Raw genomic sequence first — 115,343 nt, forward strand, 5'->3', positions numbered from 1 at the left:
AATGGTAAGATTGTGCCAGTTGACCCAGATGGAAATCCAATTCCAAATGTACCAACCCCACAATACCCAACTGATCCAAGTGATCCAACTAAGGTAACGCCAAATGAACCGGTACCAACCGTACCTAACTACACGCCGGAAGTACCAACGGTAACACCAACTGATCCTGGTGTTGATACGCCAGTTAAGTACACACCAGAAACGGTAAATCCAAAACCAGAAACTGATCAAACCGCGGTTGTCAACTACGTTGACCAAGATAACAACAACGTACAAATCGCAACCTCTGGTAACTTAACTGGTAAGGCTGGCGAAAAGATTAACTACAGTACAGCTGATCAAATCAAGGAGTTAGAAGCTAAGGGTTATGTCCTCGTAACTGATGGTTTCCCAGCTAACGCAACCTTTGATGATGACACGGATCAAAACCAGGTCTTCACGGTTGTCTTGAAGCATGGTCAGGCTCCAGTTGGACCAAATAATCCACACGAACCAGGTACGCCAGTTAACCCAGACGAACCAAATGGTCCAAAGTGGCCAGCAAAGGACACTTACACTAAGGATTACACTTCAACTGTTCACTTTGTTGATAACAACGGTAACAAGATGCGGGATGATAACGTTCAAACTTCAACTTGGACACGGACATTAATCATCGATAAAGTTACTGGTCAAATTATCAATCCAAACGAAAACTGGACTTCTGATAAGGACAGCTATAACGAAGTGAAGGTTCCGGTAATCAATGGTTACGTTGCCGATAAGGCTAATGTTTCAGCTAAGAAAGCAGTTCAACAAAACCTTGAAGACACAGTAACTTACAGTAAGGTTGGTAATATTGTACCGGTTGATCCAAATGGTAACCGGATTCCAAATGTTCCAGTGGTGCCATACACTAATGACCCAACTGATCCAACCAAGGTAACACCAAGTGAACCAGTACCATCAGTACCTGGGATGACACCAAATGTTACGACTGTAACACCGGATCACCCAACAGTTGATACCCCAGTTGTTTACATGACGCCAACACCGGTAACTCCAGAAACACCAGTTACCCCAGAAACCGATACACTAGCTGACCCAACAGCTCCAGAAACATCGGAGACTGAAACGCCAGCGCCAGCTCAACCAGCTGCTCCAGCAGTGCCAAAGGCACAAATACCAGCTTCAGTAACACCAGCCACTGTTGCTAAGCAGGAAGCGAAGAAGTTGCCACAAACGGGTAATGATAATAATGCTACGGCTGCCCTTGGCTTAGCTGCCTTAGGATTAACTGGGCTCTTAGCGGCAGGCAAGAAGCGTCGGAAAGAAAACAACTAATAAAGATCAACGTTGAACGGAGTAAGAATAAGTTATGCGGAGAGTTGTGGTTAATTTGAAGATGGTTTATTGCAATGACTTAACACATAATGCAATGGATAGTGGCTTAACAGATTCATAGCAACAAACTCGAAGCAGAAGAAAAAGCTCATGCTAGAAATAGCATGAGCTTTTTTGTGATGGAGCGCGCGTTCTGTATGAATATTAACTAGAGCGTAGGAATTGTTGAAAAGAAGCTTACGCAGGAGATACCGAGTTAGTTAATATGCTGATCGTAACTTATATTGATAATAATGGTAATTCGGTCATGCAAACTGTTGATCTAAAAGGTCAAGTTGGTTAACTGATCAACTATAAAAGGCTATGAGAATAAGGATTATAAGTTGCTGTTGAGTAACTTTAGCGATAGCAATGAAATTTTTGAGAAAAGTTCATTAGAGTGAATCCTTAAGAAAATATTTATAAAACCGCTTACTTAAATATTACAAATAGTAAATAATTTAATAAAACTAACGCTTTTATTTAAATTAGAAATAAATTAGAAATATAATTGACTTTTAATCTGGTGTCGATTAAACTAACAACAATCATTAATCAAAAAACAAATCATAAGGAGGCGTTAATGATGGAGAAACGAGTTAGTAAATCTGAAGCTAATGCAACTTATCAAAATTCATCGAAAGTCAAGGAAGTGGCTTATCGAATTTTTGCAGCGGTGGCTAATGCTATTTTGGTCGTTCTTGGAGGCGGATTACTGACACAAACTATTGGAAACTTGACAGGTCTCCATGTTTTAAGTTTAATCGGTGGGGAAGCCCAAGTATTGTTAGCGCCTGCTATTGGGGTGGCGGTTGCTTCTCAGATGAACACTAATACCTTAGTTACTTTTGCATCAATGGTAGTAGCAACAGTTGGTGCTAATGGCGTTCATTTTACTAATGAAGCGGTTAGAGGTGTAACGGCAACTGGACAGGTAGCGTTATCGTCAATGGGGGCACCTGTTTTTACTACAGGTCAGCCAGTTTCAGCAGTTTTAGCGGCTGTGGTTACAGTCCTAGTTGGGAAATACCTCACTGGTAAGACGCCCCTTGATATGGTCTTGGTACCGTTTGGAGCCTTAGCTGTCGGAATTGGGGTTGGGCTGGTAGTTGCGGCGGTTGTAACACCATCGTTACTTGCAGTTTCTGCTTATATTGCACATACGATGCAAGTGTCACCAGTTCTAGGATCAATGGTAATTTCTGTTGTGTGGGCCCTCTTTCTGATGACGCCAGCCTCTTCGGCAGCCTTGGCTGTTGCCTTGATGCTTGATCCGGTATCTTCGGCAGCTGCTTTGATCGGTACTACTGCTCAATTTGTTGGTTTTACAGCAATGTCATTTCGGCAAAATAACCTTGGCGCGAACATCGCTCAGGGATTAGTTACACCTAAAGTTCAATTCCCTAATCTCCTCATCAATCCATATTTATTAGTTCCAACAGTTGTTTCCGCAGCAGTTTGTGCGCCAATCGCAACCGTTATGTTTGGACTGCGATCGACGCCTACTCTCGGAGGATTAGGGTTAAACTCCTTGATTGTACCAATCGCTTATCTTTCACGTGGCTGGACTCAATTCAGTACTTATATGCTCTTTGGTATTGTATTCCCCGCTGTTCTCTCTGTAGCTCTTTATCTTGTCTTGAAACGAGCCGGCCTTATCGGTGAAAACCAATTACACCTTGAGTTAGTTTAATAGTAGCGATCAAATTTAAAGCTGTATGCTGATTGAATAACTTTTAATCAGCATACAGTTTTTTAGATGAGAAAACATGCTAATAACCGCTATTGTCGTGATTAAGGAATGTGATACAATAGATTGTGAATGTAAATTGTGAATGGTAATTATTCATAATTAATGGCGAGGGACGAAGCCATAGATTACGAACTAAGATGCATCGTTAATCTATAAAAGAGTTCAGTTTTTATATGAAGGAGTTTTATACTATGATTCAAACAATTGATTTGAAAAAAGGTATGGTTTTTGAACGTGACGGTAAGTTATTAAAGGTTCTTCAAATCAACCACCATAAGCCTGGTAAGGGTAACACTCTAATGCAAATGGACATCCAAGACCTCCGTTCAGGTTCAATTGTTCATACTACTATGCGTCCATCTGAAAAGGTTGAACAAGTTAACGTTGACAAGCGTTCTGCTCAATACCTTTATGATGAAGGTGATTCAGCTGTATTTATGGACCTTGAAAGTTACGAACAATACAGCTTAAGTCATGATTTACTTGGTGACGACAAGAATTACCTTGTTGAAAACATGAAGGTGATCTTAAACTTTGTTAACGGCGACATTATTGGGGTTGAATTACCAACCACTGTTGAATTAACTGTTGCTGAAACTGAACCAATGATTAAGGGTGCTACTATCGATGGTGGTGGTAAGCCTGCTACAATGGAAACTGGTTTAGTTGTTAACGTTCCTGCATTTATCAAGAATGGTGACAAGTTAATCATCAACACAACTGATGGTAGCTACAAGTCACGGGCTTAATTAATAAGTAATTAAAATGCTTCTTGTATAAACTACAGGGAGCATTTTTTATGGGAGTATTAATGTGAATAAGAAAATAGGATTGTTAATGGTCACGGGGATTGGTCTATTGTTAGCTGGTTGTGGAAACCAGGCTAATAATAAAGCGACGAATTCTTCATCTGCATCAAGCAGTAGTTTATTAGTGGCTAAAAGTAATGCGAAAGTTAATAGTGATAACATGAGTCCCCAAGAAGCTGTCAGCTTAATTAGCACTTATTGCGGTCTCCGCTATGGTGGAAATTGGGCAGCAATGGCTAAAGAAGCTCAAAAAGTGGGATTACAGGTAAATCTTTATCCGAGTTCTAAATACCAATTAAGTGATGGTGGGCAAGGAGTAGCTTACGATGTAACTGCTGGTGGAAAGTCACAGGGCCTGGTTTATACTGTTAATAACGATGATGTAAATATCTATCAAAATGTTAAGGAAAACCAAAAGAGTACAAAATTAGCAACAATTTCAAAGTCAGAAATGGCTAATTATGTTAATCAAGAAGGTCAAGGAAAACTCGTTAATGACTTAGCTGCTAAGGCGCAGGTAGTTGATAAGCGCAGTGATGATAGCAATACCTCATCAAGTACTAGTAATTCTGGCAATAAGTATGGTCGCATTGGTACTATTGATGTTCCAAGTGAAATGCAGGGAACATGGTATTCTGCAGATAATGATGCTGATTCAACCATGACTTTTGGACCTCATTCCTACACATATAGTGATGGCGACAATAGCGGAACTACCCAGCTTTACAAACAGGATCCGCAATGGGCTCAGGATGAAGATAACTATACTAACGAAGAAATCCAAAATGCAACGAAAAATTGGGGTAAAGCTGACTTTTTTAATCTTGATGGCGAACGTTGGTTGAATATTCGCGGTTGGACTCAAAGTGCTGGCGATGGCGCATCATATGCGGTGAAGACCGAAACCGTTGATGGTAAGCAGGTTAAAGTCCTAGTTGTTAGTGGAGGCGCTGAAAACTGGGTAGATGCTATTTACTATCAATCAAAAGATATGGCGCAACAGAACGCTGATAAGAAGTTTGACGACCTCCATTACCGATAAAAATAAAAACACGGCTGAAAATTTTTCAGTCGTGCTTTTTTGATGAACAGTTAATTAATTTTCTTCACTATTGAGATTAGTTATAACTTGTTCATTCTCTAGTTGTCGTTTTGTCCGCAGATCCACGTATTCCCGTTTCAGAAGTTCATTGCTAGAAATAATTTTAACGGGAGGGACCTTCGACTCAAATGGTACAGCCGTCGTATTCACAGGTGCCTCAAGAGTAGCTGCTGATACTCGGTGGTTGATTAAGAATAAACCGCACAGCAGGGAAGCAACAAGAATAACAAGGCGCTTGCCAATCGGTGAGTTAGTAGTACTTTGGAATTTCATAATAAGTCCCTCCTTAAATTAAAATTTATATTAGGTGATTGCAACATATATTATCGGCTTTAAAGACAATGGGGAAGAGAATTATCTTAGTTGCTAACAAATATTAACCACCTTAAACTCTTCTTAATCAAATGAACATAGAAAATTAAAACAGCTAATTAATTTCCTTCTTTAGCTTAACAAGCCAATTTGGGAGGGCCTCGCTTAAGCTATTATAAGTATCTTGAAATCGATGAGTGATCCAGGGGTCAACGATATAACGGTTTTCTTTTCCCAGGGTAGCCTCAAAGATTCCGTGAACCTTATTTTCTAACCCAGCTGGCGCCATATCTTTGGCATCTCGGACATTCATCTGATCCATTGCGATAATATAATCGGCGTCATAATAGTCACTGTCGCACAATTGGCGCGCTATCATTCCGTCGTCTTTAATGTGATATTTATCAAGAATGGCTTTTGTTCGACTATCAGCAGGTGAACCTTCTGCAATGTTACTTGTGCCGGCTGAGTCAACACTAATTTGATCAGCAACGCCAGCTTCTGCAACTATTTTTTTGAACATCGCTTCCGCCATTGGGGAGCGGCAAATATTACCAAGGCAAACAAAAATTACTTTCATAAAAAATACTCCACCTACTTATTTAGCTAATTCAGGGTCAATTTTGATGATTGGCTTAATAACCTTTCCGTTTGTTGAGTCGGCGATAACTTGATTAATATCAGCAAAATCATAGTACTTAACAAGTTTATCAAGGGGGAACTTGCCTTGTTTGTAGTATTTAACTAGTTGAGGAATAAACTCTTGGGGATTGCTATCTCCTTCGACAACCCCAGAGATTTTCTTGGATTCTGACAAGATATCATCCATCAAGTTTAAGGTAATATCGCCGCCAACCCCTAAGAGAACGCATTCGCCAGCAGTGGCAAGACTATCGATTGCTGATTTAATTACGCCAGTGTTTCCAGTAGTATCGATTGCATAAGTTACACCGCGCGGAACGATTTCCTTAATTGCTTTGACGGGATCTTCCGCCGTGTTATTAATTGTTTCAGTAGCGCCTAATTCCTTTGCCAGGTCAAGGTGGTTACCGTTACGATTAATCGCAATAATATGTTTAACTCCAGCAATTTTAGCAGCCATGATTGCGGCGAAGCCAACAGCACCAACACCGAAAACGGCAATTGCATCTTCAGGAGCAGGTTTAATATAATTTAGAACGGTTCCGGCACCTGTTTGCATTCCACAACCGAGTGGCCCTAATAAATTAAGGTCAACGTCTTGATCAACTTTAACAATATTATGGACATTGGCTGTTACATATGTCGAAAAGGAAGATTGACCAAAAAAGACACTGACTGGTGTTCCATCATCTAAATGCAGACGGTGAGTATTATCATAGGTTTTTCCTTCAAAGTTTAGCTGATTGAAGTTTTCGCATAAGCCTTGATGATTATGAGTACAGTTATAGCAATGGCCACAGTAGCTAAACGATAGAACAACATGGTCGCCAACTTTAACGTCGGTAACATTAGCCCCTACTTTTTGAACGACGCCTGCACCGTCATGCCCGAGGACAACTGGGAGGGGAGTAGTGGCACCGCTTCGACCAACAATATCTGTATGACAAAAACCTGTTGAGGCAATTTTTACTAATACTTCATTCGCGTTTGGTTCATCTAATTCTAAAGTTTGAATTTCTAAATCAGTGTTAGGCTTGATTGCAACAGCAGCTTTAATTTGCATATTTGGCCCTTCCTTTCAATATAAACATTCTGGATATTAAACAAAGTTATTGTAGCATTAGAAAGAAAAAGTGTAGACTGTTAATAGAAGTCTACACCCGAATTAAAATGTTCGCCTAGGAGGGAAAATGAACGAAGAATTATTACGATTATTTTTAGATGTTGTCCAATTAGGTAGTTTTCAAAAAGTAGCGAAAAAGAATTACGTCTCCCAGCGAGCTGTTTCGCGGCAGATTCAGCGGTTAGAGCAAAATCTTCATACGCAATTGTTCGAGCGCAAGAAAAATAAAATCGTTTTGACGCCGGCTGGTGAATTTTTTAGGAAACGCAGTGAGGCAATTATTAATATGCTAGATGCGACTCAACATGAACTCCACCGTTTTTCTTACCGGGGTGCAACTACCTTGTCAATCGGCTATTTTTCGCCTTTTGATGGCCTCTTTATCCATAAACTACTTGCTAAGTTATCGCCCACTGTAAATGCCTTTATAAGTGAAGAAAGTGTGGAACATTTGGTTTCAGATGTATTAATGGATAACCTTGATTGTGCTATTGTGATGGATGATTATGGTTTTAACAATAATTATGCACAAATGGGATTACAAACAGTTACCATCCATCGTGACCGAATGATTATCGGAATAAGTGAGCGTTTAAGTCATAATAATGAGGTCGATCTTACTACTATTCAGAAAATGCCGGTTACCTATTATAGTAATGAGGATTCATCATATTTAAAACAAGCCTTTACCAGTAGTCTCCAAGGAATTGTGCGACCTGCAGAGGTATTACGAGTGCCAACTTACGAGCAAATGCAGATGTTAGTCGGATCAGGTCAAGCCTTAGCATTTTATCCCGAAAAGCTGATCAAGGTCCTTCAAAATCCACTTGAAAATATCCGCTATTTACCGTTGGCTGGGAAAAGCAATCAGTCATTTGAGTTTAAATTAATTTTTAAAGCGAAAAAGCCGCATGATATTGTAAAACAAGTAGCTAAAATATTACAACTATCAAATAATTAATCTGTCGGTTCAGAAGCAATGGCTAGAATTTCACCGTCCATTGTCCAGCTTTTAACTGTTGCCGGGATGATAAAATGATTGCCCTTGTGAAGGGGATATTGTTGATCATCAACGGTTAAAATTCCATTGCCATTAATGATTGAAACTAGAGTATAGGGACCGTGCTCGTGAGACAAACTGGTTTGATCATGGATTTCCCACTTGTAGACGGTAAAGAATGGTGAATCAGGTTGAGAAATTAAAGTAGTAATTATTGAATTACCATTATGAACGATGTGGGAATTAATTTGTGGTTCAGTAAATGGTACTGTTGTCACATCTTTTGCTTGTCTTAAATGAAGCTGACGTAATTGACCTGTCTTTTTATCTCGACGATCATAGTCATAGATCCGATAAGTGATATCAGAACTTTGCTGGGTTTCTAAGACTATTAAAGCATGGATAGTTCCACTTGGCACATAGACAAAGTTTTACTAAAGAGTTTTGCCCATTGATGGTTATCGATAATCTTAATAAGTTCAGCGCGTGTTTTTGCGGTATGGCCGTATGTTAAATAAGCCCCTGTTTCTGCATGAATAACATACCAACACTCAGTTTTACCTAGCTCGTGTTCATGTTTTTCGGCGTAAGCATCGTTGGGATGAACTTGAATTGATAAACTAGCATTGGCATCAAGAATCTTTGTTAATAATGGAAAAACAGAAGAACTTGGATTACCAAATAGCTCAGGGTGTTGCTGATAAACTTTTGGCAGCAATTGTCCTTTATATTGACCATTTGTAATAATATTTGGGCCATGAGGATGTCCAGAAATTGCCCAACACTCACCAATTGTTCCCTCTGGAATTTGGTAACCGAAGTCAGTTGCAAGGTGTCGACCGTCCCAAATTTTCTCATAAAAGACTGGCTTTAAAAATAATGATTCTCTCAAAGGTATCACCTCTTTCATGTATCCGCTTGCATAAAATATAGCATTTCTGTGAAGGGTGTTTTCCAGACAATGAAGAAAGATATTCGTAAAAAAAGGCTGTTGAAAAAACAAAAAAGTTTTTTCTCAGCCTTAAACTAGTGAAATTAAAATATTTATTGAATCAGCCAACCAAGAGGCCATGAGAACCACTCAAAGGCCTTATCAATCTTGCCTTGGTTGATTTTTTTATTAGTTGCTAAAACTTGAAAAGTGACTTTTTCCTCTTTGAAAAGTTTTGGAGTTGGGAAAAAGCCATTGCGCCGATAAAATTTAAGTCGTCGTAACCGTTGCTGATTATTTGCCGCCTGGGGATTTGGTTGCTCCACATCAAGGGCAAGTGAATCTTCAGGGTAAAGGCTACGAAGCTTATTAATAATCCGTGTCCCATATCCTTGAGAACGGATTTGATCATTAACTGCGAGATATAAAATATAATGCATACCGTGACTGTGAATAACGTAAGCAAATCCAACAAACTGTTCTTGGTCATAGAAGGCCATGAAGTCAGCGCGTTGATACTTACTTTTGATGAGCAACCACGTCCACGGTTCTCGCTCATATTTCGGAAATGCGCGCATATATAATTGTTTAACTTGTTTATATTCTTTTAAACTCAACCTCACGGGCTGTATGTCTAAATCCAAATAATATCACTCCTTGTAATTAAATATTTTACCAGAAAAGGATTAAATAGACAATTTGAAATCAAACATTTGTTCTGATATAGTAATACAGTATTTTAAGAAAGGGATGAGAGGATGGATAAAATTATTGCGTTGACCCGCCAACAGCGAGAAACTATTTTACAACATTTAACGGCCAATCAGGTGCAGGCTTTGAGTGAGTTTACCCGTTATGCGATGCTATCGCGTTTTCATACCCATCACTATCTTAAACAGACTGATTGGGAGTTTCAGGGAATGGTAATTGACCCGTGGTATCAGCGGCAACATGACCACCCTGGCGACAATCTTTATTGTGATTGTGGTCGGCGTTTAAAGAATCAATTTATCTTACGTTCTCGTACAAGTGGCCGCCAACTATTTCTAGGTATCTCTCATTTTCAGCAGCATGCCAGTATTCCTCAAAAGGTTGCAAGAGAGATTCAGGCCGGAATTAATGAGATTAATCTGTACATGGATAGCATCCTTTTGGCTTATCAATCTGGTTATCGGTTTCCAAAAAAGAAATTTCAGTTTGTTGTTGATCAGCAGGGATTTAAGAACCACGAAGGAACGATCCTTTACCAGCGATGTAACTTATTTAGTCGAGTTGACCTTCCGCTCCACCAACGTGATTATCAAGATTTACAAACTATATATTACCAATTAAAACAAGGAGTTACTCATCGTCTTACAAAACAAGAGATTAACCAATTGCGAGCTGATATTGCGAACGATTGGCGGCAGATTGACCAACAAATTACGATGTTTAACTATTTCCTTCGTCAGCATGGACTCTTTGATCAAGATCTTCACCGGATTAAAAGTAATTCAATTAATTATGCTTTACAACGACGAAAGACACGGTTCTTTATTAGTGATTATAAACAGTTACTAGTTCTAACCTTAACCAAGGCGCGAAGTCAATTAGCAATAAAACTTCGCCAACTATCTTTCTATGTTCAAATATGTGAAGAGGTCTCATCAGCAAAAATTTTGTGTGAACAAGCAATCCAAATTCTCCTCGCTCATAAGACAACAAGTGGCCATTCGCACTTTTATGGGATAAAGGAGGCAAAAAAGTTTACTGAAAAATTAATGATCAATAATTAATATTGTGTACTTTATTATCCTTGAGATTAACTTTTATTTTTATTGTGTTCATTAAACTTATAAAATGATAAATAAATATTAGTTATTCTTTGAACGTGCTTTTTTACCATGTTATAATTTATTATGATAATTATATAAATTCTTGCATGGGGTGAAACAAATGATGAATCTGAACACTGACCAAGGTATTACCTATTCATTAAGTATTTTACAGGAAGTTGATTATCCAGAAGTGCTTTTTTGGCTTGGCATAAAGCCGTTAAATTTCGGTGATTTACACGACCTATTAGCAAATATTTCTAATGATCGATTGATAACGGTAATAGACGATTTGCAAGAAAATTATTTGATTAGTCCGATTAAACAAGCTGGATGTTTTGTGTTGACAAAAGGTGGCCAAGAATTAGCTCATTTAATTACTTCTCTAGGAGTATGGGGTCGACAACAAATGGATGAAAACAGAGGAATAGATAGTGTTCAAGTTGTAATGCCAGATTCATTGATGAACCAAAAAGAACTTTTGAAGTATCGTAGTATTGTAGAACAATATATTTAACTTACTTATAGTAACAGAAATTAAAATAATTATAACTAAATCAAAAAACTTCTAAAGGATTTTTTCTTTAGAAGTTTTTTTACTATATCAATAATTTTGCAAAAATAATTCGTATTTCTTGTAATAATTTATATAAATAGTATTATAAGGTTGAATGTTAATGAAAATGCTTTAAATAACGCTTTTAAGCTAATTGTGGATTTAAAAGCTTCATTAATAAATTTTTATTGCTGAGAGGAGGAAACGATTTGCATATTAATAGCGGTGATACGGCCTTTATGATGCTTTGTACGGCAATGGTCTGTTTAATGACACCTGGACTTGCTTTCTTCTATGGTGGATTGGCTCGTAAACGAAGTGTCTTATACATTATGATGCAATCATTTATTTCGATGGGAATTGTTACCTTGATTTGGGTTTATGGAGGCTTTGGTCTTGCATTTGGAAAGGATGAGGGTGGCGTAATCGGTCGCATTTCAGATTACTTTGCTCTTGCACATGTGGGATTAGTACCAAATGCTGTCCACGCGGCATCAATTCCATTCGCGTTATTTTTCTTATTCCAATTGATGTTTTGTGTTATAACTGTGCCATTGATTAGTGGTGCATTTGCGGAACGCCTGAATATGAAGGGATATATTCTGTTATTAATTTTCTGGACATACCTTGTTTATATCCCGGTTTGTCACTGGGTATGGGGCAACGGGTTCTTAGCAAAATGGGGATTCGTTGACTTTGCTGGAGGCACTGTTATTCACACCACGGCCGGATTTGCTGCATTAGCAAGTATTATTGTCCTTGGTAAACGGAAATTAAAGCACGCTGGTATGAAGCCAAGTAACTTAATGGCTGCTGCGATTGGAACTGGCCTTCTTTGGTTTGGTTGGTTCGGTTTCAATTCTGGCGGTGCATTGCGAGCCGGTGCTTTATCAACGAAGGCTTTTACTAACACGGCGATTGGTTTAGCTAGTGGGATGATTGTTTGGATCCTCTATGCAAAATTTGTTCGGGGAAAAGTTGATTTTATTGATGTTTTAACCGGGTCAGTTGCTGGTTTAGCTACAATTACTCCTTGTGCTGGTTATATTAACCCTGCGGCAGCTGTCTTAGTTGGTTTAGCAGCCGGAATCATTTGTAATGTTGCTGTCAGTCTTCAAGAAAAGATTGGCTGGGATGATGCACTTGGTGTTTGGGGAGTTCACGGTATCGGTGGATTTACTGGCACAATTTTGATTGGAATTTTAGCTGATCGAACTGTTAATGGAATTGGGGCAAGCGGTCATCAATTCTTAATTCAAGCTGGCGGCGTTATTCTAGTTGCAGCTTACTCGTTTGCAATTACTTTTATCTTACTTAAGATCTTAGGAGCAATTACTAACATTCGTCCTTCCGATAAGATCATTCAAGAAGGACTTGATCAAACATTGCTAAATGAAACAACGTATGACATTGATTAATGGTTTGCTGAATCGTCTCAATGAAAGGAGGCGAAAATGAATTGTTAGGTTGTATATTGCTTTATGTCGGTATGGTATTGATGAGTAACGGATTCTATACCGTAGAGAACATAAAGGATAAATCGATTGTGGTTATGAACTTCTTTACTGGTGGACTTAGCTTAATTCTTAACATCGTTGCTTTATCGTGGGGAATTATAAATGATAAGCCAGCAAGTTGGTTCTATGCCAGTGCCACTGGGTTGCTATTCGCATTTACTTATCTCTATGTTGCTTTTAATACTCTCTGTGACTTTGATCAACGGCTTTATGGCTGGTTTAGTTTGTTTGTTGCGATTAACTCGATTCCAGCTGGGATCTTATGTTTCCAAAATTATGGTGGCAATTGGATTTACGGTATCATCTGGTGGGCCTGGGGAATTCTCTGGTTAACAGGATTCTTGACCAACAATCTGAAGATGAATCTTGGGAAGTTTCCAGGATATTTAGGAATTATTGAAGGAATTTGTACAGCATGGATTCCAGGATTCTTAATGCTCCTGAACTGCTGGCCTAACTAACACAATTTAGGCAGAAAGGAAGGATATACAATGAGGCTCACAAAGCGTGAACAAGAAAAAATGATGATTAGCTTAGCCGGAATGATCGCAGAAAAGCGTAAGGATCGTGGCTTAAAGCTAAACCAGCCAGAAGCAGTTGCCCTAATTACCAGTCGCCTGTTGGAAGGCGCTCGTGATGGCAAGACTGTTGGTGAGTTAATGAATGAAGGTGCAACTTGGCTAACTAAGGATGATGTTATGGAAGGAATTCCGGAAATGATTCCAATGATTCAAGTTGAAGCAACATTCCCTGATGGCACCAAGCTAATCACTGTTACTGACCCAATTCGCTAGTTTTTAGCATCTAAAGAAGGAGGAAACAAAATGGTTCCTGGAGAATATAAGTTACAACCAGACAAAGTACCATACAATGTTGGTTACGATGATATCTCACTCAAAGTAAAAAACGTTGGTGACCGTCCTGTCCAAGTTGGTTCAGAATATCACTTTTACGAAGCAAATGAGCAAGGTCTACAATTTGATCGTAGTCAGGCATGGGGTAAGCACCTTGATATACCAGCCGGAACTGCCATTCGTCTAGAAGCTGGTGAAGAGCGGACCGTTAAACTCATTGACTTTGGTGGAAAACGTCGAGTATTCGGCTTTAACAATAAAGTTAATGGTTGGCTTGATGTTGATAAGAAGGCTGACACATATAATGGGTATCCGCTTGAGAAGAGTTATCCTGAAGAAAAGTAAAGAGGAGGTAAAGTTATGAGTTTTGATATGGATCACGAGCAGTTTGCCTCATTTTACGGACCAACTACTGGCGATAGCGTGCGACTAGGCGACACTGATCTGTTTGCCAAGATTGAAAAAGACCTAACAGTTCATGGTCAAGAAAGTCTTTTTGGTGGTGGAAAAGTCCTTCGTGATGGTATGGGTGTTAGTGCTACTGAAACACGTGCCGAAAATCCAATGGTTGCAGATACGATTATTTCTGATGCAATTATTATTGATTGGACTGGTATTTACAAAGCTGATATTGGTATTCGTGACGGTAAGATCTTAGCCATTGGTAAGGGTGGTAACCCAGACGTCATGGATAATGTTGATTTCATCGTTGGTGCAAGTACTGAAGCCATCTCTGGTGAAGGGATGATTGTTACTGCTGGTGGGATTGACTTACACGTTCACTACATTACACCATCAATTGCCCAGGCCGCTTTGGATAACGGTATTACAACCTTATTTGGTGGTGGTACCGGTCCAGCTAATGGTACTCGTTCCGCTACTTGTAACCCTGGAGCATGGTACACTCACCGGATGCTTCAAGCGGTTGATAACGCTCCTATTAACTATGGTTTGATGGCTAAGGGTTCTGGATCACGGCCAGAACTAATCGGTGAACAAATCGAAGCTGGATGTGCTGCCATTAAGACCCACGAAGACTGGGGTGCTACTGCGGCCGGAATTGAAAATTCAATTGCTGCGGCTAATAAGTATGATGTTCAATACGCTGTCCACACTGACTCGTTAAACGAAGGTGGATTCGTCGAAAACACTATCAATGCCTTTAACGGTAATACAGTTCACACATTCCACACTGAAGGTGCCGGTGGTGGACACGCTCCTGACATTATGGTTGTTGCTGGTCAGGATAATGTTTTGCCATCATCAACAACCCCAACTAACCCATATTGTAAGAACACCCTTGATGAATTGTTCTACATGACAATGGTTTGCCACAACCTTAATCCTAAGATTCCTGACGACGTTGCCTTTGCTGAATCACGTATTCGGAAACAAACTGAAGCTGCCGAAGACGTGCTCCAAGATATGGGGGCTCTCAGCATGATGACTTCTGATGCGCAAGCCATGGGACGTGTTGGTGAAGTTGCTATGCGTTGTTGGCAATTAGCAAGTAAGATGAAGAAGGTTCGTGGACCACTAGACGGTGATTCGAAGTACGATGACAATAACCGGATTAAGCGTTACGTTGCTAAATACACAATTAATCCAGCTATTTGTAATGGTATTTCAGATTATGTTGGTTCAATTGAAGTTGGTAAGTATGCTGATTTGAACATTTGGGATCCGAAGTACTTTGGAACTAAGCCAGATATGGTTATCAAGAACGGAATGATCACATACGGTATTGCTGGTGACCCAAGTTCAAGTCTTCCAACACCTGAACCAGTTCTTGAACGGTTCCTTTACGGTGCAGAAGGTCGCGCTGTTAACCATACATGTGTAACTTATGTATCCCAATATGCATATGATCATGGTATCAAGGAACAACTTGGTTTGAACAAGACTATTTTACCTGTTCACAATACACGGAGTCTTACTAAGGCCAACATGAAGCTTAATAACTATACTCCGAAGACAATTGAAATTGATCCACAAACTTATGACGTTAAGATTGATGGTAAGCTTATCACTTGTGATGCTGCACCAACATTACCATTAACTCAACGCTACTACCTATATTAATCTAATTTAGATTTATCCAGGGGATTGGGAGCCGTGCCCCAATCTCCTTTTATAAAAAATATATAAAAAGAGGTTTTATACTTATGGTTTTAACAGAAGTTTATCGTAATGTAGATGATATTCCTAATATTGGTAGTTATCACATTGAAACTGCAATGGTTAAAAGTGATGATTTAATGAAAAATATTTTGCGGGTAAAGACAGATCATGGCAACGAGTACGGTATTCGTCTCGACAATGAAGACCAAATTTTAGAGAATGGGTCTGCCTTTAAGCTTGGAGATAAGCAGTTGCTTGTATTGAGCGTAATTGCGGATGAAATGATTGAGATAACGCCACGTGATATTGATGAAATGGGGCTTGTTGCTCACTTCCTTGGTAATTTACACAAGCCAGTCCAAATTAAAGATGGTAAAATCTCGCTTCTCTTAGATAAGGTTGTTATTAAAATGCTTGATAAGCATGATATCAATTATGAATTAAAGAAGGTTCAACTAGACCAACCGCTAGAGTACCTCGATTTAACAAAGTAAGTAGGGATAAAGATGGAAAAGGAATTAACAAATAAACTCAACTATCTTGAGGTTTTCCAAATTTGTGATTCTACCTTCCCAATCGGTACTTTTAATCACTCATTCGGAATGGAAAATTATTTGCGAACTAATGTGATTAAAAAAGCTCCTGAATTTCGAATTTGGCTTGAGAACTATTATCGTTCGCAATTTAGGTTTGGTGAAGGACTTCTCGTTAAATTGTGCTATGAGGCAATTGATAAGCATGATTTTGACAAGCTGATTGAATATGATGATCAAATTACGAAATCAACTTTAGCAACTGAAACACGGAACGGAACAAAGCTGATCGCTCACCAAATGATTATTTTAATTGATAAAATTTACGGTGATAAGGTTCCGCACCTAAAAGAATATGCTAAGGCAATTGAAGATGGTAAGGCATACGGAAACCCAGCCATTGTATTCTCAATGTTTGCTCATTATAAAGGTGTTCCATTGATGGATGCTTTCTTGATGTACGGATATAGCGTTGCCTCCACACTGGTATTAAATGCGGTTCGGGCAGTGCCACTTGGTCAACGTGAAGGACAGGTTATCTTAAATGATCTAATCAAGCTTTTGAAGCCACTATATAAGCGCGTGATGAAACTTGATGCCTCTTACCTTGGTGCCAATGCTCCTGGCCTTGAAATGGCACAGATTAATCACGAAACACAAGAATCACGATTGTTTATGTCTTAATTATTTTGGAAGGGAAGTTAAAATTTATGAAACGTGCAGTACGAATTGGTGTTGGTGGTCCTGTTGGGTCAGGAAAAACGCAATTAATCGAACGGCTTACTCGGCGGATCCATAATGATTATAATATCGCGGTAATTACTAATGATATTTACACTAAATGGGATGCCGAATATATGGCTAGGAATTCTGTCCTTGATGAAGACCGGATTATTGGGGTTGAAACAGGTGGTTGTCCTCACACTGCTATTCGTGAAGATGCTTCAATGAATATGGCTGCTGTAGAAGAACTAGAGCAACGGTTTAATAATGACCTTGACTTGATCTTTATTGAAAGTGGTGGAGATAATTTAGCGGCAACTTTCAGTCCAGAATTAGTTGATTTTTCAATCTACATTATTGATGTAGCTGAAGGTGAAAAGATTCCACGGAAAGCTGGACAAGGAATGATCAAGTCTGACCTCTTTATTATTAACAAGACAGATTTGGCTAAGTACGTTGGTGCTGACCTTGATCGGATGAAGAAGGATTCAGAAAAATTCCGGAATGATGGCAACTTCCTTTTCACTAATTTAAAGAAGGATATTGGTCTTGATGGAGTTGTTGACTGGTTGAAGAAAGATGTATTACTTGAGGACTTGGAAGATGAAAAGTAAAGATTATGATGGCGTGATCGACCTAGCATTTACCCATAAGAAGGGTCGCGACTTTGCTAAGCGGACTTTTCGAAAGGGAAATTCATGGTTATCATTTTGCCAACCTAATAAAGATAATATTCCATATTACTTTCTCATAACAACTGGGGGAGGATATGTTGAAGGCGAGAAATATCATCACCAAATCACATTAGATGATAACAGCCATGCTATTGTAACTACCCAATCTCCAACTTATGTTTATAAGTGTGAACATCATCAAACGACAACGCAAGAGGATGAGTTTCATCTTGGCAAGAATGCAATCTTAGAATTTTACCAAGATGAGACGATTCCATATAAGGATGCGTGCTATCAGCAAAAGACAACAATCAATATGGAAAAGGGCGCTAAGCTTATTTTGACGGATGGCCTTTCAAAAGGATGGTCACCAGATGGAGCACCTTTCCAATATGATGAAGTAGGTTTACAGACAAAAATTAACTATGATGGACAGCTAGTTTATAACGATTATCTGTTGGTAGATCCAGAATCAGACCCAATGCAGGAAATCGGTTATTTTGAAGGTAAACTAAATTTCAATTCGGTTGTTATTATTGATGAAAACATTACGCAAAAGACAGTTGAAGAATTGCGGAAGTACTTGGAACAGTTTGACGTTAATATTCATTATGGTATTTCTCTGCTTGAAAAAGATGGAATGGTGCTGCGGTTATTAAGTGATAGTGCTTTTGAAAATCACAAATTAATGTGGCACTTTATCAGTTACTATCGGGAAAAGATTCTTCACTTCTCTGAACTTAATTTACGGAAGAGTGAACACCTTGAACGAGAACAAGCTTAAAGCAGGTAGATAAGAATGAATATTATTGTTACAGATTTACTTGCAGCTGGAGTTGGTGCATTTTTTGGTGGTGGCTTACGAAGTCTACTATCAGATGTATTAAACACTGACTATGACCATTACCGTTGGGGAACCATTATGGCAAATCTAATTGGTTCGTTATTGATTGGTGTCTTTGCCGGAATGGTCACTAGTGATGAGCTGCGAAATACAATGAATGTTTTGCTAGCAACTGGCTTTTGTGGTGGATTAACTACTTTTTCTACATTTTCACTAGAAACTTTGAAATACTTCAAAAGTGGTAAAAAGCTTTTAGCCTGGACATATTGGGTAGGAAGCGTAATTGCCTGCATTTGCTGTGTTTACTTAGGATTATGGTTCCACTCGTGGTTGTAGAAAGGAGTTAATAAGATGAGCAATGGTTTGAAATTGCTAGTAATTGGTTGTGGCTGTTTTTTCGGTGGCGCACTCCGTTATGCTTGTGAATTGATTTCAGATTTGTGGATCAATCCACCATTTGCTGATCCGTTAGCAGTCTTAATTGTCAATGCTGTCGGTTGTTTCATTATTGGATTATTTACCGGCTGGGCACTGAAAAAGATTGTCCCTAAGGATTGGCACACGATCATCACGACAGGTTTTTGTGGTGGTTTAACAACGTTTTCATCCTTCGCCCAGGGAATAACGGTATTGTTTATGGGTGGCCATATCTGGGTCGGAATTTTCTATATTTTGGCTGATATGATTTTAGGATTATTTGCTGTTTATGCTGGCCTTTTCTTAGTAATGGGAAAGAATTATGGCGAGGAGCTGTTGAAATAGATTAAAAGGAGTGGGATTAGTGCATATTCCAGATAATTATTTGAGTCCGGCAACTTGTGCAGTGATGTTTGCAGTTGCTGCGCCGGTAGTGGCGGTCTCTGCAAAAAAAGTAAAAGTACAGTTAAAAGAACATCGTGAACTCGCACCGATGCTAGGTATTGCAGCCTCATTATCGTTTTTGATGATGATGTTTAATGTTCCGGTACCTGGTGGAACGAGTGCACACGCGGTTGGAGGTACGCTGCTTGCAATCTTAATTGGGCCATACGCGGCCTCAATTGCAGTTACTGTCGCGCTAATCTTACAGGCTTTTCTCTTTGGTGACGGTGGAATTCTTGCTTTAGGTGCTAATATTTTTAATATGGCAATTATTATGCCGTTTACTGGTTATTGGATTTATAACTTTTTGCGTAAACACCATCATGCAAGTTTAGGCGCAATCATTGGTTCATATTGTGGAATTAATCTTGCTGCTTTGATGGCAGGGTTTGAGTTAGGAATTCAACCTTTAATTGCGCATACGGCGAGTGGGGCGCCGTTATATAATCCATACCCATTAGCGGTAACAATTCCAGCAATGGCTTTTGCACACTTAGCAGTAGCAGGGTGGATTGAAGCTTTCTTTACCTATGTTGTTTATACTTTTGTCAAGAAAGTTGCGCCTGCTGAAATTTACAAGAATGACCAGCAAAGAACGCCTAAAAAGGGTTCACTTAAATATCTGGTATATGTCATTATTGGCTTAGTTGTCCTTTCACCAATTGGGTTGCTCGCTAGTGGAACGGCTTTTGGTGAATGGGATAAGACTGAGTTACTTCACCGCTTAAAATTAGAACATATTTCAAGTTCAGTACCTGCAGGGATGAATCATGGGTTTAACTATACAGCATTGTTTGGTGACTATACGATTCCCGGAACAAGTTTGCCAATTGGCTATATTTTAAGCGCAATCACAGCAATATTAATTTTCTTCTTAATAAGTAAGGTGCTGATGGCAGTCTATGGTTCAACAAACAAAGCCCCGAATAAATAATCAACCTAAAAATAAACTAGTAGGAAAGTTACCAGTCTGGTTAATGAATTCAGAGCGGCATCAAGTTCCCCTAACAAAGGGGCGGTTAGTGCAAGATAACTTGAGTAAATTTGCCGCATTGGTTGCTTTTCTTACGCGAATTACACCAGTTTATTCTGCTAAGAATTCACCATGGGTTCGAATTGTTGAACTGATTGGTTTAACAATTTTGATCGTATTATCATCGCAAGTTATGTTTTTATGGCTAATGCTAATCTTGATGTTAGTGCACCTACTTATCTTGCCTGGATCGGTAATAATTACAATTAGTAAAAAACTTTGTAAATTGTTACTTGTTTCGTTAGTTGTGCTTTTACCAAGTTTATTATTACAGGCAAATAATATTGGGTTATTTCTAGCGCGGATTGCACTAATCATGTTAAATATTTCCATATTCTTAAGTATTACTTCTTGGCCGCAGTTCATTCAAGGATTGAAACAATTACATTTACCAAATGTTATTATTCTAACTCTCGATATTACAATGAAATATGTTTATACATTAGGTGTTTATATCCAGGAATTATTAAGCAGTATTAAATTACGGACATTTGGACAACACGTAAATCGGCGTGTTTTAGGTGTAATTATCGGACAAGTGTATCTATCAGCAAAAAAACGAACCAGTGACCTTTACCAAGCAATGTTATTACGGGGATATAATAGTAATAATGTCGCAAGTTGGAGACTTAGTTGGAATAAATATGATGTTATTAGTATGGGAGAATTGTTATTAGCAATTGTTGCATACTGCTTAATACGAGGAGTGGTTGCATGATCAAAATAGCTAACGGAGCTTATACTTATGGAACGCAAACGGGTTTTCATGATGTAAATATCAATGTTAATCGTGGGGATGCGGTCTGCATTATGGGTCCAAACGGATCGGGAAAGTCGACACTATTAAAAACAATTGTTGGCCTATTTAGTTTAGAGAACGGCAAATATACATTTAATGACCAGACTATCGATAAGAAGTTTTTAAAAGATTCAACTAAAACTGGTCCATTTTATCAGAAATTTGGCTTTGTCTTTCAAAATAGTGACATTCAATTATTCAATACTAGTGTAACTGATGAGATTGCATTTGGCCCTCAACATTTAGGACTTCCGCAGCATGAAATTGATCAACGGGTAAATGATTGTTTAAAGCTTCTGAAAATTGAACGACTACGTGATCGGGTGCCATATCACCTTTCTGGTGGGGAACAAAAACTTGTGGCCATTGCGAGTGTTCTGGCGATGAATCCTGACATTATAATTCTTGATGAACCGTTTAATGGTTTGTCACCAAAATATCGGGCATTGATAACTCAGATTGTTAATCAGCTTCATCATGCAGGAAAAACAATTATTATTTCGAGCCATCATTTTAACCAGATTAGATCGTTAGTCGACCGGGTTTATGTTTTTTCTGAAGACCATACTATTACCCGGGAAATAACTGCAGATCAATTGGAAGAAATGCCCCGCTTTATTGATTACTTAGATAATTTATAAAATGAGAGCTGTTTGTAACAAAAAATGAACGCTAATGTTAGCTATTAACATTTAGTGTTCATTTTTATTATTTTAAACAAATTTATAGCCAAATCCCCGTACTGTGAGAAGGTGAGTTGGGTGTTGAGAATCATCTTCGAGTTTATCGCGGAGGTGACTAATATGAATATCAACGATCCGTGAAGTATCAAGGATATCATATCCCCAGACGCCATTAACGAGTTGATCCCGATTTAATACCTGTCCTTTATGATCAACTAAGTAGGAAAGTAATTGAAATTCCTTGGGGGTTAGAGCGATTGTTTTATCATTTTTAGTAACAGTATAGGTTTCTTGATTAATTTCCCATGATCCCGTAGTTATTACTGGGTCATTTTTTGTCGTATTATCATCAGCTAATGAATGCATCTGTGGATAGTGGTAAATCCACAATCGCTGCTGAATTAAGGGGCGAAAAACACTGGGAAGAAGGGGAAATTCAATTATATCATCAACATGTGCTCGGTATAATTTTCGTTGAATGCGTTCTGTAAGGTGGGGGACCAAAACGGTAATTGGTCCTTGGACTTGCGACCTAATAAGGGTCATGGTAGCAATCGTGGTGTCTAGACTTACTTCCGTCATATCCCACCAAATCCCACTAATTTGATTTTTTTCTAAGGCTACTACTAAGCCCGTCGGAGTAGTCACGAGCTCATAGGTCCAGTGTTCTTTTTTACAAATGGCTTGTAATTGTTGAACGAGACCGTCTTGCTGGCTCATTAGTAAAAATTTCTTGGTCATAATAATTTCTCCAAAATTTACATAACCTTTACATTACAAAGATTAAAAATTTACATCGACTTGCTATTCTCTATTTGTACCATACGAAATATATGAAAACAACTAATAAACAGGTAGGAATAGTAATGAAAAAAACGATTATCGGGGTTGTTATCGTCGCAATAGTTTGTTGGCTAGGTGGGTCATGGGTCCTCGCTAAGCAACAACCATCACAAGAAAAAATTACCATTGTCGGCTCAACAGCTCTTCAACCATTAGCGGAAGCAGTTGCAAATGATTACCGGACTAAGCATCCCCAAACCAGCATTATTGTGCAGGGTGGTGGTTCAGGAACCGGCCTTAGTCAAGTGCAGGCAGGAGCAGTAAATATCGGATCTGCTGATATCTTTGCTGACCAGCAAGATGGGATTAATGCCAATAAATTAGATGATAATATTGTTGCTGTTTCGGGAATAGTACCAATCGTTAATGAAGAGCTTGGAATTAAGAATTTGACAATGAAACAGCTGCAACAAATTTTTACGGGACAAATTACGAATTGGCAAGAAGTTGGTGGGCCTGATTTACCAATTACGGTTATCAATCGTGCTCATGGAAGTGGAACCCGGGTTGCGTTTGAGCAGACAGTATTGGAACCAGGGATGCGGGCAGTGAATGCGCAAGAACAAGATTCAAACGGGACAGTAAAAGAAATTATTAGAAATACACCAGGGGCAATCAGCTATATTGCATTTGCTTATCTTAATGACCAAGTTCAGTCAGTTAAGCTTGATGGAGTAGCACCAACTGCTGATAATGTTACGACTAATAAGTGGCCATTATGGTCATATGAGCATATGTATACGCAGAAACACCCATCCCAATCAACTGCAAGTTTCATTAAATATATGCAAAGCGAGAAAGTTCAAAAGACACTCGTAACAGAAGCGCATTATATTAGTATTCATGATATGAAAGTTGAAAAAACACCGACTGGGAAAGTAACTGAAAGGAAATAATACGATGGAAGACTTACGACAACGTTTGACACAGCCCTCTGTTGAAAGTAAGCAGGAAGCCTCGGGAAAAGTAATTAGCTATCTTGCAATTACTTTAATTGGGGGATTAGTAGCAACGATTTTAATCTTTTTAACTTGGAAAGGAATCGCCCTCTTTACTGGTAATCACTATTCATTGTGGGAATTTCTAAGTGGGATTAACTGGCAGCCAAGTGATCACATATTTGGGGCGTTACCGATGATCGCTACTTCTTTTAGCGTTACTCTTTTGTCAGGAGTAATTGCCTTGCCGCTTGCCTTAGTAGTTGCTATTGCAATCACAGAGATTTTGCCATCAACTGCATATAAGTTTCTCCAACCGACCATCGAATTATTAGTCGGAATTCCATCCGTGGTGTATGGATATGTCGGTTTAACAGTAATCGTTCCCTTTTTACGGCGCTTTTTCGGTGGCACTGGATTTGGGATTCTCGCTGCAACTTGTGTATTGTTTTTGATGATTTTGCCAACAATGACTTCGATGACAATTGATAGTTTTAGGGCGGTTCCCAAACAATATCGCAATGCTTCTGCGGGGCTAGGAGCAACTCGCTGGCAGACGATTTCGCGGGTGATTATTCCGAGTGCCAAAAGTGGTATTTTAACAGCAATGGTATTTGGGATGGCGCGGGCATTTGGTGAGGCCTTAGCAGTTCAAATGGTGATCGGAAACACGACGGTAATGCCAACGGGATTGATGCATTCAGCGGCAACCTTGACTAGTGTTTTAACTACTGGAATTGGAAATACAGTCATGGGGACAATCTCAAACAATGCGCTCTGGTCCTTAGCTTTAATTCTATTGGTAATGTCGTTGGCCTTTAATCTGTTAATGCGGCTTGTTAGCCGGAAAGGGGTAAAATAATGCGTCCAGAAAAAGTAGATCGGTTGGCAACCGTGATTATTTTAACTTTAACCGGTTTAGTGGGGTTAGTTTTATTTGCCTTATTAGCGTATTTATTACTATCAGGTATTCCTCATATTTCTTGGCATTTCTTAACTTCAAGCGCGGAATCGTTTAGAAGTGGTGGGGGGATTCGCGATCAATTGTTTAATTCTCTTTACCTAGTTGTTTTAACATTAATCGTTTCAATTCCTTTAGCATTATGTGCTGCTATTTACTTAAGTGAATATGCCCCAGATAATCGATGGACAAACTTATTACGGTTGGCAATTGAAGTTTTAAGCTCATTGCCATCAGTGGTAGTGGGCCTATTTGGTTACTTAGTCTTTGTCTTGCAATGGGGATTGGATTTCTCTTTGCTTGCTGGGGCACTAGCATTAACGATTTTGAACCTGCCAATTTTAACGCGGGCATGTGAAGACGCTCTTCGCCAAGTTCCTTATCTTCAACGTCAGGCAGGATTGGGATTAGGGATGTCAAAGTGGCGCGTAACAACTAAAATTGTTTTACCAGCTGCTTTACCGGGGATTATTACGGGAGCGATCTTAAGTGCTGGCCGCATCTTTGGGGAAGCTGCTGCCTTGATCTACACGGCCGGGCAGAGTTCACCAGCAATTAGCTATACCGATTGGAACCCATTTAGTCCTACCAGTTTCTTAAATCCATTACGACCAGCCGAAACTTTAGCCGTTCATATCTGGAAAGTTAACAGTGAAGGGCTGGTTCCAGATGCCCGTGCTGTTTCAAATGGTTCAGTAGCGGTTTTGATTCTAACGATTTTAATCTTTAACCTATTAGCTAGATACATTGGTTATTTAATCAAGCGACGACTTGCAAAGTGAGGATAAGAGAATGGAAAATTCAGTTGCTCTTGAAGTGAAAAATTTACAAGTATTATATGGTGACAAACATGTTGTTCATGACGTTTCAATGAAATTTCCGGCCAACAAGATTACGGCAATGATTGGGGCTTCTGGTTCAGGAAAGTCAACATTACTCCGCAGTCTTAACCGGATGAACGATGACTTAGCAACGGTCAAAGGTGAAATTAATTTTCATGACTTGAATATTAACCAGTCTAAAGTTAATGTTTACCGGATTCGTCAACAAATTGGAATGGTCTTTCAACAGCCGACACCGTTCCCTTTATCAATCTATGAGAATGTTATTTATGGATTACGGCTTGCGGGAGTAAAGGATCGGCAAATTCTTGATCAACGTGTAGAAGAAAGTTTGCGTCAGGCAGCTTTATGGGAAGAAGTCAAAGATCACTTAAAGGAAAGTGCACTAGCCTTATCTGGGGGTCAGCAACAACGGCTTTGTATCGCGCGGACGCTTGCGGTTCAACCGGAAATTATCTTGATGGATGAACCGACAAGTGCCCTCGATCCAGTTTCGACTTCGCAAATTGAAGATACGCTAGTACAATTAAAAGAGAAATTTACAATTATTATGGTTACCCATAATATGCAGCAAGCATCACGTTCAGCGGACTGGACAGCTTTTATGCACCAAGGAAAATTAATTGAATTTAATCAGACAGCAGATATTTTTATGAATCCTCAACAACAACAAACAGCAGATTACCTTAGCGGAAAATTTGGTTAGGAGTGAAAACATGGGAGCTATTTTTGATGATGAATTAAAACGGCTACGGAGCCATTTTATGGAAATGGGAATTGATGCTAGTGAGCAGATCTATCAAGCAACGAAGGCATTTACGGATCATGATGCTGACTTAGCGGATAAAGTTTTAACAACTGATGCAAAGATTAATGATGAAGAAATTCATTTGGAAAAACAAGCGTTGAAGCTAATGGCATTGCAAAACCCGGTCGCAACCGACTTTCGGAAAATTATCAGTATCTTAAAAGCTAGTACTGATATCGAAAGATTAGGGGACTATTCTACCCATATTGCCCGCGCTGCGATCACCTTAAGCAAATTTGAACATCATGAAAAAATTGAACAACCGATTGAACAAATGATGATGATTGTTCGCAAGATGCTTGAACGAATCCTCGATGCTTATGTCTATACTGATGAGCAGGTTGCCTATGAGGTTGCTAACGAAGATTTGAAAGTTGATTTACTTTATGTAAAATTACAAAAAGTAATCATGAAAGCGCTGGTTAAAGGTGGCGAAGATGTGAAGGTCTATGAAAGTTATTTAGCCGTTATTCGGAATTTAGAACGAGCAGGTGACCATATTGTTAATTTAGCAGAATGGATTATTTACAGTGGATCAGGAAAACTGGTCGAATTAAATCCAGGAAAGGCTGATCCAACATTAGTCCGTCGAAAATTAAAAAAAGAATAATTAATAATAAAAGCAACCTCAATGTTGATTGGAGACAGCGAGATTGCTTTTATTGTTAGAAAGTTTAATTATAGAGATTGCTTTGTAACTGTGTATTAATGAATATTCTATTTTTTGATTAAACAACAGCGCTTCTAAGGGGGAGAGAAACACTAGAAGAGATTTTCCGATGTTAAAAATCATTTATACATGATAATGAGCAAGTTATAATGATAAAGGAAGAAAAGTAGCTATGTGATTAATTAAACTAGCTCAAAATAGACATCAAGTAGATAATTTTTTAACATGGCCCGGAAAACAAATCATAAATCCGCTCCTTTCGAGATGAAAGATGATAAATGAATGGAATAGTAATTAGGGGATTAATTACTATTTCAGTGCTATCTAACATAATGGGGTATCAGTTAGATAGAATAAATTTATTTTTTTAAATAAATTTATTGAATTTCATTTATCACCTTTATATTACCGTTTTTTTTTTTTTTTCAATACCAATCTCATAAAAATATTTATTTTGGATAATTATATTATAACCGAAGGAATATAATAAAAATTATTAGACAAAAGTATAGAAAAAGTAATGAAATCCTTGAACAAATTTCCTAGTGTTTAGCTGCTTTTAATATGGCATTTTTGGGGAATTATCAATTTTGTGACTAAAATCACTGGCTATCCAACTTGGGAAATAGCTAATTAATTGGAGTATGAAGAAATTTGTTATAATATTGCAAAAGATTAGTTAACATTTTCACAACGGGTATGATATAATACTTACAAACAAGAAATCCACTTGTTTATTTAAGTTAGATAAAAGACTCTTCATTGAAACAATGCATCCCTTTATCCAATTAACATCAACAACATTATTTGTTTCATAGATGAGTTTACTAAGTTACAAGCTTGATTTTTCCTACACAGTGTTAAATCAGGCTTTTTTAATGCGGTTAGCCTGTAATCACAATGAAGGATATGTTAGCTAAAAATATATCTTCAGTAAGTTATTAACAGAGAAGAATTATTATGACACAATCTTAACGACATTAGCTGCTCTCGAGGGAATGAACTAATCGATTCCTTCATCAGTGCAAAGGCCTTGCTGATGTAAGATCTTCATGATCTCATCACGTTTAGTATAGTGACGCTCGAGTTTAGCCCCAGCAATCTGGTTGGTAAAGGAATCACTTCGCTGGTTAGTATCGCGAAGATCGTAGTAAGTAGTAACTTCTTGATCATAATCGCTTAAGTCACTGAATTTGATCTCTTTCGGATAGTTATTATTAAATGCGATGAATTTTAATGGAAGGCGGGGCTTTAGTTGAGGTTCTTGATCAGGTACACCGATTTGTAATCCTAAAACTGGGAAGGTCATTTTAGGAAGATTAAGAACTTCGATAATTTTTTGCGGATCATTTTTAATTGAACCAAGGGGAACGACCCCGAGCCCCATACTCTCGGCAGCAGTAATTACGTTTTGTGCAGCCATAATTGCGTCATCGAGGCCTTGAAAGAAAATATCTGCCGTATGTAAACGTCCATCATCCTTGCCCTTTTGTTGCCGTATTTGTTGGTTGCGATAAAGGTCAACTAAAAAAATGAACAGGTCTCCATTTGCGCCGACATACGGTTGCTTACTAATTTCCCTAATTGCGGCGCGTTTATCTGGATCAGTAATATGCATAATTGACATCTGCTGCATAAACATACTAGTTGGCGTATGACTAGCAACAGAGTAAAGAGTATTCAGTTGTTCTGCTGAAAGGTTCGTTGGCTTAAATGCCCGAATTGTACGATGGTTTAATTGGTGCATAATAGTTTCATTGGTCATAAAAAGGACTCCTTTATATTAATTGAAGGGAGTGGGACAAAAGTAGCGATACCTTATGCCTCACTCCCTCATTTTTTAAAGTAAATGTTGTTCTTCCATTAATTCGCCAATCCAGTTCTTCTTGATTTTTTTGAGCAGTGGTTTTTCAACAATTTTTGGAATTGGCAAGTCAATTTCTTCAAGCGGTTTTTTATCGTTCATATAGTACATTGCCCGCATTAATTCGCGAATATCATAGATCGAATTAAAGACTTCTGGTACCCCGCGATCAACGTTAAGGAGACTATAAACAGCTTCCATTGCAGTCCGAACTGAATATTCAGTTGTAAAGACGGTATCCCGAGTTGGCGATTCGGCAAAGTTACCAATGAAGGCCAGGTTAGCTGACCCCTCAGGAACAACATCAGGACGATCGCCTTTCACCCGCGGCATGAAGTAGCTAGTAACGAATGGCATATAAACAGGAACGGTGTTAACCGATTCTTCTTTTGCTAAATCATCAATTAAAGCTTCTGGAACCCCAATATGGTAGAGCCATTCTTTAGTGATTTCTTCTCCAGTACAGTCAACAATTCGTTTTTTGATGTAATTACCTTCTGTATCAGAATAGAGACCATAGATCCATACAATGGTTTCGTTTGGCTTTTGACTCTTGAAATGAGGTTGGCGGTGGATAGTCCAACTCATCATCCAATTAGAATCAGTGACGGTAATAATTCCACCAGTGTTTACCTTTCCATCATGAAGGTCACGCTTAGTTAGTCGTTCAATGTACGGTTCGATTTGTGGATTCTTAACGGTAGCAGTTGCAGAAATAAACCAACTGCGGTTAGGAATATTTTTACAAAAGACGTCAGGGTGACCGAACGCTGGTGATTGTTTAGCAATATTTTCCCATAATTTCCAGCTGCCACCAAGGGCACGGGTTGGTTGCGCTACCTGATGGTGACTCCCATAATTTGAACTTTCCGTGATTGAACCATTGGTAACAAATACCAGGTCATCGTCAGTTAAGTTGATGGTTTTATCTTCGCCGCCTTGCTTAAGAATAATCTTTTTAGCGTGCTTTTCACCATTCTTGGTATCAACTAGGACGTTTTGGACCTGTGTATCATATTCAAACTTAACACCATGATCTTTAAGGTATGCAAGCAATGGTTTGGTCATTGATTCATACTGGTTGTACTTATTGAATTTAAGAGCAGTAAAGTCAGGCAAACCGTCAATATGGTGGATAAATCGCATTGCGTATCGCCGCATTTCAGCTAATGAGTGCCATCTCTCAAAAGCAAACATGGTTGACCAATAAATCCAGAAGTTACTCTTGAAGAAGTCCTCAGAGAAGTAATCACCGATCGTTAAGTCGCCGAGCTGATCTTCAGGTGTAAGGATCAGTTTCATCAATTCCTTAGTTGACTTGCCGAGAAGATACTTACCGTCAGTGGGAACCTCATTGCCCCGTTTATAAGTTAAGCGACAATTTGAACTATTTGGATCATCCTTATCTAGCCAATAATATTCATCAAGATAGGATGCGCCAGGGATTTCCAAGGATGGAATTGAACGATACATATCCCACATACATTCAAAGTGATTTTCCATTTCACGGCCACCACGAGTGACAAAGCCAACATCGGGGCGATCTTGACCATCTAAGGAACCACCAGCAATTGGTAACTCTTCAAAAATATGGATGCTTTCGCCTGGCATTTGGGCGTCACGAATTAAGAAGACAGCCGCAGAAAGACCTGCTAAACCAGCACCAACAATATAAGCATGTTTTTTATCCACTCCCGCCGGCTTACGGGGACGAGCGAATGCTTCATAATTTCCGTTTGAATAGTACATAAAAAGGTCTCCTTTCAGGAAAAACAATCTAGTATACAATTATATTGTAGCGCTTTCTCGAGATGATTTCCCAGGAAATAAAATAATGGTTTAGAATTTAAGAAAAACGCTTATAATTAGTTGAGTAATATTAATACGAGGAAGGATTAACGTGATTGAAATAAATAAACATAAATATACCTTTCCAAAAATCCTTACATTTGGGTTCTTGACCGTGATTTTTATGGGAACAATCTTGCTCTCCTTGCCGTTTGCAACACGACCGGGAGAAACGACAAATTTTATGACTGCTTTCTTCACTTCAACGAGTGCAACTTGTGTAACAGGGTTAACCCTCGTTAGTACAGCTCATCATTGGACATTATTTGGTCAGATTGTAATTGCAATCTTGATGGAAGTAGGCGGATTGGGCTTTATGACATTTGCAGTTATGATGTCACTTTTGGTTCGGCAGCGGATGAGGATGTCGACAAGGTTGCTAACCCAAGAAGCGCTTAATCTTGACCACTTATCCCAATTGAATGTGGTTTACCTTATCATTCGGCTTTCGTTACTTATCCAATTGGCGGGTGGAATCTTTTTATTTTTTGACTTCTATCCTCGTTATGGTTTTGGCAAGGGAATATGGTTTAGTATTTTTCACTCAATCTCAGCCTTTTGTAATGCCGGTTTTGACTTGTTTGATAATAGTATGGCAAATTATGCTAATGACCCTTATATGTTATGTGTGCTTGCTGTTTTGATTATTGCTGGATCATTAGGATTCTTAGTATGGAAAGACATCCTCAATTATCCAAAATATCACCGGCTATCGTTACATACGCAGTTAGCATTACGAACTGGGGCAGTGTTATTCATTGTTTCTGTGATTGTTTACTTTATTACTGAGAAAAACTTAGCGCAATTAAGTGATAAATTAAGTTTTTCCAACCGTATTCTCAATACCATCTTTATGGCAATCACCCCACGAACTGCCGGTTTAATCACTTTTCCTTATACTGATTTAAGCGCTGCTGGTCTCGCGTTTACTGTTATTTTGATGTTTATCGGTGGAACGCCAGGGTCGACTGCTGGTGGGGTTAAAACAACGACAATCGGACTATTGACGATTCAGAGTTTTGCGACCTTGCGTGGGCAACGGGATACGACTTTTGCCCATCGGCGCTTTACCCAAGAAAATATTTATCGGGCATTGACATTATTATTTGTTGCTTTATTTATTCTACTTGTATCAATTTTAATTCTTGTAGAAACACAGGATTTGCCCAAACATGATTCGTTAGCGTATGTTACCTTTGAGGCGGTGGCGGCCTTTGGAACAACTGGAATATCGTTAGGAATTACAACCCACCTTAATTTACTAGGTCAATTTATTATTATGTTTTTGATGTTTGTTGGACGGGTAGGGATCTATACTGTAATGTTCTCAATCCTAAATGCAAGTACAGCAGCAAAAAATTATCGTTATCCAGAGGAGAGTGTGTTAATTGGCTAAAAAAGAAAGTTATGCTGTTATTGGAATCGGACAATTTGGGGCCTCGATATGTGAAGCCTTAGTTCAAGCCGGGCAAGAAGTATTGGCGATTGATTCTAGTGAAGAAGTGGTAAATGAATTTGCAGGGTCAGTTATGCGGGCGGTAATTGCGGATGCGCAAGATGAGGATGCCCTGCGCGACCTTGACATCGGTAGTTTTGACCATGTTTATATTTCGATCGGAAAAAATGTTGAAGCAAGTATTATGGCCACACTAATCGCTAAAGAACTTGGGGCACCAGATGTAATCTGTCGGGCTGAGAATGTTAATCATGCGCGCGTTTTAGAACGAATTGGCGCTGATATGGTTGTTCGTCCAGAGCATGATTTAGCTAAGCGACTTATTTTCCAACAATTAAATCCCAGCGTCATCGATTATGTAACTTTAAGTAAGGAAATAACCTTAGCAGAAGTAAATATTAATAACCCGAAGTTCTTTAATAAGACTTTAGACGAACTGGATTTTCGTAATCGTTATAATGTTAATGTGATTATCATTGTTAGCCAGGATGATGAAGTCAACCAGATGCCGCAAGCTAATGATGTAATTCAACCACATGATAAGATTACAGTCGTAGGAAATTTAAAAGATATTCGAAAATTAAACGATATTGTTAGTTAAATAATAGGTGAAGAGAATTGATAGTCGTGATTGTGATCGTAATTGTTATAGTTGCTGGGATTGTTGGATGGTGGTTCTGGCAACGACAACAGGTTTGGGAAAAGATAAGTGCTGATTTATCGCTAGGTGAGAATGTTCAAATCCTTGATATGAGCGTTGGTAATGGAAAAACGTTTATTAACCTTGCCAAGCAATTGACTGTTCCCGGGAAAATTATGGGGATAGTTAAAAATGAAAAGCAGGCACAGCAAGTAAAGGAACTGATAAAAGAAGAGGTAGTAGCTGATCGGGCGAAAGTAGAGTTGACTGATAATACTAATTTGCCTTTCACTGATCATCAGTTTGACTATGTTCTGATTAGTAATTTACAACAGGTGAAACCAGCAATTACGCAAGGACGTGTTTTACAAGAGGCGATAAGGGTCCTCGCTTTTAAGGGAACCCTAGTGATTACTGCTACTACTGTGCAACGTTATCGTCAACTACTGGAATATTATCGGTTTAATGATATTAAAGTTAAACAAATAGGTGGACAGCGTGTGATGGTTGCGCGACGAAACTAAAATAAAGAAGCAGGGTTTGAACATAAATACCGTTCAGCCCTGCTTCTTTAATTCAGTTGTAAAATGAGATTGATAAAAGCGTCACACCAAAGATAAAAATTTTTTAATATCAAATTACTCTCCCAAAAGTAAATAGTGCCCAGTCTTTTATTGCATCAAAAGTTACAACAAAATTTATTATCATCTTACAATATTTGATTAGTTTTTTAAACACTGATAACTGAAAATAAGGGTATTTATCTATTGGGTTTATGCTGATAAATAATGAAAAAATTATACCAACACCAGCAAGTTCAACCCCGTGACCAAGCTAGCCAAAACATATCCAAGGACGGTTTGCCATGGTGAATTAACGTGTGGTCCCATCAGTTTCTTATTGCCCGTCAAAGCAACAAGGGGATAGAGGGTAAATGGTAAGGCAATACTAAGGACAATTTGGGCATAAATAATGAGTTGCTCAAACTGCTCTTCGTTGAAATTAATCATGAAGCCGATAATTAGGATTGGTACTAAAGTTACGGCCCGAGTAAGAAGGCGTCGTTTCCATAGCGGGAGGCGAATATTGATAAAACCTTCCATGACAATTTGGCCAGCCAAGGTACTAGTGATTGAGGAGATTAAACCAGTTACCAAAAGAGCAAAGGCAAAGAGCCAACTCATTAATGGGCTTGCTAGAGTACCGACGATATGGGGATTCTTTAGTCCGAAAAAGACATCCTCAAGACTGCCGAGACTTACCGCGTGAAAGAAGAGGGTTCCACCAAGGATAAGCAGAAGAGCGTTGACGATGAAGGCCGCAAAAAGGTGAATTAATGAATCCCAATTAGCAAAACGGAGCGTTTCTTTGACTTGCTTTGGATCATGCTCATTATAGCGTCGACTTTGTGCCAGGGATGAATGAAGGTAAATATTATGGGGCATAATCGTGGCCCCGACAATTCCTAAACTAATTAGCAACTCACTGTGATTAGTAAAAATCGTGGAACGGGGAATAAAACCGTCCATGATTGCGGAAAATTCGGGATGAGCCCGGCATACTTCAATCGCAAAGATAGTGCCGACAACCAGAATGGCAGTTAAAACGATAAATTCAATTCGGCGGATCCCAAAATGAAGGAAAAATAAGACAACTAGCACGTCCGCAATTGTTAATAGGACGCCGATAAGTAATGGCAGCTTGAATAGCATGTTTAAGGCGACGGCAGTTCCGACTACTCCGGTTAAGTCAGTTGCCATCATCGCTATTTCATTAAATAACCACAGGGCAATCCGCAGGGGAGTAGGTAAGCGTCGCGCGATTGCCTGGGCAAGGTCGGTTCTGGTGGTAACGCCGAGTTTAATTGATAAAGATTGCATGTACATAGCGATTAAAATGGCGGTAAAAAGGACCACTAAGAGTTGATAGCGGTATTGGCTACCACCAGCAAGGGAAGTTAACCAGTTCCCCGGGTCCATATAACCAACAGCGACTAAAGCACCCGGGCCACTATAAGCAAGAAATTTTTGCCAAAATGCACTTTGATAGACATTTGGAACATCAACACTCCCATTGATTTCGTCTAAACTTTTCCGTTCCATTTTTATCCCTTTCGTTGCACAAGATCGGTAATAAACTGGGCAAATTCTGGTGAATCATTGAGCGAAGGCACCATTACAAGGTTATTTCCGCCATTTTCACGAAAGATCTGATAGTTTTGCACTTGATCTTCTTCTAACGTTTCTAAGCAGTCCGCCACAAATGATGGGGCAACGACTAACACATCACGATGCCCGAGTTGTGCCTCATTAAGCAGGGTATTTCGGAGGTAAGGTTTTAACCATGGCATTGGGCCAAACTTAGATTGGTAAGCCATCTTAATTTGCTTTTCGGGAATGTTCAGGCGTTTGATCAGTTCTGCGGTAGCCGCTTCTGTTTCATCGCGATAAGGATCACCATGATTAACCATGGCAGTCGGAATTCCATGATATGAAATGAGTAATTTATCATATTTCCCCCTATCCCATGCCGTTTGAATTTGCTTAGCCACTAAGTCTAGATAATCTTCTTCTGCCGAGAAACGATCAATTATTTTCGCTTCTGGATCAGCATCCTTTACCTTATCAATAATTGTTTGGGTTGTACTTTTAGTGAAAAAAGGGAAGAGCGGCAAAACTGTGATATTTTGGCATTCCTTTTTCATTTCGGCGATTGTATCGCTAATTTTAGGCTTGCCATAGGTCATTGCCATTTTGACAACCCATTCCGGCATTAATTCCTGAACCTTAGCAACCAATCGTTCTGTGTAGACAATTAATGGGGAGCCATCTTTTGTCCAACAATTACGATAAAAAGTCGCTGATCGCCATGATCTCGTTGGGAGAATAATCCCACGAAGGAGTGGCTGCCATAATGCTGGTGGCATTTCGATAACATTTCGATCACTGAGGAATTCTTTCAAATAACGTTTAACGTCGGGAGTTGTTGGCGTATCGGGTGAACCGAGATTGACTAATAGTAGTCCATTCTTTTTCATAGGTATCGCTCCTGCTTTATAAAATAATTCTTTTTTATTTTACACCTGTCACTGTAAATTTTCTTGACAACTTACTTTTAACTAGTTATTATTACTGTAATTTGAATTACGAGGAAATTACCAATGGAAAACAATTATTTTGTTAACGCAAATACTTGTTGTTGTGAATCGCGTCTTATGCGACTCACTTTTTGGTATACTCATTTTTAATTGAATTACTATCAAGTTGATAATACATAAGGCACAAATCCAAGATTATTCTTGAGTTTGCGCCTTTTTTTATACACTGAGGAAGAAGGAACTTATGATGTTAGTTGAAAATACTTATGATTTGATTGGTCACACCCCCTTAATGCACTTGCCGATGAAGACTCCGAATGACGTTAATATTTATGCTAAGCTCGAAATGTTTAACCCAGGTGGCAGTATCAAGGATCGTTTGGGGATGGCATTAATCCAGCGAGGAATGGAAGAAGGAAAAATAAAAGATTCAACAACGATTATTGAGCCAACGGCCGGAAATACAGGAATTGGAGTCGCTTTAGCAGCATTAAAATATCATTTGCCAGTTAAATTAGTGGTGCCAGAAAAATTTAGCTTTGAAAAGCAAACATTAATGCGTGCCTTGGGAGCTGAAGTGATTAATACCCCTAGTGAAGAGGGAATTAAGGGGGCGATTGCGGCTGCAAAAGAATTGGCTGCTGAAATCGGGGATGCGTACGTGCCTTTACAATTTCAGAATCCAGCGAATCCTGATGTTTATCAACACACCTTAGGACCAGAAATTTTAGCTGACCTTGCTAATAAACCGCTGGCGGCCTTTGTGGCGGGTGCAGGAAGTGGTGGCACTTTTGCAGGAATTCAAAAATCGTTAAAGGATGCCTATCCTGAACTTAAAGGCTATGTAGTTGAGCCAGCGGGATCGATACTAAATGGCGGTCCAGCCCATCGTCACCGCACAGAAGGAATTGGAGTGGAGTTTATTCCACCATTTTTCAAGGATTTAGATTATACCGGGGTAAAAACGATTAGTGATGACGATGCATTCTATTATGTTCGCTGGGTTGCTAAAAATCTCGGCCTCTTTATTGGGAGCTCTAGTGGGGCTGCGCTTGCGGCAAGTTTAGAAGTTGCTAAAGAATTGCCACACGGGGCTAATTTAGTCACGGTATTTCCTGATTCAAGCGAGCGTTACCTTAGTGAACATATTTATGAGGAATAGACATGAATATCTTTCATTTCATTACGGATCGTTCATACATTAAAGAAGAACAAAAACACAATTATTTTAAAATAAAATGGTTGAAAATTTTTAGGTGGCATCGTTAATTCGCTTTTATTATCTATGTAATGTTCAATGTCTCTATTTCTAATTTAGTTAAGTTGTTACCTTAATTAAATAAAGAAGACGGGATAATAGTAAACCTCGGCCATTTATTTTAGTAGCTAATTGACGTGAAAATGTGGATAAGTTTTGAAGAATAATAAAACTAATGAGTTGGCACGAACAAGTAATAAGATAGACATATAGCAGTATTAGGATTAATTGCTGCTATGATTATTTAGGAATTCTACCAAAAGAAAAAGCGTTAAATTAGAGGAAGAGCTATCTGCCACTAAAATAAATCCTCAATTTAACGCTTTTAATAATTAGAAGAATATTTTACTCATAATAATCATAAACACCAATAAGCAGGTTGAACTAATCGCAGCCGCACCAAAAACGGCACCTCCGCGTTTGAAAATAACCTTAAAGTTTACTGAAACACCTAATGCAGCCATTGCCATTCCTAAAAAGATGTAGGCTGCTTGAACAAGTGCATCAAGGAAGGCTGGTGAAAATGGAAGAAAGGTTCCTAACACACTAGTTAAAATAAAACCACCAAGGAACCAAGGAATTGGTAATTTCTTTGGTTCTTTAGTATGTTCTTCTTCACTTTCAACTACAAGGCGATGTTGATACCAGTAACCAACAATTAAAGCGACTGGCGCTAAGAGAAGAACACGTGAAAGTTTCATAATAAGGGCGTTATCTAAACTTGCTTCACCAAAAGCACCCCCGGCTGCAACGGCATGAGCAATTTCATGTAATGAACCACCGGCAACAATTCCAAACTGTGGATCAGTAAGCCCGAGGAGTGGCTTGATACCAATTTCAACTAAAGTAAATACTGTCCCCATTACACAAACAACAGCAACAGCTAATACTTCATTTTCTCGTTTGCGCTCCTCGTTGTCGGTTTCAATTTGTGGTGAAACCCCCATTACGGCAGCTGCTCCACAAATACCACAGCCGCAAGCAGATAGAATAGCTAATTCATCTTCTGCACCAAACTTTCGACTGAGCCAATAAGTAAGGACAATGGTTCCGGTAACCCCAATAGCTGCAACCAAAATAGTCTTAACTCCAGCGGCAGCAAGCTTTTCTAGGTTTAAGCGGAAACCAAGGAGAATAATACCAAGTCGTAAAAATTTGTTAGAAATAAATCCGATGCCGCCTTGAGCCTCATTTCGCAAGCTAGCAGGAGTCAACTGCATTACAATACCTAATAATAAAGCAATAACCAATGCCCCGATCAAGTTGACATAAGGCAGTTTTGCTAAAAGAACTCCAGCGACAGAACAAATTAAGGTCATAATGGCAGCAATCCAAAATGACCTAGTCTTCATAATACTCATTAGATTTTCTACCCCCAAAATAATAATTGATACTTTATCACTTTAACAAATGTGTCGTGATAAACAAGAGGGAATTTAGAAATTAGTAACAAATTGTTTAATTGTATCGTTTATCGCAGATTGAGGTTATACTATTATTTGTAATTTTAACATTTAGAAAAATCAAAATGAGGTGAGAAAATGGAAATTAAAAGTGTTAACTTAGATCAACCATATTCGTCTCTAGATATTTATCATAGTAATACTGATAAAGGGTTGCCCGGCCTTGTTATTTTGCCAGGAGGTAGTTATAACCAGATTATGGAGCGAGATTCCGAACGTGTGGCATTAACTTTTGCAACCCATGCATGGCAAACGTTTGTTGTGCGGTATCCAGTGGTTGAACATAAAAGTTATGAGGAAGCTAAAATAGCAGTCCATCAAGCATTTGAATATATTGTCGACCATGCAGATGAATTAGATGTTGACATTGATCGGTTGGGAATTATTGGCTTTTCTGCAGGCGGCCAAATCGCTGCTGCATATAGTAATGAAAAACTAACACACGCTAAATTCGCTGCATTAGGATATCCTGTTATTCAACCCTTGATTGATGACCGCATGGGGGTTACAACCGAAAACGTGGCAAAACTGGTAAATCCACAAACACCACCAACATTTATGTGGGGCTCAGCAAAAGATGAACTAACGCCCTTTGTTGATCACCTCCAAGTATATGCCGATGCGTTGATTAAGCATGATATTCCATATGAATTACATGAATTTGGTACAGGGGGACATGGGATTGCATTAGCTAACGAATATACTGGCATTGTCAATAATGATCGGGTAGATACTCATATGGGGAAGTGGTTCCCGCTATTTCTTGAGTGGTTAACTGAATTGAATTTGATTTAAATAATGATTAAGGAGCTTCAAACGACTATTGTTTTGCCGCATGAAGCTCCTTTTTAATATTAAGTTGGGAAATTTGAATTATTTCCCAGGAAATATTAAATTTCAATTTTCTTTGTAGCGATTTGATTAATGAAGTTTTGGTCGTGCTCAACAATTAGCATTGGAGGCCGCTTTTCTTGAATTAACTGAATTAGTTGTTGCTGATTATAGGTATCAAGATAATTTAGTGGCTCATCCCATAAATAAAGGTGGGCAGGGTCAGCTAATGACCGTGCTAGTTCAACCTTCTTTTGTTGTCCCATACTCATTTCTTCAATCGGAACATTAAAAGTAGTGCGCTCCAATCCTAATTTACGAAGAAGGTTAAGAAATTGATCGTAGTTAATTCTAGAAGAAGATGCAAAACTACGTAAACTTCCATGATTATCAGAATAATCTTGACGTACTGTGCTGATTTTAAGGGTACTGCTAAAAAGTATCTCTCCGCTTTGTTTACCACTGAATGTCCCGATGATTGCATCAATGATACTAGATTTTCCAGTACCATTATTACCACAGAGTAGGATCTGGTCATGTTTTTCAATGGTTGTAGTGATATTAGAACAGAGTTGTTTAGTTGGATATGATAACGTTAGATCATTAATGCTTAACAATGGTTGATGATTAGTGGGGAGGACATTAATTGTTAGCGGAACAACTTTTTCAATTTCTTTTAACAGCCCTTTTTGTTCATCAATTGCAGTATCTAAGCGTCCTTTCATTATTGTTGCTTTTTTCATCATTTTTGCAGCTTTGGCACCAATAAAGCCTTTATCTGCATGCGAATTATTCTTCTTTTCATTTTCTGCTTGTTGAGCCCATTGAGATTTTGCCTGCCGTGTTTGCTTTAAATGATGAATATCTTTTAATAAATTTTCGTTTTTCTTGATGGCCGCAGAATCTCGTTGCTCCTTATGAACAAAATAATCACTGTAATTGCCATGGGTTAAAACAAGTTGGTGTTGTTCAATCACTAATGAATGATTAATGACTTGGTCGAGGAAATTACGGTCATGACTAGTAATAATGAAGCCAGTTTTCTTCGCTTTTAGATATTGAGCAATTTGTTTTCGACCATCTTGATCAAGGTGATTAGTAGGTTCATCAAGCAGGGGGAAATATCCATCTTGGGCAAAAAGAGTTGCTAGCATTACGCGCGTTTGTTCGCCACCGCTAAGACTACTGAAACGTTGCCAGAGTAATTTTGGAGGAGTTGACATCAAATTTAATTCTCGTTCGATTTGCCATTGTTCACCTTGATAGCCACTTCTCATAAGCACATCCAATGTGTAATCATCCGATTTGCGAATTGCTAATGGATAATAGTTAAACTTAAGATTGGTTTGAATACTTCCTTGAAAGGAAAGTTGTTTTTGCAAGATTTTGAGTAATGTGGTTTTGCCACGACCATTTCGCCCGAGAAGACCCAGCTTCCAATCGCTGCTAATATTGAGATCGCAATGATTAAAAAGCGGTTCTTGCCCAGGATAAGCAAAAGTTAAATTGTTTATCGTAATTGGTTCCATAAAAAAATCACCCTTTCGTTGATTGCAGAAAAGGTAACAAAAAAGCCTACCTCTACAGGTAGACTTTTAAACTAATGGTATTGGCCCATTAGTGCTCACTTATTGATCAATCATTGAAAAATAATTCTACCCGTAGTACCTTTCTGCGTGAATCCACAGTCCCAGATACATTAAATTGTGTAGAATTAAAATTTCAATGGATGATCCCTCCTAAAATTTGCTGCTAATAATATAGCAATTGGCTCTCAAGTTGTCAACTAACTAATTTAATTCACCCTCGGCAATTTGATCCAACATAGGGCGCGAAGGAATAAAGAAGAGTTGACCACCTAAAATATCAGAGAAGGTTAGGAGATAATCGTTTTGCTCAAGCATATTTTCAAGCATCTTCTTAGTTACAGTCCAATGACGTGAATAACCGATAAAGAAAGTTCCGGTATTATCAGCGGCAGGATCTGAATATGGAACATTCATGCGAACAATCTTCTGTTCAACACCATCAATTTCAGCTTGGGAAGCGACATTATGAGCGTTCTTAAACTTTTCCTTTTCACTTAATTCTAAGTCAGAAAACTTCTTTCGCCCGACAGCTTTTTCTTGTGTTTCAGTAGTTAGCTTATTCCAAATGTCCATGTTATGTCGCCATTTTTGTGCAAAGGCATAGGAACCATTTTCAAATGTAGGATCCTCATCACCAATAATGGCGTACTCCGCTGCATCCTGTGGTTCTGGATTTTCAGTTCCATCAATAAAGCCAATAATGGCTCGACCTTCAAAATAGCGGAAGCCTTTTGTTTCATCAACAACATTAGTAATATTTCTAATGAAGAGCATTACTTGGGCCATGAATTCGTAAACTGCAGCTTCATCATTTGCACGAATATGGAGGAAGATATCTCCTTTTGCAGCAGGCATTTTGTATTTTGGCCCGGTTAATGTTTGGTAAGTTTCTAATTCTTTGGGCTTAGGAGTGTTAGGGAAAAGATAGTCCCAGGCATCGTTGCTAAAGCCTAAAGAAACTTTAAGGTTACCCTTGTTATCTCGAATACGCATGGATCGGGTAATTGCTTGGAAACGTTCAACAAATTCTTGAATTGCTTCTTGTTCCTTTGCTTGATTTTCTCGCTTTAATTCTAATACGGTAAATTGGACATGTTCACCGGCGTCTTTCCAAACGTCTTGCGCTTTATTGGGATTCATTACCATTAGCTTCATCCTCCTTAAAATTACTACAAGGCAATTATAGCATTCTTTAAGGATAATTCTTAGATTGAGTTGAAGCCGTTTTCAAACTGAATTAAAATAAAATTGATACTAATTTTACAAAAGAGGCGGTTATTGTGCAGGAAACACAAACGAAGAAAAAACATCATTTTCATATGCCTTCTGCGTTTACGATTTTATTCTTAATTATTATTTTAATTGCAATTTTAACGTGGATTATTCCAGCAGGGGCATATGAAACAGATAAAGCTGGAAATATTATATCTGGTACATATAAGGCAGTTACAAATAAACCCCAGGGAATTTGGGACGTCTTTATGGCCCCCGTTATCGGGATGGTCGGTGATAAAAAGACAGATGGAGCTATCTCGGTATCACTATTTATTCTTGTTATCGGTGGATTCCTGGGAGTAGTTAATAAGACAAATGCGTTAAATGAAGGAATTGGTTCAATCGTTCGCCGGTATAAGGGACGAGAAAAACAATTGATTCCAATTTTAATGATTCTGTTTGCCCTTGGCGGATCAACATATGGAATGGGAGAAGAAACAATTGCGTTCTATCCACTCTTGATTCCCGTGATGATGGGAGTTGGCTTTGATTCAATTGTGGCGGTTGCGATTGCCTTAGTGGGAAGCCAAGTCGGTTGTCTTGCTTCGACCGTTAATCCCTTTGCCACCGGAGTAGCTTCTCAAACGTTAAATATTTCTCCTGGTGATGGTTTAGTTTCCCGGGTAATACTTTTAATTATTACGATAACGATTAGTATTATTTATGTTTATCACTACGCATCGGTAATCGAAAAAGATCCAACTAAATCACTGGTCTACAATCAACGAACAGAAGATGAAAAGCACTTTTTAGTCAAGGCTGACCCTAATGACGACCATAAGATGACTGGGCGACAAAAGACAGTTATTTGGCTATTCGGGATTACTTTTGTTGTGATGATTCTAGGACTAATCCCATGGTCAAACCTTAATAGTCATTGGACATTCTTTGATAAATTTACAAAGTGGTTGGTTAATATTCCATTTCTAGGTGATTTATTAGGTCATGATATGGCACCGCTGGGGACATGGTACTTTAACGAAATTACCATGCTTTTCCTGTTCATGTCGGTCTTGATTATGGCTGTTTACCATATGAAGGAAAGCGAATTTATTGATGCCTTTATGTCAGGAATGGGAGATTTCTTGAGTGTTGCAATTATTGTGGCAGTTGCACGGGGAATTCAAGTAATAATGAATAATGGAATGATCACTGGGACAGTTCTTCACTGGGGCGAATTAGGCCTTCATGGATTATCACAAACGATCTTTATTATTTTAACTTACATTTTCTATATTCCAATGTCATTTTTAATTCCATCAACATCCGGTTTAGCTGCGGCGACAATGGGAATTATCGGACCAATGGGGCATTTCGCGCATGTTTCAGGTAGTCTTGTTATTACTGCTTATCAAGCAGCTTCAGGTTGGGTTAACCTTATTACCCCAACTTCAGGAGTTGTTATGGGGGCATTAGCGATTGCTCATATTAATGTTGGCATTTGGTGGAAATGGATGCTGAAATTAATGATTTATCTCTTTGTTGCTACTTGCTTGTTCTTAGGAATTGCTGCCTTGCTCTAGGAGGAGATTTGAATGGATAAAATTATTACAGAAGATGAACAAAAAGCTGCTGTTAAAACTTTAGAACGACTAATTTCTGTTCCATCATATAATCAATCGGCAGGAGAAGGAGCGCCATTTGGCAGAGGAATTCGTAACGCCCTCGATGAAATGATGAAAATTTGTGATGAGTTAGGATTTAAGACCTATGAAGATCCAGATGGGTATTATGGCTATGCGGAAGTTGGTAGCGGGGACAAAATTTTTGGTGTAATTTGTCATCTTGATACGGTTCCGGCAGGTGATTTAGGTAAATGGAAACATGATCCATTTAAGGGCACAGTAATCAATGATGCAGTTTATGGACGAGGATCACAAGATGATAAAGGTCCAGGGATTGCAGCTTTATATGCTGTTAAAGCATTAATGGATCAAGGATATCAATTTAATCAACGAATTCGTTTTATTTATGGAACGGATGAAGAAATCCTATGGCGCGGAATTGCTGAATACAATAAAAAGGAAGCACCAATTGATAGTGGGATTTCTCCGGATGCTGAATTTCCATTAATTTATGCTGAAAAGGGGTTGCAACAATCTTATCTCGTCGGTCCCGGAACAGATAAATTAAAGCTCAACTTGAAAAATGCGTTTAATGCCGTTCCCGATAGTGCAGTGTACGATGGCCCAAAGCAGGACGAAGTGAAGGCTGCTTTAGATAAGCATGGCTTTGAATATACAAGTGATGGCAATTCAATTACTGTTATTGGTAAGTCCGTTCATGCGATGATGGCACCCGAAGGAACGAATGCTGTTTTGCGGTTAGCGATTGCACTTGATGATGTTTTTGATTTTAAGCCACTCGATTTTATTGGTCAGTTGTTTAAGGAAGATGCAACTGGAAGTAATGTTCTTGGCGATGTTCGCGACGAGTCTGGACAATTAACTTTCAATATTTCTAGTCTTGAGATTAATGAAAATGAAACGAGGATGCAAATTGATTTACGAATTCCCGTAACGATCGATCGCGATAATTTGCTAGCAAAACTAAGTGAGCAGGTAGCAGCTTACGATTTGAAGTATGTTCATTTTGATTATTTAGCACCACTGTATGTTCCAAAAGACAGTAAATTAGTTCAAACTTTGATGAAAGTTTATAAAGAACAAACTGGGGATGTTGATGCTGAACCACAAATTTCCGGTGGAGCAACATTTGCCCGAACGATGAATAATTGTGTTGCCTTTGGGGGAATGTTACCAACAACTCCCGATTATATGCATCAAGCCAATGAACAGTGGCCATTGCCAGACATGTATAAAGCAATGGAAATCTATGCTCAGGCAATCAAGAAACTTTGTGTGGATTAAGTAAATATTAAATTGAAAAGGGTAAAACGATGAATTAGTCATTGCTTTACTCTTTTTTAATAAAAAAATTATAAAAATATAATGTGTTAAAATTCACAAGAAGCCCTAAAAGAGTTTTGAAATAGCGTTATCATCCGTTTTCACATTCTTTCATTTGAAGCGCGTTATAATAACAATGTAATGGATTACAATTTTTTGTAATAAATCTTTGTTAAACGTTTGACATTTCAAAAAGTTCATTGTATATTATTGATGTACAGTAATGATAAACGTTTATCAAATACCTATAGAAAGAGTACCTACTAATTATGAATAACAAAAATTCTCTTGTTACTAAATTGGCGTTCCTGTCAGTTTCATTCATGGTTACGAGTGCTTATGCCATTCAAGGTTCTTTACCGCAATTAAAGGCGGCACTCGGAATCTCACAGACACAGTCAGAATATTTAGTTACAACTCCATCGTTTGCCGTAATGATTTTTGTTGTCCTTTCACCATTACTTCAACAATGGTTCAACATTTCTGATAAAAAGATTATTATGGCCGGGGTTACAATTGTTGGTCTTGCCGGCATTGTTCCCATGTTTGCTAATGACTACACTGCGATTTTAATTTCCCGGTTAGTTTTAGGAGCTGGGTTTGGTTTATATAACTCTCAAGCAATTTCGATGATTTCAGTTTGGTATGAAGGTACAACCCGAGCTCAAATGCTTGGTTGGCGTGCTGCGGCCGAACAAATTGGTCAAGCATGTACCCTTGCAATTGCTGGATTGATCCTTAGCTATGCAGGTTGGCATGCATCATTTGCTGTCTATCTTCTCGCTTTCGTTGTTCTTTTCTTCTTTGCTGTTCGTGTTCCTGACGATAGTAAAGCACAAGACAGTAACGTTGCCGAAGACGATCTTGCTGAAGAATTAACTGAAGTGGAAGAACCAATTAAAAAGATTAGTCCAGTAGTTTACCTACTTGTTCTCTTTGCCTTCCTCTTGGTTGTGGACTATGTTGGAATGGAAAACCGGTTCCCTGGTTTAGCCGTTGCAATTAAGGGCAGCAGCTATACTGGTTCATCAATGTTCCTTTCCTTGATGTTAATTGGGGCAACGCTTGGTGGCTTATTCTACGGATCGATTAATAAAGTATTAGGTTTTAACACTGTTTACCTTGGTCTTGGGTTAATGGCCATTTCGAACTTCTTATTTGCCTTCGCAAACGGCAACTTTGTAATGTTAGTAATTGGTTTGCTTTTAATCGGTTTCCCACTACAATTAGTTTCCCCGTTGATTTTTAACTTGTTGCCTGATTTGGCCCCTGCTAAGCGTCAACCATTAGTAACTTCAATGGTACTGATTGGTTTTAACTTTGGAGCTTTCTTCTCACCAACAATTGCTGAATGGATGAACCGGTTAGTCGGTCGTCCAATGAGTGGCCTTGATCTTGCTGCTCCATTCCCAATCTACGGGGTAATGCTAATAGTTATTGCCTTAATTATCTTCTTTGCAACTCGTCATTCTAAACAAGCTAACTAAATTTAAAATTATTGGAGGATATCATTATGCCAATCAAAAACGAAGCAATGTTAATTACTTACTCTGACTCAATGGGTAAAAATATTAAAGAAACTCATGAAGTATTAAAGAACTATATCGGTGATGCAATCGGTGGTGTTCACTTACTTCCATTCTTCCCATCAACCGGTGACCGTGGTTTCGCACCATACCGTTACGATGTTGTTGATTCTGCTTTTGGTAACTGGGACGATGTTGAAGCATTGGGTGAAGACTACTACTTAATGTTTGACTTCATGATTAACCATATTTCCAAGAAATCTGAAATGTATCAAGACTTCAAGAAGAAGCACGATGATTCTAAGTACAACGACTTCTTTATCCGTTGGGAAAAGTTCTGGGAAAAAGCTGGTAAGAACCGTCCAACTCAAGAAGATGTTGATTTGATTTACAAGCGAAAAGATAAGGCTCCTAAGCAAGAAATTACCTTTGATGATGGTACTACTGAAAACTTATGGAACACTTTCGGTGAAGAACAAATTGATATTAATGTTAAGAGTAAGGTAGCTAACGAATTCTTCAAGGAAACATTAATTGACATGGTTAAGCACGGTGCTGATATGATTCGTCTTGATGCCTTTGCTTACGCTATCAAGAAGGTTGGTACTAATGATTTCTTTGTTGAACCTGAAATCTGGGATCTCTTAAATGAAGTTCAAGATATTTTGGCTCCATACAAGGCTATTATCCTTCCTGAAATTCACGAACACTACACAATTCCACAAAAGATTTCACAACATGATTTCTTCATCTATGACTTTACTTTACCAATGACTACTCTTTATACCCTTTACTCTGGTAAGACTAACCGCCTTGCTAAGTGGTTAAAGATGTCACCAATGAAGCAATTTACTACTCTTGATACTCATGATGGTATTGGAGTTGTTGATGCTAAGGATATCTTAACTGATGATGAAATCGAATATGCATCCAACGAATTATACAAGGTTGGTGCTAACGTTAAGCGGAAATACTCAAGTGCTGAATACAACAACTTGGATATTTACCAAATTAACTCTACTTACTACTCCGCATTAGGTGACGATGATAAAGCTTACTTACTTTCTCGTGCGTTCCAAGTATTTGCACCTGGTATTCCAATGGTTTACTATGTTGGTTTACTTGCTGGTTCAAATGACCTTGAATTGCTTGAAAAGACTAAGGAAGGTCGTAACATTAACCGTCACTACTACACTAAGGAAGAAGTTGCGCAAGAAGTTCAACGTCCAGTAGTTAAGAATCTTCTCGACTTACTTGCATGGCGGAATAAATTTGCCGCCTTTGATCTTGATGGTTCTATTGATGTGGAAACACCAACTGAAACAACCATTAAGATTACACGGAAGGATAAGGATGGCAAGAATGTTGCTGTTCTTGACGCTGATGCTGCTAACAAGACTTTCACTATTACAGCTAATGGTGAAAAAGTGATGGAACAAAAATAGACATCAAATTAATTAGTAATCTCTCTCAAAATAAAATAGGTAGTATTCCTTTCCAAAACGCTTGATCTCTCTCAATAAACTACCTATAAAAAATGGGGCTGGAAGAAAATTTGAAGTTTTCTTCCAGCCCTGTTTTGTTTATCATTTCAATTTAGTCTAATATTGGCTTTGTTACACGGGCAAGTTGTTCAATTACTTGTTGGCCCGCTGCCATTGATTGATTTTTATCCGTATAAACCGCAATCGTGTAGTCTGTTCCATTGCTATTTTTTACGTAGCCAATACTATTAACGATCCATTCATCTTTACCGTAATTTAGCCAACCATTTTTTAATGCAAAATTATCGCTGCTTGCTGAGATTCCCCAGGCTTGGTCCCTTTCGACACTACTCATTAAATCACGAATTTCTTTTCTTTCATCATCAGATAAAACTTTAGACTTATAGAAAATATTATTTAATAGTTTAACTTGATCTTTTGGCGTAGTAACGGTTAATCCCCAACTACTATTTGCCTTAGATTGTGTCATGCCAAATTTTTCAAAAGTTTGTTGGAGACCGTTTTTTCCACCAAGATAATCTTCAAATAATTCGCTAGTTGAATCATTGTCACTCTGTTCAATCATCTTCGTAGCGAGTGATTTTTGATGACTTGTAAGGGGACTTTGTTGTTTAGCAAGAATTCCTGCTAAAATACTAACCTTTACTGTACTAGCAGTTCGAAATTTATGCTGGGGAGCATTACTAGAAGTATAAATTTGATGGGTCTTTGGTGAATATACAGCAATACTTACATTATTATTGGAAGTAAAGATAATCTTATTCCATGCTGATTTTAGGCGGGCACTTGTCGAGCTGAAGTGACGGACACCCATAATAATAAGCAGAATAGCGATAATAATTAAAATAAGCCTGCGCGGTTTACGACGATGACGTTGCGATCTTTGCATTCTTTAACCGACCCTTTCTGATTAAGATTAGCATACTTATTAATAATACAGATAATTTTTGAAATATAAAAGATACATCTTCTTAATTTAATGAAAAATAAGGATTTCCTTTGAATTGTTACCAAATCGTTACACCTTTTTTGGACAGAATAGGATATGATAGTTAAATGTGCAAAGGAGAGAAATGATTAAAATGAAAAAAGTTCAATCTTTTTTTACCAAACTATTATTGGTAATGGCAGTAATTAGTATCTGTTTAAATGGCTTGGGGATGTTCGCAAAAGTTCATGCTGATACTGCAGCTTTTCAGATGGATGCACGAGCAGCTTATGCGATTGATGCAGAAAGTGGCCAGGTGCTATACCAAAAAAATGCAACTAAACGCTACCAAATTGCATCTGTAATTAAAATCTTAACTTTAGGAGTGATTTTACAAGACATTCGAAACCATCATTTGAAATGGGATCAAAAGATTAAGATTACACCAGCAGTTGCCAAAATGGCGGATGACTGGCACTTTTCCAATGTTCCATTAGTAAATGGGGAAGAATACACTGTCCGTCAGTTAGTCGATTCAATGATGCTCGTATCTGCTGATGGAAGTACCGAAGCATTAGCATTAGCTGACGCGGGCAGTACAGCAGCCTTTAATAAGAAGATGATGGCATTTGCGAAAAAAGCAGGGGTTAGAGACATAAAAATCTACAATATGATTGGGCTACCTAACGGGGACTTAGGAGAACATAAACTTAAAGGTGTAGATAAAGACGCCGAGAACTTATTATCTGCTAAAGATGTTGCTCTTATTTCAAAGTATCTTGTTGAACAGTATCCTGAAACTCTTGACATTACAAAGCAAAAATTTGCTAACTTTGATGTAACTAAAGACCAACAATATTTAATGACAAATGTAAATGCTCTTTTACCACAAAACGGTTTTGCTCCTAAGAATGGGGAAATTGATGGCTTAAAGACTGGTAATACTGATCGCGCAGGTAAGTGTATTGTGTCAACAGGAACCTTTGCTGGACGTCGGATTATTTTAGTTGCCTTACACACAAAAGGTGAATGGAATGATCAGTCAAAGATGCAACAAGACTTTTATAATAAATTGGTCGATGAGTATCAACCAGTTGAAATCAAAAAAGTAAGTGATCTTTCAGCTAAGCTCACCAGTGTAAAAGTAAAGAATGGTAAAAATAAGAATAAGGCTAATATTAAGCTAACAAAGAAGACTACTGTTTGGCTTCCAAAAAATATGAAATTACAAGCAACTAAACCAACATTACGAGTGCAGGGAGATGACCAAAAACAACTAACTGCACCGGTAAAGAAGAATCAACAAGTTGGCTCAATTAAGTTGCATATTCCAGGATTGCCTGATTTTAATATTCCAGTAAGTACAAGTCAAAGTATTGCTAAAAAGTCGATGTTTTAGGAAATAGATGATTGAATAGGAGAATTCCCATCAATCATCTATTTGTTTACGCACTAAAATTACCAAGGAATAAAATTACCAATAATTTCAAGACGTATTATTTGTATAATTTAAATTATAAAAATATAATAAAAGTGAATTAGGAATTATAGCTATTATATTAGGAGGTAATTATTTATGGCTGATTACGCAAAACGTCAACTTAAGGCTTTGGACCGGATTGCAAAGAAGATTGCAGATGCAGAAGGACACTTAACAAAGATTGAAGATAGTGTTGACAATAAGAAGCACCGCACTGCTCAACACGAAACAATTAAGGACATTAAGTCAATTCTTAAGCACGCTTGGAAAGTAGATAAGGACTCAGTAAAGCTTGAAGAACGTGCTGGTGAAGGTCGTAAAGATCCAGCAGAAAATCACTATGTTTACATGGAAGATGAAGAAGGCGTTATCAAGGACCTTAACAAGGGATTTAAGGAACTTGATGAAAAGTTAGCAACTCTTCCTGATGATGAAGGTGGCAAGATCAAGGCATTCCGTGCAGAACACCATTACCTTGAAAAGGCAAAGGAAATTCTTCAAAAGGCTGGGAAGTATAACCCAGATGACAAAGACTAATTTATAATTCCTAACACAAAAAAGAGATCGGCGAATTGTCGGTCTCTTTTTTTGGGCATTTTACTTAGTAATTTAATTAGTATTCAACGTGCCACTTAATAGTGTATGACTTTTCTTCACCTGGATGTAAAGCGATATCCCCAAATTCTGGATGATGAGGAGCGTCTGAAAGAGTCTGTGCTTCCATTGCTAACCCAAGATGGGGATGAACTTGTCCGTGATTGTAAACCGCTGCATCATCTGAGTTCATAGTATACATAACTAATCCATTGCGATCAGAGTAAAGACTCATCTTCCGGCCACTTTCTGGATCTTCAAGTGTGGCAACTGGTTTTGTGAGACTAGGGGTAACTTCCCAAATATCGTCAAAGCCGTTTTCCTTAGTTGAACTCATTTTTTCTAGAGCATCTCCCATTTTAGTTGGGGAGCTAAAGTCAAATGGTGTTCCTTCGTTAGCGATCTTTTCACCGGTTGGAATCTTACCATCATTGACAGCTAAGTGATTTTCAGAATTGACATAAAGCTTTAATTGATCCACTGTTGGGACATTTGCTGCTGCCATATTCCAGTATGTATGATTGGTAGGATTGAACAGGGTATCTGCATCAGTAGTAGCAGACATCCTAAGTGAAAGGAAGTCGTCGTTATTTAGAGTGTAAGTTGCAGTGACATGCATCTTACCGGGATATGTGTCAACTTTAGGACTTAAAGTTAGACTAAGAGTGATTGAAACAGAATCATCGGTTGCTTTCGTATCATCAACATGCCAAATATGACTGTAAAAACCATTAGTTCCACCATGAAGGGCATTTTTACCTTCATTTTGTTCGATTTGGTAATCTTTACCATCAATACTGAACTTACCATCTGCAATTCGTCCAGCAACCCGGCCAATTAAACGGTTAGTACAAAAACCGTTATTGGTAAATTCATCGAGGTTTTCAGAGGTCAAAATCATATCGGCCAAACCACCATCTTTGGTTGGAACCTTAAAAGATTGGAGCAACCCGGCAAAATCAAGAATTCCTACTTGCACACCATTATTGTTCGTTAAAATATATTTTGTTACTGGTTCGCCTTTGTAGGTTCCAAATGGTACTTTAGAAATTTCCATAAAATATTTCCTCCTTGAAGTAAGCGCTTTTACAAATTCTATTTTACCACAATTTTATTTTAAAATTGCGCAATCGTTTGCTCTAAAATAGATATGCTAGAATAAATAAGAGTAAAAATGAGTGATATTTATGGGGTATATAAAATGATTAAAAATAAGTGGAATAAATTCAAACGTAATTTTAGTAAAAATTTTATCGACTTTTTAATGATTTTTGCTGCTGAACAGGATTTTATTAATAAGCATCGCCATAAAAGCAGTGTAATTAAGGAACAAGGCCGTTATGGAAGTGATCAGCGAAAAAATTCTGAAAAATAGTATCATAAACCCTTGATAGTAAATTTGTGCTCGAAATAAAACCTAATATTAAATTTTGTTAATCAAGTGATTTTACGAAATTGTCTTATAAATACCGCTAAAATTTGAGATAAAATATTAGCGGCATTTATATTTTTTGCATTTTATATTATCTGATGATAATCGATATAAACATATTAATCTAATGAAAGATATAAATTTAAATTTTTTGTTATCAAAATTTATAGAATGAATGTTGATATATCAAAAATTATATCGTTTTTTTTTTTTTTTATTTTATCAATCGAAAGATAAGCGAAAACGACTTGAAATAGAAAGAGCGATTACATAAAATGAGGGTGTTGTAAGACAACAATTATTTTGAAGTTTTTATTTTGGGAGGATTATTTATGAAAAATAATCAAGTACACTACAAAATGTACAAAGCAAAGAAAAATATTGTATATGCTGGTTTAATGACCACTGCTACTTTGGCAGGTCTTACATTAGCAAATGTTAATAGTACTGAAGTTCACGCCGATGTTGCTAACCAACCTGCTGTTACTGCAACAACTAGTTCTGCTAGTGCCGCAAGTACAACAAGTGCTTCTTCAAATGTTTCATCTGATGTAGTTTCACAAGCTCAAGAAAAGGTTAATGCTGCTAGCGATGCAGTTACTGCGGCTTCTAGTGCTGTTGTAACTACTAGTGCAGCTAACAGTACTGCTCAAGAAAATGTAGCAGCTGCTAAGAGTGCAGCAACTTCTACGGCTCAAAGTAACGCTAACTCTACTTCAGCTGTTGCAAGTTCAGCATTTAACGATTACAGTGCAGCCAAGTCAACTGCTAGTGCTGCTACTGAGACATCAACAAACATTGCAGCTGCTTATAACCAATTTAAGGATGGCAAGACTGACAATGCTTTGAATGTTGCACAAGCTGCCGTTAATGAAGCTCAAAAGCTTTACGGTAACAACAGTTCACAAGTTCAAGCAGCTGAAAACGTAATTAATGCAATCAACGAATATAACCAAAACCCAACTGTTTCCAACAAGGGTAAGGCTGTTGATGCTCTTAACGCATATGAAAAGTATGCTAATGAACAAATTGTTTCTGCTCAAAAGGCTCTTGACGAAGCAAATGCTAACCGAGCTAACCTTCAAAAGCAACTAGATGCAGCTCTTAGCGCACAAGCACAAGCAAAAACTGCTCTTGATAACGCTAAGTTGGCTGTTAATCTTGATGCCTTAAAGAAGGCCTATGAAGAAGCTTCAGCTAATGCAGAAAAGGCAACTGCTGCTTTGAACAATGCTAATAATGTATTAGCTAATGCCCAAAAAGCTCTTGATGACGCAAATGATGCTCAAAAGACAGCCGGCGACAATTTAGCAAATGCTAAGGCAGTAATTGCTGCAGCTGATGCTTTGGACGAAGCTAAGGCATTAAATGATGATGCTCAAAATAGCGATGCAGAAGACTACATGAAGGAAGGCTATGCACAAGATTACCAAAAAGCTCAAGATGCATATGATGCTGCTGCAAAGGCTAGTCCAGAAATCGCTAAGGCTTATCAAGCAGTTAAAGAAGCAAAGGCATTGAATGAAGATGCTCAAAACAGTGATGCAGAAGACTACATGAAGGAAGGCTATGCTCAAGCCTATCAAGATGCCAAAGACGCATTTAATAATGCTATGGCTGCATTACAAACAGCAAACGACGATGCTGTTAATAATGTTAAGGCTGCAACAGAAAAAGTAAATACTGCTAAAGACAATCAAACGGCAGCTCAAAAAACAGCAGATGATGCACGTAACGTTCAAACTGATGCACTTGCTAAATACAATGAATTACATCAACTTGAACAAAATGTTGCAAATGCTCAAGACGCTCTTAATGATGCTAATGCTGCTCAAAAGACAGCTAGTGATAACTTAGCTAATGCCCAAGCAGTTATCAAAGCAGCTGATGAATTAGACAGTGCTAAGGCATTGAATGATGACGCTCAGAACAGTGATGCAGAAGATTACATGAAAGAAGGCTATGCTCAAGCCTACCAAGATGCCAAGGATGCATATGATGCTGCTGCAAAGGCTAGTCCAGAAATCGCTAAGGCTTATCAAGAAGTTAAAGAAGCTAAGGCATTGAATGAAGATGCTCAAAACAGTGATGCAGAAGACTACATGAAGGAAGGCTATGCTCAAGCCTACCAAAAAGCTCAAGATGCTCTTAACAAGGCAATGGCTGCATTACAAACAGCAAATGATGATGCCGCAAATAATGTTAAGGATGCAACAGCAAAATTAGCTGATGCAAAGGTCCAACTTAATAATTACATTGCCAAGGCAACTGTTAATGAACAAAAGGCATATGATGACGCAACTGCTAAGGTTAATGATGCAACTAAGTCATTAGAAGATGCTAAGGCTGCTACTAAGAAGGCTCAGGATACCTCCAACCAAAAGAATGAATTCGCTACTGATGCTGCTGCAGCATATAACGAATTAAAGGCCGACCATAGTGAAAATGCATTGAATACTGCTCAAAACCTATTAAACAAGGTTCAAAAGGCTTACGGTCTTAACACTCCACAAGCTGATGCTGCAGAAGCTCTTGTAAGTGCTCTTAAGGATTACTACCTTAACCCAACTTCTCCAGCTGACAAGACCGCTACCTTGAACAAGATTCAAGAATCACAAAATGTATTTAACAATCTTGTTAAGGATGCTAATGCTGCTATGGATGCCGCAGAAGCTAAGTACCAAGATGCTCAAAAGAATGCTGATGCTGCTAAGGCAGTTCTTGATCGTGTAAACAACGGTGACTTTAGTGACTTCCCAGCTGTTAAGGACGCCGAAGAAGCTCAAAAGCTTGCTCAAACTAACTATGATAATGCATTAGCTAACTTGAAGAATGCGCAAGCTAACTTAGACTTAGCAAAGACTAACCTTGAAGCTGCTAAGAAGGCTGCTAGTGAAAAGCCAGCTGACAAGCCATCAACTGATGATCAAGGCAACAAAGGTGACGACACCAACAAGGGTGACGACACTAACAAGGGTGACGACACCAACAAGGGCGACGACACCAACAAGGGTGACGACACCAACAAGGGCGACGACACCAACAAAGGCGACGACACCAACAAAGGCGACGACACCAACAAGGGTGACGACACCAACAAGGGTGACGACACCAACAAGGGTGACGACACCAACAAGGGCGACGACACCAACAAGGGCGACGACACCAACAAGGGCGACGACACCAACAAGGGCGACGACACCAACAAAGGCGACGACACCAACAAGGGTGACGACACTGCTAAGGATAACGGCGCAGTTGTAAATGACACTAAGAAGAGTGAAGTTACTGTTGCTACATCAGCTGACAAGAAAGCTGCAACTACTAACGTAACTCGTGCTGAATACAAGGCTGCCAACAACCAAAACAGTACTAAGGCTGAAACATTACCACAAACTGGTAACGAAAATGGCGTTGCTGCAATCGCATTAGGTGCTGCAGCTGCTATGTTTGGCCTTGGCTTAGCTGGTAAGAAACGCGAATTCTAATAATTATATTTTGAAATTATTAGCTTGGATTTAATTTTATAATTTGCTCGGACATACTAGAGGGTTGTGACGAAGGTTTGCTTTGCCACAGCCTTTTAGTTTATATCCAAAAAGTGAGGGGAAAATATGGCTGATGTAAACAAGGCGTTAAAGCAGGCGCAAGCGACTTATGAGCAAGCTCAGCAATCCTATGAAAAGTTTAATCAAAAGTACCGTGAAGCAAAACAAGCAGTACTTTCTGCTCAAAGTACATTTGCCGGTGTTCAAACGATTGGCGACCGGATGACGATTGAAACAAGCAGTCAATTGTTGAAAAATGTTCAAAATAATTTAGACAGGATTTCCGCTAATCTCTTGGTAGCAAAGGAAAATGTAAAAGCGGCACGTAGTAATTTGGAAAATGCTAAAAAAGCAGTTGAATTAGAAGAGAAAAATCATCAACCGCTAAGATCGCCGATTTATACTACTATTTCAACAAATTATGGTGAAATCAAAATTACTAAAAAGAATAAGTCAAAACCGTCACAACAAAAGGTTGAAAAACGGCAGGAAGATGCTCCAATTAAAATGACAAGAGCCGAATATCGCCAAAAATTAAACGAACATAAATAGTATTAAAAAAGGACTTGCAAAAAGATAAATGCAAGTCCTTTTAAATCACTGTTAATTTATTAGTTTTCCTTTAGCGATTGCCAATTTGAATTGTCCATAGTCTGCTGTAACCTGGTCTACATACTTTAAAGCCCAATTTGGTAAAAGGGTATCTAGTTTCTTTTGATGTTTTAAATAACCACGGATCATCGGTGCGGTGGGACTTTGGGAATGAGCCATCGCTAGCAAGTAAGCACACGTTTGGCAGTAAAATTGAAAACTTTCAAAGTCGAGTTTATTAACGTTAATGGATTCTTTCATATCACGGAACTGTCGGATATAGTAGCTACGACCGCCAAAAGTGGTACTTCCTAAAAAGCGATCGGATGAGGATTGAAGAACCCGTTGCGCTGTTACAATTCTTTGACCAGCAATTTCTCCATTTCTAATTGCTTGTTGGACAGGAAGTGAAAGTAAGTTATAACGCAATGGCATAGCTTCTTTGACTTGTAACACGATGTGACTATTATCATTGCCAGTAAGCATGATTAAGTAACATCGTGTCCCGAAACTGCCAACACCGACACTGTAGCGGATAATATCAGAAATGTGAAAGTTTGCTAAAAGAACCCGAACATCTTGACGAACATTTTCGCAATATTTGTTATATCCTTTAACAATCTGTTGATAACGCACAGCATTTAGATGACGTGCACGTGGTGGGTTATCCCGAAAAACAAGGTGCCCTTGGTTGTTGATAGTCGCCATTTTTTGAATTATTTCTTCTGAATTACTACGCTGACTTTTTTTAAGAACCTTATTAAGAACTGTTTGCATTTGCGTTGAAATATCACCAAAAGACTCAATCGCTTTCCCCATATCTTCATAGGCAAATGAAAAATAAAAAAGTTGGGAAAGGCTCATCTTGTTGGCGCTTTTGATGGTATGGCGGTAGGTTTTAGTGGTTAATTGAAGAAGCTGGTAAAGGTCATCGCGATCAAAATGATTTTCTTCTCCTGCCAGTTCCGCGCTAACTAATAACCGTTTTAAATCACTTTCCCAATTTCCGATCCGCGCTTCGTCAAAGTCATTAAGGCCAAAGAGCAGTTTACGTTCAGGGGAGGCGTAAAAGCCAAAATTATTTACGTGAGCATCACCGCAGATAATTATGGGAAGATTACTTTGGGCCTGCCGCTTAAGGTCATGTTCCATTAATTCAGCCGTTCCACGGAAAAATGAAAAGCGACTGGCAAGCATTCTTTGGTGGCGCAATGGAAGCAACTCGGGGATCATGTTGGCTTCAGTGATCTGAATTATTTTAACGGGGTCCCGATCAACTGAAGTGAAGGCTCCTAACATGTCACTAGGAATTTCTTTTTGTTGACGCTTCCCACTATTTTCTAATTCAGCCTTAGTTTTATTGATTTGAATTTTTCGTAAGTCAAAAATATCGAGATTCTGGTTATTCAAAAGTAGCGCATCCTTTCAGAGACAATACTTATGTTTTATTTTAAATCTTTTCTTTCGTTTGTAAATATGGTTTGATTGAGTTGATAAATAATGCTTTTCAAAATAAAATTAATATAAGCGAAATTATAGGAGGAGTTGATAGGGTGATTATTGCAGTGGAAAATTCACTTGCCCAACATTTGCATGTTAATTCACAGGTTATTGCACCTTCTGAGCTATTAGAGACAAATGTTTGGACTATTCGTGTGACTGGTGAATTCATGATTATTATGAATAACTTAATGTCGTTGCCAATTATTGTACGTTATCCTCAACGCTTTAATGATTCACGATCTTTTATAGCAGCATTTAAACGTGAATTTTTAAGAGTATTAGAAGTTTCGCCAATTCCTCATGCAAAAATTAGGATGATTCGTGATGCCCAATTTAGCAAAGTCGTATTTACACGCCAAATTCAGCCAGAAACTCAACAACAATTGCAGATGTATCAGAACCTCATGATGGGACCTAATTCAATTATTGATTGGGAAAAAGACCCAACCAATGCTGAAATTGCACTTCAATTAGCGGAACAAACCCGCATTACCAATAAGACAACGGACGAAGAATATGTTGTAATGGATATTTTTGAAGATTATTCAATTACGGACTTTAAGGTTGCTACTCATCCTAAGCTTAATGAACATAACCGTCGCTATCTTTATCGTTCGCTTTCAATAAATGATATTATGAATGCAACCGCGGTAGGAGAAAAAATTTTAGATGATTATCAAGGTTATTTAGAAAGTCGTGGAACAAGCGAGAGTATCGTTGATCGGGATTTAGATTGTGCTGCAGATTATATTGGTTACTGTGAGGCCCTCGGTGAATCTGTTCTTGACGATATTACGTTGGTCTATCACTATTTCATTAACTATGAAAAACTACATAATAATCGCCCAACTGATACCGGCTTTCATTCTAAAAGTGATGCCTTTCGCGAATTTGGAAAATTTTTACGTGCAGAAGATCTTTTTTCTAGTGAAGACTATGATCTGTTTGTCCAAGCGATTAGTCAGGGGATAAAAGATCTTGGTTCTAAACAACGAATGTACCATTTGCAACGTATAATTCGTGATATGCAGCGTCAAGTAAGAAATCAGCGCGAGCAGGCAATCCAATATGTTAATAAACAATATACTATTTATGCTGAGCTTAGTGATTACTATCCTAAAATGTGGCGGCGATTTACTGTTAGTGGTGATACGCGTTTAGATATGTTGTGCTTTGCAATTTTAGCAGCCTTTAACGCGGATGGGCATCACTTATTTGAACTGCAGCAGGAGAATACTCATTATCAGTTGCCGATTCTTGATAGTGGCTTTGGTCAATCAAAAGATATTACCCAAAGTTGGGTAGGTGATTGTAATCTTACCCAAGAATATAACCTAATATATGACTTTGGTGATATGTGGAACTTTAAAATTAAATTTGAGGAAGTAAAACCTAAACGACTTCCTGCTCATACCAGCCCCAAAATTATTAGTGGTTTTGGAAATGGAATCTTGGATGATATTGGCGGAGTAAAAGGGCTGACTCAAGCAGCAAAAGATGATCCGGATATTAATGCTCCGTTAAACATTCCGAAATTTAAGAATCGATGGTCCCGTCAGATTGAAAAAATACGTCGCTCTTATGAATAAAAAGCATTACAATAGATAATGAAATATATATAATCGAGGTCTTTAAGGATGGAAAAACGCGAAAATGCTATTCCAAAAACAATGAAGGCTTGGGCGGTCACGACTCCTGGGCCGATCGATGGTCAAAAATCACCAATTGAATTTACTGAAAAGCCTGTACCAACTCCCAAGCGAGGTGAAGTCCTTGTTAAGGTGTTAACGTGTGGAGTATGTCATACAGACTTACACGTGACAGAAGGAGATTTGCCAGTCCACCATGAACATGTTACTCCTGGTCATGAGATTGTTGGTAAAGTTGTTGGTTTTGGACCAGAAACACAACGATTTAAGCTCGGTGAACGAATTGGAATTCCATGGTTTAGGCATGCTTGTGGTGTATGCAAATTTTGTCAATCGGGTCATGAAAACCTCTGCCCCCATTCACTTTATACTGGTTGGGATCATGATGGGGGTTATGCAGAATACGTCACGGTTCCAGAAGGATTTGCATACCGACTTCCGGAAAAGTTTGATTCTCTAGAGGCAGCTCCATTATTATGTGCAGGGATTATTGGTTATCGAGCTTTTGAGCGTGCCAATGTTCCGGCTGGTGGTCGCCTAGGATTATATGGCTTCGGTGGTTCAGCTCACATTACAGCTCAGATTGCACTTGCTCAGGGAATCGAAGTGCATGTCTTTACGCGTGGTGAGGATGCCAAGAAATTTGCCCTAGAATTAGGTTGTGCTTCTGTTCAGGGCTCCTATGACCCAGCGCCAGTTCCTTTGGATTCATCAATCATTTTTGCGCCGGTTGGTGATATGGTCTTGCCGGCTTTAGCTAGTTTAGTTCCAGGGGGGACATTAGCATTGGCCGGTATTCATATGACTGATATTCCAACAATGAATTACCAAAAAGAAATATTCCACGAAAAGACATTAACGAGTGTTGAGAGTAATACTCGCCGTGATGGGGAAGAATTCTTAACATTAGCTGACCGTCTCAATATCCATCCTGAAGTCCACGAATATCCCCTAGCAAAGGCCGATGAAGCATTACGCTATGTTAAGCATGGTGATATTAAGGGAGCTTGTGTATTACGCGTTAGTGAAGACTAATAATTGTCTTTTCCTTCTCATTTCTGCTAAGATAGTTAGAGAGGTTTAGAAGAGAAAAGAGGAGACTTTTTTATGAAATATCCCCAATTATCATTGGATGAAGTTAAAGGACCCCAAGCAGTGATTGAAACTACAATGGGGACAATTACTGCCCAGCTTTTTCCAAAATACGCACCTAAAACGGTTGAGAACTTTGTTAAGTTAGCGGAGAAAAATTATTATGATAATGTAATTTTCCACCGGGTTATTCCAGACTTTATGATTCAAGGTGGTGACCCAACTGGAACTGGACGTGGCGGCGAAAGTATTTATGGTCACCCATTTGAAGACGAGTTTTCTGAAGAATTGTTTAACTTCACTGGTGCTCTTTCGATGGCTAATGCTGGTCCAAATACAAATGGCAGTCAATTCTTTATTGTCACTAATGAACATGTTCCGGAAAATATGATTGAGCAAATGAAAGCCGTTGGGTACCCACAAGAGATTATTGATTATTATGAAAAACATGGTGGTACACCGTGGCTTGACTTCCATCACACCGTATTTGGTCAAGTGTTATCTGGGATGGATGTTGTCGAAAAGATCAGTAAAGTTAAGCGGGATGCGATGGATAAGCCTGAAAAAGACGTGATTATTAAAACAATTAAAATTGAAAAAGAGAAGTAATAAAAAAGGAGCGTCAAATAACCACCTCATTAGACGGTTATTTGTCTCTCCTTTTTTGTAGTTAAGAGATCCCATAATTTCTGCTTGGGGGCTGTTAACAGTTCAGTTGAACGGGTAACAGCTGACAGACGAAATGATTGTTTTAACGGGCTAGTAACATTTAATGAATGAATGTTATCTTCTGGGGTAATCGCCAAACTTGTTAAATAGGCAATTCCAAGATTTTCCGCAACCATGGTTTTGATAACGTGAATGTCAGCGGTGCGGTAGATGACTTGGGGACGAAAATGAGCCAAATGAGAGATTTGCTTAAAGGCTTGCTCATGAAAGAATTCAGTAGCAGGAACAATAAAGCGTTCATCTTTAAGAGTAGCAAAATCAACCTCCTTTTTAGTTGCGAGGGGATGATGCTTACTAACGATAATCTTAAAGGGGTACTCAGCTAGTTCGGTAGTTTTTAAGCCCACTTCTTTTAGGGGATTAAGCGATCCAAGTAATGCCATGTCAAGGTTGCCGTGCTTAAGCATCTTGAGAATTTCCTTAGAACCGTGCTCAGAGGTTTCCAAGTGACTTAAAAGTCCTTCTCGCATTAATAGCGGGGTTAAGGGCGGAAAGTAATAATTGCCGATGATAGGTGGTAGCCCAAAACGAATACTAGATGATTCGGCTTGATTGATTTCTTGGTGAGCAATCTTTAATTCGTTTAAGATCACGTCAACGTGGACAGCAAATTGCTTCCCGGTTGGCGTGATATGCAATTGTTTATGGACATGGTCACGGATAAAAAATGAAGTGTCAAAATCTTTTTCTAGTCGTTGGATGGCCATTGTAATAGTTGGTTGACTGACATTGAATTTTGCTGCAACTTGCGAAAAATTTTTATATTTTACCAGTGCTTGATAATATTTTAGATCGTTTAATTTCATAAGAAATGCCTTCCTGCCAGTGATTATAATGGGTACTATCAATTTTATTTATATCATAGCATATATTTGACTATAAACTGGCGCTGGAATTACTCTAAGAATGTTGAAACAGATAAAACGTAAAGGATAGGCGATAATGTTGCGCAAAGGAATGCAAATGTTAAATGACCCCTTTAAGAATAAGGGAACTGCTTTTACAATTGAAGAGCGAAAAAAGTATGGTTTATTAGGTTTGTTACCATCTTGTGTAAGAACGATTGAGGAACAGGCAGACGAAATCTATCGGTTATATCAATCTAAGAACTCACGGATTGAACAGCGCCACCTATTGATGGAAGTATTCAATACTAACCGCACTCTTTTCTTCTACTTAATGGAAAAACATATTGCGGAATTTATGCCGGTTGTGTATGACCCCGTAATTGCTGAGGCGATTGAGCAATATAATGAACGTTACATTAAGCCACAAGATGCTGCATATTTGAGTATTGAGCATCCTGACTTAATTAAAGAAGAACTTGCTGATGCCGCCGATGGTCGTGATATTCGCCTTATCGTTGTTACAGATGCTGAAGGAATCCTTGGTATTGGCGACTGGGGTGTAAATGGGGTTGATATTTCTGTTGGAAAATTAATGGTTTACACAGCAGCGGCTGGGATTGATCCATCCCAAGTTCTCCCGGTTTCTATTGATGCTGGGACTAATAATGAAAAATTATTAAAATCCGCTAATTACTTAGGAAATCGAATTAAGCGGGTTGAAGGTCAAGAATACTTTGACTTTATCGATAAGTTTGTTGATGCAGTTGAAGAATTGTTCCCTAAGAGTTTATTACACTTTGAAGATTTTGGTCGGGGAACGGCTGCGCGGATTCTTGATAAGTACCAGGATAAGATTTTAACCTTTAACGATGATATTCAAGGAACTGGAATTATTGCCTTAGCTGGTGTGCTCGGAGCTATGAATATCTCAAAAGAAAAGTTAACGGACCAAACATTCTTAACGTTCGGTGCTGGTACCGCTGGAATGGGAATCGCTAAGATGCTTTATGACGAATTGATCCGTCAAGGCTTTACACCGGAAGAAGCAAAGAAGCACTTCTATCTTGTTGACAAGCAAGGATTATTATTTGACGATACGCCAGGCTTAACACCAAAGCAAAAGCCATTTACCCGTCAACGGAGCGAGTTTGCTAATGCTGATGAATTAACTAATTTACTTGCTGTTGTTAAGGTTGTGCACCCAACAGTAATGATTGGTACGTCAACTCAACCAGGAAGTTTTGATGAAGCGGTTGTAAAGGAAATGGCAGCTCATACTTCACGGCCAGTCATTTTTCCACTCTCTAACCCAACTAAGTTAGCAGAAGCAAAAGCAGCTGACCTCCTCAAGTGGACTGATGGAAAGGCATTAATTGCGACTGGAATCCCGGTTAAAGATATTGAATATAACGGAACTGTTTACCAAATCGGACAAGCTAACAATGCGTTAATTTATCCTGGAGTTGGTTTTGGGGCCTTGGCTGCTGAAGCTAAAGTGCTAAATGATAATATGTTAGCAGCAGCTGCTCATGCTTTAAGTGGCTTAGTTGATCCGGAAAAGCCAGGCGCAGCGGTGTTACCTCCTGTTTCTAAGTTAACAGAATTTTCTAAGCGAGTGGCGGAACGAGTAGCCGAATCTGCTATCGATCAAGGCCTAGCCGGCGACGGAATTACTGATGCGAAGAACGTAGTAGCAGAAAAAATTTGGAAGCCTCAATATTAATCAAGCAGCTTGCATCTTTGTGAATAATAAAACCAGATTATTAGACAAAAATAGAAAAGCATCTAAGAAATTAAAAAATCTTAGGTGTTTTTTTGTGTAGAAGTTTGTGAAACTTTTGCAAACACGATTGAAAAAAGCTATTATAACAGTTGGTAAGGCAATAGCTATAAGTGAAATTTATTAAAAATTAAAGATTTGACTATAGTTTTACTTACAAGGTAGGATATACGTGTAAATGATGTGTAACATTTCACAAGGAAAAATTGCTCAATTAATATATTGGAGGTTTTTGAGATGTCAGAATACCGTACTGAAGAAGATACGTTAGGTCCTGTTAAAATCCCTGCTGAAGCATTATGGGGACCACAAACAGAACGGAGTCGGAATAACTTCCCAACCGGTCAATACATGCCATTAGCAATCATCCGTGCTTTATTGAACATTAAAAAAGCAGCGGCTCAAGCTAATATGGAAACTAAAGCTATCTCTGAAGAAAAGGGTAATTTAATTGTTAAAGCGATTGATGAATTACTCGCATTAAGTGATGAAGAATTGCGGAAGGACTTTCCATTAAAGGTTTACCAAACTGGTTCTGGTACCCAAACCAACATGAACACTAATGAAGTTGTTGCGCACAAGGCTCATGAAATTAACCCTGACATTGAAATCTTGCCAAATGATGATGTTAACAAGGGTCAAAGTTCAAACGATACTTTCCCAACTGCTATGAATGTGGTTGCCTTAGAAGCGCTTGATAAGTTGAAACCAGCTGTTCAACACTTAATTGATGAATTAAAGGTTAAGGAAGAGAAGTACATGAAGACTGTTAAAGTTGGACGTACTCACTTGCAAGATGCAGTTCCATTGACATTTGGTCAAGAACTTTCTGGTTACATTGCTTCCTTAGAACATGACCTTGATTACATTAAGACTTTGGAACCAACATTAGATGAATTGGCAATTGGTGGTACTGCTGTTGGTACTGGTTTGAATGCTGCAGAAGGAATGCCTGAAAAGATTGCTGAAAAGCTTAGTGAAGTTTACGGCTTAAACTTGACTGCTGATTCAAACAAGTTCTACGGTTTAGCTAACCACTCTGGTTTGGATGTTGTTCACGGTGCTTTGAAGACGTTAGCTGCCGACATGTTCAAACTTGCTCAAGATATTCGTTTCTTGGCTTCTGGTCCCCGTGCGGGTTACGGTGAATTAAATATCCCAGCTAACGAACCAGGTTCATCAATCATGCCAGGTAAGGTTAACCCAACTCAAGCAGAAGCTGTAACAATGGCTGCTTTACGGGTATTCGGTAACGATACAGTAGTAACAATGGCTTCATCACAAGGTAACTTCGAAATGAATGTTTACAAGCCAGTATTGATCGATGCATTCCTCGAATCAGCTGATCTATTAACTGGAACAATTACTGGATTTGCTGACAAGATGATCCACGGAATGACGGTTAATGAAAAGCGGATGGAAGAATTAGTTGATAATTCATTAATGACTGTTACTGCTTTGTCACCACACATTGGTTACCATGACAGTGCTAAGATTGCTCAAGCTGCTGATAAAGCTGGTAGCACATTAAAAGAAGCTGCTTTGAAGTCCGGTAAGCTTACTGAAGAACAATACGATGAATGGATGGACATGCTTAAGATGACCAACGTTGATCGGGATAAATAAGAATTGAGTTAAAAGTAATGCCAATTTTGGCAAGAGTGGAAATAAGCAATAAAAAGAACTTGTTCCACTCTTTTTGACTGTTAATGTATTTAAAATTAAGAATTAAAAGGAGAGCAATATCATGGCTGAAAAATTCCAACCATTATCTGTAAGTAAATTAGATAATGATTACGATGTTATTGTAATTGGTTCTGGTGGAACAGGTCTTTCCGCAGCAATTCAAGCAAACGAATTGGGAATGAAGACGGTTGTTCTTGAAAAGGAAGAAGAACTTGGGGGAAATACCAACCGAGCTTCTTCAGGAATGAATGCCGCTGAAACCAACGTGCAATTACAACATGGAGTAATTGATAACGTTGCTGACTTTTACCATGAAACATACAAAGATGGTGGACGTCTAAACGATAAGGATATGCTTGGTTACTTTGTATATCATACAGCTCCAGCAATCGACTGGTTAGCTGATCATGGGATTAAGCTTGATGACATTACAATTACTGGTGGAATGTCTCGTAAGCGTACTCACCGTCCAGCAAGTATGGCGCCAATTGGTGGTTTCTTAGTAAAGAGTTTATTGGAAGTTGTTCAAAAGGAAAACATTCCAGTATTTAATAAGGTTAAAGTTAATAAGCTCTTACAAGATGATGAAGGTAAGGTAATCGGTGTTGAAGCTAATGCTGATGGCCTAATTAAAACCATCCACGCAAAGGCTGTTATCTTAGCTACTGGTGGATTCGGTGCTTCTAAAGAATACATGAAGCGGTTCCGCCCTGACCTTGCTGATTACAAGACTACCAATCAACCAGGAGCAACTGGTGATGGCTTGAAGCTTGCTGAAGGCGTTGGCGGTGAATTAATGCAAATGGATCTTGTACAAGTTCACCCAACTGTTCAACAAGATAATCCTCATGTTTACCTTATTGGTGAAGCTGTCCGTGGTGAAGGTGCAATCTTAGTTAATGCTGAAGGTAATCGGTTTGTTAACGAATTAAACACTCGAAAGATTGTTTCTAATGCGATTACTGCCCTTCCAGAACACAGTGCTTACTTAATTTTTGACCAAGGTATTCGTGACCATGCTAAGGCAATTGAATTTTACGATAAAGTTGGTCTTGTTGTTCATGGCGATACGATTGAGGATCTTGCAAAGAACCTCAATATGGATCCTGAGAACTTAAAGAAGACAGTCGCAACATGGAATGAAGCTGTTGAAAATCATGACGATAAAGAATTCCATCGGACAACAGGAATGGATCGTGGAATTACCAAGCCAGGATTCTTTGCAATTCACATTGCACCTGCAATTCACTACACTATGGGTGGTATTCATATTAATACAAAGACTCAAGTGCTTGATGGTAATGGGGATGTAATCAAGGGATTATATGCTGCAGGTGAAGTTGCTGGTGGTTTGCATGGTAATAACCGTGTTGGTGGTAACTCAATTGCAGAAACAATTGTCTTTGGACGTCAAGCAGGTCAACAAGTAACTGTTTACGCCCGTGGCTTAAAGTAAAAATAATGGGCAGTGAGAGGCTGCCTAGAGCAATTATTAATTAATTACTTAACTATATAAGGGATAAGGAAATGAAAAAATTAGAAAGTGTAAATTATAAGGGGTTCATTTGGCCTGTTATTATTGGCTTGATTTTATGGTTTATGACTCCTATTAAACCAGCTGCCGTTCCAGTTGCTGGTTGGCATATGTTTGCTTTGTTTGTTGCTACAATCATTGCGTGTATTACTCGTCCACTTCCAATTGGTGGTGTCTCAATTATTGCTTTTGCTTTAACTGTTTTAACAAAGACAGTTCCAATGGAAAAAGCAATTGTTGGTTTTGGGAATGCGTCGATTTGGATGATCGCAATGGCCTTCTTCATTGCCCGGGGATTCATTAAGACCGGACTTGGTCGGCGGATTGCATTGAACTTTGTTAAGGCATTTGGTAAGCGGACTTTAGGACTCGCTTACTCCTTGATCGGTGTTGATTTGATTTTAGCACCAGCTACACCAAGTAATACTGCACGTGCTGGTGGTGTTTTGTACCCAATTATTGAATCATTGTCTCAATCATTTGGTTCAGATCCTAAGAAGGGAACAGAACGTAAAATTGGTTCTTTTTTGATCTTTGCTGAATATCATGGTGATATGATTACTGCGGCAATGTTTATGACCGCCATGGCCGCTAACCCATTAGTTCAGACTCTTGCCAAAAGTAATGGTGTAAACATTACTTGGGTTGGCTGGTTCTTAGCTGCCTTGGTACCAGGAATTATCTCCTTAATTATTGTTCCATGGTTGATCTACAAAATGTATCCACCTGAAATTAAGGAAACTCCTAATGCTAAACAATGGGCGGAAGACGAACTCTCTAAAATGGGAGCAATGACTTTACCAGAAAAATTAATGGCAGTTATCTTTGTTATTGCCTTAATTCTCTGGATTGTCGGAAGCTTTATCGGGATTGATGCAACGCTTGCTGCATTTATCGCATTAGGATTATTACTCTTATGCGGTGTTTTAAGTTGGCAAGATGTACTTCATGAAACAGGAGCTTGGAATACTTTAACATGGTTCTCTGTTCTTGTTATGATGGCCGGTCAATTGACAACTTTAGGATTTATTCCATGGTTGAGTAAGACTGTTGGTAACTCGCTTCACGGTATGAACTGGATTTTGGTTTTGGTGATCTTAATTATTGCTTACTTCTACTCACACTACCTATTTGCTAGTTCTACTGCTCACGTAACTGCAATGTATAGTGCATTCTTAGCTGTTGCTATTTCAGCTCATGTTCCACCAATGCTTGCAGCCTTGATGCTTGGTTTCTTCGGTAACTTAATGGCATCTACTACTCACTACGCTTCTGGTCCAGCTCCTGTTCTTTTTGGCTCAGGTTATGTTCCACAATCAAAGTGGTGGTCATTAAACTTTGTCCTTGGTATTTTCTACCTTGTCGTATGGATCGGTATTGGTAGTCTTTGGATGAAAGTTATTGGTATGTGGTAAAAATTTATCTTAAAAGAAAACTACTTGGTGAAATTTGCCAAGTAGTTTTTTCTTTCATTAGGACAAAGATGAGTACAAGCATTATAAGAATATTCAGAATCTTAATTGCAAATGAATACTTAATTGACGTAAGATAAAGATATTATTTCGACATAGAAAGGGTTAAGACGATGAATACTCGTGATTTACAATACTTTGCCATGCTAGTTAAATTAAAAAATTATACGCAAGTAGCAAAGTATTTTAATGTTTCTCAACCTAGTATTACCCAGGCAATTCGTCGCCTTGAGCAAGAATTTGACACAAAATTAGTGCGCAAAGATCGTGTTCATCGGGATGAAATGATTACGCGCAGTGGGCAGTTACTATATGAAAAAGCGTTAGCGATAAACAAAAAAATAGACATTGCTCATCAAGAAATAGCACGGTCTGATCAACGACAAATAAAATTCGGCCTTCCACCAATCATTGGAAAAATGTATATTTCACACATTATCGGCAATCTTTCTAAACAGCTTCTTCAACGAATAAAAATTGTTTCTGTAGGATCTCATGAATTGCTAAGCGAATTACAAGCTGGCAAGATCGATATTGCTATGCTGGGTTCGATCGCACCAATTGATCAAGCCGGCATTTTTGCGGAATTAATAACTACTCGACCATTTAGTATTATCGTAAGTACTGATCATCCACTTGCAAAGAAAAAGGCGGTTAGTTTTCAAGACTTAACTAATGAAATCTTTATTAATTATGACCAGCAATATGTCCATAAAGCTGCCTTTCAAGCTTATTCTACCTATGCCCAAATTAATCCACAAACGGCAATTTATAAGGTACCAAATGTTTCCTGGATTAAAGAGTTAGTACGGCAAAATAAGGGAATTAGTTTGATGGTTAAAGATGCGGTAAAGGATGAACCGGGAATTGTTGCCCTCGATATTGAAGACCCGATTCCCGAAAAATTTTTTATTTCGCTTGCTACACGAGAGGATTACATTTTAAGCGATGATGAACAGCAATTAATCACTAAATTAAAAGAAATCACTCCCATAGCTTGACAGCCGCCGTATAATTAAATAGTTAAGAGAATTGAATAAGAGGAGCTTGATGGGTTTTGAGTAAGGATAAAGAGATCTCAGCGAATGATTTTGAGCCGACTGAACATTTGTCTGATAAGCATCATATGGCGATTCCATGGCATGACTTTTTTACAAATGATAATTTCACCCCTGCTTATGAGGCTAATTTAGTGGAACGAGCAGCGATTGTCGGACGAATTGGATTAATGATGCTTTCTTATGGAACGGGGGCGTGGCGAGTCCGTGATTCAATGAATATAGTTGCGCGAACGTTAAAAATGACTTGTTCAGTTGATATTGGGTTAGTTTCCCTCGAATATACTTGTATGGATGCTCACCATAGTTACACGCAGGCAATATCTTTACCAAGCACAAGTGTAAATACGACGAAACTTTCGCAGATGGAACGATTTATTAAAGAATTTGACCAGCATGGGAGTGAGATGACAATTGGGGAAATCCACTCCCGTCTGGAGGAAATTGCTCACTCAAAAGGGAATTATGCTCCTTACCAAGTAGGATTAGCAGCCGCTCTGGCATGTAGCGCCTTCGTATTTTTACTGGGGGGTGGACCAGTTGAAATGTTTTGTAGTTTTATCGGGGCTGGCCTTGGAAACTATGCCCGCCGTAAGATGATTGACCGTCATATTACCTTATTTGCGGGAGTCGCGGTTGCAGTTGCCGTTGCGTGTCTTTCTTACCTGCTGGCCTTAAGTTTGATGCAATTAACATTTAATGTGAGTTCGCGTCATGAAGCAGGGTATATCGGTGCAATGCTGTTTATTATTCCAGGATTTCCTTTTATTACTAGTGGACTTGATATTTCAAAACTTGATATGCGGTCCGGCCTTGAACGGATGACCTATGCAATTGCAATTATTACAGTTGCTACCTTGGTTGGGTGGATCGTGGCATTAATGGTTAATCTACGTCCTGAGAATTTTCAAGCATTACCATTATCGGCATTAATGCTCTTTTTACTCCGGCTGCCTGCCAGCTTTTGTGGGGTGTTTGGCTTCTCAATAATGTTTAACAGTACGCCTAAAATGGCAGCTACTGCCGGTTGTATTGGAGCTATTGCTAATACATTACGGTTGGAATTAACAGACTTAACTGGAATTCCAGCAGGAGCAGCTGCATTTTTAGGAGCGTTAGTTGCCGGGTTATTGGCATCAATTGTTAAACGTAAAATTCAATATCCGCAAATTTCAATCACGGTTCCATCGATTGTTATTATGGTTCCAGGACTTTACATGTATCGGGCAATGTATAATATCGGTTTAACTTCGATTAGTGTAGGAACTCTTTGGATGACCAAGGCGCTTATGATTGTTGTCTTCTTGCCAATGGGATTGATTGCTGCTCGTATTCTTACAGATTCTAAGTGGCGACATAATGGATAGGAGAGTGAGAACATGATTGCAGAATATCCGCCAACGCTACTGGCAGAGGTAAAAGAAAAAACAAAGGATCGGCAATTAACAGGTTTTACTCCAGGACAAGGACCGCTTAATCCAGACTTAATGTTAGTAGGGGAGGCTCCGGGTCGTCACGAAGAAGAAGTGAATATTCCTTTTTCTGGTGCTTCGGGTCAAGAACTAATGAAATTTATTGAATCTATTGGATATTCACGTTCAACTGTTTATATTACCAGTGTCGTTCGTCAACGGCCTTATAGTATTAAAAAGGTAGTTGATAAGAAGACGGGTGAAGTAATTGAAAAAAAGCCTAACCGTACTCCCACTAAAAAAGAAGTCTTAGCATTTGCTCCTTTATTTGATTGGGAATTAGCTCAAGTTAAGCCGAAAATTATTGTTACGCTTGGTAATACGGCTTTACAACGGCTGCTTGGTAGTCAGGCTAATATTGGTAAGCTTCATGGGCAACTTCTCCACGAAAAAATTCAACGGACTAATGATGCGCATGATGGTTATGAGTTGACGACTGCCAAGCATTGGATTATGCCGATGTATCATCCGGCCGCAGTACTCTATGCCCGTCGATTGGAGCCTACTATTAAAGCTGACTGGCAACAGTTAGGGCAGGACATTAAGAGAATGAAAAAATAACTATTATACTTTTTGTGACGAAGGTCGTATAATGGAAAACAGTTTGTAATTCAAGAGGATGGGACAACGCACTTTGATGCTCTGTTCCATCCTCTTTAGTACGGAGAGAATTAAGGGGATGAAAAAGTGGAATTACAACAACGACGAACAATTGTTACTGGGGCGTTGTTACTATCTAACATTATGGCGGGGATGGATGGTACGATTGTAAATACGGCCTTGCCAGCTATTACCAGTGACCTTCATGGGTTGCAATATATGGGGTGGATCATCGCAACTTTTCTTTTGGGAATGGCTGTTGCAACCCCATTATGGAGTAAGTTTGGTGAGCATAAGGGAAATAAGCAAGCTTATATTACTGCTACCTCCATGTTTTTAGTTGGAGCAATCTTTCAAGGATTAGCCCCTAATATTTTATGGTTTATTATCGCGCGAACTGTAATGGGAATTGGTGCTGGAGGGATGAATACAATTCCGTTTATTGTATTTGCTGAATTGTACGACAACCTAAAAAAACGAGCTCAAGTATTAGGGATTGCCAGTGCTTGTTTTGGAACGGCTTCGATTATTGGTCCCCTACTCGGTGGATGGATTGTTGATGCGTTGAGTTGGCACTGGGTTTTCTATGTTAATGTGCCAATTGCCTTAATTGCGATTACCATTATTAGTCTGTTCTATAAGAATGTAAAAAAGCAAGCTGCTGGTAAGCCGGTTGATTGTCTTGGAGCGACTTTATTGGTAGTCAGTTTAGTAATGATTTTAGTAGCTGTTCAATTAATTGGTTCAGCATCTGGATTAGTAGTTGCTGCTCTCTTACTTGTGGGATTACTTCTATTAGCATGGATGGCAAAAGTTGACAGTAAGGCGGTAGACCCAATTGTTCCTAGTCGCCTGTTTAAAAATCGCGAACTAGTAATTGATTTTACTTTATTCGTCATAATTTGGGGTTCATTTATTGCTTTTGTTACTTATATTCCAATGTGGGCGCAGGGAATTTTGGGCTTGAGTGCGCTGCTTGGGGGGATGACTCAGATTCCAGGTGCAGTTACTAACTTTATTGGTTCAGAATTAGTACCAGTATTACAGGAACGATGGGGAAAGTACTGGATTGTTACCTGCGGGGCGGCCTCAATTTTTATTGCCTATTTAGGAATAATGATTGGGGGACAAAAAACACCATTCTGGCTCATTTTATTCATGGGGGCTTTTGAAGGATTTGGTGTTGGCCTTGTCTTTAATATTTTACAGATTAATGTTCAAACAGATGCTGAATTACGGGATGTGCCAATTGCTACTTCACTAGGATACTTATTGCGGATTTTGAGTCAAACCCTTATGTCCGCGGTTTATGGAGTTATTCTTAACCAAGAGCTATTCCAGGGTGTCCAAACGCACCACGGAATTACCTTAAGAATGCTGAACAAATTATCAAATGCTCAAACTGCTAATAGTCTTCCAGATAAGCTTTTACCAACCATGCGCACAATTCTTTATAATGGGTATCGCGACATTATCATTGCGGCAGTGATTTTAATCGTTCTTGCCTTAAGTTTGGTTGTAGCTTTAGGCTGGCGAAATCATTGTCATCAACGCGAGCTAATAGCTTTAGGTAATCTTAAAGACACAAAATCTTAAATCATGATAGGATAATAGTAAGATTTTAAATGAGGAGCGATTATTTCAGTGGAGAAAATAAAGAAATTTAATACTCAAATTGCTAGTCATCTGGCTAACAATCTTGAGAATAGTTTGCGAGAATTACGGCGGTGTGGGGCTCATCGCTCTAGTAAAGCAACCTTTACTGAAATGGGAATTCAATTAAGCGGGTTTAAAAATGATCTTGCGGAAAATAACAAGTTTAATGCCTTAGTGGGGAACGCATGGATTGACAATGAGGCTGATTACTTCTTACCTGCTTCTATAATGACGGTTGCTGTTCAACGGCAAGAACAAGAATTAACAACATATGTCTTAAATGATCATGGAAATAATCAACGGGTAATCATGTATCTAACCGGGGGAGCCTATATTCAGCGTCCCGATAAGACTCATTGGCAATATTTAAATCAGTTGGCAATCGCCACGGATGCGAAGATTTATGTTCCGATTTATTCGTTGGTTCCGCATGCTACTTATCGTACTGCCTACCAAGAAATCGCTAGTCTTTATAGTAAAATTTATACCCTTATGCCTGCTAGTAAAGTAACTATTATGGGTGATTCCGCTGGTGGAGGGTTAGCAGCTGGCTTTTGTGAATATCTTGGTAAAAAGGGGCTTCCACAACCTGGTCACCTCATCTTATTTTCTCCTTGGCTTGACCTTGACCTTACAAATCCCCTCATTAGTAAATATGAGGATAAAGATGTTACACTAGCAGTGAACGGTTTACGAAAAATTGGTACAATGTGGGCCGGTGATACAGATCATCAAGATTATCGCTTAAGTCCCTTATATGGGAATCTTGATCAGTTGCGAGATGTGACTGTTTTTGTTGGGACAAGGGAAATATTGTATCCTGATGTAACCTTGTTTGTTCAAAAGCTGCGTGACGCTGGGATTACCGTAAACTCATATACTGGTCGTGGACTATTTCATATTTACCCGCTTTATCAAATCCCAGAAGCAAAGGGTGTAATGAAACGGGTAGTTGCAATAATTAATAATTAATGGGGTGATATTTTGGCTAAAGTTGCTGTAGTATTTGCACCAGGCTGTGAAGAAGTTGAAGGACTTACAATTGTGGATGTTCTCCGGCGAATGGGGATTGACACCACAATGGTCGGATTAGAGGATATTCATGTCCCTGGCGCCCATGGGATTGAATTAACTTGTGACAAGCTAATGAGTGAGCAGCTTCTCGACTATGATGTAGTAGCCTTTCCTGGTGGTCGCGGGGGTGCCCAAAAGCTCCGCGATAATGACAAGTTGATGAAATTAATGCAAAAACGCAATGCAGAAAATAAGTGGGATGCCGCAATGTGTGCTGCTCCGATTGCCTTAGCCCGGTATGGTTTGCTTGATAATCATGACTATACTTGTTTCCCGGGAATTAACGAGGAAATTGCTAGGGTAGCTCCGACAGCAAACTTTAAAGAGGATATTACGGTTGTTGATAATGATGGGAAAATTATTACCAGTCGTGGACCCGCAACTGCCTTAGCCTTTGCTTACCAAATTGCAGAGGTATTAGGATACAATACTGATAAGATTAAGCATGAGATGCTATACGACTATTTAATGGATCAAAAATAATAGACAACAGTAAAAGAGAGGCTGGGAGAAAACTTTTGTTTTCTCTCAGCCTCAACTACTTGTTATGAACAATAGAAAGATAACGTGGAAAATAACCACAAGGCTCGAGTCTAAGTACGAACGATAATCAGCCCGTGCCGTGCTAATCATCGTCCTAGCTTAGCCAACCGCCTTGTCGAGGAGGTTATTTTCCACTCTCCTTAATTATTATTTAATTAACCACCAGAAGATTGAACGGTGGGGTTGCTGATCAACACGTTGGTTAACAACGCTAACTAGAATCATCATTGTGGCAATAATTGAATTCTTCTTGCGGAAGGCAGTATAACGTGAATACCAGACTGTCGCATATTTATCTTTGTATCGTCGTAACCCTTGAAAGCCATACAAATGATATCCATATTCATAGATGAAGTGTGCAGCTTTTTCTTCAATAAAGCTAAATTGATATTCCCCGACATTCGAAAGAGGTGCCATTCCGAGATCAAAGTAGGTATAACCGTTTTCCTGCCCATACTGGAACATACTGATGAAAATTTTATCCATTATTCCAGAAGGTGCATCTTTACTATGACGCATGAGGTCAATTGTTAAAATCTTTTTACCCCCTGTCGGCATAAACGTTGCAAAGGCGACCATTTTGCCGTCTTTATCACGAATAATGCCAACTGGTGCTTGATTAATATAGTAAGAGTCAAAGAACCCAAGAGAGAATCCCTTTTCAGTTTCGTTCCCTAACCAACTATCGGAAACCTGTTTCATCTCCTGCATTAATTCTTTGCTAAATGGTGGCTTTTCAACAGAGAAAGTATAGCCTTCACGATCAAATTTATGCATCAATGCTCGTTGTGATCGTTGGCGCTTACCAGCAAGTGTAAAGTCCGCTAACTTAACGAGGCCAGTTTCACCAGTTTTAATAAAGTCGAAGCCAAATTCATGAAGAAGCATTGTCATATCGCTGGAGACTTCATAAAAGACGAGCTGATAGCCATACTTATCAGCTTCTATGACAAATTGCCGAAGAGCTGGTCGCCAACTATCCTTATCCCCAACTGGATCACCCATTACGACTAGGCGATCATATTTACGGCGATACATAAAAAAGAGCTTATCATGATCGTCAACATTGTAATAGTAGATACTTTTGTCTTTCAAGAAGGCGAGGTGACTAGTTTCATTTCCCCCATACTCTTTAATAACATTGCGAATTCGTTCAGCATCAAATACGTTTGGGAGATTGAAAGGATCAGTTCCGGCCATAAAGTAGCGTAGAATGAAGAAAATTAATAAGAGACCGAGGATTAAGCCAAAGAGTCCTGAAATCCAAATCTTTTCACCAGGGAAAAATAGAAAATCAGGGATGTGATGTTTGCTGGAATACTGGGGAGCATTAATAACGCCGACAATTACATAGAGGATACATGCTCCAGCAAAGATAAGACTATCAATTGTGAATTTTCCAATTGAATATTCCAACTTCTTCCGGTACAACACATGACGAGAGAGTAAAACAAGGATCAAAACAATAACTAGGTAAATTGTTAAGCTCAAAGTCCCCAGGTTCCAAATGGTATTAGCAATTCCAATTACCAATAATATTAAAGTAGGAAGATAGGCCTTTTTCACCTTTGATTGAAGACCACGGGCACAGGCAAGCATAGCAAGTGCAAATAAGATGGTTGTTAATTGATGGAGGAAGAAGAAGGTGTAAGGATAAAGGTGCGCGATAATTTTATTTTGCGCCGTGATGTCTGGAATTGAGGCAGTAATAAGCATTAAGATTCCAGAAACATACATAAACGTCGTAATTAAATAGTAAGCAAGTTTACGGACCATTAATAATGGCAACCCGTCAAAAAACTGGTTAACTTGTGATGCCAGCGAATGCAAGAACATGAATCCGGCAATAATTAATGGAACAATGTAGTAAAAAATTCGGAATAATAATAGCCAGATAACAGAGGTAGTTTGAGAAACGCCAAGTAATGACAGTTCTAACATCATTAAAAGGTCAAACGAACCAAGTGCCCCCGGAATCATTGAAAGGACCCCAAGAACTTGGGCAACGACATATAATGGCAGAACGCTAATAAGATTATGCCGAACGCCTAAGCACCAACCGACTAATAAGAAGAAAAGTGCTACAAAGAGCCATTCACAAGTTGAACTGGCAACTAAAAAGCTTCCTACTTTGGGCGTGATATCCTTAAATATTTTACTATTATGAATAACAGTAAAATAAAAAACAATTGGGAAATATAATCCACCCCCAACAAGCCAAAGCGCGTATTGATTAAAGTGTCCACCATCGTGAAATACAAACATGATAATTAAAGCTACCCAACAAAGAACAGATAAGCCGGAGAGTAAAAAGACGGCAATTTTAGAGATTGCAAGGAGAATCTCTTTCTTAGTTGCGTTCTTTCGATAAAAGTATGCTCGTAAAGTAGAACCAAGGATTCCACCAAATCCGGCAATGTTTGTTAAGGTGTTTGTAATCCATCCACAGCGAATGATATATAATTTCTTAAATTTCCCGGGTAATAAATGGGTGATTGCAAAATCATACCCCAACATGGGGACGACCGCGATACATCCAGTAATTAGGAGCAGGATGATGCTTTCCCAAGACAGGTTTGCTAAGCCGACTCCTACTTCATGCCATTTAACTGTTTTAAAAAAATTGCCTAGAGCGAGAATAACAAAGACTAGGACTGAAGTTACAAAGACTACTTTTATAATTTTTGAATACTTAGACCACCAGTTTAATAGGCGCTTGCCCAACTGCTGCATTAAAAACTCCTCCTTAATAATAGCTAGTACTCTTATTATAAACTATTGAGAATTTTTGCGGTATAGATAGGAAAAACGAAAAATCAAAAATAAATTGCAAATTTTTGTTGACTAATTTCTAGAAATCTCGTATACTTTTATTTGTTGTCAAGTTGGTCCGTTGGTCTAGTTGGTTTAGGACGCATCCCTGTCACGGATGAGATCACGAGTTCGAGTCTCGTACGGACCGTCTTATATTAAAGAGCTGTGATTTAGGTCATCAGCTCTTTTTTTGTATCTTTTGTAATGTCGATGGAGGGAATTAAGATGGAAAATACGTGGATATACAAAGGAACCGAACCGATTAAAATAAAGAAGTATCTTCAATCATTGGGGATGGGGCATCGTTTATTCAACGATCTTAAAAACGGTGAAGGCGAATTTCTTGTTGATCATCGGAAGGTACGACCAACAACCCAGATTCTTCCTAACCAGCCTTTAACTGTTAAGGCTCAGCCAGAGTTAGCTGATGATACTGTTGAAATTAGTAATGAACCCTTAAATGTTGTTTATGAAGATGATAATTGGTTGGTAGTAGATAAGCCAGCAGGTGTGACTTCTATTCCAGGACCAACCGTTCAAAATGATACGGTTTTGAATCGGGTAAAGGGGTACTTAATTGCAAACAATTCTGCTGATCTCCGTCCTCATTTAATTACACGACTGGATCGCTTTACTGGTGGATTACTCCTTATTGCTAAGCATCATATTGCCTCCAGCATGATCAGTCAGCAGGTACAGCAACATCAAATGCTGAAGGAATATACCGCCTTAGTAGAAGGACAAATTATGGACGAACATGGCGAGATCAACAAGCCGATTGGAAGAAAGGATGGGCAAGCTGCACGGGTTATTGATAAGAATGGGCAACGAGCTTTGACCGAGTATTGGGTTGAAGAACGAGACGCAAAGTGGACACGAGTACGGGTAAAACTTCATACTGGGCGAACACACCAGATTAGAATTCACTTTGCTGCTATTGGCCATCCCCTAATTGGTGACCATCTTTATGGCGGCGATACTAGTAAGCATGATCATCAATTGCTTCATGCAAGTAAAATTAGTTTTAACGATCCTTTTACTCTTAAACAGATGACATTTACCTCAGAATTGCCACCAGTCTTTTCTGAATTAGATTAAATAAAAAGTAGAGACTAGAGTTTAATTTTCTCTTAGTCTCTACTTTTTTACTTAACTTGTTTCAAAATTTGTTTAACGCTTTGAGCCTGAAATTCTTGTTCTGCCTGTGCTGATATTTCCTGAATTTGCTTAGCAGTCATGTTAGGATTCTTGGCCATTGCTGTTTGAACCTTTGACGTAACAAAAGCGCGTCCCTGTTCTGCTGCTCGTGCTTGTAATTGGGCTCCTGTAGCAGATTTAGCAACTCTGGCAAGTTTCGCAGCTTGATCCGTTGTGAGTTTAACATATATTCGTGGATATTCTAGTACGTTAGTGCGCTTAACCAATGTATTGTCCATTCCTGACCATGCATATAGGACTTTATAAAAATTATTACGATATTGCCAACGCGTCTCAGTTGTTACGAGCTGAGGAATAGTGCCATTAGTCCATTTAATCCGGCTAGTCGTATATTCATTTGCTTGGGTATGATTAGGCGTTTTTTGTTTAACTTTGGTGTTATAAATATAAACATTGTCGCGACCACTTTTACCAACCGGTTGATAAATTGCCAAGGGCATTGAGGAATTTGAAGCAGAGTAAATCCGTTTGGTGGTTGTTGTCGTAACTTTTTGCATTCCCCAATGGTGACTGTAGTTTAATGTCATCAAGAGAGTAGAGCCGACAAAGATGATCCCTGTAAGTGTAGCTAAAATAATTCGTAGGCTTTTTTGCCGAATGAACATCATACAAGCAAAAAAGGCAAGTGCTCCCAGAAAAGTTAAAATAATAACCATTACTTCATCCCTCCTTTATTAGTTGAGCTTGCTATATCCTCGCTATCAAGTCGAATATGAATTCCATTGCCACTTGTAACAAAGAACGTAAGGAATAAACCGATGAGTGAGAAGACAATTGCAAACCAGAATGCCGCATGGTAACCCATCAAGGTCGCATCAAACATCTTTGCTTTATATTGCAATGGGGATTGTGTAAGGAGTGAATGAGCAGGTCGGTTACTGTTAGTAACATTTGTCAAAACAGAGATCATGATCGCTGTTCCCACAGAGGTAGCAACCTGACGAATAGTGTTGTTAACAGCCGTACCATGGGAAATTAAATTGTAAGGAAGAGAATTCATTCCGGCGGTTGTAACTGGCATCATTACCATTGAAATACCAAACATCCGGACTGCATATAGGAAGACAATATAAATGGTTGGAGTATCACGAGTAATAAAGGCAAAAGGAATTGTCCCAACTGTTAAAATAAACATTCCCGTAAAAGCTAAACGTTTAGCACCATGACGGTCAAATAAATTCCCAGTAATTGGACTCATGATTCCCATGAAAAGAGCCCCAAATAAGAGGGTAAGGCCTGAATGGAAGGCGGACATTCCATGAATAATTTGAAGGTAAAGAGGAATAACGAATTCTACCCCAACCATTGCCATCATTACAATTGAACTAAGGATAGTTGCGAGGGAGAATTCTTTGCTTTCAAAGACCTTGAATTCAAGGAATGGATCGTCTAACTTGTTTTGACGTACGATTAGAACTACAACTAAAATCACCCCAATGATAATGGTTGAAAGGACAACTGGATCCGTCCAACCATTGTCACCGACACTTGAGAATCCATAAAGCATGCTTCCAAAGCCTAATGTTGAAATACCAACAGAAAGCCAGTCAAGGTGCGGTTTTTTATTAGGAATAACATTCTTAACTGCAAAAAAACTAACAATGATGACTAAAGCAGTGATTGGGGCAATCATTCCGAAAAGCCACCGCCAGCTATAACTGTCAATAACCCATCCAGATAGAGTAGGACCAATTGCTGGTGCTAATCCAATAACTAAGCCGTTCACTCCCATTGCAGCCCCACGCTTTTCAGGAGGATAAACAGTCAGCATGATGTTCTGCATTAGGGGCATGTTGATTCCTACTCCTACTGCTTGGATAAGACGACCGGCTAATAGAACGGCAAATGATGGAGCGATCCACGCTAGAATTGTTCCAACTTCAAAGGTTGACATAGCGATAATGAAAAGACTCTTAGTATTAAATCGACTTGTTAAGTAGGCGCTTACGGGGATCATAATCCCATTAACCATTAAGAAGCCGGTAGTTAACCACTGAACGGTGGCAGTACTAATATTAAAAGCATCCATTAATGCTGGAAAGGCTGTTGAAAGAATAGTTTGGTTTAAAATGGTACAAAAAGCTCCAATTAATAAGACAAAGATCATTAAGGAACGATTATAAGTTTGTCCATTAATATCAACAGGTTGTTGCTCTTGATTCACTAATAGAATCCTCCTTTACATTTTTACAATGTGAAAAATGATAATACTATTTGATATCTTTGTCAAATAATTTGACAAAGATATCGGATTTTTGGTAATTTATGATTAAAATATACACTTTGGAGGAAAATAATGGATCCGCTTTCTGAAAAAATTAGAAAAATGATCGCTAGCAAACAATTAAAGATTAGTATGAGTGAAGTGGCACGTGTAACTGGTGTTTCCACTAGTCAACTAAGATACTGGGAGAAAAAGGGGTATATTAAATCTGAACAAGATGAGCAGAATAAAAATCACTATTTTAGTTTTCCAACAATTTTTCAAGTATTAACGATTAAAGTATTTTTGGACCAAGGTTTTACTTTAGCAATGGCTGTAAAGAAGGAGCGTAAACGGCGCGAACTTCATAAGATTTTTACCTGTTTTATTACTGATGGCATCAAAGAAGTAGAGCAAACCGGGGAAGATAGTGGAGAAGTTAAGCTTGGACCATTAGCTGAAGATTCCACAAAAGAAGTATATGCAGTAATTAATGGTGATAAGACCAGTCTTCGCATTCGAGATTACAAAGAAAATTAACGGATAGTAAACTTTGTGTTATGGTTAAATTGTAAAAGATAACCAAAGTAAATTAATAGTAAGAAAGGAACGATAATAATTGGCTGCATCAGGTTTGAGCTATAGTGAATTAAGTACAGATGCTAAGGAAGTGGCACTTAATTCCTTTATTAATTTTTATGTTGATCAATATCGCAAAGGTAGTTTAGAGATTCTCAGTTCACAAGTATCTAATGAACTAATGGCTACGATTAATCAAATCTTGCGTGATAATGATTTTATGGGGCATCAAGAATTGGTTAATGTAAGTACGCGGCTAAGTAAGCCAGCTTATCAAAAAATTTTAACCGCGTTGCCCAATGTTAAATTTCAAGAAGACGGGGAACCAGTTATTGACTGGATGAAGGCCTGGGAACAAAAAGAGGAACGGTTACCAGAAGAAGATTAGTCAAGTAATCAATGGGAAATAACCTTATTATTAAATTAAGAAGGTGGAGTAAAGATAAATACTTTCTCCCACCTTCTTTTTTAATCAAAGAATTAGGCAATTACTACCTTCAATTTTGTAGATGTGGTAAAATAATAGTTAGTTTTACGTACGGATTAAATAATTAAGATTAAGTGCCAATAATAAAATTAATATCAATAACCGACCTTGTTAGAACAAAGCGGTTCTTTTGGCTTACTTAAATTCCGTTAATTAACATGATAAAAATCTATAAAAGGAAAGGTATTATGACAAAATTAAAGATTAAAAACAATGAAGTTGCCTTTTACGCCATGGGTGGTCTTGGTGAAATTGGTAAAAATATGTATTGTGTACAATTCCAAGATGAAATTATTGTTATTGACTGTGGAGTTTTATTCCCGGAAGATGAATTGCTAGGGGTAGATTACGTAATTCAAAATTATGATTATCTCATTGAAAATAAAGATAAGATTAAGGGAATCTTTATTACTCACGGTCATGAAGACCACATTGGAGGATTACCATTCTTCTTACAAAAGGTCAATGCGCCTATTTATGCAGGGCCTTTTGCAATGTCATTAATTAAGGGCAAGTTAGAAGAAAAACACTTGCTAAGAAATGCAGAATTGCATGAAATTAATGAATTCGATGAAGTTCATTTTAAGAAGTTGTGGGTGAGCTTCTTCAGAACGACCCACTCAATTCCTGATACATTGGGCGTGGCCGTTCATACTCCTCAAGGAACAATTGTCCAGACTGGTGACTTTAAGTTTGATTTAACGCCAGTTGGTAATTTACCAGGTCCTAATCTTCAACAGATGGCTAAGTTAGGGGACGATGGTGTTCTCCTTTTAACATCAGATAGTACAAACGCTGAACGACCAGAATTTACAAAGTCTGAACGTTGGGTTGATATCCATATTCGTCGGATCTTTGAACGAATTAAGGGCCGAATTATCTTTGCTTCATTTGCATCTAATGTTTATCGTTTGCGTGAAGCATCCGATGCTGCGCTTGCGCAAGGACGAAAGATTGCGGTCTTTGGTCGTAGTATGGAGAATGCAATCACTGCTGGTCAAGAATTAGGCTACCTTAATATTCCGAAAGATTCCCTTATTGACCAAAATGAAATTAATAATTACCCACCGGAAAAAGTATTGATCATGTGTACTGGATCGCAGGGTGAACCAATGGCAGCCCTTAGTCGAATTGCTAATGGTACTCACCGCCAAATTACTATTCAGCCAGAAGATACAGTTGTCTTTTCTAGTAACCCAATTCCAGGAAATACCACTAGTGTTAATGCTCTTATCAATAAGCTTGAAGAAAGCGGGGCTAACGTAATTCACGGATATGTTAATAATATCCATACATCAGGACACGGTGGTCAAGTTGATGAAGAATTTATGCTACGTTTAATGAAGCCTAAGTTCTTTGCTCCTGTTCACGGTGAATACCGAATGCAAAAGATTCACACTAAGTTAGCTGAAATGACTGGCGTGCCAAAGGAAAATAGTTTTGTTCTTGCCAATGGGGATGTTTTAGCTTTAACGAAGGATTCTTGCCGAGTAGCAGACCATATTGATAGTGTTAGCGATGTTTATATTGATGGTCGTGATGCTGGAGATACAGTTGGGAACCCCGAAATTCGCGAACGGCGCTTACTTTCGGAAGAAGGAGTCGTAACAGCGATTGCAGTTGTCGACTTAAAGGATTACCAAATTGTTGCTGGTCCTGATATTGTATCTCGTGGCTTTGTTTATATGCATGAGTCACAAGAACTGATTAAGGCAGCTAATCATGAAGTATTCTGGGCAATCCTTAATACCTTTAAAAATCACAAACACGTTGATCAACGAGTATTGAACCGGACAATTATCAGTCGTTTGCAAAAATTACTTTATGATCGCACCGGTCGTCGTCCAGTGATTATTCCGATGGTGACAATCTTAAATGGTAATAATCGTTCAGAAAATCAACACTATCGTCGACCAAACAACAAGAATAATCAAGCACATAAAAACGAACGACAAAATAATCATTCCCACCGGAACTCTCAACAACATTTTAAAAAGAAGAATGTTAAGGAGAAGCAGCCAGTCACAAGTGGAGATGCAAAATAAACTACAAAAGAACTTGCGATTTTTTTGCTTGCAAGTTCTTTTGTGGTTTAAACTAAAAAAGAAGATTTGTTCTTAAAACTAGGGAGATTGTTTGGTATGATCATACTTAGCAATTATTTTATATTTCCCAGAGAGGGTGAGGAAAAATGACCGGAAACGATTATTTAAGGATCTGGTACCGGGTTCAAATTGGGGCGACCTTGGTCATTTTAGCAATGATGATGATTCGTAATTACGAATTTAATCGCCAGACGGTTGCACTGGCATTATTGATCATGGTTATTATCTTAGGAATTGGTTTAGTCTTTGAACTCTTACCTAATGTGCCTTTGTTGGTTAAAAAATTAAATGCATGGCTACAAGTAATTACCCAGCCGATAATTTTAGTATTTGCTTGGGATGTAATGGTGCGAGAAATTATTGTTTTATTACATTTACCATCCCGAGGCGTTGTAACAATGATGATTTTTTATTACTTTATTATGTTTGCGCCATTCGCAAGCGTAATTGGTGAACTCATGCATTGGAGCATTGAACGACTAATCTTTATCGCTTGGTTAGCTCAGGTGGTCTTTACACCATTGATTGCCTTGCCAACAGACCTGGTTGATAATCACTTCTTATTATTAGCATTATCTACTGGGGCAGTTGGTGCAGTTGCCTTCTTTATTCTTACGACAACAGTAATGCGGACATGGCACTTATCATGGCCAGGATTAAAACCACATTGGAGTGGTGATTTTAATTGGTTGATATTTGCAGGATTAGTTGTTGTTGATGTCATCTTTACAGTTCTAAATACGGGAGAAATGCCAAGTCTTCATCGTGCTAATTGGGATTTTACCCTTTCCGCATTTGAGGCCGCAGTAATGGAAGAGACCTTGTTCCGTTTCGCTATCCTTGGCATCTTGTTCTATGCTTGGCGCAATGTCAAACAACGACTTCCGTTAGCACTAGTAACTAGCTCAATTTTATTTGGAGTTGTTCATCTTACTAACTATGGGCCTCAAGAATGGTCGATGACTGTTTTACAAGCAGTTAGCGCAGCAGGAATTGGACTATTTTTTGCAACCGTTTATGTTTATACTGGTCAATTATGGCTAGCAATGGTAATGCACTTCCTATTAGACTGGACAGCATTTATCGCTTCTGATTCAACATTGATGACTGGAAAAGTAACAGTTCAAGATTGGATTGGGACAGGAATTGAATTAATAGTATTTATTGGGATCGCCGTTTGGATGATGTTTGGACAACGCCGTCAAGTGATGGAACGGCATGTTAATCGCTTAACGGGAGAGCATCAACGGTTTGACTTTATGATTCAGTATTAAATAATGGCGAGATTAGAAAAATTTTCTAGTCTCGCCATTATTAATACTTAGGCAATGTGTTTATGCAAATAACGTGCAAATAATGATAATGAGTAGCAGACAATAAAGTATAAGACCGCTAAAGCAATAAACATCGGAATAATATAATTTGTGTTTTGTCCATAAATGATTTGAGCATGGTACATTAACTCTGGCAAGACAATAATTGTTGCTAGTGATGTATCCTTAACCAATGAAATGAACTGACTAACGAGGGCCGGCATCATATTCTTAATTGCTTGTGGTAAGACGATAATTCGTAATGCTTGCCACTTAGTCAATCCGTTAGCTAATGCTCCTTCCGTTTGACCATAATCAATCGAATTTATCCCTGAGCGAACAATTTCGGCAACCATTGCCGATTCAAAAATTGAAAGGGCCATAATTGCGGCCGGAATAATTTCTGGTTTTATTCCGATATTGGGGAGACCAAAGTAGGTGAAAAAAATTATTAGCAGGAGGGGAAGATTACGGATGATATCGATAACGAATCCTACAATTGCTGATAGGTATTTGATGTTCGCGTAACGAATAATTCCGAGAAAAGTTCCCAAAATAAAGCTGATTATAATTGAAATTACGGAAACTTCAATTGTAATCCAAAGCCCTTCTAGGAGGAAACGGATATTAATCCATGAATAAGCGTCAATAAAGTTTTGCATTGATCATCCCTCCTAGGCTAATTTCTTTTCAAGGTGTCGCATATAATAACTCAACGGAAGTGTAATGATGAGGTACATAATACCGACAATAAAATAAGTGGGCATCGTTGCTAATGTATCATTTGCAATTAAATTTCCTTGATACATTAAATCGAAACCAGCAACGAAGGCAAGAACTGAAGAATTCTTAACTAGATTAATAAATTGATTGCCAAGTGGCGGAATAACTACTCGAAAAGCTTGAGGGAGAATGATATACCGCATTGCTTGACTATAAGTTAGTCCATTAGCCAAAGCACCTTCCATTTGTCCGGGATCGATTGAATTAATTCCAGCACGCACAGTTTCAGCAATGAAGGCAGAAGTATAGAGGGTAAGACCGATAGTTCCAGCAGTAAATCCATTAATTTTAACAATATACATTGGGATAATAAGGAAAAAGGCCATTGTGATAACTAATAGAGGAATATTTCGAAAGACCTCGACATAAACCTGACCAATGATTTTTAAAACCCGATGTTGAGAAATTTCAAGAAGAGCAAAAAAAGTTCCAATAATAAGGCTCCCAATTAATGCGATAAGGCTACATAGAATAGTATTCCAGAGGCCAGTTAAAAGGGGATGCCACTCATTTATAATTAAATTTAACATTAGCGTTTCATCTCCTGATAATTAAATCCTTTAACGTTACCAAACCATTTGAGAAGAAGCCGGTTATAAGTGCCGTCTTTTTCAACTTCTTTTAATGCCCAATTTAATTTATTACGGAAACGCGTTTGATTTTTATTGACAGCGATGCCATAAGGTTCTTTAGTAAAATTACCACCGACAACTTCATAGCCAGGATTTTCAGCTGCCATCCCGTAGAGAATCCCGTTATCAGTGGTAAGGGCATCCCCTTGTTTGGATTTAAGGGCAGTCATAGCTTGAGCGTAGTCAGACAATTGGAGAACACGCGCTTTAGGAGCAAACTTCGCAACGTTTTTAACTGAATTTGATCCAGAAACACCCAGAATAACAGCGCCACGCCGATTTAAATCGCTGATATTTTTAATTGGGCTCCCCTTCCTAACAAGGAGAGATTGCCCGGCATCAAAGTAAGAATGGGTAAAATCAACTTGCTTTGCTCGTTCAGGAGTGATTGTCATGGTTGCCATAATTGCATCAATATTCCCATTTTTTAATAGAGGTACCCGGGTTCCACTAGTCACAGGAACAAAGATCGGTTTTCCTTGTGGTCCCAGAATTTTTTTGGTAAGAGCTGTTGCAAGGTCAATTTCAAACCCTTCTAATTTTCCTGTCTTAATATTTTCCAGCCCAAATAGACGAGTATCTGCTTTAACTCCCCAGGTAATTCGTTGACTATGCATATCCTCAGTTAGGACATCTTTTTTTGCAATTGAGGTTCCACAGGCAGAAAGGGTAAGAAGAGTAACAAAGAGGAGGGCGCTAAGACTAATTAATCGCCAATACTTTTTCATTGTAATTCCTCCTTAATGGCCACTGATCTTACTCATGAATTCGCGAGCACGCTCGGTAGAAGGCTGATCGCCAAAGAATTTTTCGGTTGAATCGTCTTCTAGGATTCGACCCTCTGCCATAAAAATAACCCGATCAGCAACTGCCCGTGCAAAGCCCATTTCGTGGGTTACCACTAGCATTGTCATGTTGGAGTTTTTAGCGATATCTTTCATAACGTCTAAAACATCATCAATCATTTCAGGATCAAGAGCACTTGTTGGTTCATCGAATAGGAGGCATTTGGGCTCCATGGCCAGACTGCGGGCAATAGCGATTCGTTGTTTTTGACCTCCAGATAACTGAGCAGGCATGCTTTCAGCTTTATTTGCAAGACCAACTTTATCAAGCAGTTTCATTGCTAACTCGCGGTTCTCATCTTCTGGGCGTTTTAATACGATCCGTGGCGCAAGCATGATGTTTTCGATAACGCTCTTATTGTTATATAAATTAAAATGTTGAAAGACCATCCCGACATCTTTTCTGATTAGATTAACATTAGTCTTCTTATCAGCAAGGTCAAACCCATTAACAATTAACTGACCATCTCTAATTGGATCTAATCCATTGATTGTTCGAATCAGGCTACTCTTCCCCGAACCAGATGGCCCGATTAAAACAACCGTTTCGCCAGCATCAATTGTTAAATTAATATCTTTTAATGCATGGAATTTACCATAGTATTTTTGCACATTATGAAATTCAATCATTGACATGTGTAGTTAACCCCCATTTCATTTGTATTTATAATAAGCAGTAAACATCCCTAATTATATATTTTGTTCTATACTCCGTCAAAATCTGCATTGTGTAATTATTAATTTACTAAAACAATTATAAAATTCTTTAATAAATCACTTTTGTTTTAGGAAGACCAAAATAATTATTTACAAAATCAAGATAAGTAGTAACATAAGTAGTGAAGAATATGACTTAACGAAGAGGAGCGAGTAATGCTTCACCGTTAAAGTGTAGAACATAGGGAGGAGAATACTAATGTTCGAAATAAAGCCAAAGAAGTTCAAGAAGATCCTCGTTGGTGTTGACGATGCACCAGATGCCCGTGCCGCTTTCTCATACGCGGTTGATAAGGCGAAACGTGATGGTTCGGAGTTAGGGATTGTATCAATTCTTGAAACTGACCGGGTAAATGTGTATCAAATCTTAGATAAGGATTATGTTCATAGTAGTGAGGACGAATTACGTCAGCGGGTAAATGAATATGTCCAAGCAGCGATTGATTATGGTGTTGATCCAGAAAAAATTACGGCGATTGTTGATCGTGGTGAACGACCAGCTGAGCGTATTTGTAACCATGTCATCCCTGCATTTCAACCAGATTTGTTAGTTGTTGGTTCGATTGGTAAGAAAGGAAATCGTAAAGCGGTAGGTTCACAGGCATCTTACATGGCTCGCCACGCCGGAACATCAGTATTTGTAATTCGGACAAACACTGTTCAATCTTACGAATAGCTAATTTAATTTTTTTGATATTATTGCGATAGTTCTGTTCAGAGCTATCGCTTTTTACATAAGAATATAATTTTTAATAATTCTAATATAGAATTTAATTTAGTAATTATTTAGTTGTTTTTGTTTATCTCTATGTTATAATGATTCTAAACTAAAAGGGGAGAGGGTAAATGTGTCCAAGAAAAAAATGTCATTAGCGCAAAAGGTAAACGTTTTGCGTGCAAGTGTAATGGGAGCTAATGATGGAATTATTTCAATTGCCGGAATTGTTATCGGGGTGGCAGCGGCAACAAGTAATGCCCGTTCCATCTTAATTGCGGGTTTGTCAGGAACGCTTGCCGGTATGATTTCAATGTGTATGGGGGAGTATGTTTCAGTTTCAACCCAGAAGGATTCACAAAAAATGGCTTTGATTAGTGAAAAGCAGCGCCTTCAGAATCAATACCAGCATGAATTTGAGTATGTTCAAAAGAAATATGAAGCTCAAGACATTGATCCGCAACTTGCTAAACAAGCGACGAAAGAATTAATGGAAAAAGATGCTTTAGGGACAGCTGTTCAAGAGCGCTATGGCTTTAACCCCAATGAGTTTACAAGTCCGTATGCTGCGGCGATTGCTTCCTTTATATCTTTTCCGACCGGTTCAATTTTACCAATGGTGGCGGTTACAGTTTCTCCCGCAAATGTTCGAATCTTAGCAACTGCAATTGCCGTTCTTATTGCATTGTTAATTACTGGTTATTTTGCAGCAGTTTTAGGAAAATCTAACCGGATTAAATCGATGATCAGGAATGCAGCTGCTGGAGTATTAACAATGGGAGTTACGTACCTGATTGGACAATTATTTGCACGGTAGGGAGATGAGATTAAATGAGTACTAATGTGAAGAAGCATCACAAACAAACAATGGAAGAAAAATTAAATACATTACGAGCCGGAGTATTAGGTTCAAATGATGGAATCCTAACAGTTGTCGGTGTTCTGGTATCCGTAGCAGCAGCGACAAGTGATCGTTTTACTATCTTCATTGCTGGCTTGTCTGATTTGCTTGCTTGTGCATTTTCAATGGCTTCTGGCGAATATGCTTCTGTATCTACGCAAAAAGATACAGAAAAAGCTGCTGTTGCTCAAGAAGAAAAACTCTTAAAAATGGATTATGAAGGGGAGCTTGCGGCAGTAAAAGACTATTATGTAAATAAAGGAGTTACTCCTGAAACCTCAATCAAAATTGCTAAGGACCTCCTTAATAAAAAGCCCCTCGAGACAGTTGTTCGGATTAAATATGATATTGAACTTGGTCACTACCTTAATCCTTGGGATGCTGCATTTTCTTCTCTTTTTTCAGCGGCTGCTGGAGGATTGATTCCGCTAATGGCGATGACTTTTGCTCCTGAAGCATATAAGTGGTATGCCGTGATTTTAGCGGTTGCCTTTACTAGTGCCCTAACCGGTTATATTAGCTCTAAGCTTGGTAATGGGCTTGTAAAAGTTGCAGTTATTCGAAATATTATTATTGGTTTGATTACGATTACGATTCACTACGGAGTCGGAAAATTATTTTAATCGATGTAAAAAAGGAAGCAAAAGGCTGAGTTTTCGCTCAACTTTTTGCTTCCTTTAATGTTAGTCTTGTTTAAAGTCGTTATTAATAACGTTCTTTTCATCAACGGGAGTGTTGAATAGTTCTTCATCTTTACCGCGGTGATATTCTGCTTGAATAGTAACATGACAGATCCCGTATTTTTCATGCAAGATTTTTTCGACTTGACTATAGATTCGCTCAACCTGGCTTAGCGGCAAGTCATCACAATTTAGATGGGCAGAGAAAATAATTCGGTGTTCATCCATCATCCATGCATGAACGTGGTGAACGGCCGTCACTCCACCAATCTGTTTTAAATCATTTTCGATGGAATCATAATCAAGATCAGGGGAAGATTGCATGAGAATTTTAATGGTTTGATTAATAATTGGCCAAGCTTCATAAGCAATATAGAGGGCAACTCCGATTGTTAAGGCAGGATCAAGCCATGGAACGTTGACAAAGGTAAGAATGATTCCCCCAATGATAACGGCAACTGAAGAAAGTGCATCACTTAAAATATGGAGATAAGTTGCTTTGACGTTCAAGCTGTCTTCGCTTCCGGCATGTAAGAGGGCCGCCGAAATAAAGTTTGCAAGAAGACCGATTACAGCAACTGTTAACATAATTCCCCCATTAATATGTTGGGGATGCTCTAACCGTTTAATAGCTTCAATAATTAAGAAGACAGAGATAACAATTAAGAAAATACTATTAGTTAATGCTGAGAGGATTTCAGCTCGGCGGTAGCCATAAGTTCGTTGCCGATTTTCTGGGTGGCCACCAATATGCTGGGCAAAGTAGCCGAGTACAATGGAAAGTGAATCCCCTAAATTATGAAACGCATCTGATAGTAAGGCTAAACTTCCTGAAAGAATGCCTCCAAGGATTTCAACAATTGTAATTAATACATTTAGGAGGGTAACTGCTAAAAAGCGTTTCCCTGTTACTTTTTCGTCCATGATTTACCTACTCCTCCGTAAAGATCGATTGCGGGTTTGTAAAAAGCTTATAACAAAAAAGTTAGGCTTTCCAAACTACACTTTTAATAATATGCTATAATCAATTTGGGTTCAATGTTAATATATAAAAACATGTAATGACCGATCGTAGGCCAAATTTTAATACCCAGAGGTGAAACGATTTGACTCCAATGAAGGAAGACTATCTAAAAATTATTTTTGAATTAGGTGGTAGTCATAAAAAAGTTTCTAATAAAGAGATTTCCCTTGGACTAGGAATTGCCGCTGGATCAGTAACCGAGATGATTTCTAAGTTGGCTGACGAAGGGCTAGTTGTTCATGAACCATATGCCGGTATTTCTTTAACTGAAAAGGGACAAAAGTATGCTGCGGAATTAGTTCGGAAGCATCGTTTGTGGGAAACATTTTTAGTAGATAAGCTTCATTACAATTTTGCTGACGTCCATTCAGAAGCGGAAATTCTTGAACATCAGACAAGTGATCGACTAGCAACGGCCTTAGATGCTTTTCTTCAGCACCCTGACCATTGTCCGCATGGTGGAGTAATTCCATCAGCTAATGGCAAGTTTCCAGATGTAACGCATCGTTTGTTGGCAGATGCTGATGATGGAGAAAAAGTTGAATTAGAACGATTCCTAGATAACCACGAGCTTTTAACTTACTTAGAAGAGTTAGGGTTACGTCCTCAAGAACAAGTTACTGTAATTCGCCATGAACCTTTTGAAGGACCGATTGTGATTCGAAAAGAAAATGACGACCAAGAAATAAATGTTTCGTATAAGGCCTCGCATAATATTTTTATTGAACCGGACATAGCTCAAGAAAATAAAGATTAATTATGTAAATTATTGCTTATGTGATACAATGGTTTTTGTAGTTTTTTTAAGTGCGGTTGGTTCGATTGTTTCATTGCAAATGGATCTCTTCACCTGAGACGAATTACAAATTATATTAGTGCTTAATGCACAGGAGGATTTCCAATATGGAACAAGGAACTGTTAAATGGTTTAATGACGATAAGGGTTATGGCTTCATTACTCGTGAAAGTGGCGATGATGTATTTGTTCATTTTTCTGCTATTCAAGGGGATGGCTTTAAGTCATTGAATGAAGGCCAACATGTTACATTTGATGTTGAGGAAGGTGAACGTGGCCTTCAAGCAGCAAATGTCGTTAAAGACTAAATATTAAACTAAAAAGCGACTGGATTTTTCCGGTCGTTTTTTGGTATTGAGCTCCCTATCTAAACGGAGGATAATAATAAATATCTTTGAACAGAGAAGGCGAAAAGATGTTAACAAAGCGACGACAAGCACTCGCACTTAAAACTTGTTTACTGGCTGGGAGACTTTTAATTGAAAACGGCTCAAATATGGAACGAGTTAACGATACCTTATCTCGAATGGCCAAAAGTGCTGGCTTACATGATTTTCAGGCATTTACAACTGTGACCGGAATTGTAGTCGGAACAATTAATGATCCCCATGCTCAAGTAATTACTATTCGTCATCGAAAAAATAATTTAAGTAAAATTGCGGAGGTAAATGAAGTTTCTCGTGAATTAGCACGGCGCAAAATTGATGTTCCACAAGCATTTGCTAAATTAAAAAAGATTGATCGCCAAAAGATGCCAAACTGGCAAAATTGGTATGAATCATTTGCCGCTGCAATTTTAAGTGGAGCATTGATGATTGTTTTTACGGGTAATGTTTCTGATTCTTGGGCAGGATTCCTTGCCGGTGGGATAGGCTATGCTGCGTTTTCATACCTCTTACGGAAGTTTAAGATCCAATACTTAGGAGAATTTTGTTCTTCATTAATTATAGGTATTTTAGCTGTAATTTTTGTTAAATTGCATCTCGCTAATAATATTAATGATATTATTATTGGTGCAGTTATGCCGCTAGTTCCCGGAGTACCCTTAACTAATGCGGCGCGAGATTTAGTTTCCGGAAATTTGATTAGCGGACCTACAAGAGGGATTGAAGCAATTCTAACTGCCGTTTCGATTGGTAGTGCGATTGTAATTGTTTTGCACTTTAATTAGGAGGGTAGGAGATGAATTGGAGTAACCTATTATTACAATTTTTCTTATGTTATGTTTCAACGGTTTGCTTTGGTATCCTCTTAAACATTCCGAAACGTGCCTACCATACTGCAGGGATGATAGGTGGCGGTGTGTGGGTGGTTTACTGGATAATGTATTATTGCAGTGGGATTGGCCTTGCGTTTAGTAATTTAGTTGCTGCAATTTTAATTTCGGTATTAAGCCAAGCAGCTGCTCGTCGAAAACGAATGCCAATTATTGTTTTTAATGTGCCTGCGCTAGTTCCATTCGTGCCTGGCGGACAGGCTTATAAAATGGTTCGCAATTTTGCTATTGGTAATTACCACCTTGTTACTGTTTATTTCTATCAGGTAGTTGTAATTGTTGGTGCAATTACGCTTGGCTTTGGGTTAGGAGAACTTTTAAATCGTGTTTTGAACTATCTTCATAAATATTTACTCAAAAAATCACGATGGAATTTTTAACACTGTGGTATACTCATTTTTGATTAATTAATTTAAGTTAGGAGAATCCTTGATTATGTTTATTGAACGTGATGATCATCGTTGGTGGCGTTTTGCCTTAAGCGGTGGTTTCTTTCTTGCATTAATGCTATTAATTATGTTTAATTCGTCAGTGCTAACAATGATTGATGCTGTTTTACAGTCATTATTTACTAGTCAGCGCCTGGAAGGCATTGGTTGGTTCCATGCTTTGATGAGCTTACTTTCATTTTTAGCTAAACCGGTCTTAGATTTAGTATGGGTATTTATTATTGCAGGTGTTTTATGGCTGAAGGGTTATCGCATTCCAGCTTTGTGGTCACTAGGAACAATTTTTGGTGGAGATGTGCTTGGAACAATCATTAAACACATCGTTAAGCGGGTCCGTCCTGCACAACACTTGGCGGCAGATGATGGCTATAGTTTCCCTAGTGGGCACACTTTAGGATTCTTCTTGGTAGTAGCAATTTTATTCTTAATAGTAATTCCACTTATTCAAAAAGCATCTGTTCGCACAATTTTGCAAATCTTATTAATATTTGCAGTTTTCTTCCTGGCGGTATCACGGGTATATCTTTATGCTCACTGGCCATTTGATACTATTGGTGCAATGTTATTAGCTTATGCATGGTTACAAGTAGCTGAATGGCTCTATGTCGCTTGGGCACCACGATTACAACGAATTCCGTTCTTCCGTAGTGTTGAAATTTAATAATTGGAATTGATGAAGGGCACTCTTATTTGGTTGCTCCTCTTTTTATTTCCCGGGAAATAGGAGAAAAATGAGTGAAATTATAGTTGAACCAGCAAAAGATAATAACAATTTAGGAGCAATAGTTAAATTATTAGACGATGAAAAGTTAACACGAGCAGTGGGATTATTTTTACCTCTTCAAAGAGAAAATCGTGTGCAAGCTATTAAGACATTTGTTCACCAGAATCATGTTATGGCAGTGAAACTAAATGGAGATGTAGTGGGAATGGTTGTATTAAGCCCTTGGTATGGGGATGAAGGAATAAGAATTGCTCATCATTATGAATTAGGTTATCTTCTGCGACAAGATCAATGGAATAAAGGCATAATGACATCTGCAATTCAACAAATTGTTTCTATTTTGCCACCTAAAATTACGATTCATGCGGAGTGTAAACAAAGTAATTATCGTTCCCAGCGAGTACTCATTAAATGTGGCTTCATTTATGATAAAGACGACTTATGGCAACGGATTATTAAATAGTCGGACTTGCATTTTTGTTTGAGTGGGGTATAATTTCATTCAATGAAGAGGTTGCATATTTTATTAGTAGCTACTATTAGGTGAATAAGCACCGGAGTATTAGTGAAAGGGAAATATGCCGAAACACTACTTAGCTTATTTTAAGTAGGTGTTGGGCTATAGTCATAATAGGCTATAGACTGTCGCAATAATTGCGGGGCGCTTCCTAAATTGATTCAACGATTAATTATAGGTATTAAGTTGGGTCTTCTGGTAGGGTTACCGATCAGAAGACCCTTTTAATTTATCCTCTTCGAAAATGTTGACGTTAAGATACACAAATTTGGAGGAAATATATTTATGGCAGATGAATCTAAGTCGACGGGTCATATGGAACGGACATTACAGACACGTCACTTATCCATGATTGCTCTTGGTGGAACAATCGGTACTGGACTTTTTATTGCCAGTGGATCCGCTATTTCAACTGCGGGACCTGGTGGAGCATTAGTTGCGTATGGAATCATGGGAATTATGGTTTATTTCCTAATGACGAGTCTAGGTGAAATGGCAACATATATGCCATTAACCGGGTCATTTTCAGCTTATTCAACGAAATTTGTTGATCCAGCACTTGGCTTTGCTCTTGGTTGGAATTATTGGTTTAACTGGGCAATTACAATTCCTGTTGATGTTACAACTGCGGGAATTGTAATGAATTATTGGCTTCCCAATGTTCCAGGCTGGATTTTTAGTGTAACGGTGATGGCACTAATTTTCTTAATCAACTATTTATCAGTACGATCTTATGGTGAAACTGAATTTTGGCTTGCTTTAATCAAAGTTGTCACGGTTATTGTCTTTTTAATTGTTGGTGTTGCAATTATTTTTGGAATTATGGGTGGCAAGCCAGTTGGCTTAAGTAACTTTCACTACAAGCAGGCACCGTTTGTTGGTGGTGTGCCAGCGATTATTAGCGTTTTCTTGGTTGCTGGTTTCTCATTCCAAGGAACAGAATTAGTTGGAATCACGGCTGGTGAAGCTGCTACACCAGAAAAGTCTGTCTCTAAGGCAATTCATTCAACTTTCTGGCGAATTTTACTTTTTTACATTTTTGCTATTTTTGTTATTGCTTGTATCCTTCCTTACACAGATAAGAACTTATTGAATCAAGATGTTTCAAATATTACAATGAGTCCATTTACGATTGTGTTTAAGCGGGCGGGATTGGCCTTTGCAGCTAGCGCAATGAATGCCGTTATCTTAACTGCCGTCATTTCTGCTGCTAACTCTGGTTTATATGCCTCAACTCGGATGCTTTATTCACAAGCGCGTGAAGGATATGCATGGCGGATTTTTGGTTATGTAAACCGGCGTGGTATTCCAATTTATGCTTTATTGGGAACAATGGTTGTCTCGTTAGCGGCTTATGCAACTCAATTCATTGGTCCAAAAGCTTATAACTACTTAATTGGTGCATCTGGATTGTGCGGATTTATTGCATGGTTAGGAATTGCAATTTCACACTATCGTTTTAGGAAGGCATTCCTTAAGCAAGGACATAAGCTTTCTGAATTAAAGTATCACGCAACAGGATTCCCATTTGGTCCAGTATTCGCCCTTGCTTTATGTATTGTCGTTATTTGTGGTCAAAACATCGATGCTTTTGTAAAAATGGATTGGCAAAACATCTTAATTACTTACATGGGAATTCCATTATTCTTAATTCTTTTCTTCTACTATAAGATTCGTTATAAGACACACTTGATTCCACTTGATAAGGTTGATTTATCACGGCGAACAAAGGGTGAATCATACGAACCAGAAGATAATTAATAAGTGAAAAAGGAACGAGAAAATACTCGCTCCTTTTTATTTTAAATGTTAGAATTGTTTTCGTTACTTTTTGAATTTGAAACAGGGGGAAATAACTAATGATTGCTTTAGCCGGGACAATCGGTGCAGGAAAAACCAGTTTGACAAAGTTATTGGCAGACCATCTTAATAGTCAGGCCTTTTATGAATCTGTTGACGATAATAAAATTTTGCCACTTTTTTATAAAGATCCGAAAAAATATGGTTTCTTATTACAGATTTACTTTTTAAACAAACGGCTTGATGAGATTAAAGATTCATACTCAAATGACTTAAATGTTTTGGATCGTTCAATCTTTGAAGATGCTTTATTATTTAAATTAAATGCAGATATGGGTCGGGCTACGGAAACGGAGTCAAATATTTATTCTTCATTATTAGGTAATATGATGGAAGAATTACCAGAGCAACCACATCAAAAAGCCCCCAACCTTTTAATTACAATTAGGGTTTCGTTTGAGACGATGCTTGAACGGATTAAGAAGCGGGGACGTTCGTTTGAACAAATTGCTAACGACCCTTCCTTATATTCATATTATAAGAACTTAAACGAACGTTATGTTCAGTGGTATGAGGATTACAACGAAAGTCCTAAGATGGTTATTGATGGCGATAAATATGACTTTGTTGAAGATCCGGCGGCTGCTAAGAAGGTCTTGGCCATGATTGACGAAAAATTAATTGAATTAAATCTTAAATAGGATTTGACAAAAGATCATATAGATGATATATTAAATAGGCTGATTTATATAGCAAGCCTATTTATGGAGGATTAGCTCAGTTGGGAGAGCATCTGCCTTACAAGCAGGGGGTCACAGGTTCGAGCCCTGTATCCTCCATTAATTTGCGGATGTGGCGGAATTGGCAGACGCGCAAGATTTAGGATCTTGTATCATTTTGATGTAAGGGTTCAAGTCCCTTCATCCGCATTTAATATTTTTTGAAAATTCTTGTTGACATTGATGAGGTTTTCGTGTAATATTAATAATCGTTGATAGGGAATAACTTATCAAAGACATGCGGAAGTAGTTCAGTGGTAGAACATCACCTTGCCATGGTGGGGGTCGCGGGTTCGAATCCCGTCTTCCGCTTATATGCACCCATAGCGCAATTGGATAGAGTGTCTGACTACGAATCAGAAGGTTGAAGGTTCGACTCCTTCTGGGTGCACTAATTATGATAAGCGTGACAGTTTTTGACTGTTGCGCTTATTTTTTCGGAATTTAGCTCAGCTTGGTAGAGCGCTGCGTTCGGGACGCAGAGGTCGCAAGTTCAAATCTTGTAATTCCGACTATTGAGTAAGCCTATTGTAATAACCGTTAATAATGGTTGTTATAATAGGCTTTGTTGTTTTTTGTTTACTTTTATTTCTTATTGCTTTTCCTAATGTTTTGGTCGTTTTGTTGGTCGCTAAAATATTGATAGATTAGTAATTTAAGAAGAAGGTAGGTCGTTTTAAGTATAAATCCTTAAGTATCATATTAATGGTGAAAAAAGAGTATCAAGATTAAATGAACTTGATGCTCTTTTATTAAATCCGATAAGAGCCAAAATAAGCCTCAAATGAGCACACTTTGAGGGCTTAATGATAAATTAATCAAATCGGCTTAAAAGAGCCTATAAAAGCAATATATAAAGAAAAAACAGGTACCACATAAATTTAATATACGTAATATCTGTTTCTGCTATTAAGTTTTCAAATATAATGATGAGGTTAAAGATTCTAATCCTATGGTTGAGCATTAGATTAAGTAAAATAACTTATTATAACGTTGTTTGTTAGTAGTGAGGCAAAGCTTAGTAGAAAAAGAAAGTTAGGCACAAACTCTCTACAGAAAACATCAGCGAATAATACGGTAAAAGGTACTCTGTAATTTGAACTTACGTAGTACCTTTTTTTGTATCGTTGATTGTCAGAAGGCTATTAGAAACATATGCGGTATATTTATTTTTTTGTAAAAATGATAGATAGGGTATGCTTAGGAAATAATATAATTATCTTTAATTAATAATCCATATTTCATTAATCATAGTGAACTGATTGTACTTAAACTAAAAAGAAATGTATCAATATAAAGAATATGTTGATACATTATTTTTTATGGTGAATATTAGCTTTGATAGAGGATGCATCCTCCAGAGCTTGGTGAATGACATCCGCGTACCTTAAATGTTTTGCATTATAAAATGCGACCGAAATAAAAATAGTTGTAACTAATATTAAAATAAGCAGGCTAAATATTATGGGAATAACAGGAACTTGAGCAATAAGATGCGTGATAACTTTAGTGTTAAAATTTTTAACAGTGACATTACCGACTGTAATATCTTCATTAGTTCCAGATATGGTAAGGATAAGAGCAATTGTACTAACTATTAGAATTACTTTACTAACATTATTAAGTGTTATATTTCTTTGATAGACTTTTTTGGAAGATTTTAGTTCAATATAATGCTTCAAAGTAGTTATTTCGGTTAGTGATAACTTTTGTAATTCATACACTAATAGTTCATATAACAAAATACTATTAACATTACCGTTGTTGTCTATGTAAAGCTGCATTTGATTTTCAGATGGTAAAATCTGTTTTATATCAAAAAAGACTAATAAGTCATGTAGATAGTCATCTTTCCAGTTAATTTTATAAAATCTTTCAATGTTAGTAAGATTTTTCCAACTATTTACTTTATAATTGTTCCAAATTTTAGAATAATGTTTATCCAATAAATCTCCTAAATAATTGATTAATTTAATTTCTACTGAACACAGAATATAGAAAGATAATATTGGATAAACAACATTAAAGATAGAATAAAGCCATTTTGTATTGAATATGAACGATATAAAATCAATACCAGTGATTCCAATAAAAGATAGTATTGATATTATAGGATGATTATAAAAGAATAATATATTTTTCAGCTTTGCTTTTCCCATTAAGGATATGCACTCCAATCTCTTTCTTATTTTGGTAAGTATTTACGTATTAATAAAAAATACAAATTAGTAACTCTAGTCGATATTATTAAATTTTATAAAGCTCAAAAGGCCTCCTTATCAACAGCTACATGAGACCTTTTGGGCTTTATAAGTATATTATTAGGTTATGAAAAAATTATATCAATAGTGTTTTAGAGAAATTAATTCTTTGAGAACCGTATTTAATTCATTATAATCATGATGCTTGATATGTTTTTCTAACAAGTCAATATAATATTGCTTTTGTGACTCCGCCATATCGCTAAATGCTAAAGCATCATTTTTATTTGAGATAAGTCGTTGGGCCCATGCAACTAATGGATGAACCAGATCAACAGGCATTTGCATAATTTCTTGAAGGGTGTCTAACAATAAACTAATATTTGCTTCATCACTATTTAAAAGAGCATTAAATAACTTTTCCCGTTGTTTATCTGCCCAAAGAGGTATTGATCCTTCATAATGCATTCGGTCAAGCCTAGAAAGCAAGATAGCACCTTGTCCAATAATACTATGTGCAGCTTTCTTATTAATATCAAGAATTTTTTTAATATTTTCTTGTTTGAAAGGATCTTGATAGCCATTTTTAGAGTCCATGAATCGTAATATTTGAGCACCGCCTAGTCCAATTCCGTCTGTTCCTGTTTGGACAATATCAGTTAAATGCTTGAAACGAAAGCCAGCAGAGAAATATGTTAATAAACCTTGTTCATGAGCCTTATGAACTAAAACTAAAGAATTTTTATATCCTAGTTGTTCCATAATTGGATCACTAGGATACCAGTTAGCTGTACCATCAAATGTAACTTTATCGAAGTTACCAGCTTTTGCAATCTCGATTCCTAATTTTGCAATTTCTGTTTTATCAGTAATTCTTTTAGCCTTACCATCATTATTGGCCAAGGTAGTGGGTCTATCATCAATGAGTGGATAATTAATGCAAAAAGCAGCTGCAAGTACCTGTAAGCTTTCATCACGAATTACGTTTGCTGATACAGTTTGCATAAACTTTATAGCTTGGGATACAGTCATTCTTTCAATAGCTACTTTACATTCAGATAACCCATTCATAAAGATTGATGAACATACTGCAATTGTAGTATGAACTGATTTGATAAATGAATTCTCAAAAGTATCTTCGAACATTGGTCTTCCGACATAAGATGATACAGATGTGTCTTTACCTACGCTCATCTTTACTTTTCCTATTGTTGCTAAATCAGGCAAACGATATGGTTCTACTACTTCACGATCGTTTTCTTGGCCACGTTCAAGATACTCAATGTGAACATTGGTACCATTTATAAATTCCATTTTACGAATTGTTCCTGTTAGATGGCCTAGTCCTGGATCGGTAATTGAAGCTTGTGTTTGAATTTTCCGAAAGCCACTGTTTCCCCATGGCACAATTGGAGCTTCGTTATAACCCCGAATGTTGATCATTTCAAATGCAATTTGTCTGGCTAGATATTCTTGGAATGTTGGATTTCGATTTTCATGTCTAATTAATGTATCCAATAAACTAGCTAGATTAATAAATTTAGCATTGTCTAGTCTATCGTAATTTAGAGAGGTATTATTGGCAGAATTACTTTTTAAATCTACTAATAATAGAAGACGTTCATGTTTATTGATAAGATTGGCATACCCACTTTTATTTGATGATAAGAAAGGCACAACAATATTTATTTGTTTAAGCAATTTTAGGTAAGCATTTGTTAACTCATGAATATCTACATAATCTACAATGGTTGATAAAAAATCGGAAATTGTATTAACTGTTTTTGTTGTATTATCATCTTGATACAACGTTTGTAAATGAGTGTAGTCTTCTATTAATCTTTTAGCATATTTTGTCGGTGCTTTATCCACCACAGGCATATATGCGGAATCCTTAAAGAAAGTTTGATCAGTAAATTTTTTATCCTTAGCAATTTGAATGGTTAGGCGATATTTAATTTCAAATAAACTATTTAAAATTGCTTTTTTTACTAAACCAGTTTGTAAGTAAATGTAACCAGAATTTATATCTTTAACATATCGACGATAATATCTATCATTTTCGATCATAATTTTAATCCTCCCAATCTGCAACGACTACTTTTCCAATCATATGCCCATTTTCAACAAGACTGTGAGCTTCTCTAAGATTATTGGCATTTATTGGGGAAAGTGATTGTGTTAAAGTGCATTGTAATTCGCTATTATCAATCAAAGTTGCTATTTTATTAAGAATCTCATGCTGTGATTGCATATCTGGTGTATGATAATAAGATTTTGTGTACATCCATTCCCAAGCGAATATAGCCTTTTTAGGTGTTAATAATCGTAAATTAATAGGTCGTCTATTTTCGGTAATAGATGCAATGGCACCCTCTGGCTTAATTAATTCGCACATTTCTTTCCAATGGCTATCAATATCTTTTAATTCCAAAATGTAATCAACATATTTATAGCCAAGCTTATGAACTTCATTTACCAGATTCTTTCGGTGATTTACTACATCTGTAGCTCCGTGAGACTTCACCCAGTTAATACTTTCAGGGCGAGAAGCTGTGGCAATAACTGTTAGTCCAGCATTAGATGCTAATTGTGTTGCAACAGATCCTACACCTCCAGCGCCATTAATAATAAGAATTGTTTTACCTTCATTACTTGTTTTATCTTGAGATAGAGATAATTGTTCGAATAATGCTTCATAAGCAGTCAAGGAAGTTAATGGCATTGCAGCTGCTTGGGCATCCGTCAATGATTTAGGCGCATTTCCGACAATTCGTTCATCTACTAACTGATACTCACTATTGCTTCCTGACCGTTTAAATGATCCGGCATAGTAAACACGATCACCTGGTGAAAAAAGTGATACCTGGCTACCAACTTTTTCAATAATTCCACAAGCATCCCAGCCAATAATTTTTGGCTTTGAGAGTTTCCCGTGTCCACTTCTTCGTACGCCAACGTCAACAGGATTAACTGAGACAGCATTAACTTTTACTAATAAATCGTGTCCCTTAGGTGTCGGCTTTGGTGTCTCAAATTCAAATAAACTTTTTGGATCTTTAATATCCAAATGTTCGCTAAAGCCAATTGCTTTCATAATTAATTCCTCTTTTCTTTCTTTTATACTCATAAATAGTAAGTGAAAGAGAAAATTAAACAAGAAGAGAATTTAAAATTTCTATGTAACAAATTTTTCCCTAATAGTGGTAAGAGGGAATATCGTGTATTATAGAAATTAGGATTCAAAAATAAATAGGGAGGAGCATGACTTTGCAAAGACATATTTATAATTGTAGTGATGGTTGCCCAGTTGAGAGTACTTTACAAATTATTTCGGGTAAATGGAAAAGTGTAATCATATATCATTTAATAAAAAATAAAGTATGTCGTTTCAGTGAATTACAAAAACGGATGCCAAATTGTTCTAGGCGAATGTTGTCTTTACAACTTAGCGAACTAGAAAAAGATAAGATTATTGAAAAGAAAATATATCCAGTCATTCCTCCTAAAACAGAATATAAATTAACCCGTTTTGGGCAAACGTTAACCCCACTTATCATTGAAATGGAGAAATGGGGAAGAACATATAATACTATAAATTTAGAAGAAAATTAAAAGCCTACACCTAGATGTAGACTTTTTAATGAAATTTATTATTTTAGTCTTCTTCCATATTGTCAGCAATAATATCAACAGTTAATTGATGATGATTTTCTGGGGTATAGAATTCTTGCTTTAATTCAGAAAGTGTTGTTGTATGTTCAACCATTTTTTGCTTATAAGCTGGTGTATCATCACTATGATCTAATGTCCAATAGGTGACATTATTACCATCAATTTGGTATTGAACATCACCATCAGAACCATAACCAACAGTTCTTCTCCCATTATCAGCAGTTGATAGTTCCATACTAGCATCATTATCATCTGAAACATCTAAAGTATCGAAGCCATTAGCTTTAGCATAGATTAGAACTGCTTCAGTTTTTTCATCAAGATCAGTTGGAGCTGCTTGTTGATTGCTATTGTTGGTATCAGCATTACTATCTAAGTTATATTTTTTAATGACTTTATCAATTTCATCTTTTTGATTGGCAAATTTACTTGCTAATTCTTGTTTAGAATAAGTTTTACTACCATTCTTATCTCCCATGCCAGATCCATCAGTATTTTCATCGTATTTAACAGTTACGTTGTCATTATTAACAATCACATTGGTTGAATGTCCCATTGGGAAAACTTCAAAGGTATAAGTATTACCATTTTTGGAAATTTTCATACCATCAGAATCACCAGTACTTTTTTCTGTACTTGCTAATTTTGAAGCATTAGTTTCACTAAGCATTAAATATCCCATAATCCCGTACTCTTTATTATTAAATCTATCAGTTTGTGTTTTTGCACTACTTGGTGATGATTTACTTGTTGCCTTTTTAGTAACTTTAACGCTACTGCTAGATGTATTTTTGGAACTTGATGATTGATTACCACATGCAGCTAAAGACATAGTAACTAAAACTGTGCTGGCAAGAACAATACTCTTTTTCATAAAAACTCCTCCATTATCTTGTAACACTATAGTTGTACTTAGATAATCATAATAGGTGTAATTAAATATAACAAGATAAAAATAATAGCAGGTACTACGAAATTACGAAAATCGTAGTACCTGCTTTATTTAGTAGGATTACTATTCTTTATTTAGGCTTATTAGTCCTAAAACATTTTTAGAAACTTGCTCAGCTTGTTTTTTATTCATTTCGTTTAAAGCTTGCCAAAGTTTCTTCTGGTAGTAGCCCATTTCAGCCTCATCAGTTGAACCATTTGCCAAATTATCCATACTTGTCTTAAGTACCTCCGCTATATGTGATAGCGTCTTAGCACTGACATTATTAGCTGTTCCAACTTCTAATCTTGAAATGTAATTAATTGACAATCCAGTGTTATTAGAAAGTTGTTCTTGAGTAATGCCAAGCTCGTGACGCCTGGCTCTGATGTTAGCTCCTAGATTATTCATTTTGAAGCCCTCATTTCATTGTTTATTTCTAGGATATTGAAGAAATACTAATAAAATAAGGCACTGTACTTATTGTTTATATCAACTTATACGCATATATAAATATAAGTACAAAAATAATGTAATTATAGTGGTAAAAGTGTTATAATTACTCCTGTATTAAGTTGATATATTCAAGAAAAAGTTACGTTGAATACATTATAGCTACATTCAATGCAACGTAGTTTTTAGGAAAATTGTAGAATTATCAACGAATTAAATAAAAAAACACCTTCATTCTGAAGGCGGGGGAGTAATTAGTATGATGAAAGAACACATTAATTTCAACACTGTTGCTAAGGAACACAAGAAGCTATACAAGTCAGGTAAGACATGGATGGCTGCCACATTAATGACAGTAGGACTTGCTGGTGGAGCGATGTTAGCAGGAACAACTACTGCTAACGCTGATGAAGTAACACCAGTTCAAAGTGCAGGTACCATTCAAGCTAGTCAACAAGCAACTGATCCAGAACTTGCTAATGCACAATCAGATGCTCAAAAACAACAATCAACGATTGATAGTACTAATGCTCAATTAAAGGATCAACAAAACCAATTGAGTGAAGCACAAGGTCAACAAAGTTCTGCTCAACAAGAACTTGACCAAGCTAAGCAAGCACAACAAGTTGCTACTCAAAATGATCCAGCAGTTAAGCAAGCTCAAGCAGATGTGAACCAAGCACAGCAACAAGTTGATAATCAACAACAAGTAGTTAATGATGCACAAACTGCAGTAAACAACGATAGCCAAAACATCCAAAGTGCTACCAGTGCTGTAAGTCAAGCTAGTCAAGCAGTTGACCAAGCACGCCAAACTGCTACGGATGCAATTAACCAAGCTGCAGCACAACAAGCTAATGAAGCCCAAAATAAAATTGACCAGCTTGAAAGCCAAGGTAAGGCTCAAGCTAGTCAAAACTTAGATAATCAGATTAATAATGTTAGTGGTCAAGTAACAGACGCACAAAATAATGTAAATAATACTAATTCAAAGATTAGTGATTTACAAGGTCAAGTAAAGGATTTGCAGGATCAAGAAAAGAATACTCAAACTGATCCTAATATTAAGACAGTTCCTAATGGGGTAATTGATACTTCCAAGAGTTTGTTGGAAAATGCTAGTCGGAACAATTTATGGCAATCTAATGATTTAACTAAGGATAATGGAAACATTATTCCACAAAACATTTATGTTTCACCAGATAATAATAAAGGGGCTGATGATCCAAATGCTAATGTGGGACCAAATTCAAGTTTATCAACATATGATCCATATTTTGAAACACCACAGTTTGCTATTAATTCTAATACAGGTGCAACTGATGAGCAAAAACAAGAAGTAGCTATTATGCTTATGAACGAAATTAATCATGCACGGGAAGAACGTGGATTAAAGCCATTCACTATGAGTGAACAAAAGTATCAACAAGCACAAGTGCGAGCAAGCCAACAAAGTGCTAATGGACTTGAGCATAATGAAAATGACATTATTTCTGCTTTTGGACGTGATCAATATGAATGTTTAGCATATATTCCTACTAATGGAGCAAATAATGTTTTATCTATGCTATATAATGCTAGTTCCACTCTTTCTAATATGCTAAACGCCGATGCTAGTTCAGATTGGGGACACCGTGAAAACTTCCTTGAAGATACTGGTGATCTAAACTATGATGCAGCATTTGGTTTCCATCTTACAGATGATGGCCAATACTACGTATTAACCTTTGATTATGATGGTCCTGCACGGAACAATACTCCAAACATGATGGATCGCATTGCTAATTATGCCGCAATGGGACCAATTACTGGTGATACAAAGGCTGTTGATAACAGTGCTAAGATTAACGATTTGAATAACCAAATTAGTAATCTTCAAAGCACTTTAGCTAGTCAACAATCACATTTGCGAGATTTAAATACCCAACTTCAAAACTTGCAAGCACAAAAAGCTAATGTTCAATTTGACTTAAACCAATTGAGTTCAGACCAACAAACTGAATACAATAATGCTAAGGACACCTTGAACACTGTAAATGATTGGAAGCAAGGACAATTATCTAATCTTGATAGCAACAGTAATGTTCAAGACGCTTTGAACAAGTTAAGTTCAGCTAAGAACAATCTTGAAAGTGCAAAGCAAACTCAAAGTGAAGATGAAGCTAAGTTACAACAAGCCAAGGATGGTTTATCAAGTTTGAACGAAGTCTTAGCTACTAAGAAATCTGCACTTGATAATGCAGAACAAACAGCTAATGCAAGTGCTAATCAAGCGGTAAAAGATGCACAAAAGAAGTTAGATACTATTAATGACAAGATTAGTGACTTGCAAAATGCTATTGAAGCTACTAAGACAACAATTAGTAATGCTCAAGCACAACTTGATAAGGATAATCAAAAGATTGCTGACATCAAGAATGGTCAAAAGCCTGCTAAACCTGATACTGGTAAAAATGAAGGTAATAAGGGTACTACAACCCCAACTGATCCAAGCAAGGATGATAACAAGGGTAGTGAAACTACTAACCCAACCAATCCTGTTAAGCCAGATGATGGTAAAAAAGATGATAACCAAGGTACTACTCCTGTTAACCCATCCAAGCCAAGTGATGGCAACAAGGACAATGTAACACCATCTGATCCAAGCAAGGATGACAGTAAGAATAGTGAAACTACTAACCCAACTAACCCTGCTAAGCCAGATGATGGTAAGAAAGATGATAGCCAAGGTACTACTCCAGTTGAACCATCTAAGCCAAGCGATGGCAACAAGGGTAATGTAACCCCAACTAATCCAAATAAGGGTGATAACAAGGGTAGTGAAACTACAAATCCTACAACACCATCTAACCCAACAACTCCTGCACAGCCAGATACTGGTAACGCATCAATTAGTGGTCAAGCTGGTCACAAACCTGCTACATCAGATAATGGTAGTGAAGTATCTGATAACAATGCTACTAAGCCAACAATTGTATTACCAACTACTGATAAGGAAAACGATTCAGCAGTTTCTGGTGCACAAGGACAATATACAACTATGACTCGTGAACAATACAAAGCGCAACAAGCTAAATTGCCACAAACGGGTAATAGTGACAGTAAAGCAGTGATTGCATTAGGAGTATTAGCTGGTATGTTTGGCTTTGGATTAGTTACTAAAGGCAAAAAGGAATTTTAATTAGACTAATAAAGTATTAGGCTTAATATACTTACTTATTCTTTCTTAAAATAGAGCAATGAGATGTTGAATTATGTGTTCTTTCGCTATATCTCATTGCTTTTATTTAATACAAGTTTTCAGTAAGGTGGATAACTAGTAATGAATAAAATTAGTGAAGAAAAATTAACTATTAAAAATACTGATAAGATAGATGTTCCAGTTACAGAGTTAGAAAATAAAAATATATCAATATTTGATATGGTTAGTAGTCAACAGATTAAAATTGATGATTGTGCTCATAAACCTAAAAAAGGTTAAAAATATTACTGCTTTATGTGTTCACGCTAAAAAATTTTTTTGAATAAATCTTTTTTAATTAGAATAAGTTTGTTGAGGTGAATAACTTTAACAAAAAATTTAAAAAAGGATAGGTAAGATAAATGTTACGAAAACATTTCCACGAAACCTATATGGTTTCATTAATCCAATTCTTAAAGAATTGGGAATATCTGTTAGCTATGAACGACAAAGCAAAAAAGACAATCACTCTTAAGCGAGGTAACAAAATTGTTGCTACCGTATTTACTCCTTATACTTTTGAAAAAACTGATGCCGAGATTGAGAAGTTGGAAGCAACTCATCAAGCAGACCAGTTTAAGATTAAGAATTTAAGAAAAGAAAATGAAATTCTTAAAGCTCGTCTTGAATTGTTAGAAAAATTAAATAGAACTAACAACGATCCATTTGAATAAACAAAAACACTTAGCGACTTGAGATTGCTAAGTGTTTTTTGTTGCTACTAATTTTCTTGTGCTTTACGGTTATTTTCCATTTCATGGTAGCAGAAATTGATTCCTTTAGCACAAGCAATACCTGTACGTTCAAAAACATTGTCAGTCAAAGGATAGCCATAATAAATACATAGGTTTTCGATCGTATCGTTGCTATCTCCTAAGACTCTAAATGAATCAGCTAAATCAATAATCGTTTTATTTGCTAAGTTAATACCTTGTTTTTCTAAAAAGGAAGTTGAGCCATAGAAGGTTATAAGCGTCTCTGATTTATCGAATATCTTTTGGATCTCTTTCCTCGACTCTTCAAACAGAGGCTCCTTAATGAGGCTCTCCGGCATGATGCCGTTGATGTTACTATTCCAGTAATCCACCTGTTGAGTATCAAATTTACGATTGAATAATACTTGGTTATTAGGATCGATAATTGTTAGGCGGATTATCTCATCTAAAGAAGTAGGACCAGTAAGATCAATCCAATAGATTAGTTCTTTATTCTTCATTTTAATCACCTCGACTGGCATTGTAACTCTGATGATTAGTAGAAAGCTGCTTCATTTTGATTTGTTTTTTTATCCTATAAAGAGTTGATTTTGACAAATGAAATTTTAATTGCGTTTCACCATAAGTATGGGCTTGAAGATACTTATATGCTTGTCGGTATAAGGGTGTGATAACACGTTTGTTACGACCGCCAGTATTTAAGGTAGCTTGATACTTCTTCTGTTTGATGGCTTTAGAAATGTTTTGACTACGAAGATAATCAAGATAGTTCAGGTGAGCTAATTGAGAAGCAAGTATCCAATTACTAGAATCACTATCATCACTTAAATCCATATCACTAGACTCAATTATTAAGCCTTTATCTTCAACAATATACATAAGACAGCAAAGTTCTCTAACATTACTATATAGACATGTTAGAGTAGGGACTACTAGAACATCCCCTTCTTGTCCAATAGTGTTAAGAAATTTACGAAGCTGATATCGGTCTTTATTATTTTTTCTAAATACATCAGCAAAACAATTTTCGTGAGGAACTCCCATGCTAAGAAGAATGGTAGCTTGATACTTGAAACTGTCCTCTTTACTGATTTTATCTTTTAAAAATCCTGAAACATATCCATATTTAGTCATGGTGATTGCCACTCCTTTTTTTATACTTGTCATTCTTTAGTCTAAGAAAAAAGACTATTCAATCTAGAAAATAAAATTGAATAGTCTTTTAAGAATGAAAATAAAATTAAGAGGAAATAATATAATTAGTGGTCATTATTTAATATATTATTTTTACTTAGAATTTTTGAAATAAAAAAAGAGCGCCTTTTAAGCGCCCAAGCTACCGGTACGGAATAAGTAACCAACTGATTCCATTTTGCACACCGGCATTATTCTTTTGATATTTTAATTATAACATACTTTTAATATGATACAATAGATGAGCACATTGTTGGAATTAACCACTCCACAAAATAGTGTAGGTTGGAGGTGACTCCAATGCATAGTTGGTGCATTATTCTTTTGATCGTGCCTAATAAGCTCGTTAAGCACCTGCTCCATTCTTTGAAAAAAATGGCTAAGGGTGGAATTAAAAAGGCTATCCGCTACCTAGATAAGTAATTATCAGCGGAAAAAAGCTATTTCAGCGGTAGAGAAATCTATCGCTGTTTTTTATTTAATTAATTTCTGGTTCATGTAATCAAATCTATTAACAATTTTTCCATCTATAACAATAGTTTTTGATCCTTCATTCAAGGTTTCACCAGGATATTTTTTCTTTATTTTTCCATATGTCCCTCTTCTGAACGTAGGGGTTTTGATTCCTCTGGAAGTACTGAATAAATCAGTACCACTGGTATAGTATTTAAGTCGTCTTTTTTTAGAAGAACGTTTGATATCTAACTCATTTTTACTCTTTGTATGCTCAGGAGCATTCAAAAATCCACAAAAATATTTAGCAGCAGACTCGCCATTACGATTTGTATATGATTTTATGTAGGCACTTCCTTGTTTCCATAAATTTCGAATATCTTCAATAGGAATAAATGCGATTCCCAATATTATTAAATGAATGTGCCATTTCGGCTTTTCTTCAAAAAGCTTTTCATGTGGCTCATTGATTCTTATATACTCATAATGATACGTCGGATATATTTTTTTGATATAACGTTTTAAGCGCTTGATAAAACAATCAAAATCGTGACTAAGGCTATCTAGATTAGTTTGAGGTTTTTTATAGTCTAAAGTTATCATCACACTATGCTTAAAGGTGTCCACGTAATTTTCAATTGTATAAAATAAATTACGATAGGAACGTATAAGCGATTGTTGATTTTGAATTTTTAAGTCTGATTTTTTAGGGTCTGGTATTACTTCACCTGTTGCTTTATTTATGTATAATCCATTCTTTTTCTTTATTATATGAGAAGAATGTGCTGTAAAACCATTTTTTCGATAATGAATGTGATTATTTGTTACTAAATAATAAACTTGATCAGTATCATTAAAGTTAGATTTTTCATTACTAGTTATCATAATTAACCCTCTTAATAAAGTGTATTGTTTAACATTATATACAAGATAAGATAATTATCATTGATAAGATTATCTATTTATTTATTAATTTAATTATATATCATTTTTCGGTGAAATGTATACACTTATTATTTAATATATCGGTTAATAAGATTTAGAAATATAAAATCATTAATTGAAAATATGACCATATTTTGATATTTATTTTAACTTCAAAACATGGTCATATTTTATAACGGTGAAATGTGAATTTATTTGATGTAAAGTATTAATTGAAAGCATGGTCATGTTTTCAAAATTGACGTTATAGAAAGAAGGCTAGTTTAAAATGAATAAAAAAAGCGAAGAAGAAAAAAGAACTAGTAATATTAAAGTTTTGTTTACTAAAGCCGAGAAAGAAAAAATTGAGAAACTAGCTAGTGTAAGTACTGGGGGAGACAGGTCAAAATATATTCGTGGTGCGATTAGGTTAAGAACTCAGAGTGAATTAGGCGAAATCCTAGCTATGGGACAAGGAGAAAAATCAAAAGGAAATTTTAATCAATTAACTTTAGATCCCATTATAGAGAGTCTTCAAGGAGTTCAAGATCAGATTAATGGATTGGACGAGAATGAAGAGAAAGAATTTTACTGGGAATTAGTAGAATGGTTAATAGACTTTATGAATGATTCCAAAAATCGTAACCTATTTAATGAACATAGTTATGAGATACCGGATGATCATGAGTAAGTCGTAATTAAAACATGACCATATTTTGATATTTACTTCAATTTCAAAATATGGTCATGTTTTTGTACATATATTTTAGTGTTCAATTTGATGCTTTATTCTTTGCAAAGTGGAAATAGAAATGTTAAAAGCTCTAGAAGTATCTTTATAAGTGTGGTTTAAAAGATAATCATAAGCTGCTTGGTAATGAGGGGTAATCAATCTATTTGGTCTTCCTTCATGATAATTCTTCTTATGTAGCCTAGCATATCTTTTTCCTTCTTGAGTTCTATCTACAATCATATCTCTTTCCATTTCAGCTACAGCAAGAAGGATAGTTTTAACTAATTTACCAATAGTAGAGTTTTCCAGTACGCCTATATTTAATACGTTGAATTTAACACCATTATTCATTAGAGGGTCAAGAATATTTAGTGCTTCTCTAGTATTCCTGGCCAATCTATCCAATTTAGTAACAGTAATAATATCTCCATTCTTTACCTTGCTAGTGAGTTCATCAAACATAGGCCTATTTGTAGTAGTGCCAGTAAACTTTTCAAAGTAAATGTTATTTTTACTGATTCCAGCTTTTTTTAACTGACTTATTTGATCATCAAGGCTTTGACCCTTAGTTGATACTCTTGCATATCCATATTCAGTCATTTTACCAATCCTTTTCTGAATAAACTTTATGACCACAGCTTAACTCTGTTATAGTAAGATCTGAAGGCTTATTCAGAAACTTTTAAGTTGATGGGTAAGGAAAATAATAATAAAATTATTGAATTATAACAGAGGTGAGCAAAGCAAATATGAAAGGAACCATCATAAAGGTATATAGGAATTATGGAATTGTAAAAGCCGAGGATAAAGGAAAACAAGTAGAATTTATGTTTTATATTTTTCCAGATATGGTGAATAACGGAGAGTATAAGACTAGTAAAAAAGTATCTTTTGATGTTGCCAAAACAGAAGTGCGAAATTCAAAAGTATCTATTGCATATAATATTAAACCGTTACCTGATAGTGAGGTAATACAATTTCACATACAAGATGAGAAACAAAAAGATTATCCGTATGGGGTATATAAGGATTTCTTTCAAGTTGATAATAACAAAATTCTATTAGAAGAATTAATAGCAGAAGATGAGCACTTTAAGGAATTTACATTGAAATGGGTACTATTTTTAGAAAAAAAGATAAGACAGATGCTAGTAGTTTTGGTTGAAAAATATAAAATAAAGAGGGGTTCTGTTTACGATATTCTAAAAAAGGAAACCAAAACTGATTACAATAAAATCATGAGAGAACTAGGGAAAACATATAAATTTAGAAATGAATTTAATCTTTTAACGATAAAAAGAAAGAACAAAAATGATGATATGAATTTCGAAGTTCTTGATGCACCCCTTGCTTTGTATTTGGGAAGTACAACTTTAGATAAATTACATTCGATTGTAAAGGCATTATGCTCATCTATCTTTGATGATATTGATGAAAAAGAGGACGAGAATGTTAAATTCTTAAAGCGAACTTTAGAAATGTTTGGTGATTTATCTATAATAAGAAATGCTGCTGCACATGGTCGTCCATTAATTCCATTAATTTTAGATGATAAGTATGCTCCTAATGAGCTGTATGATCTTTCCTCGGTCGACCCTAAGTTTAATTCGGGAACGGATGTAACTCAATGGAAATTATTTCAACCAATAAGATATGTAGCAAGGCAAATAACTAAAGAGGGCTTCGCACCAACTTATTTTGATGGAGGATTGCAAAATACAGGATTATATACTAGTAAATACATTTTGAGTAATCCTGCGAGAAGGTCATTCTTTTCATATTTGTATATTTTAGAATTTTATTTTAGATTTGTAGATGGGAATAGAA

General features: G+C 37.6%; 109 protein-coding genes, 6 tRNA genes, 1 pseudogene and 1 riboswitch (1 of these 117 running past the window's edge). Of the genes and pseudogenes, 82 read left to right on the forward strand and 34 right to left on the reverse strand.

Annotation, left to right across the window (positions count from 1 at the left end; all coding sequences use genetic code 11):
- From H5S10_RS08080 to H5S10_RS08095, 4 genes are all read left to right on the forward strand, one after another.
- The coding region (locus H5S10_RS08080) for a mucin-binding protein (RefSeq protein WP_182589256.1) at positions 1 to 1,323 on the forward strand (1,323 nt) is incomplete at its 5' end.
- Positions 1,324 to 1,873: 550 nt separating this feature from the next.
- Positions 1,874 to 3,055 (forward strand): PTS transporter subunit IIC, encoded by a 1,182-nt coding sequence (locus tag H5S10_RS08085; protein ID WP_182586795.1) that lies wholly within the window; start codon positions 1,874 to 1,876, stop codon positions 3,053 to 3,055.
- 251 nt (positions 3,056 to 3,306) lie between these two features.
- Positions 3,307 to 3,864: an elongation factor P gene (gene efp, locus H5S10_RS08090; protein ID WP_003674998.1), complete on the forward strand. Its 558-nt coding sequence runs from the start codon at positions 3,307 to 3,309 to the stop codon at positions 3,862 to 3,864.
- Positions 3,865 to 3,928: 64 nt separating this feature from the next.
- On the forward strand, positions 3,929 to 4,966 hold the full coding sequence (locus H5S10_RS08095) for a hypothetical protein (RefSeq protein ID WP_182589258.1): 1,038 nt from the start codon (positions 3,929 to 3,931) through the stop codon (positions 4,964 to 4,966).
- Between the two features lie 54 nt (positions 4,967 to 5,020).
- Here H5S10_RS08095 and H5S10_RS08100 read toward each other — a convergent pair whose 3' ends face one another.
- From H5S10_RS08100 to H5S10_RS08110, 3 genes are all read right to left on the reverse strand, one after another.
- A complete protein-coding gene (locus H5S10_RS08100; protein ID WP_086132233.1) occupies positions 5,021 to 5,299 on the reverse strand; it encodes a hypothetical protein in 279 nt (92 codons plus the stop codon).
- Positions 5,300 to 5,453: 154 nt separating this feature from the next.
- Complete coding sequence (locus H5S10_RS08105) at positions 5,454 to 5,918, reverse strand: low molecular weight protein-tyrosine-phosphatase (RefSeq protein ID WP_182586797.1); 465 nt, start codon at positions 5,916 to 5,918, stop codon at positions 5,454 to 5,456.
- An 18-nt stretch (positions 5,919 to 5,936) separates the two neighbouring features.
- Positions 5,937 to 7,043 (reverse strand): NAD(P)-dependent alcohol dehydrogenase, encoded by a 1,107-nt coding sequence (locus H5S10_RS08110; RefSeq protein WP_182589259.1) that lies wholly within the window; start codon positions 7,041 to 7,043, stop codon positions 5,937 to 5,939.
- Between the two features lie 127 nt (positions 7,044 to 7,170).
- Between H5S10_RS08110 and H5S10_RS08115 the strand changes: the two genes are divergently transcribed.
- On the forward strand, positions 7,171 to 8,064 hold the full coding sequence (locus H5S10_RS08115) for a LysR family transcriptional regulator (protein WP_182586799.1): 894 nt from the start codon (positions 7,171 to 7,173) through the stop codon (positions 8,062 to 8,064).
- On the opposite strand, the pseudogene H5S10_RS08120 reads toward H5S10_RS08115, so the two are convergent.
- Both H5S10_RS08120 and H5S10_RS08125 read right to left on the reverse strand, forming a co-directional pair.
- Positions 8,061 to 8,995, reverse strand: a pseudogene (locus tag H5S10_RS08120) (type I phosphomannose isomerase catalytic subunit). The gene H5S10_RS08115 and the pseudogene H5S10_RS08120 sit on opposite strands and share 4 nt — an antisense overlap.
- A gap of 152 nt (positions 8,996 to 9,147) precedes the next feature.
- Entirely contained in the window at positions 9,148 to 9,678 is a 531-nt protein-coding gene (locus H5S10_RS08125) for a GNAT family N-acetyltransferase (RefSeq protein WP_182589260.1), read from the reverse strand.
- Between the two features lie 114 nt (positions 9,679 to 9,792).
- Between H5S10_RS08125 and H5S10_RS08130 the strand changes: the two genes are divergently transcribed.
- The 16 genes from H5S10_RS08130 to H5S10_RS08205 all read left to right on the forward strand — a co-directional run bounded on the left by H5S10_RS08130 (position 9,793) and on the right by H5S10_RS08205 (position 22,004).
- Entirely contained in the window at positions 9,793 to 10,809 is a 1,017-nt protein-coding gene (locus tag H5S10_RS08130) for a hypothetical protein (protein WP_182589261.1), read from the forward strand.
- Positions 10,810 to 10,969: 160 nt separating this feature from the next.
- Entirely contained in the window at positions 10,970 to 11,365 is a 396-nt protein-coding gene (locus H5S10_RS08135) for a winged helix-turn-helix transcriptional regulator (protein WP_182586801.1), read from the forward strand.
- A 278-nt stretch (positions 11,366 to 11,643) separates the two neighbouring features.
- Complete coding sequence (locus H5S10_RS08140; protein WP_050778841.1) at positions 11,644 to 12,822, forward strand: ammonium transporter; 1,179 nt, start codon at positions 11,644 to 11,646, stop codon at positions 12,820 to 12,822.
- A 41-nt stretch (positions 12,823 to 12,863) separates the two neighbouring features.
- On the forward strand, positions 12,864 to 13,382 hold the full coding sequence (locus H5S10_RS08145; RefSeq protein WP_182586802.1) for an AmiS/UreI family transporter: 519 nt from the start codon (positions 12,864 to 12,866) through the stop codon (positions 13,380 to 13,382).
- Between the two features lie 30 nt (positions 13,383 to 13,412).
- The gene (locus tag H5S10_RS08150; RefSeq protein WP_035154116.1) at positions 13,413 to 13,715 is read left to right on the forward strand and encodes an urease subunit gamma; all 303 of its coding nucleotides are present in this window, start codon (positions 13,413 to 13,415) and stop codon (positions 13,713 to 13,715) included.
- A gap of 30 nt (positions 13,716 to 13,745) precedes the next feature.
- The gene (locus H5S10_RS08155) at positions 13,746 to 14,120 is read left to right on the forward strand and encodes an urease subunit beta (protein ID WP_035154118.1); all 375 of its coding nucleotides are present in this window, start codon (positions 13,746 to 13,748) and stop codon (positions 14,118 to 14,120) included.
- A gap of 15 nt (positions 14,121 to 14,135) precedes the next feature.
- A complete protein-coding gene (gene ureC, locus H5S10_RS08160; protein ID WP_094501140.1) occupies positions 14,136 to 15,857 on the forward strand; it encodes an urease subunit alpha in 1,722 nt (573 codons plus the stop codon).
- Between the two features lie 83 nt (positions 15,858 to 15,940).
- On the forward strand, positions 15,941 to 16,390 hold the full coding sequence (locus H5S10_RS08165) for an urease accessory protein UreE (protein WP_003664737.1): 450 nt from the start codon (positions 15,941 to 15,943) through the stop codon (positions 16,388 to 16,390).
- Between the two features lie 12 nt (positions 16,391 to 16,402).
- Entirely contained in the window at positions 16,403 to 17,113 is a 711-nt protein-coding gene (locus H5S10_RS08170; protein ID WP_182589262.1) for an urease accessory protein UreF, read from the forward strand.
- Positions 17,114 to 17,139: 26 nt separating this feature from the next.
- Entirely contained in the window at positions 17,140 to 17,766 is a 627-nt protein-coding gene (ureG, locus tag H5S10_RS08175; RefSeq protein ID WP_182589263.1) for an urease accessory protein UreG, read from the forward strand.
- Positions 17,756 to 18,610 carry an urease accessory protein UreD gene (locus H5S10_RS08180; protein ID WP_182586803.1) on the forward strand — a complete coding sequence of 285 codons (855 nt, stop codon included), beginning with the start codon at positions 17,756 to 17,758 and terminating at the stop codon, positions 18,608 to 18,610. Before ureG ends, H5S10_RS08180 begins: the two co-directional genes overlap by 11 nt.
- Before the next feature lie 15 nt (positions 18,611 to 18,625).
- A complete protein-coding gene (crcB, locus tag H5S10_RS08185; protein WP_134907686.1) occupies positions 18,626 to 19,006 on the forward strand; it encodes a fluoride efflux transporter CrcB in 381 nt (126 codons plus the stop codon).
- Between the two features lie 15 nt (positions 19,007 to 19,021).
- The gene (gene crcB / locus H5S10_RS08190) at positions 19,022 to 19,432 is read left to right on the forward strand and encodes a fluoride efflux transporter CrcB (RefSeq protein ID WP_182586804.1); all 411 of its coding nucleotides are present in this window, start codon (positions 19,022 to 19,024) and stop codon (positions 19,430 to 19,432) included.
- Positions 19,433 to 19,451: 19 nt separating this feature from the next.
- Positions 19,452 to 20,465 carry a cobalt transporter CbiM gene (cbiM, locus tag H5S10_RS08195; protein ID WP_182586805.1) on the forward strand — a complete coding sequence of 338 codons (1,014 nt, stop codon included), beginning with the start codon at positions 19,452 to 19,454 and terminating at the stop codon, positions 20,463 to 20,465.
- On the forward strand, positions 20,434 to 21,282 hold the full coding sequence (locus tag H5S10_RS08200) for an energy-coupling factor transporter transmembrane component T (protein ID WP_182586806.1): 849 nt from the start codon (positions 20,434 to 20,436) through the stop codon (positions 21,280 to 21,282). The genes cbiM and H5S10_RS08200 overlap by 32 nt, the downstream gene beginning before the upstream one ends.
- Positions 21,279 to 22,004: an energy-coupling factor ABC transporter ATP-binding protein gene (locus H5S10_RS08205; RefSeq protein WP_182586807.1), complete on the forward strand. Its 726-nt coding sequence runs from the start codon at positions 21,279 to 21,281 to the stop codon at positions 22,002 to 22,004. The genes H5S10_RS08200 and H5S10_RS08205 overlap by 4 nt, the downstream gene beginning before the upstream one ends.
- 72 nt (positions 22,005 to 22,076) lie before the next feature.
- Here H5S10_RS08205 and H5S10_RS08210 read toward each other — a convergent pair whose 3' ends face one another.
- Entirely contained in the window at positions 22,077 to 22,787 is a 711-nt protein-coding gene (locus tag H5S10_RS08210; protein ID WP_182589264.1) for a winged helix-turn-helix domain-containing protein, read from the reverse strand.
- A 125-nt stretch (positions 22,788 to 22,912) separates the two neighbouring features.
- On the opposite strand from H5S10_RS08210, the gene H5S10_RS08215 reads away from it, so the two are divergent.
- Genes H5S10_RS08215 through phoU form a run of 5 tightly spaced genes read left to right on the forward strand, consistent with a single transcriptional unit; the run spans position 22,913 to position 27,048 of the window.
- Positions 22,913 to 23,785 carry a phosphate ABC transporter substrate-binding protein gene (locus H5S10_RS08215; RefSeq protein WP_182589265.1) on the forward strand — a complete coding sequence of 291 codons (873 nt, stop codon included), beginning with the start codon at positions 22,913 to 22,915 and terminating at the stop codon, positions 23,783 to 23,785.
- Between the two features lie 4 nt (positions 23,786 to 23,789).
- Positions 23,790 to 24,689 (forward strand): phosphate ABC transporter permease subunit PstC, encoded by a 900-nt coding sequence (pstC, locus tag H5S10_RS08220; RefSeq protein ID WP_182586810.1) that lies wholly within the window; start codon positions 23,790 to 23,792, stop codon positions 24,687 to 24,689.
- Positions 24,689 to 25,570 carry a phosphate ABC transporter permease PstA gene (pstA, locus tag H5S10_RS08225; protein WP_019253675.1) on the forward strand — a complete coding sequence of 294 codons (882 nt, stop codon included), beginning with the start codon at positions 24,689 to 24,691 and terminating at the stop codon, positions 25,568 to 25,570. Before pstC ends, pstA begins: the two co-directional genes overlap by 1 nt.
- A gap of 10 nt (positions 25,571 to 25,580) precedes the next feature.
- Positions 25,581 to 26,336 (forward strand): phosphate ABC transporter ATP-binding protein PstB, encoded by a 756-nt coding sequence (pstB, locus tag H5S10_RS08230; protein WP_182586811.1) that lies wholly within the window; start codon positions 25,581 to 25,583, stop codon positions 26,334 to 26,336.
- Positions 26,337 to 26,346: 10 nt separating this feature from the next.
- Positions 26,347 to 27,048 carry a phosphate signaling complex protein PhoU gene (phoU, locus tag H5S10_RS08235; protein ID WP_182586812.1) on the forward strand — a complete coding sequence of 234 codons (702 nt, stop codon included), beginning with the start codon at positions 26,347 to 26,349 and terminating at the stop codon, positions 27,046 to 27,048.
- Between the two features lie 1,063 nt (positions 27,049 to 28,111).
- On the opposite strand, the gene H5S10_RS08240 is transcribed toward phoU, so the two are convergent.
- Both H5S10_RS08240 and H5S10_RS08245 read right to left on the reverse strand, forming a co-directional pair.
- The gene (locus tag H5S10_RS08240; RefSeq protein WP_182589266.1) at positions 28,112 to 28,873 is read right to left on the reverse strand and encodes an NADPH-dependent oxidoreductase; all 762 of its coding nucleotides are present in this window, start codon (positions 28,871 to 28,873) and stop codon (positions 28,112 to 28,114) included.
- A 75-nt stretch (positions 28,874 to 28,948) separates the two neighbouring features.
- Positions 28,949 to 30,721 carry an oleate hydratase gene (locus H5S10_RS08245; RefSeq protein ID WP_182589267.1) on the reverse strand — a complete coding sequence of 591 codons (1,773 nt, stop codon included), beginning with the start codon at positions 30,719 to 30,721 and terminating at the stop codon, positions 28,949 to 28,951.
- A gap of 151 nt (positions 30,722 to 30,872) precedes the next feature.
- Here H5S10_RS08245 and H5S10_RS08250 point away from each other — a divergent pair, with 151 nt between their 5' ends.
- The 3 genes from H5S10_RS08250 to H5S10_RS08260 are packed head-to-tail and all read left to right on the forward strand — an operon-like array spanning position 30,873 to position 33,440.
- Positions 30,873 to 32,216 (forward strand): TrkH family potassium uptake protein, encoded by a 1,344-nt coding sequence (locus tag H5S10_RS08250; protein ID WP_182586815.1) that lies wholly within the window; start codon positions 30,873 to 30,875, stop codon positions 32,214 to 32,216.
- The gene (locus H5S10_RS08255; protein ID WP_182586816.1) at positions 32,209 to 32,877 is read left to right on the forward strand and encodes a potassium channel family protein; all 669 of its coding nucleotides are present in this window, start codon (positions 32,209 to 32,211) and stop codon (positions 32,875 to 32,877) included. Before H5S10_RS08250 ends, H5S10_RS08255 begins: the two co-directional genes overlap by 8 nt.
- Positions 32,878 to 32,894: 17 nt before the next feature.
- Positions 32,895 to 33,440 carry a class I SAM-dependent methyltransferase gene (locus tag H5S10_RS08260; RefSeq protein ID WP_182589268.1) on the forward strand — a complete coding sequence of 182 codons (546 nt, stop codon included), beginning with the start codon at positions 32,895 to 32,897 and terminating at the stop codon, positions 33,438 to 33,440.
- A 273-nt stretch (positions 33,441 to 33,713) separates the two neighbouring features.
- Here H5S10_RS08260 and H5S10_RS08265 read toward each other — a convergent pair whose 3' ends face one another.
- Positions 33,714 to 35,018: an Nramp family divalent metal transporter gene (locus tag H5S10_RS08265; protein WP_182589269.1), complete on the reverse strand. Its 1,305-nt coding sequence runs from the start codon at positions 35,016 to 35,018 to the stop codon at positions 33,714 to 33,716.
- 2 nt (positions 35,019 to 35,020) lie between these two features.
- A complete protein-coding gene (hemH, locus tag H5S10_RS08270; protein ID WP_182589270.1) occupies positions 35,021 to 35,953 on the reverse strand; it encodes a ferrochelatase in 933 nt (310 codons plus the stop codon).
- A 307-nt stretch (positions 35,954 to 36,260) separates the two neighbouring features.
- Between hemH and H5S10_RS08275 the strand changes: the two genes are divergently transcribed.
- Positions 36,261 to 37,175 carry a PLP-dependent cysteine synthase family protein gene (locus H5S10_RS08275; protein ID WP_182589371.1) on the forward strand — a complete coding sequence of 305 codons (915 nt, stop codon included), beginning with the start codon at positions 36,261 to 36,263 and terminating at the stop codon, positions 37,173 to 37,175.
- 428 nt (positions 37,176 to 37,603) lie between these two features.
- Here the strand turns inward: H5S10_RS08275 and H5S10_RS08280 are convergent, their stop codons facing one another.
- Positions 37,604 to 38,632, reverse strand: coding sequence for a YeiH family protein (locus tag H5S10_RS08280; RefSeq protein WP_182586820.1), 1,029 nt, complete (start codon positions 38,630 to 38,632; stop codon positions 37,604 to 37,606).
- A gap of 180 nt (positions 38,633 to 38,812) precedes the next feature.
- Here H5S10_RS08280 and H5S10_RS08285 point away from each other — a divergent pair, with 180 nt between their 5' ends.
- Positions 38,813 to 39,529 (forward strand): alpha/beta hydrolase, encoded by a 717-nt coding sequence (locus tag H5S10_RS08285; RefSeq protein ID WP_182589271.1) that lies wholly within the window; start codon positions 38,813 to 38,815, stop codon positions 39,527 to 39,529.
- 95 nt (positions 39,530 to 39,624) lie between these two features.
- Here the strand turns inward: H5S10_RS08285 and abc-f are convergent, their stop codons facing one another.
- Together abc-f and H5S10_RS08295 are read right to left on the reverse strand one after the other, a co-directional pair.
- Complete coding sequence (gene abc-f / locus H5S10_RS08290; protein WP_182589272.1) at positions 39,625 to 41,094, reverse strand: ribosomal protection-like ABC-F family protein; 1,470 nt, start codon at positions 41,092 to 41,094, stop codon at positions 39,625 to 39,627.
- A gap of 261 nt (positions 41,095 to 41,355) precedes the next feature.
- Positions 41,356 to 42,300: a Dyp-type peroxidase gene (locus H5S10_RS08295; protein ID WP_182589273.1), complete on the reverse strand. Its 945-nt coding sequence runs from the start codon at positions 42,298 to 42,300 to the stop codon at positions 41,356 to 41,358.
- Between the two features lie 134 nt (positions 42,301 to 42,434).
- Here H5S10_RS08295 and H5S10_RS08300 point away from each other — a divergent pair, with 134 nt between their 5' ends.
- From H5S10_RS08300 to gtfA, 4 genes are all read left to right on the forward strand, one after another.
- Entirely contained in the window at positions 42,435 to 43,952 is a 1,518-nt protein-coding gene (locus H5S10_RS08300; protein WP_182586824.1) for a YfcC family protein, read from the forward strand.
- A gap of 12 nt (positions 43,953 to 43,964) precedes the next feature.
- On the forward strand, positions 43,965 to 45,299 hold the full coding sequence (locus H5S10_RS08305; protein WP_182586825.1) for a dipeptidase: 1,335 nt from the start codon (positions 43,965 to 43,967) through the stop codon (positions 45,297 to 45,299).
- Positions 45,300 to 45,607: 308 nt separating this feature from the next.
- Positions 45,608 to 46,825, forward strand: coding sequence for an MFS transporter (locus tag H5S10_RS08310; protein ID WP_182589274.1), 1,218 nt, complete (start codon positions 45,608 to 45,610; stop codon positions 46,823 to 46,825).
- A 26-nt stretch (positions 46,826 to 46,851) separates the two neighbouring features.
- Positions 46,852 to 48,309, forward strand: coding sequence for a sucrose phosphorylase (gene gtfA, locus H5S10_RS08315; RefSeq protein WP_035153750.1), 1,458 nt, complete (start codon positions 46,852 to 46,854; stop codon positions 48,307 to 48,309).
- 151 nt (positions 48,310 to 48,460) lie between these two features.
- Here gtfA and H5S10_RS08320 read toward each other — a convergent pair whose 3' ends face one another.
- Positions 48,461 to 49,258, reverse strand: a complete 798-nt coding sequence (locus H5S10_RS08320) for a serine hydrolase (RefSeq protein WP_182589275.1) — start codon at positions 49,256 to 49,258, stop codon at positions 48,461 to 48,463.
- Between the two features lie 193 nt (positions 49,259 to 49,451).
- Here H5S10_RS08320 and H5S10_RS08325 point away from each other — a divergent pair, with 193 nt between their 5' ends.
- Together H5S10_RS08325 and H5S10_RS08330 are read left to right on the forward strand one after the other, a co-directional pair.
- Positions 49,452 to 50,696, forward strand: coding sequence for a D-alanyl-D-alanine carboxypeptidase family protein (locus H5S10_RS08325; RefSeq protein ID WP_182589276.1), 1,245 nt, complete (start codon positions 49,452 to 49,454; stop codon positions 50,694 to 50,696).
- A 177-nt stretch (positions 50,697 to 50,873) separates the two neighbouring features.
- Positions 50,874 to 51,314, forward strand: a complete 441-nt coding sequence (locus tag H5S10_RS08330) for a hypothetical protein (protein ID WP_182586829.1) — start codon at positions 50,874 to 50,876, stop codon at positions 51,312 to 51,314.
- A gap of 76 nt (positions 51,315 to 51,390) precedes the next feature.
- Here H5S10_RS08330 and H5S10_RS08335 read toward each other — a convergent pair whose 3' ends face one another.
- Positions 51,391 to 52,428 (reverse strand): aldose epimerase family protein, encoded by a 1,038-nt coding sequence (locus tag H5S10_RS08335; RefSeq protein ID WP_182589277.1) that lies wholly within the window; start codon positions 52,426 to 52,428, stop codon positions 51,391 to 51,393.
- A 144-nt stretch (positions 52,429 to 52,572) separates the two neighbouring features.
- Between H5S10_RS08335 and H5S10_RS08340 the strand changes: the two genes are divergently transcribed.
- From H5S10_RS08340 to H5S10_RS08350, 3 genes are all read left to right on the forward strand, one after another.
- Positions 52,573 to 52,746: a hypothetical protein gene (locus H5S10_RS08340; RefSeq protein WP_231796028.1), complete on the forward strand. Its 174-nt coding sequence runs from the start codon at positions 52,573 to 52,575 to the stop codon at positions 52,744 to 52,746.
- 389 nt (positions 52,747 to 53,135) lie between these two features.
- Positions 53,136 to 56,291: a KxYKxGKxW signal peptide domain-containing protein gene (locus H5S10_RS08345; RefSeq protein ID WP_182589279.1), complete on the forward strand. Its 3,156-nt coding sequence runs from the start codon at positions 53,136 to 53,138 to the stop codon at positions 56,289 to 56,291.
- A 126-nt stretch (positions 56,292 to 56,417) separates the two neighbouring features.
- Positions 56,418 to 56,903, forward strand: a complete 486-nt coding sequence (locus tag H5S10_RS08350; RefSeq protein WP_182589280.1) for a hypothetical protein — start codon at positions 56,418 to 56,420, stop codon at positions 56,901 to 56,903.
- 51 nt (positions 56,904 to 56,954) lie between these two features.
- Here H5S10_RS08350 and H5S10_RS08355 read toward each other — a convergent pair whose 3' ends face one another.
- On the reverse strand, positions 56,955 to 58,352 hold the full coding sequence (locus tag H5S10_RS08355) for a DUF2252 domain-containing protein (protein WP_182589281.1): 1,398 nt from the start codon (positions 58,350 to 58,352) through the stop codon (positions 56,955 to 56,957).
- 143 nt (positions 58,353 to 58,495) lie between these two features.
- Here H5S10_RS08355 and H5S10_RS08360 point away from each other — a divergent pair, with 143 nt between their 5' ends.
- From H5S10_RS08360 to H5S10_RS08370, 3 genes are all read left to right on the forward strand, one after another.
- Positions 58,496 to 60,034, forward strand: a complete 1,539-nt coding sequence (locus H5S10_RS08360; protein ID WP_182589372.1) for an IS1096 element passenger TnpR family protein — start codon at positions 58,496 to 58,498, stop codon at positions 60,032 to 60,034.
- A gap of 48 nt (positions 60,035 to 60,082) precedes the next feature.
- Positions 60,083 to 61,129, forward strand: a complete 1,047-nt coding sequence (locus H5S10_RS08365) for a zinc-dependent alcohol dehydrogenase family protein (RefSeq protein ID WP_182589282.1) — start codon at positions 60,083 to 60,085, stop codon at positions 61,127 to 61,129.
- A gap of 72 nt (positions 61,130 to 61,201) precedes the next feature.
- Positions 61,202 to 61,795 (forward strand): peptidylprolyl isomerase, encoded by a 594-nt coding sequence (locus H5S10_RS08370; protein WP_182586500.1) that lies wholly within the window; start codon positions 61,202 to 61,204, stop codon positions 61,793 to 61,795.
- Between the two features lie 29 nt (positions 61,796 to 61,824).
- Here the strand turns inward: H5S10_RS08370 and H5S10_RS08375 are convergent, their stop codons facing one another.
- Positions 61,825 to 62,721: a LysR family transcriptional regulator gene (locus H5S10_RS08375; protein ID WP_182586499.1), complete on the reverse strand. Its 897-nt coding sequence runs from the start codon at positions 62,719 to 62,721 to the stop codon at positions 61,825 to 61,827.
- Between the two features lie 136 nt (positions 62,722 to 62,857).
- Here H5S10_RS08375 and H5S10_RS08380 point away from each other — a divergent pair, with 136 nt between their 5' ends.
- The 10 genes from H5S10_RS08380 (at position 62,858) to H5S10_RS08425 (ending at position 75,578) form a co-directional block, all read left to right on the forward strand.
- Positions 62,858 to 64,486: a malolactic enzyme gene (locus H5S10_RS08380; RefSeq protein ID WP_182589283.1), complete on the forward strand. Its 1,629-nt coding sequence runs from the start codon at positions 62,858 to 62,860 to the stop codon at positions 64,484 to 64,486.
- Positions 64,487 to 64,780: 294 nt separating this feature from the next.
- Positions 64,781 to 66,169: a class II fumarate hydratase gene (locus tag H5S10_RS08385; RefSeq protein WP_003668857.1), complete on the forward strand. Its 1,389-nt coding sequence runs from the start codon at positions 64,781 to 64,783 to the stop codon at positions 66,167 to 66,169.
- 121 nt (positions 66,170 to 66,290) lie between these two features.
- On the forward strand, positions 66,291 to 67,685 hold the full coding sequence (locus H5S10_RS08390; protein WP_094504776.1) for a flavocytochrome c: 1,395 nt from the start codon (positions 66,291 to 66,293) through the stop codon (positions 67,683 to 67,685).
- A gap of 71 nt (positions 67,686 to 67,756) precedes the next feature.
- A complete protein-coding gene (locus H5S10_RS08395; protein WP_182586496.1) occupies positions 67,757 to 69,178 on the forward strand; it encodes an anion permease in 1,422 nt (473 codons plus the stop codon).
- A gap of 170 nt (positions 69,179 to 69,348) precedes the next feature.
- On the forward strand, positions 69,349 to 70,236 hold the full coding sequence (locus tag H5S10_RS08400; protein WP_182586495.1) for a LysR family transcriptional regulator: 888 nt from the start codon (positions 69,349 to 69,351) through the stop codon (positions 70,234 to 70,236).
- Between the two features lie 56 nt (positions 70,237 to 70,292).
- Positions 70,293 to 71,660: a threonine/serine exporter family protein gene (locus H5S10_RS08405; protein WP_182589284.1), complete on the forward strand. Its 1,368-nt coding sequence runs from the start codon at positions 70,293 to 70,295 to the stop codon at positions 71,658 to 71,660.
- Between the two features lie 12 nt (positions 71,661 to 71,672).
- Positions 71,673 to 72,326 (forward strand): uracil-DNA glycosylase, encoded by a 654-nt coding sequence (locus H5S10_RS08410; RefSeq protein WP_182589285.1) that lies wholly within the window; start codon positions 71,673 to 71,675, stop codon positions 72,324 to 72,326.
- Positions 72,327 to 72,452: 126 nt separating this feature from the next.
- Positions 72,453 to 73,961, forward strand: coding sequence for an MFS transporter (locus H5S10_RS08415; RefSeq protein WP_182589286.1), 1,509 nt, complete (start codon positions 72,453 to 72,455; stop codon positions 73,959 to 73,961).
- A 48-nt stretch (positions 73,962 to 74,009) separates the two neighbouring features.
- Positions 74,010 to 74,993 (forward strand): alpha/beta hydrolase fold domain-containing protein, encoded by a 984-nt coding sequence (locus tag H5S10_RS08420; protein WP_182589287.1) that lies wholly within the window; start codon positions 74,010 to 74,012, stop codon positions 74,991 to 74,993.
- Between the two features lie 12 nt (positions 74,994 to 75,005).
- Positions 75,006 to 75,578, forward strand: coding sequence for a DJ-1 family glyoxalase III (locus H5S10_RS08425; protein WP_182589288.1), 573 nt, complete (start codon positions 75,006 to 75,008; stop codon positions 75,576 to 75,578).
- A gap of 207 nt (positions 75,579 to 75,785) precedes the next feature.
- Here the strand turns inward: H5S10_RS08425 and mprF are convergent, their stop codons facing one another.
- The gene (gene mprF / locus H5S10_RS08430) at positions 75,786 to 78,371 is read right to left on the reverse strand and encodes a bifunctional lysylphosphatidylglycerol flippase/synthetase MprF (RefSeq protein ID WP_182589289.1); all 2,586 of its coding nucleotides are present in this window, start codon (positions 78,369 to 78,371) and stop codon (positions 75,786 to 75,788) included.
- Between the two features lie 154 nt (positions 78,372 to 78,525).
- Here mprF and H5S10_RS08435 point away from each other — a divergent pair.
- Positions 78,526 to 78,600, forward strand: a tRNA-Asp gene (locus tag H5S10_RS08435).
- Between the two features lie 77 nt (positions 78,601 to 78,677).
- Positions 78,678 to 79,550: an RluA family pseudouridine synthase gene (locus H5S10_RS08440; protein WP_182589290.1), complete on the forward strand. Its 873-nt coding sequence runs from the start codon at positions 78,678 to 78,680 to the stop codon at positions 79,548 to 79,550.
- 47 nt (positions 79,551 to 79,597) lie between these two features.
- On the opposite strand, the gene H5S10_RS08445 is transcribed toward H5S10_RS08440, so the two are convergent.
- Positions 79,598 to 80,326: a DUF4811 domain-containing protein gene (locus H5S10_RS08445; RefSeq protein ID WP_182589291.1), complete on the reverse strand. Its 729-nt coding sequence runs from the start codon at positions 80,324 to 80,326 to the stop codon at positions 79,598 to 79,600.
- Positions 80,326 to 81,834: an MDR family MFS transporter gene (locus H5S10_RS08450; protein ID WP_182589292.1), complete on the reverse strand. Its 1,509-nt coding sequence runs from the start codon at positions 81,832 to 81,834 to the stop codon at positions 80,326 to 80,328. The genes H5S10_RS08445 and H5S10_RS08450 overlap by 1 nt, the downstream gene beginning before the upstream one ends.
- Positions 81,835 to 81,966: 132 nt before the next feature.
- On the opposite strand from H5S10_RS08450, the gene H5S10_RS08455 reads away from it, so the two are divergent.
- The 4 genes from H5S10_RS08455 to H5S10_RS08470 all read left to right on the forward strand — a co-directional run bounded on the left by H5S10_RS08455 (position 81,967) and on the right by H5S10_RS08470 (position 86,318).
- Positions 81,967 to 82,413, forward strand: coding sequence for a MerR family transcriptional regulator (locus tag H5S10_RS08455; protein WP_182586485.1), 447 nt, complete (start codon positions 81,967 to 81,969; stop codon positions 82,411 to 82,413).
- A gap of 79 nt (positions 82,414 to 82,492) precedes the next feature.
- Positions 82,493 to 82,840, forward strand: a complete 348-nt coding sequence (locus H5S10_RS08460) for a hypothetical protein (RefSeq protein ID WP_003664627.1) — start codon at positions 82,493 to 82,495, stop codon at positions 82,838 to 82,840.
- A gap of 287 nt (positions 82,841 to 83,127) precedes the next feature.
- A complete protein-coding gene (gene rnjA, locus H5S10_RS08465; RefSeq protein ID WP_182589293.1) occupies positions 83,128 to 84,984 on the forward strand; it encodes a ribonuclease J1 in 1,857 nt (618 codons plus the stop codon).
- A 146-nt stretch (positions 84,985 to 85,130) separates the two neighbouring features.
- Positions 85,131 to 86,318: a CPBP family intramembrane glutamic endopeptidase gene (locus tag H5S10_RS08470; protein WP_182589294.1), complete on the forward strand. Its 1,188-nt coding sequence runs from the start codon at positions 85,131 to 85,133 to the stop codon at positions 86,316 to 86,318.
- Between the two features lie 47 nt (positions 86,319 to 86,365).
- On the opposite strand, the gene H5S10_RS08475 is transcribed toward H5S10_RS08470, so the two are convergent.
- From H5S10_RS08475 to H5S10_RS08490, 4 genes are read right to left on the reverse strand one after another with little or no spacing between them, the layout of a single operon-like run.
- Complete coding sequence (locus H5S10_RS08475) at positions 86,366 to 87,019, reverse strand: amino acid ABC transporter permease (RefSeq protein WP_182589295.1); 654 nt, start codon at positions 87,017 to 87,019, stop codon at positions 86,366 to 86,368.
- A 12-nt stretch (positions 87,020 to 87,031) separates the two neighbouring features.
- A complete protein-coding gene (locus H5S10_RS08480) occupies positions 87,032 to 87,670 on the reverse strand; it encodes an amino acid ABC transporter permease (protein WP_182586481.1) in 639 nt (212 codons plus the stop codon).
- Positions 87,670 to 88,500, reverse strand: a complete 831-nt coding sequence (locus H5S10_RS08485) for a transporter substrate-binding domain-containing protein (protein WP_182586480.1) — start codon at positions 88,498 to 88,500, stop codon at positions 87,670 to 87,672. Before H5S10_RS08485 ends, H5S10_RS08480 begins: the two co-directional genes overlap by 1 nt.
- 12 nt (positions 88,501 to 88,512) lie before the next feature.
- Positions 88,513 to 89,253 (reverse strand): amino acid ABC transporter ATP-binding protein, encoded by a 741-nt coding sequence (locus H5S10_RS08490; RefSeq protein ID WP_269153504.1) that lies wholly within the window; start codon positions 89,251 to 89,253, stop codon positions 88,513 to 88,515.
- A gap of 280 nt (positions 89,254 to 89,533) precedes the next feature.
- Here H5S10_RS08490 and H5S10_RS08495 point away from each other — a divergent pair, with 280 nt between their 5' ends.
- The 3 genes from H5S10_RS08495 (at position 89,534) to H5S10_RS08505 (ending at position 91,573) form a co-directional block, all read left to right on the forward strand.
- On the forward strand, positions 89,534 to 90,010 hold the full coding sequence (locus tag H5S10_RS08495; RefSeq protein ID WP_182586479.1) for a universal stress protein: 477 nt from the start codon (positions 89,534 to 89,536) through the stop codon (positions 90,008 to 90,010).
- Between the two features lie 172 nt (positions 90,011 to 90,182).
- A complete protein-coding gene (locus H5S10_RS08500) occupies positions 90,183 to 90,866 on the forward strand; it encodes a VIT1/CCC1 transporter family protein (protein ID WP_182586478.1) in 684 nt (227 codons plus the stop codon).
- Between the two features lie 14 nt (positions 90,867 to 90,880).
- Positions 90,881 to 91,573, forward strand: coding sequence for a VIT1/CCC1 transporter family protein (locus H5S10_RS08505; protein ID WP_182589296.1), 693 nt, complete (start codon positions 90,881 to 90,883; stop codon positions 91,571 to 91,573).
- Positions 91,574 to 91,633: 60 nt separating this feature from the next.
- Here H5S10_RS08505 and H5S10_RS08510 read toward each other — a convergent pair whose 3' ends face one another.
- Positions 91,634 to 92,554: a cation diffusion facilitator family transporter gene (locus H5S10_RS08510; protein ID WP_182589297.1), complete on the reverse strand. Its 921-nt coding sequence runs from the start codon at positions 92,552 to 92,554 to the stop codon at positions 91,634 to 91,636.
- Positions 92,555 to 92,736: 182 nt separating this feature from the next.
- Between H5S10_RS08510 and H5S10_RS08515 the strand changes: the two genes are divergently transcribed.
- The 13 genes from H5S10_RS08515 (at position 92,737) to H5S10_RS08575 (ending at position 99,507) form a co-directional block, all read left to right on the forward strand.
- Positions 92,737 to 93,411, forward strand: coding sequence for a metal-dependent transcriptional regulator (locus tag H5S10_RS08515; protein ID WP_182589298.1), 675 nt, complete (start codon positions 92,737 to 92,739; stop codon positions 93,409 to 93,411).
- Between the two features lie 146 nt (positions 93,412 to 93,557).
- Complete coding sequence (locus H5S10_RS08520; RefSeq protein WP_019252698.1) at positions 93,558 to 93,758, forward strand: cold-shock protein; 201 nt, start codon at positions 93,558 to 93,560, stop codon at positions 93,756 to 93,758.
- A gap of 107 nt (positions 93,759 to 93,865) precedes the next feature.
- Positions 93,866 to 94,621 (forward strand): threonine/serine exporter family protein, encoded by a 756-nt coding sequence (locus H5S10_RS08525; protein ID WP_182586474.1) that lies wholly within the window; start codon positions 93,866 to 93,868, stop codon positions 94,619 to 94,621.
- Positions 94,622 to 94,632: 11 nt separating this feature from the next.
- Positions 94,633 to 95,106 carry a threonine/serine exporter family protein gene (locus H5S10_RS08530; RefSeq protein ID WP_182586473.1) on the forward strand — a complete coding sequence of 158 codons (474 nt, stop codon included), beginning with the start codon at positions 94,633 to 94,635 and terminating at the stop codon, positions 95,104 to 95,106.
- 55 nt (positions 95,107 to 95,161) lie between these two features.
- Complete coding sequence (locus tag H5S10_RS08535) at positions 95,162 to 95,836, forward strand: phosphatase PAP2 family protein (protein ID WP_182586472.1); 675 nt, start codon at positions 95,162 to 95,164, stop codon at positions 95,834 to 95,836.
- Positions 95,837 to 95,906: 70 nt separating this feature from the next.
- Positions 95,907 to 96,362: a GNAT family N-acetyltransferase gene (locus H5S10_RS08540; protein ID WP_182589299.1), complete on the forward strand. Its 456-nt coding sequence runs from the start codon at positions 95,907 to 95,909 to the stop codon at positions 96,360 to 96,362.
- Positions 96,363 to 96,399: 37 nt separating this feature from the next.
- Positions 96,400 to 96,574, forward strand: a riboswitch (Lysine riboswitch).
- Between the two features lie 127 nt (positions 96,575 to 96,701).
- The gene (locus tag H5S10_RS08545; RefSeq protein WP_035153860.1) at positions 96,702 to 98,177 is read left to right on the forward strand and encodes an amino acid permease; all 1,476 of its coding nucleotides are present in this window, start codon (positions 96,702 to 96,704) and stop codon (positions 98,175 to 98,177) included.
- Positions 98,178 to 98,275: 98 nt separating this feature from the next.
- Positions 98,276 to 98,917, forward strand: a complete 642-nt coding sequence (locus H5S10_RS08550) for a deoxynucleoside kinase (RefSeq protein WP_003668798.1) — start codon at positions 98,276 to 98,278, stop codon at positions 98,915 to 98,917.
- 65 nt (positions 98,918 to 98,982) lie between these two features.
- Positions 98,983 to 99,055, forward strand: a tRNA-Val gene (locus H5S10_RS08555).
- 7 nt (positions 99,056 to 99,062) lie between these two features.
- Positions 99,063 to 99,145: transfer RNA gene (locus tag H5S10_RS08560), tRNA-Leu, on the forward strand.
- A gap of 90 nt (positions 99,146 to 99,235) precedes the next feature.
- Positions 99,236 to 99,307 (forward strand) — tRNA-Gly (locus H5S10_RS08565).
- A 5-nt stretch (positions 99,308 to 99,312) separates the two neighbouring features.
- Positions 99,313 to 99,386: transfer RNA gene (locus H5S10_RS08570), tRNA-Arg, on the forward strand.
- A gap of 47 nt (positions 99,387 to 99,433) precedes the next feature.
- Positions 99,434 to 99,507, forward strand: a tRNA-Pro gene (locus tag H5S10_RS08575).
- An 801-nt stretch (positions 99,508 to 100,308) separates the two neighbouring features.
- Here H5S10_RS08575 and H5S10_RS10325 read toward each other — a convergent pair.
- From H5S10_RS10325 to H5S10_RS08590, 3 genes are all read right to left on the reverse strand, one after another.
- On the reverse strand, positions 100,309 to 101,154 hold the full coding sequence (locus H5S10_RS10325) for a hypothetical protein (protein ID WP_231796029.1): 846 nt from the start codon (positions 101,152 to 101,154) through the stop codon (positions 100,309 to 100,311).
- A 183-nt stretch (positions 101,155 to 101,337) separates the two neighbouring features.
- Positions 101,338 to 103,266 (reverse strand): hypothetical protein, encoded by a 1,929-nt coding sequence (locus tag H5S10_RS08585; protein WP_182589300.1) that lies wholly within the window; start codon positions 103,264 to 103,266, stop codon positions 101,338 to 101,340.
- 4 nt (positions 103,267 to 103,270) lie between these two features.
- The gene (locus tag H5S10_RS08590) at positions 103,271 to 104,293 is read right to left on the reverse strand and encodes a zinc-binding alcohol dehydrogenase family protein (protein WP_182589301.1); all 1,023 of its coding nucleotides are present in this window, start codon (positions 104,291 to 104,293) and stop codon (positions 103,271 to 103,273) included.
- Between the two features lie 173 nt (positions 104,294 to 104,466).
- Between H5S10_RS08590 and H5S10_RS08595 the strand changes: the two genes are divergently transcribed.
- Positions 104,467 to 104,811 carry a winged helix-turn-helix transcriptional regulator gene (locus H5S10_RS08595; protein WP_065867772.1) on the forward strand — a complete coding sequence of 115 codons (345 nt, stop codon included), beginning with the start codon at positions 104,467 to 104,469 and terminating at the stop codon, positions 104,809 to 104,811.
- A 43-nt stretch (positions 104,812 to 104,854) separates the two neighbouring features.
- Here H5S10_RS08595 and H5S10_RS08600 read toward each other — a convergent pair whose 3' ends face one another.
- A complete protein-coding gene (locus tag H5S10_RS08600; RefSeq protein WP_182589302.1) occupies positions 104,855 to 105,745 on the reverse strand; it encodes an Lreu_0056 family protein in 891 nt (296 codons plus the stop codon).
- 141 nt (positions 105,746 to 105,886) lie between these two features.
- Positions 105,887 to 106,213 carry a helix-turn-helix domain-containing protein gene (locus tag H5S10_RS08605; protein WP_182589303.1) on the reverse strand — a complete coding sequence of 109 codons (327 nt, stop codon included), beginning with the start codon at positions 106,211 to 106,213 and terminating at the stop codon, positions 105,887 to 105,889.
- Positions 106,214 to 106,514: 301 nt separating this feature from the next.
- Between H5S10_RS08605 and H5S10_RS08610 the strand changes: the two genes are divergently transcribed.
- The 3 genes from H5S10_RS08610 (at position 106,515) to H5S10_RS08620 (ending at position 110,170) form a co-directional block, all read left to right on the forward strand.
- Positions 106,515 to 109,436, forward strand: a complete 2,922-nt coding sequence (locus H5S10_RS08610) for an SEC10/PgrA surface exclusion domain-containing protein (protein ID WP_182589304.1) — start codon at positions 106,515 to 106,517, stop codon at positions 109,434 to 109,436.
- A 141-nt stretch (positions 109,437 to 109,577) separates the two neighbouring features.
- Positions 109,578 to 109,736, forward strand: coding sequence for a hypothetical protein (locus tag H5S10_RS08615; protein WP_153705211.1), 159 nt, complete (start codon positions 109,578 to 109,580; stop codon positions 109,734 to 109,736).
- 122 nt (positions 109,737 to 109,858) lie between these two features.
- Entirely contained in the window at positions 109,859 to 110,170 is a 312-nt protein-coding gene (locus H5S10_RS08620) for a hypothetical protein (protein ID WP_182589305.1), read from the forward strand.
- A 47-nt stretch (positions 110,171 to 110,217) separates the two neighbouring features.
- Here H5S10_RS08620 and H5S10_RS08625 read toward each other — a convergent pair whose 3' ends face one another.
- On the reverse strand, positions 110,218 to 110,712 hold the full coding sequence (locus H5S10_RS08625) for a 3'-5' exonuclease family protein (RefSeq protein WP_182589306.1): 495 nt from the start codon (positions 110,710 to 110,712) through the stop codon (positions 110,218 to 110,220).
- A gap of 1 nt (position 110,713) precedes the next feature.
- A complete protein-coding gene (locus tag H5S10_RS08630; protein WP_182589307.1) occupies positions 110,714 to 111,346 on the reverse strand; it encodes a recombinase family protein in 633 nt (210 codons plus the stop codon).
- 360 nt (positions 111,347 to 111,706) lie between these two features.
- On the opposite strand from H5S10_RS08630, the gene H5S10_RS10445 reads away from it, so the two are divergent.
- Positions 111,707 to 111,829, forward strand: a complete 123-nt coding sequence (locus H5S10_RS10445; RefSeq protein ID WP_255505048.1) for a hypothetical protein — start codon at positions 111,707 to 111,709, stop codon at positions 111,827 to 111,829.
- Between the two features lie 51 nt (positions 111,830 to 111,880).
- Here the strand turns inward: H5S10_RS10445 and H5S10_RS08635 are convergent, their stop codons facing one another.
- Complete coding sequence (locus H5S10_RS08635) at positions 111,881 to 112,744, reverse strand: rolling circle replication-associated protein (RefSeq protein WP_182589308.1); 864 nt, start codon at positions 112,742 to 112,744, stop codon at positions 111,881 to 111,883.
- 328 nt (positions 112,745 to 113,072) lie between these two features.
- On the opposite strand from H5S10_RS08635, the gene H5S10_RS08640 reads away from it, so the two are divergent.
- The gene (locus H5S10_RS08640; protein ID WP_182589309.1) at positions 113,073 to 113,474 is read left to right on the forward strand and encodes a hypothetical protein; all 402 of its coding nucleotides are present in this window, start codon (positions 113,073 to 113,075) and stop codon (positions 113,472 to 113,474) included.
- Positions 113,475 to 113,549: 75 nt separating this feature from the next.
- Here the strand turns inward: H5S10_RS08640 and H5S10_RS08645 are convergent, their stop codons facing one another.
- Complete coding sequence (locus H5S10_RS08645) at positions 113,550 to 114,116, reverse strand: recombinase family protein (protein ID WP_153700597.1); 567 nt, start codon at positions 114,114 to 114,116, stop codon at positions 113,550 to 113,552.
- 149 nt (positions 114,117 to 114,265) lie between these two features.
- Between H5S10_RS08645 and H5S10_RS08650 the strand changes: the two genes are divergently transcribed.
- Positions 114,266 to 115,343: the 5' portion of a hypothetical protein gene (locus H5S10_RS08650; protein WP_182589310.1), read on the forward strand. It continues 206 nt past the right edge of the window; only the first 1,078 of its 1,284 coding nucleotides appear in the window; its start codon is at positions 114,266 to 114,268; its stop codon lies beyond the right edge, outside the window.

Origin of the sequence: Limosilactobacillus balticus, assembly GCF_014145615.1 — a bacterium.
GTDB classification, from domain to species: Bacteria; Bacillota; Bacilli; order Lactobacillales; family Lactobacillaceae; genus Limosilactobacillus; species Limosilactobacillus balticus.

Bases quoted from the DNA above. Each gene is read 5' to 3' on its own strand.
- H5S10_RS08170 (WP_182589262.1), top strand. From the start codon at position 16,403: ATGGAAAAGGAATTAACAAATAAACTCAACTATCTTGAGGTTTTCCAA.
- H5S10_RS08100 (WP_086132233.1), bottom strand. From the start codon at position 5,299: ATGAAATTCCAAAGTACTACTAACTCACCGATTGGCAAGCGCCTTGTT.
- H5S10_RS08390 (WP_094504776.1), top strand. From the start codon at position 66,291: ATGGCTGAAAAATTCCAACCATTATCTGTAAGTAAATTAGATAATGAT.
- H5S10_RS10325 (WP_231796029.1), bottom strand. From the start codon at position 101,154: ATGGGAAAAGCAAAGCTGAAAAATATATTATTCTTTTATAATCATCCT.
- hemH (WP_182589270.1), bottom strand. From the start codon at position 35,953: ATGAAAAAGAATGGACTACTATTAGTCAATCTCGGTTCACCCGATACG.
- H5S10_RS08620 (WP_182589305.1), top strand. From the start codon at position 109,859: ATGTTACGAAAACATTTCCACGAAACCTATATGGTTTCATTAATCCAA.
- crcB (WP_182586804.1), top strand. From the start codon at position 19,022: ATGAGCAATGGTTTGAAATTGCTAGTAATTGGTTGTGGCTGTTTTTTC.
- H5S10_RS08150 (WP_035154116.1), top strand. From the start codon at position 13,413: ATGAGGCTCACAAAGCGTGAACAAGAAAAAATGATGATTAGCTTAGCC.
- H5S10_RS08310 (WP_182589274.1), top strand. From the start codon at position 45,608: ATGAATAACAAAAATTCTCTTGTTACTAAATTGGCGTTCCTGTCAGTT.
- H5S10_RS08375 (WP_182586499.1), bottom strand. From the start codon at position 62,721: ATGAAATTAAACGATCTAAAATATTATCAAGCACTGGTAAAATATAAA.
- H5S10_RS08590 (WP_182589301.1), bottom strand. From the start codon at position 104,293: ATGAAAGCAATTGGCTTTAGCGAACATTTGGATATTAAAGATCCAAAA.
- H5S10_RS08205 (WP_182586807.1), top strand. From the start codon at position 21,279: ATGATCAAAATAGCTAACGGAGCTTATACTTATGGAACGCAAACGGGT.
- H5S10_RS08110 (WP_182589259.1), bottom strand. From the start codon at position 7,043: ATGCAAATTAAAGCTGCTGTTGCAATCAAGCCTAACACTGATTTAGAA.
- H5S10_RS08540 (WP_182589299.1), top strand. From the start codon at position 95,907: ATGAGTGAAATTATAGTTGAACCAGCAAAAGATAATAACAATTTAGGA.
- H5S10_RS08340 (WP_231796028.1), top strand. From the start codon at position 52,573: ATGATTAAAAATAAGTGGAATAAATTCAAACGTAATTTTAGTAAAAAT.
- H5S10_RS08635 (WP_182589308.1), bottom strand. From the start codon at position 112,744: ATGATAACTAGTAATGAAAAATCTAACTTTAATGATACTGATCAAGTT.
- ureG (WP_182589263.1), top strand. From the start codon at position 17,140: ATGAAACGTGCAGTACGAATTGGTGTTGGTGGTCCTGTTGGGTCAGGA.
- H5S10_RS08480 (WP_182586481.1), bottom strand. From the start codon at position 87,670: ATGTTAAATTTAATTATAAATGAGTGGCATCCCCTTTTAACTGGCCTC.
- H5S10_RS08365 (WP_182589282.1), top strand. From the start codon at position 60,083: ATGGAAAAACGCGAAAATGCTATTCCAAAAACAATGAAGGCTTGGGCG.
- crcB (WP_134907686.1), top strand. From the start codon at position 18,626: ATGAATATTATTGTTACAGATTTACTTGCAGCTGGAGTTGGTGCATTT.
- H5S10_RS08140 (WP_050778841.1), top strand. From the start codon at position 11,644: ATGATGCTTTGTACGGCAATGGTCTGTTTAATGACACCTGGACTTGCT.
- H5S10_RS08445 (WP_182589291.1), bottom strand. From the start codon at position 80,326: ATGGTTATTATTTTAACTTTTCTGGGAGCACTTGCCTTTTTTGCTTGT.
- H5S10_RS08485 (WP_182586480.1), bottom strand. From the start codon at position 88,500: ATGAAAAAGTATTGGCGATTAATTAGTCTTAGCGCCCTCCTCTTTGTT.
- rnjA (WP_182589293.1), top strand. From the start codon at position 83,128: ATGACAAAATTAAAGATTAAAAACAATGAAGTTGCCTTTTACGCCATG.
- H5S10_RS08400 (WP_182586495.1), top strand. From the start codon at position 69,349: ATGAATACTCGTGATTTACAATACTTTGCCATGCTAGTTAAATTAAAA.
- H5S10_RS08520 (WP_019252698.1), top strand. From the start codon at position 93,558: ATGGAACAAGGAACTGTTAAATGGTTTAATGACGATAAGGGTTATGGC.
- H5S10_RS08490 (WP_269153504.1), bottom strand. From the start codon at position 89,253: ATGTCAATGATTGAATTTCATAATGTGCAAAAATACTATGGTAAATTC.
- H5S10_RS08525 (WP_182586474.1), top strand. From the start codon at position 93,866: ATGTTAACAAAGCGACGACAAGCACTCGCACTTAAAACTTGTTTACTG.
- H5S10_RS08615 (WP_153705211.1), top strand. From the start codon at position 109,578: ATGAATAAAATTAGTGAAGAAAAATTAACTATTAAAAATACTGATAAG.
- H5S10_RS08495 (WP_182586479.1), top strand. From the start codon at position 89,534: ATGTTCGAAATAAAGCCAAAGAAGTTCAAGAAGATCCTCGTTGGTGTT.
- H5S10_RS08135 (WP_182586801.1), top strand. From the start codon at position 10,970: ATGATGAATCTGAACACTGACCAAGGTATTACCTATTCATTAAGTATT.
- phoU (WP_182586812.1), top strand. From the start codon at position 26,347: ATGGGAGCTATTTTTGATGATGAATTAAAACGGCTACGGAGCCATTTT.
- H5S10_RS08165 (WP_003664737.1), top strand. From the start codon at position 15,941: ATGGTTTTAACAGAAGTTTATCGTAATGTAGATGATATTCCTAATATT.
- efp (WP_003674998.1), top strand. From the start codon at position 3,307: ATGATTCAAACAATTGATTTGAAAAAAGGTATGGTTTTTGAACGTGAC.
- H5S10_RS08510 (WP_182589297.1), bottom strand. From the start codon at position 92,554: ATGGACGAAAAAGTAACAGGGAAACGCTTTTTAGCAGTTACCCTCCTA.
- H5S10_RS08585 (WP_182589300.1), bottom strand. From the start codon at position 103,266: ATGATCGAAAATGATAGATATTATCGTCGATATGTTAAAGATATAAAT.
- H5S10_RS08155 (WP_035154118.1), top strand. From the start codon at position 13,746: ATGGTTCCTGGAGAATATAAGTTACAACCAGACAAAGTACCATACAAT.
- H5S10_RS08215 (WP_182589265.1), top strand. From the start codon at position 22,913: ATGAAAAAAACGATTATCGGGGTTGTTATCGTCGCAATAGTTTGTTGG.
- H5S10_RS08200 (WP_182586806.1), top strand. From the start codon at position 20,434: ATGGTTCAACAAACAAAGCCCCGAATAAATAATCAACCTAAAAATAAA.
- H5S10_RS08475 (WP_182589295.1), bottom strand. From the start codon at position 87,019: ATGCAAAACTTTATTGACGCTTATTCATGGATTAATATCCGTTTCCTC.
- H5S10_RS08535 (WP_182586472.1), top strand. From the start codon at position 95,162: ATGTTTATTGAACGTGATGATCATCGTTGGTGGCGTTTTGCCTTAAGC.
- H5S10_RS08610 (WP_182589304.1), top strand. From the start codon at position 106,515: ATGATGAAAGAACACATTAATTTCAACACTGTTGCTAAGGAACACAAG.
- gtfA (WP_035153750.1), top strand. From the start codon at position 46,852: ATGCCAATCAAAAACGAAGCAATGTTAATTACTTACTCTGACTCAATG.
- H5S10_RS08545 (WP_035153860.1), top strand. From the start codon at position 96,702: ATGGCAGATGAATCTAAGTCGACGGGTCATATGGAACGGACATTACAG.
- H5S10_RS08265 (WP_182589269.1), bottom strand. From the start codon at position 35,018: ATGGAACGGAAAAGTTTAGACGAAATCAATGGGAGTGTTGATGTTCCA.
- H5S10_RS08410 (WP_182589285.1), top strand. From the start codon at position 71,673: ATGATTGCAGAATATCCGCCAACGCTACTGGCAGAGGTAAAAGAAAAA.
- H5S10_RS08350 (WP_182589280.1), top strand. From the start codon at position 56,418: ATGGCTGATGTAAACAAGGCGTTAAAGCAGGCGCAAGCGACTTATGAG.
- pstC (WP_182586810.1), top strand. From the start codon at position 23,790: ATGGAAGACTTACGACAACGTTTGACACAGCCCTCTGTTGAAAGTAAG.
- H5S10_RS08530 (WP_182586473.1), top strand. From the start codon at position 94,633: ATGAATTGGAGTAACCTATTATTACAATTTTTCTTATGTTATGTTTCA.
- H5S10_RS08240 (WP_182589266.1), bottom strand. From the start codon at position 28,873: ATGACCAATGAAACTATTATGCACCAATTAAACCATCGTACAATTCGG.
- H5S10_RS08600 (WP_182589302.1), bottom strand. From the start codon at position 105,745: ATGAAAAAGAGTATTGTTCTTGCCAGCACAGTTTTAGTTACTATGTCT.
- H5S10_RS08305 (WP_182586825.1), top strand. From the start codon at position 43,965: ATGGATAAAATTATTACAGAAGATGAACAAAAAGCTGCTGTTAAAACT.
- H5S10_RS08275 (WP_182589371.1), top strand. From the start codon at position 36,261: ATGTTAGTTGAAAATACTTATGATTTGATTGGTCACACCCCCTTAATG.
- H5S10_RS08370 (WP_182586500.1), top strand. From the start codon at position 61,202: ATGAAATATCCCCAATTATCATTGGATGAAGTTAAAGGACCCCAAGCA.
- H5S10_RS08345 (WP_182589279.1), top strand. From the start codon at position 53,136: ATGAAAAATAATCAAGTACACTACAAAATGTACAAAGCAAAGAAAAAT.
- H5S10_RS08640 (WP_182589309.1), top strand. From the start codon at position 113,073: ATGAATAAAAAAAGCGAAGAAGAAAAAAGAACTAGTAATATTAAAGTT.
- H5S10_RS08335 (WP_182589277.1), bottom strand. From the start codon at position 52,428: ATGGAAATTTCTAAAGTACCATTTGGAACCTACAAAGGCGAACCAGTA.
- H5S10_RS08645 (WP_153700597.1), bottom strand. From the start codon at position 114,116: ATGACTGAATATGGATATGCAAGAGTATCAACTAAGGGTCAAAGCCTT.
- H5S10_RS08330 (WP_182586829.1), top strand. From the start codon at position 50,874: ATGGCTGATTACGCAAAACGTCAACTTAAGGCTTTGGACCGGATTGCA.
- H5S10_RS08630 (WP_182589307.1), bottom strand. From the start codon at position 111,346: ATGACTAAATATGGATATGTTTCAGGATTTTTAAAAGATAAAATCAGT.
- H5S10_RS08295 (WP_182589273.1), bottom strand. From the start codon at position 42,300: ATGGTAATGAATCCCAATAAAGCGCAAGACGTTTGGAAAGACGCCGGT.
- H5S10_RS08605 (WP_182589303.1), bottom strand. From the start codon at position 106,213: ATGAATAATCTAGGAGCTAACATCAGAGCCAGGCGTCACGAGCTTGGC.
- ureC (WP_094501140.1), top strand. From the start codon at position 14,136: ATGAGTTTTGATATGGATCACGAGCAGTTTGCCTCATTTTACGGACCA.
- H5S10_RS08105 (WP_182586797.1), bottom strand. From the start codon at position 5,918: ATGAAAGTAATTTTTGTTTGCCTTGGTAATATTTGCCGCTCCCCAATG.
- H5S10_RS08470 (WP_182589294.1), top strand. From the start codon at position 85,131: ATGACCGGAAACGATTATTTAAGGATCTGGTACCGGGTTCAAATTGGG.
- H5S10_RS10445 (WP_255505048.1), top strand. From the start codon at position 111,707: ATGCATAGTTGGTGCATTATTCTTTTGATCGTGCCTAATAAGCTCGTT.
- H5S10_RS08320 (WP_182589275.1), bottom strand. From the start codon at position 49,258: ATGCAAAGATCGCAACGTCATCGTCGTAAACCGCGCAGGCTTATTTTA.
- H5S10_RS08210 (WP_182589264.1), bottom strand. From the start codon at position 22,787: ATGACCAAGAAATTTTTACTAATGAGCCAGCAAGACGGTCTCGTTCAA.
- pstB (WP_182586811.1), top strand. From the start codon at position 25,581: ATGGAAAATTCAGTTGCTCTTGAAGTGAAAAATTTACAAGTATTATAT.
- H5S10_RS08380 (WP_182589283.1), top strand. From the start codon at position 62,858: ATGTTGCGCAAAGGAATGCAAATGTTAAATGACCCCTTTAAGAATAAG.
- H5S10_RS08245 (WP_182589267.1), bottom strand. From the start codon at position 30,721: ATGTACTATTCAAACGGAAATTATGAAGCATTCGCTCGTCCCCGTAAG.
- H5S10_RS08550 (WP_003668798.1), top strand. From the start codon at position 98,276: ATGATTGCTTTAGCCGGGACAATCGGTGCAGGAAAAACCAGTTTGACA.
- H5S10_RS08325 (WP_182589276.1), top strand. From the start codon at position 49,452: ATGAAAAAAGTTCAATCTTTTTTTACCAAACTATTATTGGTAATGGCA.
- pstA (WP_019253675.1), top strand. From the start codon at position 24,689: ATGCGTCCAGAAAAAGTAGATCGGTTGGCAACCGTGATTATTTTAACT.
- H5S10_RS08285 (WP_182589271.1), top strand. From the start codon at position 38,813: ATGGAAATTAAAAGTGTTAACTTAGATCAACCATATTCGTCTCTAGAT.
- H5S10_RS08455 (WP_182586485.1), top strand. From the start codon at position 81,967: ATGGATCCGCTTTCTGAAAAAATTAGAAAAATGATCGCTAGCAAACAA.
- H5S10_RS08440 (WP_182589290.1), top strand. From the start codon at position 78,678: ATGGAAAATACGTGGATATACAAAGGAACCGAACCGATTAAAATAAAG.
- H5S10_RS08385 (WP_003668857.1), top strand. From the start codon at position 64,781: ATGTCAGAATACCGTACTGAAGAAGATACGTTAGGTCCTGTTAAAATC.
- H5S10_RS08180 (WP_182586803.1), top strand. From the start codon at position 17,756: ATGAAAAGTAAAGATTATGATGGCGTGATCGACCTAGCATTTACCCAT.
- H5S10_RS08280 (WP_182586820.1), bottom strand. From the start codon at position 38,632: ATGAGTATTATGAAGACTAGGTCATTTTGGATTGCTGCCATTATGACC.
- H5S10_RS08505 (WP_182589296.1), top strand. From the start codon at position 90,881: ATGAGTACTAATGTGAAGAAGCATCACAAACAAACAATGGAAGAAAAA.
- H5S10_RS08625 (WP_182589306.1), bottom strand. From the start codon at position 110,712: ATGAAGAATAAAGAACTAATCTATTGGATTGATCTTACTGGTCCTACT.
- abc-f (WP_182589272.1), bottom strand. From the start codon at position 41,094: ATGGAACCAATTACGATAAACAATTTAACTTTTGCTTATCCTGGGCAA.
- H5S10_RS08115 (WP_182586799.1), top strand. From the start codon at position 7,171: ATGAACGAAGAATTATTACGATTATTTTTAGATGTTGTCCAATTAGGT.
- mprF (WP_182589289.1), bottom strand. From the start codon at position 78,371: ATGCAGCAGTTGGGCAAGCGCCTATTAAACTGGTGGTCTAAGTATTCA.
- H5S10_RS08130 (WP_182589261.1), top strand. From the start codon at position 9,793: ATGGATAAAATTATTGCGTTGACCCGCCAACAGCGAGAAACTATTTTA.
- H5S10_RS08395 (WP_182586496.1), top strand. From the start codon at position 67,757: ATGAAAAAATTAGAAAGTGTAAATTATAAGGGGTTCATTTGGCCTGTT.